This window comes from Streptomyces sp. 142MFCol3.1, assembly GCF_000424945.1.
In the GTDB taxonomy this organism is placed as follows: domain Bacteria; phylum Actinomycetota; class Actinomycetes; order Streptomycetales; family Streptomycetaceae; genus Streptomyces; species Streptomyces siamensis.
In genome coordinates, this window is sequence record NZ_AUKV01000014.1 from 1 (window position 1) to 115,343 (window position 115,343).

90 protein-coding genes and 2 pseudogenes (1 of these 92 running past the window's edge) are annotated in these 115,343 nt (G+C 71.7%); 40 read left to right on the forward strand and 52 right to left on the reverse strand.

Annotation, left to right across the window (positions count from 1 at the left end):
- The 4 genes from H305_RS54940 to H305_RS0121320 form a co-directional block, all read left to right on the forward strand.
- Positions 1-832: slipin family protein (locus tag H305_RS54940; protein ID WP_234020991.1), on the forward strand; the 832-nt coding region annotated here is incomplete at its 5' end.
- A gap of 180 nt (positions 833-1,012) precedes the next feature.
- Positions 1,013-1,270, forward strand: a complete 258-nt coding sequence (locus H305_RS56080; RefSeq protein ID WP_028802163.1) for a hypothetical protein — start codon at positions 1,013-1,015, stop codon at positions 1,268-1,270.
- Positions 1,271-1,297: 27 nt separating this feature from the next.
- Positions 1,298-2,149 (forward strand): polysaccharide deacetylase family protein, encoded by an 852-nt coding sequence (locus H305_RS0121315; RefSeq protein ID WP_028802164.1) that lies wholly within the window; start codon positions 1,298-1,300, stop codon positions 2,147-2,149.
- Positions 2,150-2,182: 33 nt separating this feature from the next.
- Positions 2,183-2,371, forward strand: a complete 189-nt coding sequence (locus H305_RS0121320) for a hypothetical protein (protein WP_028802165.1) — start codon at positions 2,183-2,185, stop codon at positions 2,369-2,371.
- Positions 2,372-2,392: 21 nt separating this feature from the next.
- Here H305_RS0121320 and H305_RS0121325 read toward each other — a convergent pair whose 3' ends face one another.
- Together H305_RS0121325 and H305_RS46710 are read right to left on the reverse strand one after the other, a co-directional pair.
- Entirely contained in the window at positions 2,393-3,064 is a 672-nt protein-coding gene (locus H305_RS0121325; protein ID WP_028802166.1) for a hypothetical protein, read from the reverse strand.
- On the reverse strand, positions 3,061-4,116 hold the full coding sequence (locus H305_RS46710) for an ABC transporter ATP-binding protein (RefSeq protein ID WP_078629164.1): 1,056 nt from the start codon (positions 4,114-4,116) through the stop codon (positions 3,061-3,063). The genes H305_RS0121325 and H305_RS46710 overlap by 4 nt, the downstream gene beginning before the upstream one ends.
- Positions 4,117-4,187: 71 nt before the next feature.
- Here H305_RS46710 and H305_RS0121335 point away from each other — a divergent pair, with 71 nt between their 5' ends.
- The 7 genes from H305_RS0121335 to H305_RS46715 all read left to right on the forward strand — a co-directional run bounded on the left by H305_RS0121335 (position 4,188) and on the right by H305_RS46715 (position 12,371).
- A complete protein-coding gene (locus H305_RS0121335) occupies positions 4,188-4,958 on the forward strand; it encodes an aminoacyl-tRNA hydrolase (protein ID WP_028802167.1) in 771 nt (256 codons plus the stop codon).
- Between the two features lie 72 nt (positions 4,959-5,030).
- Positions 5,031-5,675: a TetR/AcrR family transcriptional regulator gene (locus H305_RS0121340; RefSeq protein ID WP_028802168.1), complete on the forward strand. Its 645-nt coding sequence runs from the start codon at positions 5,031-5,033 to the stop codon at positions 5,673-5,675.
- 85 nt (positions 5,676-5,760) lie between these two features.
- A complete protein-coding gene (locus H305_RS0121345) occupies positions 5,761-6,372 on the forward strand; it encodes a TIGR03086 family metal-binding protein (protein WP_028802169.1) in 612 nt (203 codons plus the stop codon).
- Positions 6,373-6,698: 326 nt separating this feature from the next.
- The gene (locus H305_RS0121355; RefSeq protein WP_028802170.1) at positions 6,699-8,057 is read left to right on the forward strand and encodes a DUF692 domain-containing protein; all 1,359 of its coding nucleotides are present in this window, start codon (positions 6,699-6,701) and stop codon (positions 8,055-8,057) included.
- An 804-nt stretch (positions 8,058-8,861) separates the two neighbouring features.
- Positions 8,862-9,629: a DUF4142 domain-containing protein gene (locus H305_RS0121360; protein WP_028802171.1), complete on the forward strand. Its 768-nt coding sequence runs from the start codon at positions 8,862-8,864 to the stop codon at positions 9,627-9,629.
- Positions 9,630-9,726: 97 nt separating this feature from the next.
- Positions 9,727-10,503, forward strand: a complete 777-nt coding sequence (locus tag H305_RS0121365) for a TIGR04222 domain-containing membrane protein (RefSeq protein ID WP_028802172.1) — start codon at positions 9,727-9,729, stop codon at positions 10,501-10,503.
- A gap of 173 nt (positions 10,504-10,676) precedes the next feature.
- Positions 10,677-12,371, forward strand: coding sequence for an alpha/beta hydrolase (locus H305_RS46715; RefSeq protein ID WP_078629165.1), 1,695 nt, complete (start codon positions 10,677-10,679; stop codon positions 12,369-12,371).
- Here the strand turns inward: H305_RS46715 and hemQ are convergent, their stop codons facing one another.
- Together hemQ and hemG are read right to left on the reverse strand one after the other, a co-directional pair.
- On the reverse strand, positions 12,372-13,103 hold the full coding sequence (gene hemQ, locus H305_RS0121375; protein ID WP_028802173.1) for a hydrogen peroxide-dependent heme synthase: 732 nt from the start codon (positions 13,101-13,103) through the stop codon (positions 12,372-12,374).
- 4 nt (positions 13,104-13,107) lie between these two features.
- Positions 13,108-14,601, reverse strand: a complete 1,494-nt coding sequence (hemG, locus tag H305_RS0121380; protein ID WP_028802174.1) for a protoporphyrinogen oxidase — start codon at positions 14,599-14,601, stop codon at positions 13,108-13,110.
- A gap of 165 nt (positions 14,602-14,766) precedes the next feature.
- Between hemG and H305_RS0121385 the strand changes: the two genes are divergently transcribed.
- Complete coding sequence (locus H305_RS0121385) at positions 14,767-15,759, forward strand: DUF4349 domain-containing protein (protein WP_028802175.1); 993 nt, start codon at positions 14,767-14,769, stop codon at positions 15,757-15,759.
- Between the two features lie 27 nt (positions 15,760-15,786).
- A complete protein-coding gene (locus H305_RS0121390) occupies positions 15,787-17,196 on the forward strand; it encodes an FAD-dependent oxidoreductase (RefSeq protein ID WP_028802176.1) in 1,410 nt (469 codons plus the stop codon).
- A gap of 226 nt (positions 17,197-17,422) precedes the next feature.
- Here H305_RS0121390 and H305_RS0121395 read toward each other — a convergent pair whose 3' ends face one another.
- Entirely contained in the window at positions 17,423-17,785 is a 363-nt protein-coding gene (locus H305_RS0121395; RefSeq protein WP_028802177.1) for a hypothetical protein, read from the reverse strand.
- Positions 17,786-17,934: 149 nt separating this feature from the next.
- On the opposite strand from H305_RS0121395, the gene H305_RS0121400 reads away from it, so the two are divergent.
- Entirely contained in the window at positions 17,935-18,753 is an 819-nt protein-coding gene (locus tag H305_RS0121400; protein WP_028802178.1) for a rhomboid family intramembrane serine protease, read from the forward strand.
- Between the two features lie 48 nt (positions 18,754-18,801).
- On the opposite strand, the gene hemE is transcribed toward H305_RS0121400, so the two are convergent.
- Positions 18,802-19,869 (reverse strand): uroporphyrinogen decarboxylase, encoded by a 1,068-nt coding sequence (hemE, locus tag H305_RS0121405; RefSeq protein WP_028802179.1) that lies wholly within the window; start codon positions 19,867-19,869, stop codon positions 18,802-18,804.
- Between the two features lie 225 nt (positions 19,870-20,094).
- On the opposite strand from hemE, the gene H305_RS0121410 reads away from it, so the two are divergent.
- The 3 genes from H305_RS0121410 (at position 20,095) to H305_RS0121420 (ending at position 23,229) form a co-directional block, all read left to right on the forward strand.
- Complete coding sequence (locus H305_RS0121410) at positions 20,095-20,721, forward strand: DUF3000 domain-containing protein (protein WP_028802180.1); 627 nt, start codon at positions 20,095-20,097, stop codon at positions 20,719-20,721.
- Between the two features lie 426 nt (positions 20,722-21,147).
- A complete protein-coding gene (locus H305_RS0121415) occupies positions 21,148-21,810 on the forward strand; it encodes a response regulator transcription factor (protein WP_028802181.1) in 663 nt (220 codons plus the stop codon).
- Positions 21,811-21,945: 135 nt separating this feature from the next.
- A complete protein-coding gene (locus H305_RS0121420) occupies positions 21,946-23,229 on the forward strand; it encodes an HRDC domain-containing protein (RefSeq protein WP_078629167.1) in 1,284 nt (427 codons plus the stop codon).
- Between the two features lie 84 nt (positions 23,230-23,313).
- On the opposite strand, the gene H305_RS0121425 is transcribed toward H305_RS0121420, so the two are convergent.
- From H305_RS0121425 to H305_RS0121435, 3 genes are read right to left on the reverse strand one after another with little or no spacing between them, the layout of a single operon-like run.
- Positions 23,314-24,168: a carbohydrate ABC transporter permease gene (locus H305_RS0121425; protein ID WP_028802183.1), complete on the reverse strand. Its 855-nt coding sequence runs from the start codon at positions 24,166-24,168 to the stop codon at positions 23,314-23,316.
- Positions 24,165-25,136 carry a carbohydrate ABC transporter permease gene (locus tag H305_RS0121430; RefSeq protein WP_037764867.1) on the reverse strand — a complete coding sequence of 324 codons (972 nt, stop codon included), beginning with the start codon at positions 25,134-25,136 and terminating at the stop codon, positions 24,165-24,167. The genes H305_RS0121425 and H305_RS0121430 overlap by 4 nt, the downstream gene beginning before the upstream one ends.
- A complete protein-coding gene (locus tag H305_RS0121435; RefSeq protein WP_028802185.1) occupies positions 25,136-26,458 on the reverse strand; it encodes an ABC transporter substrate-binding protein in 1,323 nt (440 codons plus the stop codon). The genes H305_RS0121430 and H305_RS0121435 overlap by 1 nt, the downstream gene beginning before the upstream one ends.
- Positions 26,459-26,602: 144 nt before the next feature.
- On the opposite strand from H305_RS0121435, the gene H305_RS0121440 reads away from it, so the two are divergent.
- The 4 genes from H305_RS0121440 (at position 26,603) to H305_RS0121455 (ending at position 33,502) form a co-directional block, all read left to right on the forward strand.
- Complete coding sequence (locus H305_RS0121440; protein ID WP_028802186.1) at positions 26,603-28,981, forward strand: glycoside hydrolase family 2 protein; 2,379 nt, start codon at positions 26,603-26,605, stop codon at positions 28,979-28,981.
- Positions 28,978-30,027: a LacI family DNA-binding transcriptional regulator gene (locus H305_RS0121445; protein ID WP_028802187.1), complete on the forward strand. Its 1,050-nt coding sequence runs from the start codon at positions 28,978-28,980 to the stop codon at positions 30,025-30,027. The genes H305_RS0121440 and H305_RS0121445 overlap by 4 nt, the downstream gene beginning before the upstream one ends.
- A 125-nt stretch (positions 30,028-30,152) precedes the next feature.
- Positions 30,153-31,379: a thiolase family protein gene (locus H305_RS0121450; protein ID WP_028802188.1), complete on the forward strand. Its 1,227-nt coding sequence runs from the start codon at positions 30,153-30,155 to the stop codon at positions 31,377-31,379.
- Positions 31,376-33,502, forward strand: a complete 2,127-nt coding sequence (locus H305_RS0121455) for a 3-hydroxyacyl-CoA dehydrogenase NAD-binding domain-containing protein (RefSeq protein WP_028802189.1) — start codon at positions 31,376-31,378, stop codon at positions 33,500-33,502. The genes H305_RS0121450 and H305_RS0121455 overlap by 4 nt, the downstream gene beginning before the upstream one ends.
- A gap of 200 nt (positions 33,503-33,702) precedes the next feature.
- Here the strand turns inward: H305_RS0121455 and H305_RS0121460 are convergent, their stop codons facing one another.
- The 6 genes from H305_RS0121460 to H305_RS0121490 all read right to left on the reverse strand — a co-directional run bounded on the left by H305_RS0121460 (position 33,703) and on the right by H305_RS0121490 (position 42,053).
- Entirely contained in the window at positions 33,703-34,719 is a 1,017-nt protein-coding gene (locus H305_RS0121460) for a hypothetical protein (protein ID WP_028802190.1), read from the reverse strand.
- Between the two features lie 60 nt (positions 34,720-34,779).
- Positions 34,780-35,841 carry an NlpC/P60 family protein gene (locus H305_RS0121465; protein ID WP_028802191.1) on the reverse strand — a complete coding sequence of 354 codons (1,062 nt, stop codon included), beginning with the start codon at positions 35,839-35,841 and terminating at the stop codon, positions 34,780-34,782.
- A 36-nt stretch (positions 35,842-35,877) separates the two neighbouring features.
- Positions 35,878-36,360: a poly-gamma-glutamate biosynthesis protein PgsC/CapC gene (locus H305_RS0121470; protein ID WP_028802192.1), complete on the reverse strand. Its 483-nt coding sequence runs from the start codon at positions 36,358-36,360 to the stop codon at positions 35,878-35,880.
- Positions 36,357-38,117, reverse strand: a complete 1,761-nt coding sequence (pgsB, locus tag H305_RS0121475; protein WP_028802193.1) for a poly-gamma-glutamate synthase PgsB — start codon at positions 38,115-38,117, stop codon at positions 36,357-36,359. Before pgsB ends, H305_RS0121470 begins: the two co-directional genes overlap by 4 nt.
- 6 nt (positions 38,118-38,123) lie before the next feature.
- On the reverse strand, positions 38,124-40,385 hold the full coding sequence (locus H305_RS0121480) for a cache and HAMP domain-containing protein (protein WP_028802194.1): 2,262 nt from the start codon (positions 40,383-40,385) through the stop codon (positions 38,124-38,126).
- Between the two features lie 444 nt (positions 40,386-40,829).
- On the reverse strand, positions 40,830-42,053 hold the full coding sequence (locus tag H305_RS0121490) for a CapA family protein (protein WP_420708110.1): 1,224 nt from the start codon (positions 42,051-42,053) through the stop codon (positions 40,830-40,832).
- An 89-nt stretch (positions 42,054-42,142) separates the two neighbouring features.
- Here H305_RS0121490 and H305_RS55800 point away from each other — a divergent pair, with 89 nt between their 5' ends.
- Together H305_RS55800 and H305_RS0121500 are read left to right on the forward strand one after the other, a co-directional pair.
- The gene (locus H305_RS55800; protein WP_267880802.1) at positions 42,143-43,054 is read left to right on the forward strand and encodes a hypothetical protein; all 912 of its coding nucleotides are present in this window, start codon (positions 42,143-42,145) and stop codon (positions 43,052-43,054) included.
- 4 nt (positions 43,055-43,058) lie between these two features.
- Positions 43,059-43,439 carry a hypothetical protein gene (locus tag H305_RS0121500; RefSeq protein WP_028802197.1) on the forward strand — a complete coding sequence of 127 codons (381 nt, stop codon included), beginning with the start codon at positions 43,059-43,061 and terminating at the stop codon, positions 43,437-43,439.
- A 69-nt stretch (positions 43,440-43,508) separates the two neighbouring features.
- Here H305_RS0121500 and H305_RS0121505 read toward each other — a convergent pair whose 3' ends face one another.
- From H305_RS0121505 to ngcE, 11 genes are all read right to left on the reverse strand, one after another.
- Positions 43,509-44,960 carry a glycosyltransferase family 39 protein gene (locus H305_RS0121505; protein ID WP_028802198.1) on the reverse strand — a complete coding sequence of 484 codons (1,452 nt, stop codon included), beginning with the start codon at positions 44,958-44,960 and terminating at the stop codon, positions 43,509-43,511.
- 91 nt (positions 44,961-45,051) lie between these two features.
- Positions 45,052-46,578, reverse strand: a complete 1,527-nt coding sequence (locus tag H305_RS0121510; protein ID WP_028802199.1) for an amino acid permease — start codon at positions 46,576-46,578, stop codon at positions 45,052-45,054.
- Between the two features lie 147 nt (positions 46,579-46,725).
- Positions 46,726-48,648, reverse strand: coding sequence for a 1-deoxy-D-xylulose-5-phosphate synthase (gene dxs, locus H305_RS0121515; RefSeq protein ID WP_028802200.1), 1,923 nt, complete (start codon positions 48,646-48,648; stop codon positions 46,726-46,728).
- A gap of 233 nt (positions 48,649-48,881) precedes the next feature.
- Complete coding sequence (locus tag H305_RS0121520; protein ID WP_028802201.1) at positions 48,882-50,174, reverse strand: sugar ABC transporter permease; 1,293 nt, start codon at positions 50,172-50,174, stop codon at positions 48,882-48,884.
- Positions 50,171-50,962 carry an ATP-binding cassette domain-containing protein gene (locus tag H305_RS0121525; protein WP_028802202.1) on the reverse strand — a complete coding sequence of 264 codons (792 nt, stop codon included), beginning with the start codon at positions 50,960-50,962 and terminating at the stop codon, positions 50,171-50,173. Before H305_RS0121525 ends, H305_RS0121520 begins: the two co-directional genes overlap by 4 nt.
- Positions 50,963-51,143: 181 nt before the next feature.
- Positions 51,144-52,241: a substrate-binding domain-containing protein gene (locus tag H305_RS0121530; protein WP_028802203.1), complete on the reverse strand. Its 1,098-nt coding sequence runs from the start codon at positions 52,239-52,241 to the stop codon at positions 51,144-51,146.
- Between the two features lie 133 nt (positions 52,242-52,374).
- Positions 52,375-53,574, reverse strand: a complete 1,200-nt coding sequence (locus H305_RS0121535; protein ID WP_028802204.1) for an ROK family transcriptional regulator — start codon at positions 53,572-53,574, stop codon at positions 52,375-52,377.
- Between the two features lie 321 nt (positions 53,575-53,895).
- Positions 53,896-54,162: a hypothetical protein gene (locus tag H305_RS53470; RefSeq protein ID WP_158690561.1), complete on the reverse strand. Its 267-nt coding sequence runs from the start codon at positions 54,160-54,162 to the stop codon at positions 53,896-53,898.
- 387 nt (positions 54,163-54,549) lie between these two features.
- Entirely contained in the window at positions 54,550-55,488 is a 939-nt protein-coding gene (locus H305_RS0121540; protein WP_028802205.1) for a carbohydrate ABC transporter permease, read from the reverse strand.
- An 18-nt stretch (positions 55,489-55,506) separates the two neighbouring features.
- The gene (locus H305_RS0121545; protein ID WP_028802206.1) at positions 55,507-56,439 is read right to left on the reverse strand and encodes a carbohydrate ABC transporter permease; all 933 of its coding nucleotides are present in this window, start codon (positions 56,437-56,439) and stop codon (positions 55,507-55,509) included.
- A gap of 58 nt (positions 56,440-56,497) precedes the next feature.
- The gene (gene ngcE, locus H305_RS0121550) at positions 56,498-57,943 is read right to left on the reverse strand and encodes an N-acetylglucosamine/diacetylchitobiose ABC transporter substrate-binding protein (RefSeq protein ID WP_028802207.1); all 1,446 of its coding nucleotides are present in this window, start codon (positions 57,941-57,943) and stop codon (positions 56,498-56,500) included.
- Between the two features lie 604 nt (positions 57,944-58,547).
- On the opposite strand from ngcE, the gene H305_RS0121555 reads away from it, so the two are divergent.
- A complete protein-coding gene (locus tag H305_RS0121555; RefSeq protein WP_078629169.1) occupies positions 58,548-62,372 on the forward strand; it encodes a GH92 family glycosyl hydrolase in 3,825 nt (1,274 codons plus the stop codon).
- A gap of 74 nt (positions 62,373-62,446) precedes the next feature.
- On the opposite strand, the gene H305_RS0121560 is transcribed toward H305_RS0121555, so the two are convergent.
- The 3 genes and pseudogenes from H305_RS0121560 to acnA all read right to left on the reverse strand — a co-directional run bounded on the left by H305_RS0121560 (position 62,447) and on the right by acnA (position 70,182).
- The gene (locus H305_RS0121560; RefSeq protein WP_028802209.1) at positions 62,447-65,722 is read right to left on the reverse strand and encodes a GH92 family glycosyl hydrolase; all 3,276 of its coding nucleotides are present in this window, start codon (positions 65,720-65,722) and stop codon (positions 62,447-62,449) included.
- Between the two features lie 378 nt (positions 65,723-66,100).
- Positions 66,101-66,442: pseudogene (locus H305_RS0121565) on the reverse strand (cellulose binding domain-containing protein); the annotation flags it as partial.
- Between the two features lie 1,022 nt (positions 66,443-67,464).
- On the reverse strand, positions 67,465-70,182 hold the full coding sequence (acnA, locus tag H305_RS0121570; RefSeq protein ID WP_028802211.1) for an aconitate hydratase AcnA: 2,718 nt from the start codon (positions 70,180-70,182) through the stop codon (positions 67,465-67,467).
- A 247-nt stretch (positions 70,183-70,429) separates the two neighbouring features.
- On the opposite strand from acnA, the gene H305_RS0121575 reads away from it, so the two are divergent.
- From H305_RS0121575 to H305_RS0121585, 3 genes are all read left to right on the forward strand, one after another.
- The gene (locus tag H305_RS0121575; protein ID WP_028802212.1) at positions 70,430-70,630 is read left to right on the forward strand and encodes a DUF4236 domain-containing protein; all 201 of its coding nucleotides are present in this window, start codon (positions 70,430-70,432) and stop codon (positions 70,628-70,630) included.
- Between the two features lie 241 nt (positions 70,631-70,871).
- A complete protein-coding gene (locus H305_RS0121580) occupies positions 70,872-71,555 on the forward strand; it encodes a hypothetical protein (protein WP_028802213.1) in 684 nt (227 codons plus the stop codon).
- A 247-nt stretch (positions 71,556-71,802) separates the two neighbouring features.
- Positions 71,803-73,332 carry a helix-turn-helix domain-containing protein gene (locus H305_RS0121585; RefSeq protein WP_028802214.1) on the forward strand — a complete coding sequence of 510 codons (1,530 nt, stop codon included), beginning with the start codon at positions 71,803-71,805 and terminating at the stop codon, positions 73,330-73,332.
- A gap of 70 nt (positions 73,333-73,402) precedes the next feature.
- Here the strand turns inward: H305_RS0121585 and H305_RS0121590 are convergent, their stop codons facing one another.
- Entirely contained in the window at positions 73,403-73,843 is a 441-nt protein-coding gene (locus H305_RS0121590) for a DUF6299 family protein (protein WP_028802215.1), read from the reverse strand.
- Positions 73,844-74,106: 263 nt separating this feature from the next.
- Here H305_RS0121590 and H305_RS0121595 point away from each other — a divergent pair, with 263 nt between their 5' ends.
- A complete protein-coding gene (locus tag H305_RS0121595; RefSeq protein WP_028802216.1) occupies positions 74,107-74,301 on the forward strand; it encodes a DUF5999 family protein in 195 nt (64 codons plus the stop codon).
- Between the two features lie 12 nt (positions 74,302-74,313).
- Here the strand turns inward: H305_RS0121595 and H305_RS0121600 are convergent, their stop codons facing one another.
- Together H305_RS0121600 and H305_RS46720 are read right to left on the reverse strand one after the other, a co-directional pair.
- Entirely contained in the window at positions 74,314-74,712 is a 399-nt protein-coding gene (locus tag H305_RS0121600) for a RidA family protein (RefSeq protein WP_028802217.1), read from the reverse strand.
- Positions 74,709-75,908 carry an acyl-CoA dehydrogenase family protein gene (locus H305_RS46720; protein WP_078629170.1) on the reverse strand — a complete coding sequence of 400 codons (1,200 nt, stop codon included), beginning with the start codon at positions 75,906-75,908 and terminating at the stop codon, positions 74,709-74,711. The genes H305_RS0121600 and H305_RS46720 overlap by 4 nt, the downstream gene beginning before the upstream one ends.
- A gap of 139 nt (positions 75,909-76,047) precedes the next feature.
- On the opposite strand from H305_RS46720, the gene H305_RS46725 reads away from it, so the two are divergent.
- Both H305_RS46725 and H305_RS0121615 read left to right on the forward strand, forming a co-directional pair.
- Positions 76,048-77,733 (forward strand): AMP-binding protein, encoded by a 1,686-nt coding sequence (locus H305_RS46725; RefSeq protein ID WP_051370813.1) that lies wholly within the window; start codon positions 76,048-76,050, stop codon positions 77,731-77,733.
- 15 nt (positions 77,734-77,748) lie between these two features.
- Complete coding sequence (locus tag H305_RS0121615) at positions 77,749-78,591, forward strand: PaaX family transcriptional regulator C-terminal domain-containing protein (protein ID WP_028802218.1); 843 nt, start codon at positions 77,749-77,751, stop codon at positions 78,589-78,591.
- A 64-nt stretch (positions 78,592-78,655) separates the two neighbouring features.
- On the opposite strand, the gene H305_RS0121620 is transcribed toward H305_RS0121615, so the two are convergent.
- Positions 78,656-80,989 carry a bifunctional salicylyl-CoA 5-hydroxylase/oxidoreductase gene (locus H305_RS0121620; RefSeq protein ID WP_078629171.1) on the reverse strand — a complete coding sequence of 778 codons (2,334 nt, stop codon included), beginning with the start codon at positions 80,987-80,989 and terminating at the stop codon, positions 78,656-78,658.
- Positions 80,990-80,991: 2 nt separating this feature from the next.
- The gene (locus H305_RS0121625; RefSeq protein WP_028802220.1) at positions 80,992-81,819 is read right to left on the reverse strand and encodes an enoyl-CoA hydratase family protein; all 828 of its coding nucleotides are present in this window, start codon (positions 81,817-81,819) and stop codon (positions 80,992-80,994) included.
- Positions 81,820-82,220: 401 nt separating this feature from the next.
- Here H305_RS0121625 and H305_RS0121630 point away from each other — a divergent pair, with 401 nt between their 5' ends.
- The gene (locus H305_RS0121630) at positions 82,221-82,673 is read left to right on the forward strand and encodes an ATP-binding protein (RefSeq protein WP_028802221.1); all 453 of its coding nucleotides are present in this window, start codon (positions 82,221-82,223) and stop codon (positions 82,671-82,673) included.
- On the opposite strand, the gene H305_RS0121635 is transcribed toward H305_RS0121630, so the two are convergent.
- The 3 genes from H305_RS0121635 to H305_RS0121645 form a co-directional block, all read right to left on the reverse strand.
- Positions 82,633-84,099: an amino acid permease gene (locus tag H305_RS0121635; RefSeq protein ID WP_028802222.1), complete on the reverse strand. Its 1,467-nt coding sequence runs from the start codon at positions 84,097-84,099 to the stop codon at positions 82,633-82,635. The genes H305_RS0121630 and H305_RS0121635 overlap by 41 nt on opposite strands.
- Before the next feature lie 305 nt (positions 84,100-84,404).
- Positions 84,405-85,412, reverse strand: a complete 1,008-nt coding sequence (argF, locus tag H305_RS0121640; protein WP_028802223.1) for an ornithine carbamoyltransferase — start codon at positions 85,410-85,412, stop codon at positions 84,405-84,407.
- Positions 85,413-85,583: 171 nt separating this feature from the next.
- Complete coding sequence (locus H305_RS0121645; protein WP_028802224.1) at positions 85,584-86,807, reverse strand: arginine deiminase; 1,224 nt, start codon at positions 86,805-86,807, stop codon at positions 85,584-85,586.
- Between the two features lie 194 nt (positions 86,808-87,001).
- Between H305_RS0121645 and H305_RS0121650 the strand changes: the two genes are divergently transcribed.
- Positions 87,002-88,081 (forward strand): SPFH domain-containing protein, encoded by a 1,080-nt coding sequence (locus H305_RS0121650; protein WP_028802225.1) that lies wholly within the window; start codon positions 87,002-87,004, stop codon positions 88,079-88,081.
- Positions 88,078-88,971, forward strand: coding sequence for a hypothetical protein (locus tag H305_RS0121655; protein WP_028802226.1), 894 nt, complete (start codon positions 88,078-88,080; stop codon positions 88,969-88,971). Before H305_RS0121650 ends, H305_RS0121655 begins: the two co-directional genes overlap by 4 nt.
- A 54-nt stretch (positions 88,972-89,025) precedes the next feature.
- Here H305_RS0121655 and H305_RS0121660 read toward each other — a convergent pair whose 3' ends face one another.
- The 3 genes from H305_RS0121660 to H305_RS0121670 form a co-directional block, all read right to left on the reverse strand.
- The gene (locus H305_RS0121660; RefSeq protein ID WP_028802227.1) at positions 89,026-89,871 is read right to left on the reverse strand and encodes a M55 family metallopeptidase; all 846 of its coding nucleotides are present in this window, start codon (positions 89,869-89,871) and stop codon (positions 89,026-89,028) included.
- A gap of 227 nt (positions 89,872-90,098) precedes the next feature.
- The gene (locus tag H305_RS0121665) at positions 90,099-92,672 is read right to left on the reverse strand and encodes a polynucleotide kinase-phosphatase (protein ID WP_028802228.1); all 2,574 of its coding nucleotides are present in this window, start codon (positions 92,670-92,672) and stop codon (positions 90,099-90,101) included.
- Positions 92,669-94,144, reverse strand: coding sequence for a 3' terminal RNA ribose 2'-O-methyltransferase Hen1 (locus H305_RS0121670; protein WP_028802229.1), 1,476 nt, complete (start codon positions 94,142-94,144; stop codon positions 92,669-92,671). Before H305_RS0121670 ends, H305_RS0121665 begins: the two co-directional genes overlap by 4 nt.
- A 215-nt stretch (positions 94,145-94,359) precedes the next feature.
- On the opposite strand from H305_RS0121670, the gene H305_RS0121675 reads away from it, so the two are divergent.
- The gene (locus H305_RS0121675) at positions 94,360-95,283 is read left to right on the forward strand and encodes an LLM class F420-dependent oxidoreductase (RefSeq protein ID WP_028802230.1); all 924 of its coding nucleotides are present in this window, start codon (positions 94,360-94,362) and stop codon (positions 95,281-95,283) included.
- A 257-nt stretch (positions 95,284-95,540) separates the two neighbouring features.
- A complete protein-coding gene (locus tag H305_RS54060; protein ID WP_199791436.1) occupies positions 95,541-95,705 on the forward strand; it encodes a hypothetical protein in 165 nt (54 codons plus the stop codon).
- A gap of 54 nt (positions 95,706-95,759) precedes the next feature.
- Here the strand turns inward: H305_RS54060 and H305_RS0121685 are convergent, their stop codons facing one another.
- The 4 genes from H305_RS0121685 to H305_RS0121700 all read right to left on the reverse strand — a co-directional run bounded on the left by H305_RS0121685 (position 95,760) and on the right by H305_RS0121700 (position 98,754).
- Positions 95,760-96,239, reverse strand: coding sequence for a DUF6099 family protein (locus H305_RS0121685; protein WP_028802231.1), 480 nt, complete (start codon positions 96,237-96,239; stop codon positions 95,760-95,762).
- 183 nt (positions 96,240-96,422) lie between these two features.
- A complete protein-coding gene (locus tag H305_RS0121690; protein ID WP_028802232.1) occupies positions 96,423-96,758 on the reverse strand; it encodes a nucleotide pyrophosphohydrolase in 336 nt (111 codons plus the stop codon).
- A 34-nt stretch (positions 96,759-96,792) separates the two neighbouring features.
- Complete coding sequence (locus H305_RS0121695; protein WP_028802233.1) at positions 96,793-97,950, reverse strand: biotin transporter BioY; 1,158 nt, start codon at positions 97,948-97,950, stop codon at positions 96,793-96,795.
- A gap of 414 nt (positions 97,951-98,364) precedes the next feature.
- Positions 98,365-98,754, reverse strand: coding sequence for a cell division protein SepF (locus H305_RS0121700; RefSeq protein ID WP_028802234.1), 390 nt, complete (start codon positions 98,752-98,754; stop codon positions 98,365-98,367).
- Positions 98,755-98,929: 175 nt separating this feature from the next.
- Between H305_RS0121700 and H305_RS0121705 the strand changes: the two genes are divergently transcribed.
- Positions 98,930-99,349: a TOBE domain-containing protein gene (locus H305_RS0121705; protein ID WP_028802235.1), complete on the forward strand. Its 420-nt coding sequence runs from the start codon at positions 98,930-98,932 to the stop codon at positions 99,347-99,349.
- Positions 99,350-99,836: 487 nt separating this feature from the next.
- On the forward strand, positions 99,837-100,604 hold the full coding sequence (locus H305_RS0121710) for an SDR family NAD(P)-dependent oxidoreductase (RefSeq protein ID WP_028802236.1): 768 nt from the start codon (positions 99,837-99,839) through the stop codon (positions 100,602-100,604).
- Between the two features lie 404 nt (positions 100,605-101,008).
- Here H305_RS0121710 and H305_RS46730 read toward each other — a convergent pair whose 3' ends face one another.
- Positions 101,009-102,325, reverse strand: coding sequence for a hypothetical protein (locus H305_RS46730; protein ID WP_051370817.1), 1,317 nt, complete (start codon positions 102,323-102,325; stop codon positions 101,009-101,011).
- A gap of 70 nt (positions 102,326-102,395) precedes the next feature.
- Positions 102,396-102,935 carry a DUF7144 family membrane protein gene (locus H305_RS0121720; RefSeq protein WP_028802237.1) on the reverse strand — a complete coding sequence of 180 codons (540 nt, stop codon included), beginning with the start codon at positions 102,933-102,935 and terminating at the stop codon, positions 102,396-102,398.
- Between the two features lie 459 nt (positions 102,936-103,394).
- On the opposite strand from H305_RS0121720, the gene H305_RS46735 reads away from it, so the two are divergent.
- Positions 103,395-104,354 (forward strand): hypothetical protein, encoded by a 960-nt coding sequence (locus tag H305_RS46735; RefSeq protein ID WP_051370819.1) that lies wholly within the window; start codon positions 103,395-103,397, stop codon positions 104,352-104,354.
- 93 nt (positions 104,355-104,447) lie between these two features.
- Here the strand turns inward: H305_RS46735 and H305_RS49485 are convergent, their stop codons facing one another.
- Positions 104,448-105,083 (reverse strand): TetR family transcriptional regulator, encoded by a 636-nt coding sequence (locus H305_RS49485; protein WP_051370821.1) that lies wholly within the window; start codon positions 105,081-105,083, stop codon positions 104,448-104,450.
- An 86-nt stretch (positions 105,084-105,169) separates the two neighbouring features.
- Between H305_RS49485 and H305_RS0121735 the strand changes: the two genes are divergently transcribed.
- The gene (locus tag H305_RS0121735) at positions 105,170-105,934 is read left to right on the forward strand and encodes a DUF2993 domain-containing protein (RefSeq protein ID WP_078629172.1); all 765 of its coding nucleotides are present in this window, start codon (positions 105,170-105,172) and stop codon (positions 105,932-105,934) included.
- A 261-nt stretch (positions 105,935-106,195) separates the two neighbouring features.
- Complete coding sequence (locus H305_RS46745) at positions 106,196-108,460, forward strand: MMPL family transporter (RefSeq protein ID WP_063611353.1); 2,265 nt, start codon at positions 106,196-106,198, stop codon at positions 108,458-108,460.
- A gap of 36 nt (positions 108,461-108,496) precedes the next feature.
- Here H305_RS46745 and H305_RS54955 read toward each other — a convergent pair.
- The 5 genes and pseudogenes from H305_RS54955 to H305_RS0121760 all read right to left on the reverse strand — a co-directional run.
- Positions 108,497-108,780: pseudogene (locus H305_RS54955) on the reverse strand (diaminopimelate decarboxylase); the annotation flags it as partial.
- 23 nt (positions 108,781-108,803) lie between these two features.
- Complete coding sequence (locus H305_RS0121745) at positions 108,804-109,253, reverse strand: response regulator (protein WP_028802239.1); 450 nt, start codon at positions 109,251-109,253, stop codon at positions 108,804-108,806.
- A complete protein-coding gene (locus H305_RS46750; protein WP_078629173.1) occupies positions 109,250-111,019 on the reverse strand; it encodes a sensor histidine kinase in 1,770 nt (589 codons plus the stop codon). Before H305_RS46750 ends, H305_RS0121745 begins: the two co-directional genes overlap by 4 nt.
- Before the next feature lie 53 nt (positions 111,020-111,072).
- Positions 111,073-112,293 carry a PP2C family protein-serine/threonine phosphatase gene (locus H305_RS0121755; RefSeq protein ID WP_028802240.1) on the reverse strand — a complete coding sequence of 407 codons (1,221 nt, stop codon included), beginning with the start codon at positions 112,291-112,293 and terminating at the stop codon, positions 111,073-111,075.
- A gap of 335 nt (positions 112,294-112,628) precedes the next feature.
- A protein-coding gene (locus H305_RS0121760; protein WP_199791437.1) for a glycosyl hydrolase crosses the window boundary here: on the reverse strand, positions 112,629-115,343 show its 3' portion. The gene runs 141 nt beyond the window's last position; only the last 2,715 of its 2,856 coding nucleotides appear in the window; the start codon falls outside the window, past its right edge — the gene reads right to left on this strand; its stop codon occupies positions 112,629-112,631.

The following is a 115,343-nucleotide window of genomic DNA, read 5'->3' on the forward strand; positions in this document are numbered from 1 at the left end:
CGTGCGGGTGGACGCGGTCGTCTACTTCAAGGTGGTCGACGCGGCGAACGCGGTCATCCAGGTCGAGGACTACCGGTTCGCGGTCTCGCAGATGGCGCAGACCTCGCTGCGGTCCATCATCGGCAAGAGCGACCTGGACGACCTCCTGTCCAACCGCGAGAAGCTCAACCAGGGCCTGGAGCTGATGATCGACAGCCCCGCGATCGGCTGGGGCGTGCAGATCGACCGCGTGGAGATCAAGGACGTGTCGCTGCCGGAGACGATGAAGCGGTCCATGGCCCGGCAGGCCGAGGCCGACCGCGAGCGCCGCGCCCGGATCATCAACGCGGACGCGGAACTCCAGGCCTCCAAGAAGCTGGCGGAGGCCGCCGGAGTCATGTCCGAGCAGCCCGCGGCGCTCCAGCTGCGGCTGCTGCAGACGGTGGTGGCCGTCGCGGCCGAGAAGAACTCGACGCTCGTGCTCCCCTTCCCGGTGGAGCTCCTCAGGTTCCTGGAGCGGGCGCAGCCGGGGCAGACCCAGCCCGCGGCCCCGACGGCCCCCACGGACAGGCTGCCGCGCCCGGCCGGGGACACTACGCCGGGGCCGTCCGACGCTCCCGGGGAACTCACCGCCGAGCCCGACGGACTCCGGCCGACTGCCGCTCCGGACGAACTCCCGCCCGCCGCCGAACCGGACCACCTCGGCCTCACCGCCGAACCGGACGAGTTCGAACTCACCGCCGAGCCCGACGAGCTCGGTCTCGCCGCGGGCCTCGGTGACCCGAAGGGTGACCCGCGCGGGATCTTCGGGCGGGACGACCCCGCCGACCGCGACGTACCGGGCGGGGGATAGATCCGGTGCGGCCCCCCTGCCGCCTTGCCGCGGTCGGGACCATGCAGCGTGCCGCCATGAACACGACGACGCCGGAGAATGTCCCGGCGCGCTGACCGCCGACCGAGTCCGAAGCCCCGGGGCGAGTGCCCCGGGGCTTCGTCGTGCGGGCGCTCGCCTCCCCCGAGCGAGGAGAGCACCGTGCACGACCACCGCCGGCTCGGCCGTGAACTGGACCTGTTCGACACCGACCCCCCGATGGGCACGGGACTGCCTCACTGGCTGCCGGACGGCACGGGACTGCCGTACTGGCTGCCCGACGGCACGGCCGTACGGCACGCCCTGGCCGCCGGCCCTTCCCGCAGGGCCGGTCGCACGACACCACGGCCGCGTGCACGGCTCCAGCCGGGTGACTTCGCGGGCGCAGCCGCACGACACATCCCCATAAGGAGCAAATAGTCACATTTAACGAGATAATTTCATCATGTGACCATTTCAGTACGACAATTCGCCGTGACCTGTGCCGTCGGAGCCCTCGGAGCCGCGCTCGCCGCCTGCGGTGGACCCTCCCCCCAGCACGCCGCCCGCACCGGTCAGTCCGCCTCGGCCACCGCTCCGTCGAAGCCGCCCACCCTCGCACCGGGCCCTGCCGGACTGACCCCCGTCTTCACGAACGGGCCCCGGACCCAGGACAAGACGGTCGCGCTCACCTTCGACGCCGACATGACAGCCGACGAGGGGCCGCGAGCGGAGGCCGGCGAGCACTTCGACAACCCGCAACTGATCGACACGCTGCGCGGTTTCAAGGTCCCGGCGACCGTGTTCATGACCGGTCGGTGGGCCGAGGAGTATCCGCTGGAGGCCAGGGCCATCGGGCGGGACCCGCTGTTCGAGGTCGCCAACCACTCCTACAGCCACTACGCCTTCACCGGCGACTGCTACGGGCTTCCGACCGTGGGCGAGGCGGACATGCGGGGCGACGTGGAGCGGGCCTACGCCGCTTTCAAGAAGGCCGGGGTGCCCAAGGCGATGCCCTACTTCCGCTTCCCGGGCGGCTGTTACGACCAGCGGGCGCTGAGGGCCCTGAGCGCGGTCGGCGTGACCGCCGTGCAGTGGGACGTGGTGAGCGGTGACGCCTTCGCGACGGATGCGGACGCCGTGGCCCGGCAGGTACTGGAGGGCGTGAAGCCCGGTTCCGTGGTCGTGATGCACTGCACGCGCAGCGCCGCACCGACCACCGAGCAGGCCCTGCGGACGATCGTGCCCGAACTGCGCAAGCAGGGTTTCCGGTTCGTGAAGGTGTCCGAGCTGATCGGGCAGACGGCCGGTCACCGCTGACGGGTCCCGCGAGGTCCGCCCTACCCTGGGGGCATGAGCGACTACTGCGGCCCCCAGGCGGACCCCGCCCCCGAGGTTCCACCGGCCGTCCCCGTGGACGGCCCCCGCGCGGAGTGCGTGCTGTGCCGGAAGCCCACGGAGTACCCGGAGTCGCACAAGGGGATCACGCTGTGCCCTGTCTGCGAGTGGCAGGAGGCGCAGCGCACGGCCTGCTCCGGCTGATCGTCCCTCCCGGCCGACGGTTCACGGCGACCGGCGGGAGGTGAGCGCGCACGCCGCGGCGAGGGCGCCCGCCGCGAGGAGTACCGCGCCCGTCAGGGGCAGCAGCGGCACGGGAACCGTACCGGTCCGTGAGCCGGTGATCAGTCCGGTGAGCGCCGCATGGGCGGGCGAGCCCGTCAGCACGAGCGCCAGGAGCGCCGCCAGGAGCATCGCGGGGACCGCGCGGCCCGGGGAGCGCAGTAGTGGCCAGGTCGTGAGCGCTCCGACGGCCGTACCGAGCAGCGCGCACACGAGTGTCGCGAGCAGCCCGGCGCCGCCCGCCGCGGCCCACGGCACCCGACGGTGGTGGTCCGCGCTCGTCGGATCACTCATCACCGTGACGACCAGCGTGGCCGTCACACCGAGGACCACGGCCGCCCCGAGCGCGACCGCGAGGCAGGCCAGGTGGGCCCGCGCCGGCCCGACGGCCGCCGCGGCACAGGCACGCGCCGCCGGGGGCTCGCCGCTCGCACAGACGCGGACCAGCCAGGCGGCGACCGGCAGGAGAGCGGCGGCCGTGTAGCCGAGCGAGTCGAGGACCGGCTGCCCGCTCTGCACACCGATCGCGAGGAACGCCGCGTACAGGATGAACGGCGGGAGCCAGCGCTGGGAGCGGAGCAGGAGCGCGGTCTGATAGCGCAGCAGTGCGGTCATCGACGGTTCTCGCTCTCCCACGGGACGTGGAGGGGGAGGACGGCGCCCTCGGACGGGCCGTGCGGAAGCGCGGCGCCCTTGGACGGGCCGCGCAGGAGCGCGGCACCCTCGGCGGGGCCGGCCGGGAGCGCGGCACCCTCGGCGGGGCCGGCCGGGAGCGCGGCGCCCTCGGGCGCGGTCTCCGGGAGTGCCGCGGTCTCCGGAAGTGCTGCACCGACGCGCACCACGTGCCACGGCGGCTGGGCGCCCAGCAGTGTCCTGAGCAGTACGTCGGAGTGGGACACGGGCACGGTGAAACAGGTCGTCCCCCGGCCGGTGCGGCGCGTGGCCGCCGACAGCGCGGTCGCCTCCGCGGGAGGTTCCTCGTCCGGCGGCCCCTGCGCCTCGACCAGCACGTGCGGTCCGGCGACGGTGCCGCCGGCCGCCGTGTCCGTACGGCGCCGGAGTGCGCCCCCGGTCACCGTGTACGTCGCGTCCGGCGCCCCCGCGAGCCGGCGCGGGTCGTGGTCGACGAACACCACGGCACCGCCGGCGGCCAGGCGCTCGGCGACCGCGCGTTCCAGTTCGGCGCGGGCGGCGGCGTCGAGACCCGTCCAGGCCTCGTCGAGGACGAGAAGGTCCGGCTCGGCGAGGAGCGCCTGTGCGACGGCGACCTTCTGGCTGCTGCCCTTGGACAACTCCGCCATGGGCGCGCGGGCGTACCCGCCGGCGCCGAGCCGCTCCAGCCACTCGTCGGCGGCGCGGGACGCGGCCGTACGGGACAGACCGTGCACGGCGCCGAGGTGCGTGAGGTATCCGGACGCCGTGAAGGGCAGCGCGGCGGGGAAGCGCTCGGGGACGTACGCCGTGCGCGGGCGGCCGGTGATCCGGCCCTCGGTGGGCGCGTCGATTCCGGCGAGCAGCCGCAACAGGGTCGACTTGCCGGTGCCGTTGGCGCCCTCGACGCGGACCAGTGTGCCGGGCTCCAGCGCCAGGTCGACACCGCGCAGCACCCAGGGGCCGCGGAGCCCGTAGCGGCGGCCGACACCCGCCAGCCGTAGATCGTCTCGCATGGTGACCATCCTCGCCCGGGCCGGACGGCGCCCGCAGAAGAACCGATCTTCCGCCTGGCAGACTGGAGGGCGTGAGCAGCGACCCGACCCCCGCGACCCCGGCCTCCGAGGCCACCCCCGTCTCCCCGGCCTCCGAGACCTCCGCCGACGAGAGCCCCTTCCGTACCGAGCACATCGCGCGGGACGAGGCACCGCAGTTCGTGCTGCCCCTGGTCGTACGGATCGAGAAGGCCGCTCCCCCGGCGCGTACGGACGCCCTGGAGACCGCGGCCCGGGCCGTGCTGACGATTCTCGCGGACCGGCGCTCCCTGGACGACGGGGAGTGGGCGCAGACGATGCGGGACTGGCAGGACGCCCGGATCCGCAAGGTGGTGCGGCGGGCGCGCGGCGCAGAGTGGCGGCGGGCCGCCGCGCTACCGGGCATCACGGTGACCGGGAAGTCCGCTCAGGTGCGCGTCTTCCCGCCGATCCCGCTGGACGGCTGGCCCAAGGACCTGGCCAAGCTCCAGGTCTCCGGCACCGATCTCGACGACCCCGAGCCCCCGGTGGACGCCGACCCGTCGGCGCCCGTGCTGTGGCTCAACCCCGATCTCGACATGTCGGCCGGCAAGACGATGGCGCAGGCGGGGCACGCCGCCCAACTGGCGTGGTGGGAGCTGTCGGACGAGGAGCGGGAGGCCTGGCGGGACTCCGGGTTCGCGCTCGCCGTGCGCACCGCGGACCCGGACCGCTGGCGCGCGCTCACCTCGTCCGGGCTGCCACTGGTGCGCGACGCGGGCTTCACGGAGATCGCACCGGGGTCCTGCACGGTGGTCGCGGAGCACCCGGCGCTGCGACGCTAGCACCGCGGCCGTGCCCCTGGCGGGGCCCGGGACGGGCCGCGGCCCGCGTGGACGAGCATGTTGGAGGTCACGATGACCGGGTCCCGGCTGGACGGCAGGGTCGAACGGGGCAACCGTACGCGGCAGTCGGTGCTGCGCCGCACCGTCGACATCGCCTCGGTCGAAGGGCTGGAGGCGCTGTCCGTCGGCCGTCTGGCGACCGACCTCGGGCTCAGCAAGAGCGGGGTCTTCGCACTGTTCGGCTCCAAGCGGGAGCTGCAACTGGCCACTGTGCGGGAGGCGGCCCGCATCTACGTCGAGCAGGTCGTCCGGCCCGCGGCGGACATTCCGGCAGGGATCGCCCGTGTCCGGCGGCTGTGCGAGCTCTGGCTGGCGTACTCCGAGGGCCGGGTCTTCCCGGGCGGCTGCTTCTTCTACGGAGTCATCGCCGAGTTCGACGCCCGCTCGGGCCCGGTGCACGACGCCGTGGCGCGTGCCCAGCGGGACTGGACGGACCACCTGGAGGGCGCCGTCACCGCGGCCCGCGAGGCCGGTGAGCTCCACCCCGGCACGGATGCCGCCCAACTCGCCTTCGAGTTGATCGCGTTGATGGAGGCCGCGAACGCGGTGTCCGTGCTGCGCGACGAGGCGGACGCGTATCGCAAGGCCCGCGTCGCGATCTCCGCCCGGCTGCGCGCGGCGGCGGTCGACCCGTCACAGGCTGCCGAACTCTCCTGACCCGTACGGCCGTCAGCGCGGCGACGGCCCCGACGGGACACCAAAACAAGTAGCACGACCGTTCGCTCAGTTTTAGGCTCGGGGTATGCCTACGACCGGAACGGACATCGTCGAGCTCGACCGGATCGCCGTGCACGAGTCGCTCAGGGTCCTGGCGAGGGCCGGAGCGACGGACTGGGAACGGGACACGCCCTGTGCGGGGTGGCCACTGCGCGCACTGGTCGTCCACATGACCGCCCAGCACCACGGCTTCGCGGCCGCCGCGCGCGGGACGGGACACGAGGAGGCGCACTGGCGGGAGTCCGCCGACACGGACGACCCTGGGCGCCCGTACCGGGAAGCGGCGAGCGCGGTGCTCGACGCCTTCGCCGAACCGGGCGTCACGGAACGGGAGTTCGTCCTGCCCGAGCTCGGCGGCACGTTCCCCGGGCGGCGGGCCGTCGGCTTCCACTTCCTCGACTACGTGGTGCACGCGTGGGACGTGGCCGCCACGCTCGGCGTCGCCCTGGAGCTGACCGGCGCCACCCTCGACGCGGCGGTGGCCGTCGCCCGGCGGGTCCCGGCGGACCCGGCGTTCCGGGGGCCGGGCCTCGCCTTCGCACCGGCCCGCGACGTTCCGGCCGGCGCCGACGCCCTGGACGAGGCGCTGCGGCTGCTGGGCCGCGATCCGGAGGCATGGCCGCTTCCGGGACGGTGAGCCGACCGCTGCGACGAGCCGACAGCGGCAGCGACAGCGACAGCGACAGCGGCAATGCCACCGGCAGCCCGAAGACCGGCACCGGTGCCGCCACCAGGGGCCCGACCGGCGGCGACAGCGCGTCGCCACCGGCCGCGCGGGCGCCACGGACCGGGACCGGCTGCCCGCCGGCCACCCCGTGGAACCTCAAATGTTGCTCTGAACGTCCTCGGTGACGGATTCGGCTCCGGTTCGCGGGGCCATGACTTCGTCACACCGGGGGACACGGGTCCGTCGTGAGGAGACGACACGCAGCGTCTGGTCGAGACCGTGACGGAGGAGGGGCCATGAAGCAGCCGAGCCGACTGGGGACGGGAATCGGGTGGCGGCCGGAGATCGCCGAGGCCGTGGAGCGGATGCCCGGCATCGACTGGGTCGAGGCCGTCTCGGAGAACCTGTGCCCCGGGCACCTGCCCGAGTCGCTGGTGCGGCTGCGGGAGCGGGGCGTCACGGTCGTGCCGCACGGGGTCTCGCTGGGGCTCGGCGGGGCGGACCGGCCGGACGCCTCCCGTCTGGCCGCGCTCGCCGAGCGGGCCGAGGCGCTGGGCTCGCCGCTCGTCACGGAGCACATCGCGTTCGTGCGGGCCGGCGGACCGCTCACCGCGTCGCAGCCGCTGGAGGCGGGGCACCTGCTGCCGGTCCCGCGCACCCGGGACGCGCTGGAGGTGCTGTGCGAGAACGTCCGCATCGCGCAGGACGCGCTCCCGGTCCCGCTCGCGGTGGAGAACATCGCCGCGCTGATCTCCTGGCCCGGCGAGGAGATGACCGAGGGCCAGTTCCTCTACGAACTGGCCGACCGCACCGGCGTACGGCTCCTCATCGACGTCGCCAACCTCCACACGAACCACGTCAACCGTGGCGAGGACCCCGCCAAGGCGCTCGACGAACTCCCCGTGGAGGCCATCGCCTACGTCCACGTCGCCGGAGGTTTCGAGCGCGACGGCGTCTGGCACGACAGCCACGCCCATCCGGTCCCCCGGCCCGTGCTGGACATCCTCGTCGACCTCGCCTCCCGGGTGTCCCCGCCAGGGGTTCTCCTGGAACGCGACGAGAACTTCCCCGAGCCGGCGGAACTGGAGCGGGAGATCGGGGCGATACGGGAGACGCTCGCGAAGGCACCGCGGGCGGAGCAGACCACGACGAGCCTCACCGCAGGGGTGGAGGAACCGGCGAACGGGCCGGTGGGGCCGCTCTCTTCCGGTGCCGACGGCGGCCGGGCGGAGCAGGACCCGGCGGCCCGACAGCGGCTGGCGCTGGCGCAGACCGCGCTGCTGTCCGCGCTCGTCGCCGGGACCCCCGTGCCCGAGGGTTTCGACCGGGTGCGGCTCGGTGTGCAGGCGCGGGCGCTGGCCGCCAAGCGCGCGGACGTGGTGGCGAAGGTGGCCGGGGAGCTGCCGGAGATCCTGGCGCAGGAGTACCGGCCGGCGTTCCTCGCGTACGCCCAGGGGCATCCGATGACCGGGGGCTACCGGCGCGACGCCCTCGACTTCGCCGAGCATCTGCTCCTCGCGGGGCTCCCGGAGGACGCGGCCGCGCGCCGCCGGCTGCGCGACTGGTGGCTGGAGCGATCGGGTCCCGCCCCGTTGTCGCGACGCCCGGCGGCCCGACTGGCCCGCGCCACCCGCAGGGTGCTGCTGCGCCACTGACCCCTGCGCGCGGCGACCGCAGCCGGCCGGCGCCGCGCTCCCCGAGGTGGCGCGCAGGGTGCGGCCACCCGGCTGAGCCGAAGCGCCGGGACCGGAGCGACGGTTGCCGCCGGTCCCGGCGTCCGGCGCCGCCGGGTCGGTGAGCGGCCACGCGGCAGGACCCCGGACCGGCCGCCGTCACCGAAGCCGCGCGCGGGGCACCGCCGCATCGGAGAGCGGACGTGTAAAGGGACCCGCCCGGCCACCGCCCCCGAGCCGTGCACGGGACGCCGCCGCGCCGCTGAGCGGACGCCCGGGGAACGGACCGGCCGCCAACCCCGCAGCCCCGCGAGGCACCGCCGCATCGGAGAGCGGACGTGTAAAGGGACCCGCCCGGCCACCGCCCCCGAGCCGTGCACGGGACGCCGCCGCGCCGCTGAGCGGACGCCCGGGGAACGGACCGGCCGCCAACCCCGCAGCCCCGCGAGGCACCGCCGCATCGGAGAGCGGACGTGCAAAGGGACCCGCCCGGCCACCGCCCCCGAGCCGTGCACGGGACGCCGCCATGTCGGCGGGCCGACGCGCGTCGGCCGGGTGTCGCCGCCGAGTGTGCCGGGATTAACACGTCATCCTGTGAGCCCGCCGCGGACGTCCGGATTCCTCCGCTTCACAGGGGTATGACGTGCGCCCGAACCACCACATCCGTCGCCTTCCACCCGGCGCCCAACCCGAATCTCCCGTACGGCAGTTGGCATAGCGCCCGCAGTAATATGCCAACTCGCACCCGAAGCGCATCAGCGTGCGGTGCCGCAAGCAGGAGGCACCATGCGATCCATCAACCGCACCGGACTGATCAGTGGAACCGGGCTCCTCATAGCGGGGCTCACGGCGACGCTCGTCGCCCTGGTCTTTCCGATCTGGTCGTACGCGGACCGCTCCGGCACCGGCCTGGACACCCTGAACGCCCAGAGCGTGTCGACCCGGTTCGGGCCGTTGTCGGCGCTGGACCGGGAGTTCATCACCAAGGTGCGGCTGGCCGGACTGTGGGAGCTGCCCGCCGGTCAGCAGGCGCAGGAGCGCGGCACCACCCAGGCGGTACGGACGGCGGGCGAGCATCTCGTCGAGGGGCACACCTTCCTGGACGCACGGGTCCGCGACGTCGCGGCGCGGCTGAACCTGGAGCTGCCCAACCAGCCCAATCCGCAGCAGCGTCAGTGGCTCGCCACGCTCGACGCGTCGCACGGCACGGACTACGACCGGCAGTTCGCGAACATCCTGCGCAAGGCGCACGGCAAGGTCTTCTCCGTGGTCGCCCAGGTCCGCGCGAACACCCGCAACTCCCTCGTGCGCGACCTCGCCGACGACGCGAACACCACGGTGCTCGACCACATCAAGGTCCTGGAGGCCACCGGCTACGTCGACTTCGACGCCCTCGCCGAGGACGCGGCCACCGCGAGCCCGCCGCCGCTCACCAACTCCCCCGCCCCGCCCGGCCCGACGCAGTCCCCCGACTCACCGGCCCCGGTCACTGCGTCCGCGGGCTATTCGCTGCCACCCGCGGCCTCGCGCCCCAACCCCTCCGCCACCTCCTAGCAGGACCGGCGGAGCGGAAAGTCACATATCCACAACACTCCGTCCACATAGTGAACGAACCATGGCGCCCACGCGGCCGTTCGCATAGAAAAACGCCATGTTCTGGGTCCTTCTCCTGCTCCTGGCCTGGGTCGCGGCCGGCACCTCGTGCACCCGGCTCTGTCTGGCCGCCGTCCGCGCGGCGGCGGCCGACGCGAACGCGGCGCGCGGTCACGATCTGACACTCTACGAGGCTGCGTTCCTGTCGGGCGGTCCGGACCGGGTCGCCGATCTGACACTGGTGTCGATGGCCCGTCAGCGGCGCCTGCTGCTCGCGCACACCGGTTGGGCGACCGTCGTGGACCCGCAGGGTCGCGACGAGATGGAGTGCTCCGTCATCGGAGCCATCGGCCCGGAGGGCCAGTCCCGGATAGCCCCGGTGCGCACGGCCGCAGCGACCGCGGACTCCGTGCGCCGCCTCGCCGACCGTCTGGTCGCCGCGGGTCTCGCCGTGCCCGACGGCGCCCGCACCACCGTCGCCGGTGCCGTCCGTCAGGTCCAGGCCGCGCTGGGCGCCGTCCTGGCGCTGGGCGCCGTGGCCCTGCTGCTGCCCGCCCAGAGCACCGGCAACGACGTACCGGTCGCCGTCTGGTTCGCGCTCCCGCTGATCCTCACGCTGAGCTGCCTCGCCATAGCGAGGATCGAGGTGCACCCCTATACGCGCTGGGCCTCCCCCGCCGGACAGCGCCTGCTCGGCGCCCTCGCCCGGCACACCGACGCCACCGGCGACGACCGTACGTACCTCACCTCCGTCGCCGTACGCGGCATCCGCGCGATCGGCGAGCCCGACCTGCGAGCCGCCCTCACGCACCGCGACCGAGGACCGAGGGTCTGACGGGTGGTCCACGGCAGTCCCCCGCAGCCGGCGAGGAGCTCGCGAGGGGGCTGAGGGGCGCCCCCGGGGCGCATCGGGGTCATTGGGGCCGACACCGGCGGCCGGTGCTTTACTTCCCCAACCCGCAAACGAAACATCCCCCTTGTCGCTGCCGCGCGCTGAAGGGATGCCCGATGAGAGCCGCCGTCCTCTACGGAACCGCAGGGTCCGTACTCCTGACCGCCCTCGTCGGCGCCCCGGCAGCGGGGGGCACGCCGACCGGGCGGACCGCGGCCGGCTCCGCCGAGACGCGCGGCACCGCAGTCGCCGCCCAGCGTGCCGCCGCCGCGGGCATCCGCTTCGGCAAGTGCGCCGAGGAACAGGGCCTGCCGGCCGGTGTCCGGTGCGGCACGGTCACCGTGCCCCTCGACTACGCCCACCCCGACGGCAAGAAGATCAAGCTGACCGTCAGCCGGGCCCTGGCCACCGGCAAGGACGCGAAGAACTCCAAGCTCAAGGTGCCGCGGCAGGGCGCCCTCGTGTACAACCCTGGCGGCCCCGGCGCGTCCAGCATGTACTTCCCGCTGATCGGCTCCCTGCCCGCCTGGCAGCGCGTCGCGGCGGCCTACGACCTGGTCGGCTACGCGCCCCGCGGCGTCGAACGCTCCGCCCCGCTGTCCTGCCAGGAGCCGAAGCAGTTCCTCAAGGCTCCCTCACTGGCGCCGACCTTCCCCTCGGAGTCGTACAAGCAGGAGCGGATCGCGGAGGCGAAGGCGTACGCACAGGGTTGTGCCCGGCGTTCGGGCAGCGGCCTGCGCCACTACACCTCGCTCAACAACGCCCGCGACCTGGACGTGCTGCGCGCCGCGCTCGGCGAGCCGAAGCTGACCTACATGGGGGCCTCGTACGGGACGTACTTCGGTGCCCTCTACGCGACGCTCTTCCCCTCGCACGTCCGCCGGATGGTCTTCGACTCGGTGGTGAACCCCGCCCCCGGCAAGATCTGGTACCGGAACAACCTCGACCAGTCGGCCGCGTTCGAGGCCCGCTGGACGGACTTCCGCACGTGGATCGCCGAGCACGACGACATCTACGGGCTCGGCGCCACGCCCGCGGAGGTGCTGAACAGCTACGAGAAGGCGCGTGCCCGGCTCGCCGCGGAGCCCGCGGGCGGCAAGGTGGGGCCGGCGCAGTTGCACGGCGCGTTCCTGGAGGCCGGGTACTTCGACGGCTACTGGCCGCAGCGTGCCCGGGCCCTGTCCGCGTATCTGAAGGGCGACCCGAAGCCGCTGATCGAGGCGGCCGGTCCGCACCCGGAGACAGCGGCCGAGCAGGAGAACGGCAACGCGGTCTACACGGCCGTCGAATGCAACGACGCGCCCTGGCCGACCGACTGGCGCACCTGGGACCGCGACAACACACGCCTCGCGCGGGTGGCGCCGTTCGAGACCTGGGACAACGTGTGGATGAACCTGCCCTGCGCCTACTGGCCGGCGCCGCGGCAGAAGCCGCTGGACGTGCGGACGCTGCCCGGGGAGCTGCCGCCGACCCTGATCCTGGCCGCGGAACGGGACGCGGCGACGCCGTACGAGGGGGCGCTGGAGCTGCGGCGCCGGCTGTCCGGTTCGGTGCTGGTGACGGAGCGGGACGCGGGCACGCACGGTGTCGCGGGCGGCTCCAACCAGTGCGTCAACGGTCACCTGGAGGCATATCTGCTGACGGGCCGGCTGCCGGAGCGGCACGCGGAGTGCGCGCCGCACGCGGAACCGAAGCCGCCGGAGCGCAAGTCCGCAGGGCAGGGCGGTCACGCGAAGGGCCCGCGGGACGCGCGGCATCCAGGCGGCCCCGCGCGCTCCGACGAGCAGGAGGCCGCCCGGCAGGCCCCCTGATCAGGCCAGACCCGCGACCAGCTCGGCGAGGTCCTTGCGACGGCCGGTGTAGAACGGAATCTCCTCACGGACGTGCATCCGCGCCTCGGAGGCACGCAGGTGACGCATGAGGTCGACGATGCGGTACAGCTCGTCGGCCTCGAAGGCGAGGATCCACTCGTAGTCGCCGAGCGAGAACGAGGCGACCGTGTTGGCCCGCACGTCCGGGTAACCGCGAGCCATCTTGCCGTGGTCGGCGAGCATGCGGCGGCGGTCCTCGTCGGGCAGCAGGTACCAGTCGTAGGAGCGCACGAAGGGGTAGACGCTGACGTAGTTGCGCGGCGTCTCGTCGGCGAGGAACGCCGGGATGTGCGAACGGTTGAACTCGGCGGGCCGGTGCAGCGCCATGTTCGACCAGACCGGCTCCAGGGCGCGGCCCAGCTTGGTGCGGCGGAAGAGGTTGTACGCCTCCTGCAGCTGGTCGGCGGTCTCCGCGTGCCACCAGATCATGAGGTCGGCGTCGGCGCGCAGGCCGGAGAGGTCGTACGTGCCGCGGATCGTCACGTCCTTGGCGGCGAGCTGGTCGAACAGCTCCTGGACCTCGTCGGCGTAGCCCGCGCGGTCCTCGGGCAGCACGTCCTTCAGCTTGAAGACGGACCACAGCGTGTAGCGGATGACCTCGTTGAGGTCCTTGGCCAGCTTGCCCTTGTTGGGGATCCTGCCGGGCTCGGTGGTGGGGGCGTCGTCACTCATGTGCCTATTCTCCCGCTCCGCCATGCAGGCTCTGCACCGGGTTCGCCCTGAGCGCGTCCAGGCCGGCGCGGTCGCCGCCGAGCTGGTCCACGGCCGCGTACGCGCTCGCGATGCAGGCCGGGATGCCGACGCCGTCGTAGGCCGCGCCGCACACGGCGAGGCCGGGGAGCTTGCCGATGTGCTCGCGGACGCGGGCCACGCGCGCGTGGTGCCCGACCGGGTACTGCGGCAGTCCGTCGTCCCATCGCGTCACCCGCGTCGCCACCGGCTCGGCGGCGAGGCCGATCGCCTCCCGCAGGTCGTGCCGGGAGACCCGTACGAGGTCGGCGTCGTCCCGGCCGAGCACCTCCGTCTCGCCGTACCGCCCGACGGAGGTGCGCAGGACGAGCAGATCCGGGTCGTCCTCGGCGATCCAGCCCCACTTCTGGGACGCGAAGGTGGACGCCTTGATGGTGTGCCCGTCGACCGGCGGGACGAGGAAGCCGCTGCCCTCGGGGAGGGTGGCGTCCCGGCGGCGGTAGGCGAGGGTGACGAGCGCCATGGAGGCGTATTCCACGGTGGCCAGTTCGGACGCGGCGGCGGGCGCCTCGGCGCGCAGCAGGGCGGCGGCGGGCCCGGCGGGCAGCGCGACCACGACGGCGTCGGCGTGCAGCACGCGGCCTCTGGCGACGACCCGCCAGCCGTTGTGCGGCCCGCCGGCCGTGGCCCCGTCCGCCGCGCCACCGACCCGGCGCAGCTCCGTCACGGCGGCCCGGGTGACGATCTCGCCGCCGCGTGCGCGCACCGACTCGGCGACCGCCAGGGGCAGTCGGCCCACGCCGCCCTCGATGCCCATGAACACCGGTCCGGTCTGCTGCGCCGCGGCGGCCTTGGCCTGGATGTCGCGCACGGCTTCCGTGAGGGAGGTGTGGGTGCGGGCGGCGGCATAGAGCTGGGGCACGGCCAGGCGCATCGAGATGCGGTACGCGTCGCCCGCGTAGACCCCGCCGAGGAGGGGTTCGACCAGGCGGTCGACGACCTCCCGGCCGACGCGGGCCGCCACGTACTCGCCCACCGCCACGTCGTCGCCGACCTCGGTGCGGGGCAGGTCGGCGTCGCGTCCGACGCGGCGCAGGCCCTCCTCGGACAGGATGCCGGAGAGCGCGGACGCGGTGCCGGGGACGCCCATCACATGTCCCTTGGGCATCGGGCGCAGGGTGCCGCGGTTCCACAGGGACGCCGTCGCGGTGGCGGGCGGCTGGAGGCGGTCGGCGAGGCCGGTCTCGCGGGCGAGGGACACGGCCTCGGGGCGGCGCGCGAGCATCGACTCGGCGCCCAGGTCCACCCGGACGCCCGCGATGTCTCCGGGCAGCAGCTTCCCGCCGACGCGGTCGGAGGCCTCCAGGACGGTGACCCGTGCGCCGCGGTCCAGCAGGCGGTGGGCGGCGGCCAGACCCGCGATCCCGCCGCCGACGACCACGACATGTCCCGAACCCGTACGAGTGTCCTCTTCGCGCATGCCTCCACCCTCTCAGACCGCGCCCGCGCCGTCCGCCGCGCGTCCGGTGTCCGGCGCGAGTCCTGACCGTGACCGCATCGGGACCGGACGGGACCAACGTCCCGGCCCGGTCGTGCGTCGAAGGAGCGTCAGTCGAGTCGACACGACCCTCGGGGGTAGGCCCACATGCGCATACGAAGCTCCGCACGTCCCGTCCAGGTCCTGGCCGGAGTGCTCCTCGCGTCCGCGCTCGCCCTCGCGGGGTGCAGCGGCGCCGACGACTCGGCGGGCAAGGCCGGCGGTGGCGCCGCCGACGACAAGGCCGCCGCCCCGCAGGCAGGGCAGGAGGACTCGGGCGCCACGGGCCGCGGCGGCTCGAACGGATCCAGGGCCACCGCGCCGCCCGAGGTGAGCGCGAGCCACATCATCCGCACCGCCTCCCTGACCGTGCAGGTCGCGGATGTGCCCAAGGCCCTCGACGACGCCCGTGCCACGGCGGAGGACGCGGGCGGCTACGTCGGCAACGAGACCACGACCCGCGACGGCCGGGGCCACGAGCGCACGCGCGTCGTCCTGCGCGTGCCCACCGCCCGGTACGAGCAGGTGCTCGCCGGGCTGGAGGGCACGGGCAAGGTCGTCGAGCGGACCGCCAAGGCGCAGGACGTCACCGACCAGGTCGTGGACGTGGAGAGCCGCGTCAAGTCCCAGCGTGCCAGTGTGGCTCGGGTCCGGGAGCTGATGGACAAGGCGACCAAGCTCAGTGACGTGGTCACGCTGGAAGGGGAGTTGAGCAGCCGCGAGTCCGACCTGGAGGCGCTGCTCGCCCGGCAGGCGTCCTTGAAGGACCGCACCAGTCTGGCCACGATCACCCTCTCGCTGTCCGAGACGCCGGTGAGGAAGGCCGAGAAGAAGGACGAGGACCCGGGCTTCGTGGACGCGCTCACCGGCGGCTGGCACGTGCTGGTCACGATGCTGCGCTGGATCGCCCTCGCGTTCGGGGCGGTGCTGCCCTTCGCGGTGGGCCTGGCGCTGATCGCCCTGGTGTGGGTGCGCCTGGTGCGGCCCCGGCTGCCGCGCCGCAGTGCCACTCACCCGGCACCGGCGGCGGGCGCCGGGTCCCTGCCCGTGGCACGTCCGGTCCGTGCCGACGGCTCGGCGAAGGGTGGCGAGGAGGCCTGAAATGCGCGGCCCCCGTAGCGTGTTCGCATGAACATGAGCCGTACGAGCAGCTGTGGTGGGGCCCGGCAACGACTGGTCGTGATCGGCGGTGACGCGGCGGGCATGTCCGCCGCGTCACAGGCACGCCGGCTGCGGGGGCCCGACGAGTTGGAGATCGTGGCGTTCGAGCGCGGCCACTTCACCTCCTACTCGGCGTGCGGCATCCCGTACTGGGTGGGCGGCGACGTGCCCGAGCGGGATCAGCTGATCGCACGGACGCCCGAGGAGCACCGGGAGCGCGCCATCGATCTGCGGATGCGCACGGAGGTCGTGGAGATCGACGTCGCGGGCGCCCGGGTGCGCTCCCGGGACCTCGACAGCGGGGCCGAGGAGTGGACGGCGTACGACAAGCTCGTGATCGCGACCGGAGCGCGTCCGGTCCGCCCCGACCTGCCGGGCATGGACGCCCCGGGCGTGCACGGGGTGCAGACGCTCGACGACGGCCAGGCCCTGCTGGACACGCTGGCCGCCACGGAGGGCCGGCGGGCGGTGGTCGTCGGCGCGGGCTACATCGGTGTGGAGATGGCCGAGGCGCTCATCAACCGCGGCTACGAGGTCACGGTCGTCAACCGCGGCAAGGAACCCATGTCCACGCTCGACCCCGACATGGGCCGCCTCGTGCACACGGCCATGGAGGGCATGGGCATCACCATGGTCGACGACGCCGAGGTCGCCAAGGTGCTCACCGGCGACGACGGGCGGGTGCGCGCGGTCGCCACCGAGGACGCCGAGTACCCGGCGGACGTGGTCGTGCTGGGCATCGGCGTACGCCCCGAGACGACACTGGCCGAGGCCGCCGGGCTGCCGCTCGGCGAGCACGGCGGGCTGCTCACGGACCTGGCGATGCGGGTGCGCGGCCACACGGACATCTGGGCCGGCGGCGACTGCGTCGAGGTGCTCGACCTGGTCTCCGGACGCGAACGGCACATCGCGCTGGGCACGCACGCCAACAAGCACGGGCAGGTCATCGGCTCCAACGTGGGCGGCGGGTACGCCACCTTCCCTGGGGTCGTCGGCACGGCGGTGAGCAAGGTGTGCGATCTGGAGATCGCCCGCACCGGCCTGCGCGAGAAGGACGCCCTCCGGGCGGGCCTCCGGTTCGAGACCGTGACCATCGAGTCCACGAGCCGTGCGGGCTACTACCCGGGGGCCGCACTCATGACCGTGAAGATGCTCGCCGAGCGCCGTACCGGGCGCCTGCTGGGCGTGCAGATCGTGGGCCGTGAGGGTGCGGCGAAACGCGTCGACATCGCGGCGGTGGCGCTGACCGCGGGTATGACGGTGGAACAGATGACGGCCCTCGACCTCGGCTACGCGCCGCCCTTCTCCCCCGTCTGGGATCCCATCCTGGTGGCAGCCCGCAAGGCGGTCACAGCAGTACGCAACAACACCCGGTAGTCCCGCGGCGAGCAGCCCCCACAAGGCACGCGAAACGGCCCCCTGCCAGGCGCGCGAGGAACAGGACCCCGTCAGGGGCGCGCGGAACTGCGCGCCCCGTCACGAACCGACCCGCGGTCCACGACGCACCGCACCTCACGGCGGCGCCGGGGCCCGCAAGCCCGGCCACGAGACAACCCGCGGTCCCCTGCGAACGCCAGGCGCCGCGCGCCGCCCCGCGACGCGCCTACGCGGACTCGTGCCCCGCACCCCCGTTGATCCGGTCGATGGCCTGCCGGGCCTGCTCCGCAGGCGGCCGCGCAGGCAGCGACGAAATGGACGCGGACGGGACCGAGGACGACGAGACGGAGGCCGGCGCGGCGACCGCGGGCGGCGACTGCACGGGCTTCGCGTGGGCAGCGGGCCTGCTGCTGCGCAACCGGTGGCTGACGGCCTCGTCGAGAGTCACCGGACGCTGCATCCGCGCCGCGAGCCGACCCGCCTCCTGGCCGAGTGCGGCGACGTCCTCCCAGGGCAGGTGCAGCACCAGGGCGATCTCCGCCTCGCCGTCGGGCAGGGCGTGCATCGCAGGAGTAACTCGGTCGTTCATCGCCTGTGTCCTCACGTCTTCCGCGTGTCACGTCTGCACCGCGCCGCGGGCGGTTGAGGAGACATACGGACGAGAACACGGTGGCGTTCAGCCAGGACGCCCCCCGGGGGGCGCGCATTCGGCGTCGGCATCCAGGGCACTAGTTCCTCGTGGTCATCCCCGTCCATGACGTGAACCCGGTGCGCCGCACGCCGTATGTGACGTACGCACTGATCGCCGCCAACGTCCTCGTGTTCCTCTGCACCCCCGGCCTGGCCGGCTCGGCGGCGGGGGACAGCGGGCTGTCGCAGCTGTGCCGTATCCACGCGTTTTTGGACCACTACGCCGCGGTGCCACGGGAGTTGATCCATCATCAGGTGCCGCGGCTGGTGCCCACGGGGCAGACCGGTGCCGGGCCGCACGGCGTGGGCTGTGTGGTGGCCGCGCCGGACTACGACAAGTCGCCGCCACTGTCGGTGTTCACGGCGATGTTCCTGCACGCAGGCCGGCTGCACCTGCTGGGCAACATGCTGTTCCTGCTGATCTTCGGCAACAACATCGAGGACCGCCTCGGCCATGTCCGCTTCACGCTGTTCTACGTGGCCTGCGGTTATGCGGCGGCCTACGGCTTCGCGCTGCTCAACGACGACTCGGGCGACCCCCTGATCGGCGCCTCGGGAGCGATCGCCGGGGTCCTCGGGGCCTATCTGGTGCTCTATCCGAGAGCCAGGGTCTGGGTCCTCGTCCCGTTCCTGGTCTTCCTGCCGCTGCGGCTGCCGGCCTGGCTCGTGCTGGGCTTCTGGTTCGTGCTCCAGGCGGTGTTCTCGTCCGGGAGCGGCGTCTCGACCGCGGGAACGGTCGCGTACGCCGCCCACGTGGTCGGCTTCCTCACCGGCATGCTGCTCGCCTGGCCGCTGCGTGCGGGCACGCTGCCTCCGCCCGAACCGCGCCGCCTGCTGTGGGGAAGGCGGGCGCGGCACAGCTGGTGAGGCGGCGGGCCGTGGGCGCGGGCCGGTGAACCGCAGAAACTTTCCCGGTCAGCGGACGGTCTGTGTGTGCACGTACTCCACGAGACGGGTCAGGGCGTCGGGGTTCATGGTCGGCAGAACGCCGTGTCCGAGGTTGAAGACATGGCCTTCGAGACCGGCGGCGGCGTCGAGCACCTCGCGGGTCTTGGCCTCCACGGCCTCGGTCGAGGAGAACAGCACCGCCGGGTCGAGGTTGCCCTGGAGGGCCTTGCCGGGGCCGACGCGGCGGGCGGCCTCGTCGAGCGGGACGCGCCAGTCGACACCGACCACGTCGGCGCCCGCCTCGCCCATGAGGCCGAGCAGCTCACCGGTGCCGACGCCGAAGTGGATGCGCGGCACGCCGTACCCGGCGACGGCGTCGAAGACCTTCGTGGAGGCGGGCATGACGGAGCGGCGGTAGTCGGCGGGCGCGAGGGCGCCGACCCAGGAGTCGAAGAGCTGCACGGCGCTGGCGCCGGCCTCGATCTGCACCTTCAGGAAGGCGGAGGTGATCTCGGCGAGACGGTCGAGGAGGTCGGCCCACAGCTGCGGGTCGCCGTACATGAGCGCCTTGGTGTGCTCGTGGTTCTTGGACGGACCGCCCTCGACGAGGTAGCTCGCGAGGGTGAAGGGCGCGCCCGCGAAACCGATGAGCGGGGTCGGGCCGAGCTCGGCCGTGAGCAGACCGATCGCCTCGGTGACGTAGTGGACGTCCTCGGGCGTCAGGTCGCGCAGCTGGGCGAGGTCGGCCCGGGTGCGGATCGGATTCTGGACGACGGGGCCGACGCCCGGCTTGATGTCCAGGTCGATGCCGATGGCCTTGAGCGGGACGACGATGTCGCTGAAGTAGATCGCCGCGTCCACGTTGTGGCGGCGGACCGGCTGGAGCGTGATCTCGGCGACCAGCTCGGGCCGCATGCAGGACTCCAGCATGGGGATGCCCTCGCGCACCTTGAGGTACTCGGGCAGTGAGCGACCGGCCTGCCGCATGAACCACACCGGCGTGTGCGGCACGGGCTCGCGCCTGCACGCCTTGAGGAAGGCGGACTCGTACGTGGCTGTCGGCTGCTGCCCGGATGGGCTGTGGTTGGCACTCACGACGGAAAGTCTCGCACGGCGTACGGGCGTCCAGGTCCCGGGCTCCGCCCTCCCCCGGGCCGGTGCGGGTCCCCGGCGCACGGCGCGCGGGCGGGCGCGTTCGCGCGGAACGATCCGGACAGTGGTCCCGCGCACGGGTGTCTCTCCCTGCACGACGGCTCCGTTCCCCTTAATCTTCCCCGCATGGCTGCGGCTCAGGGACGACTGTCGGACGGCGCTGGCGGAATGGACGACGCGAAGGAGGGGGACCGAAATGCGGTGGAGACGGCTCCCTTGCCCTTCCGGACGGCCGTCGACGCGCTGAGAGCCGCACGACTGCGGCCGGAGATCGAGATCGACCCGACGCGTCCCCCGCAGCGGCTGGCTCCGCACGCGTACGCGCTGGAGGCGGCGGTCGTCGCGGACGACGAGGACCTCGCGGACGGCCGGCTCGTCCTGCTGCACGACCCCGCCGGGCACGACGCCTGGCAGGGCTCCTTCCGTCTGGTGACCCTGATCCGCGCGGAGCTGGAGCCGGAGATGGCCGCCGATCCGCTGCTCCCCGACGTGTGCTGGTCGTGGCTGACCGGCGCACTCCAGGCACGCGGCCTGTCGTACGGCGAACCGAGCGGCACGGTCACGCGTGCGAGCTCTCACTACTTCGGCGGCCTCGGCGAGCGCCCCGCCGCCTCGCAGATCGAGATCCGCGCCTCGTGGACGCCCCGCGAGGGACTGGGCGGCGTGCCGGACACGGCGGCGCACCTCGCGGCGTGGTGCGACCTGCTGTGCCAGGTCGCCGGACTCCCGCCGGCCGGGCCGGGCGACGGGTCGATCGTCACCCTTCCGCAGCGCCGGGGCCCGCAGTCCCGCTGAGTGCCGCCTCCGCCCCGCCGTGAGCCGTCGCGCCGCGGCCACGCGGGGCCGGCTCCACAGCCGTGCCACGCTTCGGGGCGGCTCCGCCACGGTCTTTTCCCCCCGAGTGGTCCGTACCGGTGCCGCCGGCGCTGACCCTGCCCGCCGGGCCTCGGCCCCGCACGCCGACGCGCCCGTCTCTCACCGCACGCTTACCGGTTCTTTGTCGATACGGCCACTTTCGGCCGTGATTTGACGCGGATCGACTCGGTTCGATCTTCGGATGATCGATCGCGTGTCCGAATTGCACGGATTGCTACTCACCAAATCGTGATCATTCTCTAAAGGACAAGGGGTTTGGTGCCGAAGACGTCTGTGACCTTGAAAGCACGGTTCGTCCCGGCTCCATCCCCAGAGCCGGCCCCGTCCCGCACCCCAGGAGGCCTGGTGTCCGTTCTCCTCGAGCAGCCCGCAAGCCTGGTCGCCTACCGCCCCAACAAGCCGACCGCCATGGTGGTCGTGGCCGACCCCCGGGTCCGCTCCACGGTCACCCGCCACCTGTGGGCGCTCGGAGTGCGCGACGTCATCGAGGCGTCGTCCGTCGCGGAGGCCCGTCCCCGAATCGGCAACCCGCGTGACATCTGCGTCGCCGACGTCCATCTGCCCGACGGCAGCGGGCTCACCCTGCTGTCCGAGACCCGAGCCGCGGGCTGGCCCAACGGCCTCGCCCTCTCCGCCGCCGACGACATCGGCGCCGTACGCAACGCCCTGGCGGGCGGCGTCAAGGGCTATGTCGTCACCGGCACCCGAACGAACGTCGGGCTCCCCACCCGGCCCGGCGCCGCACCGATCGGCTCGGCCGCCGCCCGTATGCACCGCCGCCCCCCGGGTACCCCGAGCCACCCGGGCGGCTACCGCGAACTGTCCGGACGAGAGGTCGAGGTCCTTCGACTGGTCGCGGAGGGCCAGTCGAACAAGGCCATCGGCGTCTCCATGGGCCTGTCCGCACTGACCGTCAAGAGCCACCTCGCCCGCATCGCCCGCAAGCTCGGCACGGGCGACCGCGCCGGGATGGTGGCGGTTGCTCTGCGGACCGGCATCATCCACTGAACCCCGCCTCGCCCCCAGCCGTCCCCCACCCGTGAACCGGATGTTTCACCGACCTGACTGGTTTACGACCCTCAGACGCCCGTCGACGGAACGTTCCGTCGGCGGGCGTTGTCCATACACAGATACCCTTGACAGGTGACCGACGCCCAAGAGACCGCAGCAGACAGCTCACTGCGAACCACCGGAGGCGCCCCTCCGGACGACGTCGAATCGGCGCCGATCCCTTTGCTTGAGCCCCGAGACGGCATTCCGCCCGTGATCGCCGACGACGCCTCGCTCGCGCAGGTGATCGCCGCCTTCGCCGCCGGATCCGGCCCCGTCGCCGTCGACGCCGAACGCGCGTCCGGGTACCGATACGGCCAGCGCGCCTATCTGGTGCAGCTGCGCCGCGAGGGCGCCGGCACCGCGCTGATCGACCCCGTGGCGTGCCCCGATCTGTCCGGCCTCGGTGAGGCGATCTCCGGGGTGGAGTGGGTGCTGCACGCGGCCACCCAGGACCTGCCCTGTCTGCGCGAGATAGGCATGGTCCCCACCCGGATCTTCGACACCGAGCTGGCCGGCCGGCTCGCCGGGTTCCCCCGGGTGGGCCTCGGAGCCATGGTCGAGAGCGTGCTCGGTTTCGTCCTGGAGAAGGGACACTCCGCCGTCGACTGGTCGACCCGCCCGCTTCCCGAGCCCTGGCTGCGCTACGCCGCGCTCGACGTGGAGCTGCTCGTCGACCTGCGCGACGCCCTGGAGAAGGAGCTCGACCGGCAGGGCAAGCTGGAGTGGGCCCAGCAGGAGTTCGACGCCATCGCGCAGGCCGAGCCCGCCCCGCCGCGCAAGGACCCCTGGCGCCGCACGTCGGGGATGCACAAGGTGCGCCGCCGCCGGCAGATGGCGGTCGTACGGGAGCTGTGGGAGGCCCGGGACCGCATCGCCCGGCGCCGGGACATCTCGCCCGGCAAGATCCTCGGGGACGCGGCGATCGTCGAGGCGGCGCTGGGCCTGCCCGCCAACGTGCACGCTCTCGCCGCACTCAACGGCTTCGGACACCGCATGGGGCGCCGCCAGCTGGAGCAGTGGCAGGCCGCGGTCGACCGCGCGAAGGCGCTGCCGGACCCCGAGCTGCCGCAGCCGGGCCAGCAGGTGACCGGCCCCCCGCCGCCGCGCGCCTGGGCCGACAAGGACCCCGCCGCCGCCGCGCGGCTGTCCGCGGCCCGCGCCGCGGTCTCCGCGCTGGCCGAGGAGCTCGGCATGCCGCAGGAGAACCTGATCACGCCGGACACGGTGCGCCGGGTGTGCTGGGAGCCGCCCGCGGCGCCCGACACGGCGTCCGTGGCCACCGCGCTGACCGGGTACGGGGCGCGGCCCTGGCAGGTCGAGCAGGTCACGCCGGTGCTGGTGACGGCGCTTTCGGTGAAGGCCCCCAAGGGCTGACGGCCGCCCGGGGCCGAGGCGCCCCGGCCTCGGGGAGGTCCGCGGAAGCGGGCGGCGGGGGCCGGACAGCGGCCCGGCCCGCGCTCATTTCGTCGCCCCCCGGGTGAAGCCGTTGTAGATGAACCGCTGGAGGAACAGGAAGACGATCAAGGTCGGCAGGATGACGAGCACCGCGCCGGCGGAGATCGTCTCCCAGTGCGCCCCGAACGGCCCCTTGAACCGGAACAGCGACGTCGAGATCACGCCAAGATCCTCGGACGGCATGTAGAGGAAGGGGAGGTAGAAGTCGTTGTAGACGGTGATCCCCTTCACGATCACGACCGTGGCGACGGCGGGCCTGAGCAGCGGCAGGATGATCCTCCAGTAGATCGTGAAGGCGTTGGCGCCGTCGAGGCGCGCGGCCTCGTCCAGGGAGACGGGGATGGACCGGACGAACTGCAGGAAGATGTAGATCGACACGATGTCCGTGCCCATGTAGAGCACGATCGGTGCCCAGCGGGTGTCGAACAGGCCGAAACGGTCGACGATCTGGAAGGTCGCGACCTGTGTCGTGACGCCCGGTACGAGCGTGGCGATCAGGAAGAGCGCGACCACCAGCCTCTTGAAGCGGAACGTGAAGCGGTCGATCGCGTACGCCGCCATCGAGCCGATGATCACCGTGCCGGTGACGGAGAAGAGCAGGATGAAGGCGGTGTTGCCGAACGCCGTCGGCATCCCGCCGTCCCGGAACGCCGTCACGTAGTTGTGGAAGTTCAGGAAGTCGTCGGGCAGCGCGAGCGCACCGCTGCCGTCCGCCATCTCCTTCGAGGACTTGAGGGAGGTGAGCAGGACGACGGCGAGCGGGAGCAGCACGACGACGGAGGCGACGGCGAGCGACAGGTACGTGAGGGTGCGGGCGGCCCGGCGACGGCCCGCGGGCGTCGTTCCCGGCAGTGTCATACGAGATCCACCTTGTCGTCCGGGACGAGGCGCCGCTGCACCCACGTCACCGCCAGGATGATGAGCAGCAGCACGACCGCGGCCGCCGACGCGAGGCCCGTCTTGTTGAACTGGAAGGCCAGCTTCACGGTCTGGATCACGAAGGTCTCCGTGCCGGTCGCACCGCCGGTCATGATGAACGGCACGTCGAACGCGGACAGCGAGCCGGAAACGGAGAGGATCACGGAAAGGCTGAGGACGGGCTTGATGCCGGGCAGGACGATGTACCGGAACTGGTGCCATCGATGGGCCCCGTCCAGCTCGGACGCCTCGTACAACTCGCCCGGGATCGACTGGATCGCGCCGAGGAACAGCACGAAGTTCAGGCCGGTGTAGCGCCAGACGGAGACCCCGGCCAGGGAGGTGTTGGCGGACACCGAGGTGCCGAGCCAGGCCCGGTCGGAGTGATAGCCGAACAGGCCGAGGACGGAGTCGAGGGTGCCGCCGTCCTGGAAGAAGTAGAGGAAGACGAAGCCGATCGCGACACCGTTGACGAGGTACGGGAAGAAGAGCACGCCCTTGAAGAAGTTCCGGAAGCGGACGTCGAAGCTCAGGATCGTCGCGAAGCAGAGGGCCACGGCGATCTGTACGACCGAGGCGGCCAGGTAGTAGCCGCTGACGAAGAACACCTGGAACAGCTCGGACCGGGTGAAGAGTTCGACGTAGTTCTCGGCACCCGTGTAGCGCAGGTCGGGGCTGACGCCGTCCCAGTCGGTGAAGCTGTACGCGATCATGTTGGCCACGGGCGCGTACGTGAAGGTGATCAGCAGGGCGAGCGGGGCGGCGAGGAAGAGCCAGGGGGTCAGGCCGCGCCACAGGCGTACGCCGCGTGGGGCGCGCCCCGGGGCAGGGGGCGGCGGGGCCGTCGCGGACCGCGCCGCCGTGCCGTGGGCGTCCGTCGTCACGGTCCCGGTGTCGTCGCCGTTCATCAGGACCCGGACCCGACGCTCCGGGCCGCCTCGGTCCAGCGCTTGCCGAGGTCCCCGAAGAAGTCGTCGAGGCTGCCCTTCCTGGTACCGCGGGCGAGGTCGACGAGGTTCTGGCGGTAGTCGGGGGCGTAGATGCCGACCTCGGACTGGTTGTCGATGGCCTTGACGGTGGCTCCGTCGGTGTCGTCGAGTTCTATGAACTTCACGCCCGCGTCCTGATACGGCTTCAGCACGTCCGGCAGCGGCGCTCCCTTGACCGGGGAGAGGGTCAGGTTGTCGTCGGCGTAGCCCGACCGGTCGGTGAACCAGTCGATCCAGGCGCGGGCGGCCTCCTTGTGGGCGGAGTGGACGTTGACGGCCTGGTTGTAGTCGGGCGCCACCACGGCGCAGAACCTGCCGCCGACCTGGACGGGGAAGGGCATGAAGCCGATGTCGTCGGGGTCGGTGCCGGCCTGCTCGGCGGCGGCCCGGAACTGCGTGATCGCCCAGGAGCCGAGCCACATGGTGGCGATGTCGCCCTTCGCCAGCCGGGGTTTGGAGCCTTCCCAGTTGGTGGTCGTCGGGTCCTTCTCCGCGAGTCCGTCGTGGACGACGTCGTAGAGCAGGGTGTCGGCGACGCGCAGATCGGCGCCCTCGGCCCAGGGGTCGCCGTCGGCGAGGGCGGTGGTCGCCCCGGTGTCGCAGCTCGCGGACCCGTTGGCGGACGTCCAGGACGTGAGCGGCCACTTGTCCTTGAAGTTCGTGTAGTACGGGACGGCCTTCGTCCTGGCCCTGATCGCCCGGAGGTCGTCGACGAACGCGGCCGGGGTGGTTGGCCAGTCGGTGATCCCCGCGTCCTTCCAGACCCGTTTGTTGTAGACGAAGCCCGGGGTCACGCCGATCGGGCTCTGTCCGTAGACCTTGCCGCCGACCGTGGTGAAGTCCGTGAAGCGGTACTTCCTGGAGCGCTCGGCGGACGTGCCCAGCGAGGCGAAGAACCTGGGGTAGTCGCCCTTCTTGATCACGGCCGGGATCATGAGGACGTCGCCGTAGTTCTCCGTGTTCATGCGGATCTTGACCTCACCCTCGTAGTCGGTGACGGCCTCGAACTCGACCTCGACCTTCGGGTAGATCTTGTTGAACTCGGCTGCGTACCTCTTCATCGTGCCGTCCTGCACGAGATCGGTCCGCTGGGTGAGGACCTTGATGGTCCCGGACACCTTGGCGGGGTCGTCGGGGGCCTTGGCGTCCGCGCCCTTCGACGCGCCTCCGCTACCCGTGCAGCCCGCGACCAGCAGTGCGGCGGCAAGCAGTGTTCCGGCGAATGACGTGCGGCGGTTCATCTGCACCAGCTCCGTTCACCTCGGTTGGCTGGTTCGGCACTCTGACAGCCGTCGCTAAACCGGTAAAGTCACTATTCCGCCAACGATTCCCAAATCTTTCGCAGCCACTGGTGTCTACTGCCTCAACCGGTTTAGGGAGTACGCATGCTGGACGTCACACCGCTCACCGACGGATGGACCCTGCGGCACGAGGGAGCCGCACTTCCGGCCGCGGTCCCGGGCTGTGTGCACACCGATCTGCTGGCGGCGGGCGCCATCGCGGACCCGTTCCTCGGCCGGAACGAGACCGAGGTGGCGTGGGTGGGCCGGCGGGACTGGACGTACGACGTCGCCCTGCCCGCCTCATCCGGCCACGAGCAGACCGACCTCGTCTTCGACGGCCTGGACACCGCCGCACAGATCCGGCTGGACGGACGGCTCCTCGGCTCGGTACGGAACATGCACCGCTCCTACCGCTTCGACGTCACCGGGCTCAGCGGCCCGCTCTCGGTGCACTTCACCTCGGCGTACGCCGCGGCCGAGGCGGTGCGGGACCGGCTCGGCGAGCGGCCGAACGCCTATCCCGAACCCTTCCAGTACCTGCGGAAGATGGCCTGCTCCTTCGGCTGGGACTGGGGGCCGACGCTGGTGACCGCCGGGATCTGGCGGCCGGTACGCCTGGAGCACTGGTCGACCGCGCGGATCGCCCGGGTACGGCCGCTGGTGACCGTCGAACGGGGCGTCGGACGCGTCGAGCTGGCCGTGGAGGTCGAACGAACCAGGGTCGAGGCCGGCCTCACCCTGGAGGCCCGCGCCGACGGGGCGCGGGCCTCCGGGACGATCGACGGCACGTCAGGGACGGTCCTGCTGGAGATCCCGGACCCCGAGCTGTGGTGGCCCCGCGGCTACGGTGAACAGCGTTTGTACGACGTCGAGTTGACGTTGAGCGACGTGCACGGCCCACTCGACGCGTGGCGCCGCCGCATCGGCTTGCGCACACTGGAACTGGACCGCCGCGCCGACGCCCACGGCAGCGGCTTCACCTTCGTCGTCAACGGCGTCCGGGTCTTCGCACGGGGGGTCAACTGGATCCCGGACGACACCCTCCCGTCCCGGATCACCCGTGAGCGCTACCGGCACAGGCTCCGCCAGGCCGCCGCCGCGGGCGTCGACCTCGTGCGCGTGTGGGGCGGCGGCATCTACGAGAGCGAGGACTTCTACGACGCCTGCGACGAGCTGGGGCTGATGGTCTGGCAGGACTTCCCCTTCGCCTGCGCGGCGTACCCCGAGGAGCAGCCGCTGCGGGGCGAGGTGGAGGCCGAGGCCCGGGAGAACGTCGTACGGCTGATGCCGCACCCCTCGCTCGTGCTGTGGAACGGCAACAACGAGAACCTGTGGGGCTTCAGGGACTGGGACTGGGAACGGCGACTGGCCGGGGACTCGTGGGGCGAGGGGTACTACCTCGGGCTGCTGCCGCGAGTGGTGGCCGAGCTGGACCCGACGCGGCCGTACGCGGCGGGCAGCCCGTGGTCCGGCTCCTGGGACCACCACCCCAACGACCCGGCGCACGGCACCCACCACTCGTGGGAGGTGTGGAACAGGACGGACTACGCCGACTACCGCCTCCATGTCCCGCGCTTCGTCGCCGAGTTCGGCTGGCAGGCGCCGCCCGCCTACGCGACGCTGCTCCGCGCGCTCCCCGGCGAGACGCTCGCCCCCGGCTCCCCCGGCATGCTGCACCACCAGAAGGCCGACGACGGAAACGGCAAGCTGGAGCGCGGACTCGCCCGCCACTTCCCGCCGCCCGAGGGCGACTTCGACCGCTGGCACTACCTCAGCCAGGTCAACCAGGCCCGTGCCGTGGCCGCCGGGATCGAGCACTGGCGCGCGCACTGGCCGGTGTGCGCCGGCACGGTCCTGTGGCAGCTCAACGACTGCTGGCCGGTGACCTCGTGGGCCGCGATCGACGGCGACGGACGCGCCAAGCCGCTCTACCACGAGCTGCGGCGGCTCTACGCGGACCGGCTCCTGACGCTGCTGCCCAGGGCCGGCGGGCTGGTGCTCGCCGCGGTCAACCAGTCCGCACAGCCCTGGCGGGGCACGCTCAGGCTGCGGCGGATGTCCGTCGAGGGCGTGACGACGGGCGAGACGACGCTCGGCCTCTCCGCCGCCGCACGCACGGTCGGCGAGGTTCCCGTACCGCCCGAGCTGCAGCCGGCCGGCCCGAAGGAGTTCCTGGTGGCCGACGCGGACGGCCTGCGGGCGCTGCACTTCCCCGTGCCCGACCGCGAAATCCCCTACCCGAGACCCCGGTTCGACGTCACGGTCACGCCGGGCGCGGTGACCGTGACGGCACACACCCTCGTACGGGACCTGCTGCTCCAGGCGGACCGCCTGGACCCCGCCGCCGAGGCCGACACCGGCCTGGTCACGCTGCTTCCCGGGGAACGGGTCACGATCGGCGTACGGGGCTGGGAGACTCTGGACGAGCGGGCCGGGACCACCGCCCGATCCGCCCTGTACTGCGTGGAGCCGACCCGATGACGACAGTGCCGACCCCCCGCGTCACCATCAAGGAAGTCGCGGCGCGCGCCGGGGTCTCGAAGGGCGCGGTGTCCCTCGCCTTCAACCGCAAGCCCGGCCTGTCGGACGCCACCCGCGACCGGATCTTCGCCGCGGCCCGGGAGCTGGGCTGGGCGCCGAACCTCACCGCCCGGTCGCTGTCCAGCCAGCGGGTGGACGTGGTCGGGCTCGCGATCTGCCGGCCGGCCAAGCAGCTCGGACTCGAGCCCTTCTACATGGAGTTCATCTCCGGGGTGGAGGGCGTGCTGACCGAGCGTTCGTGCTCGCTGCTGCTGCGTCTGGTGCGGAACCTGGAGGAGGAGGTCGGGCTCCAGGAGGCCTGGTGGAAGGGGAAGCAGATCAGCGGGTCGATCCTGGTCGACTTCCGGGCCGACGACCCGAGGGTCGCCACTGTGGAGCGGCTCGGCATGCCGGCCGTCGCCGTCGGCCATCCGTCGCTGACGGGCTCCCTCACCTCCGTATGGACCGACGACGCGACCGCCGTCACCGAGGCCGTGCGGTATCTCGCGGCGCTCGGTCACCGGCGGATCGCCCGGGTCGGCGGCGCGGCGCCCCTCGGGCACACGACCATCCGTACGGCGGCCTTCGACGAGGCGGCCCGGACGCTGGACCTCGCCGGGTCCTGGCAGGTGGCGACCGACTTCTCGGGCGACGCCGGAGCGCGGGCCACGCGCTCGCTGCTGTCGGCCGCGCCGCCGGACCGGCCGACCGCGATCGTGTACGACAACGACATCATGGCGGTGGCCGGGCTCTCCGTCGCCTCCGAGATGGGGCTCAGCGTGCCGGGCGACGTCTCCCTGCTCGCCTGGGACGACTCACAGTTGTGCCGGCTCACCCATCCGACGCTCTCCGCCATGAGCCACGACGTGCACGGCTTCGGCGCGGACGTGGCGCGGACGCTGTTCGGCGTGATCACCGGCGAGGAGCCCGCGTCGCACCCGGTGCCCACCCCGGTGCTGACGCCGCGGGGGTCGACGGCACCGCCCGGGGGCGGCTCACGGATGTGACCTTCGCCGCTCCCGCCTCCGGGGCTGGGCAGCATGGTTACCCGCAAGTAGCATGAGGGGGTGAGCGCGCGCTCAGTCGCGTGCGACGCGCAGCAGTGCCATCCCGCATCTGGAGGAGAGCCATCGTGCCTCGTACCGTCAGGGACGTCGTCTTCGTCGACGGCGTCCGCACCCCGTTCGGCAAGGCGGGCCCGAAGGGCATCTACCACGAGACCCGCGCCGACGACCTCGTCGTGAAGGCCATCCGGGAGCTGCTGCGCCGCAACCCCGGCCTGGACCCCAAGAAGATCGACGAGGTCGCCATCGCCGCGACCACGCAGATCGGTGACCAGGGTCTGACGCTGGGCCGCACCGCCGGGATCCTGGCCGGTCTCCCCCAGTCGGTGCCCGGCTACTCCATCGACCGCATGTGCGCGGGCGCGCTGACCGCCGTCACCACCACCGCGGGCTCCATCGCCTTCGGCGCCTACGACGCCGTCATCGCCGGCGGTGTCGAGCACATGGGCCGCCACCCCATGGGCGAGGGCGTCGACCCGAACCCGCGGTTCGTCAGCGAGAAGCTGGTCGACGAGTCCGCCCTGTTCATGGGCATGACCGCCGAGAACCTGCACGACCGCTACCCCACGATCACCAAGCAGCGCGCCGACGAGTACGCCGTACGCTCGCAGGAGAAGGCCGCCAAGGCGTACGCCAACGGCAAGATCCAGCAGGACCTGGTGCCGATCTCGGTGCGCAACACCAACGCGGAGGTCGGTGAGACCGGCTGGGGCCTGGTGACCGCCGACGAGCCGATGCGTCCGGGCACCACGCTGGAGAACCTGTCCGGCCTGAAGACCCCGTTCCGCGTCCACGGCCGTGTCACGGCCGGCAACGCGGCCGGTCTGAACGACGGTGCGACCGCCTCGATCATCGCGTCCGAGGACTTCGCCCGCGAGCACAACCTGCCGGTCAAGATGCGCCTCGTCTCGTACGCCTTCGCGGGCGTCGAGCCGGAGGTCATGGGCTACGGCCCGATCCCGGCCACCGAGAAGGCCCTCGCCAAGGGCGGCCTGACGATCGACGACATCGGCCTCTTCGAGGTCAACGAGGCCTTCGCCGTCCAGGTGCTCGCCTTCCTGGAGCACTACGGCATCGCCGACGACGACGCGCGCGTCAACCAGTACGGCGGCGCCATCGCGTTCGGTCACCCGCTGGCCTCCTCCGGCGTGCGTCTGATGACGCAGCTGGCCCGCCAGTTCGAGGAGCAGCCGGAGGTCCGTTACGGCCTCACCACCATGTGCGTCGGCTTCGGCATGGGCGCCACGGTGATCTGGGAGAACCCGCACCACAAGGACGCCGGAGGCGAGAAGTGAGCACCGCTGAACTCCTGAAGGGCGCAGCCGAGCTGTTCCCCGACGAGGTCGTGACGTCCGCGAACGTACGCCACCTCGACCTGCCCTTCGGCGCCGGGCGCTTCGCGCTCATCACGCTGGACAACGGCTTCGACCACACCAAGCCGACCACCTTCGGCCCGGCCTCGCTCGCGAACCTCGACACCGCGATCGACCAGGTCGAGGCGGAGGCCGCGGCCGGCGACATCATCGGCGTCGGCATCACCGGCAAGCCGTTCATCTTCGCGGTCGGCGCCGACCTCAAGGGCGTCGAGCTGCTGAAGAGGCACGAGGACGCGCTCGCCATCGGCAAGGGCGGCCACGAGGTCTTCAAGCGCCTGTCGGCGCTGGCCGTCCCGACCTTCGCGTACTACAACGGCGCGGCGATGGGCGGCGGCGTCGAGGTCGGTCTGCACTGCACCTACCGCACGGTGTCGAAGGCCCTGCCGGCCTTCTCCCTGCCCGAGGTCTTCCTGGGCCTGGTCCCGGGCTGGGGCGGCTGCACGATCCTGCCGAACCTGATCGGTGCGGACAGGGCCGTCTCGGTGATCATCGAGAACTCGCTCAACCAGAACAAGCAGCTCAAGGGCAAGCAGGTCTTCGAACTGGGCATCGCCGACGCCCTCTTCGAAGGCGCGGACTTCCTGGAGCAGTCGCTGCTCTGGACGGCCTCCGTCCTCAAGGGCGACATCACCGTCGAGCGTCCCGAGATCGACCGCGGCGAGGCCTGGGACCAGGCCGTCGCCAAGGGCCGCTTCATCGCCGACGGCAAGGTCCACGGTGCCGCTCCGGCCGCGTACCGCGCGCTGGACATCATCGCCGCGGCCAAGGACGGCGACCTGCAGAAGGGGTACGACGCCGAGGACGTGGCGCTCGCCGACCTGATCATGGGTGGCGAACTCCGCTCCGGCATCTACGCCTTCAACCTGGTCCAGAAGCGCGGCAAGCGCCCGGCCGGCGCGCCGGACAAGAACCTCGCGCGCCCGGTCACCAAGGTCGGCGTCGTGGGCGCGGGCCTGATGGCCTCTCAGCTCGCCCTGCTCTTCCTGCGCCGCCTCGAGGTGCCCGTCGTCCTGACGGACATCGACCAGGAGCGTGTCGACAAGGGCGTGGGCTACGTCCACGCCGAGATCGACAAGCTGCTCGGCAAGGGCCGTATCAACCAGGACAAGGCCAACCGTCTCAAGGCGCTGGTCACCGGTGTGCTGGACAAGGCCGAGGGCTTCTCCGACGCCGACTTCGTCATCGAGGCCGTCTTCGAGGAGATCGGCGTCAAGCAGCAGGTGTTCGCGGAGGTCGAGGCGGTCGCCCCGGCGCACGCGATCCTCGCCACCAACACCTCCTCGCTGTCGGTCACCGAGATGGCCTCGAAGCTGAAGAACCCCGAGCGGGTGGTCGGCTTCCACTTCTTCAACCCGGTCGCGATCCTCCCCCTGCTGGAGATCGTCCGCGGCGAGCAGACGGACGACGCCTCGCTGGCCACCGCCTTCGCCGTCGCCAAGAAGCTGAAGAAGACCGCGGTCCTGACCAAGGACGCCCCGGCGTTCGTGGTGAACCGCATCCTCACCCGCTTCATGGGCGAGATCCAGAACGTCATCGACGAGGGCACCCCGGTCGAGATCGCCGAGAAGGCCATCGAGCCCCTGGGCCTGCCGATGTCCCCGCTGGTGCTCCTGGAGCTGGTCGGCCCCGCGATCGGTCTGCACGTCTCGGAGACCCTCAACCGGGCCTTCCCGGACCGCTTCACGGTCTCCGAGAACCTCGCGGCCGTCGTCAAGGCGGGCAAGCGCGGCTTCTACGTCTACGACTCCGGCAAGCCGGAGCTCGACCCCGAGGTCGCCGCGCTCCTCAAGCAGGGCGACGTCGTCCTCACCGAGGAGCAGGTCCGCGCCCGTGTCCTCGACGCCGTCGCCCAGGAGATCGGGCTCATGCTCGACGAGGGTGTCGTCGCCGAGGCCCAGGACATCGACCTGTGCCTGATCACCGGTGCCGGCTGGCCCTTCCACCTGGGCGGCATCACGCCGTACCTGGACCGTGAGGGTGTCTCCGAGCGGGTGAACGGCAAGCGGTTCCTGGAGCCGGGAGTCGCCAGCGTTCCCGCGTAGCGCTCTGCCTTGCGCCGGTGCCCCGCACGCCAGTCGGTGTGCGGGGCACCGCCGTTCCTCGCCCCACTTCCGCCGACGCCATCGGACCTGGGGGCTGCGCCTTTGGACCCCCGATCGGCCCGGACGGCCTTGTCCTCAAGCGCCGGACGGGCTGAGATCAGCGCCTTTGGCGTTCGAGGAGCGGGGTCCGGGGCGGGCTGTCAGACCGGGCGCCAGGCCTCCAGGGCCAGGCCCGGTTCGGACTTGCGGCGGGTGAGGAGGAGGTCACCGGAGCCGGGCGCGAGGCTCGCCGCGACCACACGGCCGTCCTCGTCCTCCGCGAGGGAGACGACCGCGTCCCCCGGCAGTGCGGGCCCGGACTCGGCCCACCACGCCCCCGCGGCCTCGTCCTGAGTCGGATACGCGGCGAAGACGACCCGGCCGCTGGACGACCGCTGCGCGAGCAACGTGCAGTCGTGGCCGTCGAGTTCGCAACGGATCGCCGCCACGGGGCCGGGCCCCGCACTGGCGAGCACCCGCACGGGCTTCCCGCCCGCCCGCCAGGCGCACAGGTCGCCCGACCCGTCGGTGTAGAAGACGGTGGTGGAGTCGGGGGAGGTCGCGAGCGCGCGAAGTGTGCCGGGGCGGACCGGGGCCTCCAGCGCCTCCTCCAGGACGGGCTGCGCGCCGGGCTCCGGCTGGCTCCAGTGCAGGATGCCGTCCGGCACGGCGGCGTACAGCTCGACCCGGCCGGACTCCCCCGTCACGGCCGCCAGTTCGTCCCGTACGTCATGTCCCCCGAGTGCGCGCCACGGGCCCCAGCCGCCCTTCTCCTTCTGGGCGACCATGCTGACCCCGCCGCCCTTGTTGCGCACGAAGACATGGGCGCGTCCCTGGGCGTCGACCGCGACGGCCGGCGATCCGGTCCGGCCGCCCGTCCTGTCGGGATGCCCGATCGGGTTCCAGTCGAGGGCGGCGAGACGCGGCCGGTAGTGCGTCGAGTGGACGAGGCCTGACTCGTCGCGGACGGTGGGGCGCCAGGAGACCAGGTGGGCGTAGCCGTCGGCGCCCTGGCCGACGGCGAGCACGGGGTGCAGGCGCTGGTCGCCGCCCACGGTGCGCGGGGGGTCCCAGGGGCCGCCGGGGCCGCGCTCCGCCCGGCAGCGGACGGCGGCCTCCGACAGCAGGTACGCACTGAGCCTGCCGTCGCGGCCGCGTATGAGCCAGTCGCCGTTCACCGGTTCACCTTAATCGGGGGCGGGCCGTCCGCGGCGGCCCGCCCCGCCCGGGTAAGCCGCTCACAGACGCTTGGCGCTGCGGAGCAGACCCGCGTAGAAGCCGTTGCCGTCGATGCGCGAGGCGCCGCCCTTGTCGCCCATGGTCGGGCCGTTGACCTCCTTGCGGCTGGAGATGAAGACGCGGTGGCCGTCGGTGTCGACGCCCAGGAACAGGGCGACGTGGTCGAGGTGGTTGCCGGTGCGGTGGTCCATCTTGAAGAAGAGGAGGTCGCCGGGCTGGACCACGTCGATGTTCTTGGGGCGCGTGTACCAGGGGGAGGGACCGGAGAGCTTGATGATGTCGACGCCCACCTTGGAGCGTGCCATGCCGTCCGCGCTGCGCGGCAGCCCGTCGCCGATCGTGTTCGTGGCCATCAGCGGGTAGCGGGCCCGGTATCCCCACACCATGCGCATGAAGCCGGAGCAGTCCAGGGCGCGATAGCGCTCCTTGCGGGCCGGCATCGTGGTGCCGTCACGGAAGGTGTAGTTGAGCCCCAGGTAGTCGTAGAAGTCGTTCTGTTCGAGGCGGTCGACGCCGTCCTCCTTGAACGGGCCGAAGACCGCGTCGCCGGCGTAGGGGACGCCCTCGTCGTCCTTCTTCACCGGGGCACCCTGGACGTACTGGAAGGCGAACGCGAAGATGTCGTCCTCCTCGCTGCCGTAGTACTGCTTGAACCAGTCCTTGAACCACTTCTCCTTCTCGGCGCCCTTGCGCCACGCCTCCGGCATCAGCCGCACCCAGTCCTCCGTAACCACCCGGGACTGCGTGTTGGCGGGCTCGGTGAAGGTGCGAGAGGGACCCCTGAGGGTCGCGGTGCGGGCGCCGTCCGTGAAGGTGGCGAGGATCTCGCCGTCCTTGCCGCGCAGCACCGAACGCGTCGGGTTGTTCAGGCGCTCCCAGGTCTGCTTCCCGGTGGCCTTGCCCGCCGAGTTCTCCAGGTCGGGCTTGTCGGTCACCGACTGCACGGCCGGGACCTTGGCCTCCGCGTCCTTGCGGAGTTCGACGGTGAAGTACGCGCTGCCCGCGAGCAGCGCGAGGACCGTGGCCGCGTGCAGGACGGGGCGGCCTTTGCTCTTCGGCATGATGAAGGCTCCAAAGGTTCCGAGTGGGCAGCGGGCTCAGGCGGTCGGCATGGCGCCGAGGAGGATTCCGGCGGTCAGCACGACATAGGTGGCGAGGGTGACCGAGCCGGTCGACAGCAGGGTGGCTCCCTTGGGCTGGCGCACGAGCTGGTAGCCGATGAGGCCCGGGACGATGAAGCCCAGGGTCTGGTTGGCGTACAGCAGCGGGAACTCCATCTGGAGCACGATGATCACGGTCGCCTGGATCAGCACGCCGGTGAGCACGACGGCCGCGAAGAGCCGCTTGCCGTAGAGGATCACGACGCGCTGGAGGAGCAGGGTGGTGACGTACGTCAGGACGGTCACGCCGATGACGAGGGCGGCGCGCTGGAGGTCCTCGATGAGGGTGAGCGCGAGCCAGCCCGGGGTGATCATGCCGCCGGGCGAGAGGTTGGTCGTCAGGTAGCAGATCAGCGAGAACATCAGGCCCAGGCCGATGCCGATCGCGGCGATCTCGGGGGTGAGGACGGAGGGGATCAACGGGGCTCTCCTGGGCTGTGCCACTGCTGCTGGTCGTCGGCGGAGGGTGCGGGGGGTACTCGGGGCTCGAACAGGCCTCGGGACGGGGGCGGTTCGGCGGGGCCGGGGGACGGTGGTGCTGCGGAACCCGGCGCGATCGCGGGCCACTGCTCCCTGACCGGCTCGGGTTGCGCCCGGCGCGGCTGTTCGGGGAGCGCGGGACGCGGGTGCGGCTGCCGGCGGCCCTGCTCCCAGGAGGCCTGTTCGCCCTGCGTGTAGTGCTGGTGGGGCTGGTTGCGGTGGGCCGGGTCCTGATGCGGGTGCGTCCGGGACTGGTCCTCGTGCTGGTGTGTCTGGTCCTGGTGCTGGTGCGTCTGGGCCGGGTGCGGGTGCTCGGCGCCTCGCTGCACCGGGATGGCGGCCGTCTGGGGCGCGTACCGCGTCTCGTACGCCTCGGAATAGGGCTGGTACGGGTCGATGCGCGGGGCGTACAGCTGCATGGTCTCGACGTGCTCGGGCACGCGCGCGGGCGTCTGCCGCGCGCCGGCTCCCTCGTCGGCGCGTCCGCCGCGCTGGTCGGTGGACTCGTCGGGGGTCTCGTCCGCGGGCAGTTCGGCGAGGTGCTCCAGCAGGTGCTCGCCCTGGCCGTGGATGTTGCCGATGGCCACGAGGGAGGAGTCGGAGCCGAGCCTGCCGATCAGCTGTCCCATGAACTCCTCGGCGTCGCGGCGGTCACCGCCGAGGTCGACGGCGCGGTCGCGGTACGCGGCCGGGATCGCGTCGATGGCGCTCTTGGCCGGGTGCCCGATGACGAAGACCTGCTCGGGGTCGAGCTGCGGGATGATCTCGCCCATCTGGCCGTTGCGTTCGACGCGGTCGGGACGGCAGTTGATGACCACGTTGAGCGGCCGGTGGATGGCACCGAGGTCGAGCAGCTGATTGATGTTCATCAGCGTCGACTCGGGGTCGTTGGCCGCGAAGACGTTGGCGAAGCGCAGCCGCTTGCCGTCCTCGGTGACATACCGCTCGACGGACAGGACACCAGGGTCCGGCGGCGCGTCGTACATGCCCTGGAGGGCGGTCTGCCGCTCCACGCCGAGGAGTTCGGCGACGGTGAGCGCGATCGCCACGTTCTCCTTGAAGGTGAACCAGCTGAAGCCGCGCAGCTCCTCGTCCGTGACGGAGTCGGGGTCGGCGTAGATCAGCTTGCAGTCGCGGGAGTCGGCCTCCTCCTGGAGGATCGCGAAGCGCTCCTTCTCGGCGGTGATGCAGATGCCGCCCTCCGGCATGGACCGGGACAGCGAGCGGGCCACGTCGTCCAGAGTGGGGCCCATCTCGGCGAGGTGGTCCTCACGGACGTTGCAGAGCACGCCGATGGTGGAGCGGATCAGCTTGGACTGGTTGATCTCCTGGAGGGCCGGCATGACGGCCATGCATTCGATGACCATGGCGTCCGGGTTGTACGCGGCCGCACGCCGGACGATGCCGATCTGCTCGACGACGTTGGCGATGCCGAACTTGCGGTAGACCGGCTCCTCGGTGGCGTCGGGGTGGATGAACCGGGCCGCCGTGCCGGTGGTCTTCGCCACCGTCGTCAGCCCGCCGCCGCGCAGCGCGCCCGCGCACAGACGTGTGATGGACGACTTGCCGCGGATGCCGTTGACGAGCACCCGGGTGGGGATGTTGTCCAGGTTGGTGAAGTGCCGCCGCTGCTCGATGACGCCCGCCACCAGCAGGATCACGCAGCACACCAGCAGAACGGTGTAGAGGAAGAGCACCGGTGATCAGTTCCTTACGTGCTGCTCGTGCGGGGCCCCGTGGGAACTCCGGCGCGGCGTCGACTGCTGTTTGCGCTGTTCCTGGAGTTGCTGGCGGACGAGCTCCAGGGAGCGGGTGACGGCACCGACCTCGTCGTGGTTGCGCGGGAAGAGGACGGTCTTGCGGTCGCCGTCGGCGAGTGCCTCGGCCTGGCCGGCCAGGACCCGCAGCGGGCGGGCCACCACGATGTGCATCCAGCCCAGGCAGGCGGCCGCCGCCGCGGCGCCCAGCAGCCCGGCGAGCATCGTGCGGTGCTGCACGTCGTACTCCGGGATGGCGAGGCGGTCGGCGGGCTGCCAGCTGACGACGGTCCAGCCGAGGGCCTTGGCCGGGCCGCCGCCGACGAAGGGGGCCGCGGCCGCGATCTGCACGCCGTTCTCGCGGTAGAGGACGCCGGCGGCGTGCGCGGACTTGCCGACCTTCTGGTTGGACGCGGAGACCAGGTCCTTCAGACGGTCGTTGGGCAGCGACTGGAAGGCGATGTATCCGGTGTTGCCCGCGATGACGTGGTTCTTGTCGTCGACGAGGCGTACGACTCCGAGGCCCGGCCGCTTGAGCAGCGAGTTGAGGAAGTCGATGCGGAACTCGCCTACCAGGGCGGCGCCGTCGCGTCCGGGGATCTCCGCGGTGCCGACCACGAGGGGCTTGGTGCCGCCCTGGCCGAGCAGCTGGATCGGGTCGGCGGCGGCGGGCTTGGACCGGACCTCGTGCGGCTTGCCGCCGGACCGGGCGATCACGTCGCCGGAAGTGTCGACGACGTAGAGCGACTGGTAGCGCAGGTGCTGGTTGAGGGTGCGGTCGAGGACCTTGGTCATGTCGGCGGGGGTGGTGCGGTCGCCGATCAGGGTGGCCACGGACTGGAGGTCCGCCTCACCCTCGTTGAGCGCCCGGCGGACCCGGTCGGTGAGCGTGTCGGTGCGCTCGCGCTGGTCGTTGACGATCTGCTGCGGCACGACGACGGTGCCGTCGGCCCGGTTGAGGGCGAGCAGCAGCGGCGCCGACCAGGCGAGCAGCAGGACCGCGCAGACGACGAGGAGACCGCGGCTGCCGATGCGGCGCAGGCCGCGCGGGCGTGGCGCGGGCTCGCCCTGTCCGGCGCTCTCGCCGAGCAGCTGGCGGCGCAGCCGTTCCAGGGCGGTGCCGATGCGGCGGGCCTCGCCGTAACGGGGGATGCTCACCGGGCGGGTGAGGTCGCCGCGGGTGAGGCGGCGCGACTCCAGGAAGAGCCGGATGAGGGGTCGCTGCACCGTGCCGAGCAGGACGGCGACGGCGATGCCGCCGACCAGCAGCAGGACGCCGCCCGCGACGAGACCGAACAGCGGCGAGGTGGTCCGGGTGGGGTCCTCGGCGACCTTCACCATGGAGACCACGCTGAGACCCAGGTTGGTCGCGGTGGTGGTCTCGCCGGGTTCCGGCGCGGTGAGGGTGGCGTATCCGGCGACGGAGCGGTCACTGAGCCAGCGACCGCCGAGCAGGCTGCCGCTCACGCCCTGGTAGCCGCCGGAGCCGGGCTCCTTCGTGCTCTGGGGGTGCCGGCCGGACTTCTCGGCGACCTTCTTGGCGAAGGCCTTGAGCTGCTTGTTCGATGCGGCGACCTCTTGGCGCTGGAGGTCGGTGAGCACCTGCTCGGGCTCCGGGATGCCGTCGCTGCTCAGGATCGTTCCGGAGCGGTCCACGACCGCGATGGAGCGGAACTGGCCGAGGCTGATACCGGGAAACTTGAGGCTGTTGGAGGCGACGAGGAGCAGCTGCGGCCTGTCCGGCCACGACAGCAGGGCGAAGGACAGCAGCCGGACCTCGCCGTTCTGGAGCCGCACCATGCGGGGCGCGAGCCCGTCCTCGCCGCTGAGCGAGGAACGGTCGAGGGAGGTCAGCGGGACGGTCTCACCGCGGGTGGCGACGAGCTTGCCCGACTGGATCTCGATGACCGCCGTGCCCATCCACTTCTGGTACGTGTTGCCCAGTTTGTCGAGCACCGTGTCGCCGGAGACCGGGGAGCCCGCGCTGAACAGGGCAGCGGAGCGGTTGAGGTCGGTCACCGACTCGTCGATGGACGCCCGCAGGGCGATCGCACCGTCCTCCGCGAAGTGCTGCTGAGAGGTCTGGACCGCCTTGGGCAGGGCCGCGTCGTCGACCCGGCCGAGCACGAGGGCGGTGATGCCCGCGAGGGACAGCAGGAGCACCGAGAGGATCGCGATGGGCGGACGTATGCCGCCCAGTAGCGACATGTCGGCTCGGCGGCGGGCACGGTGCTGCCGAGCCGGGGGCGATGGCGCCAACGGAGGGGTCCTCTCAGGCGGTTGTACGGGCGGCGGGACGCGAGGAGCGGCCTGCATGCGGGTGCGGGCGGGTGGTGCGGGCGTGACACGGGGACTCAGGTGAGAAAACTGGGTCTCCGCGCGTCAGACCGGCGAGGGCAGACCAAAGTTGCACGATTTGAACGTGATCTGCGCAACACGAGGTTTCATGCGGTCACACTCGGGCATGAGCGATCGATTCCGCTTCGGGCGGATTCAGTCGGCCGCTTCCGGGGACCTCGACGCACCTACGGCCCGGGTCACACCCGGTCACAGGTGTAGCGAAACGGACGAAAAAGAACATCATGCCGATATCGCGCCCGGCCCGCCGGGGTGCCGGGGGCCGGGCGCGGTCCGGACGTCACGCGGGCGCGGTCAGTCCGGCAGTTCCGTGAGGGGTTTCAGACCGTCCTTGGCCGCGCCGCGGTTGAGCATGGTGCCCTCGGTCCGCTCGTAGGCCAGCCGGAGACGGGCCCGCTCCTGGTCCGTCAGGTCGTCGCGCTTGAGCTCGGCGGCCACGTCCAGCAGCCGGTAGTCCTGCACCTGGCCCTTCTTCGGCTCCACCGCGGTCTCGCCGGTGGTGACGTCCGGGTCCGGCGGGATGTCCACGAGGGTCGGCTCGTACCGGGCCTCGACGTCCCACTTGCCGCCACGCTCGGTGAAGGTGAACCAGCCGATCACGCCCTCCTCGGTCAGGCCCGTCGGCACGTCGTGCCGGGCGACCTGGTTGCCGAGGCCGTACGCGATCCACGTGCCGTCGACCTTCTCCATCGGCTGCACCACGTGCGCGTGGTGCCCGATGACCAGGTCGATCCCCGTCTCCCGGGCGAGCTGGCGGGCGAACTTGAGCTGCGGCGTCGAGGGGTTCGGGTGGTGCTCACGTCCCCAGTGGATGGAGAGGATCACGACCTCGGCGCCGGCGGCGCGGGCCCGCTTCTCGGCGGCCCTGATGCGGCCCAGGTCGTTCTGGTTGACCAGCCACGGCTTGTCCTTGGGCAGCTCGTGGGCGTTGAAGCCGAAGGCGAAGGAGATCTGCGCGACCTTCACGCCCTTGACGTCCATGATCAGCGGGGTGAGCGCGTCCTTCTGCGTACGGAAGGAGCCCGTGTGCTTCAGACCGACCGAGTCCAGCGTGTCGAGCGTGCGCTTCACACCCTCGTAGCCGTGGTCGATCGAGTGGTTGGAGGCGGTGGAGCAGGTGTCGTACCCGACGTCCTTGATCGTCCCGGCGATCTGCGGCGGCACGAGGAAGTTGGGGTAGCTCTCGAAGGGGCCGTTCGGCTTGCCGATCACCGGCTCCATGTGGCAGATCCCCAGGTCGGCCTTGCTGATCACCGGCTTGATGCCTGCCATGAGCGGTCCGAAGTCCAGGCCGTGCACGCCCTTGCCGGTCTCCTTGGCGTCCTTCCGGGCCTGGTCGATCAGCTGCGGGTGGATCAGGATGTCTCCGGCCGCGGCCACCGTGAACGAGCGTCCGCCCCCCTTCGACGAATCGCCCGAGTCCCCCCCTCCGACGAGACCGCATCCCGCCAGTGCGGCGACGAGAGCGAGCGGGGTCAGCAATGCGGGCAGGGTGCGGCGGCTACGACGTCTGGTCACCGGGATATCTTGATACAACCATGAAGGCATTCCGGGCCAGAACGATAACGATCGCAACACTTCTCCTGCTCCTCACCGCTCTGGCCGGTTTGGGAACGCTTGTCCTGCGCGGCACCCACGACACCGGCCGGGACGCGGGTTCCGGCCGCTCCGACGGCGCCGCGCAGAGCGTCGACCTGGCGCGCGACATCGCCGACTACACCTCCCGTTTCACCCCCGAGGGCGGCTACCTGCCCCCCTCGCGCACCGAACGGCGACTGGTCACCGAGGGCGTCGCACTACTTCTCGACGGCCACCGCGAGCAGGCCGAACAGCGCCTGGCCGAGGTCGACTTCGGCATCCGCACCCTGGTGGACAGCGCGACCGGGCGACGATTCGCAGAGGTGTACGACCGCGTCGACCAGGCCCCCCACCCACGCGGCTGGGGCCGCGTCTACGTGGACCTCGACCACCGTGCCCGATGGTCGGTCCAGGTCCCCCACCCGGTCGCCGACCACGGCACGGAACAGCTTGGCGTGCGCGTACTGCGCGGCACACCGGGCGGCATCCTGATCGTTGCTGGAGCACATCGCAAATCCGGTGAGCGGGACGCGTCCGACGTGGCGCACCGCCGGGACACCGTGTTCCACGCGGTCTGCGCCGAGCTCGTCCGGCGCGGCTTCCCGGGTGTCCAGCTGCACGGCTTCGCCGACGACTCGGCGCCCGACCACGATGTCGTCGCCTCCACGGGCAAGGGCTCCGAGGGCCGTGCCGACGGTCGCCGGCTCGCCGACGCTCTCCGCGACCGGGGCTTCGCGGTGTGCCGCGCCTGGGTCCGCTCGTGCCCGCTGGAGGGCCACGAGAACGTCCAGGGCCGTACCGCCGCGGACGAGGACGTGCCGTTTCTGCACGTGGAGTTCGCCCGGTCCGTCCGCTCCGGCGACGCGCGGGCCGCGGAGGCCGCCGCCGCCGTGCGTGTCGTCACCTCGCGGTGGGACGCCGCCTCCGGCGTGCGACGCTGAGTCCATGGACGACGACCACGGCGACCCCCTCCTCGTCATCGTCGACGGCGCCAACGTCGTCGGCTCCGTGCCCGACGGCTGGTGGCGCGACCGGCGCGGTGCCGCGGAGCGGCTGCGCGACCGGCTGGCCCGGCACGGGCTGCCCGGGCACGGCGGGCCCGTGGAGCTGGTCCTCGTCGTCGAGGGCGCCGCGAAGGGCGTGGAGTCCGTCCCCGGCGTCCGGGTGGTGGCCGCGCCGGGCAGCGGTGACGACACCGTCGTCGCCCTCGTGGCCGGGGCGGCGGACCGCCCCTGCCTCGTCGTCACCGCCGACCGCGAACTGCGCGGCCGGGTCACCGCCCTCGGCGCCGACACGACGGGCCCGCGCGCCGTACGCCCGGCCTGACGGCGTACTCCCTGAGCCTGTCCGGCGCCGGAGCAGGGGCTGTCGGGCCCCGCAGGCCGCCCGGCTCCCTCACCGAGCCTCCGTCTCCCGCACGTACAGCACCGCCCCGTCCACCTCCCCCGCCACCTCGTACTCCGCGGTGAGCAGCCTGCGCAGGGACGGGATCCGTTCGGGGGCGTACGGCGCGGCTCGCGAGTCGTCGACGACGAGCGCGGGCGGATGCGTGCTCATCTCCTCCCGGAAGACGGGCCAGGAGCCCTCGACGCCGTATTTCTCGCCCACCTGCGGCCCGTTGCGGCCGCCGCTGTAGTTGGTCAGGAGGCCGGCGGTCAGAAAGCGGCTGGCGGGGGTCCGGTCGGCCAGCCAGTACGTCTCCGGGTGTATCCCCCAGACCAGGACCCGGTCACCGGGCGCCGTGCGGCGGGCCACCGCGTCCGCGAGCCGGGTGGCGTGCGCGAGGTCGGACCGGGGCGCCAGCAGCCCCCAGGCCAGGAACGCCGAGCAGCAGCAGGCAGAGGTGACCAGCGCCGTCACCAGCCTCTCCCGGGGCAGGATCTGCAGCGCCGCGGTCGCCAGCAGGGCCAGCGACGGGATGAGTTGCAGGTAGTAGTGGCCGAAGAAGTGGAAGCCCAGCAGGACGGCGACCGCGGAGGAGGCGAACCACAGCCACAGGTCCACGGCCCCCGTACGGGCGACGCGCAGGACCCGGACAACCGGCGGGACGAGACCGGCGCAGGCCGCCGTCAGAAGGGCCGTGTTGACCAGGCCGCGCGCCAGGACGTGCAGCTCGGAGCCGGTGAAGGAGGCGTACGCGGCCGAGCCGGTGACGGTCCAGAAGGCGAAGCCCGCCGGGTCGGTGACAAGGGCGGCGGACAGCACCGGCACGACGATTCCCGCGACGAGCCGCAGCAGCCCGCCGCGCGTCGCGCCCTGCCGGTGCAGCAGCCACAGCACGGGCAACAGCACCGCTCCGCCGGTCTGCTTCGTCAGCAGGGCGCAGGCCACGGCCACTCCCGCCGCGCCCCAGCGGCGGCGGTCGGCACACCACATCGCGGCTGCCGTGCACGGCAGTATGAACACCTCGAAGGTGGCGGCCTGCGCGTCCTCGGGGTTGAGCCCTACGGAGACCAGCAGATAGAGCACGCCGGCCGTGCGTCCCGCGCCGTCGCCCCAGCGGCGCCTGGCCAGCGAGGCCAGCAGCAGCGCGGTGAGCAACTGGGCGAGCAGGGCCAGGACGCGGACGGATGTGAGGGACCCGGAACCGTGCACCGCGAACGCCCCCTCGTACAGCCAGGGCACGAACGGCGGCTTGCGGTCCACGACCGTCTCGTACAGCTCTCCCCCGTCGGCCAGCATCCGCGCCTGCACGGCGAGGTAGCCCTCGTCGGGGTTCCACAGGGGCCGGGCGAAGGACGGCGCCCGCGTGACACAGGCCAGCACCGCGAGCAGCGGCAGCAGCCGCGTCCAGTACGCCGTCCGTACGACTGCGGACCGTGGCGGGGCGAGCGGCGCGGCGAGCATGGGAAGCACGCTATCGGGCCCCGCAGTCCACACCGAAGCGGGACATACGGGGCCGGGGTGATCGGGCAGGTGACGATCGACGGGACCTCTCCTAGAGCTGCTTGCCTCCCGGGCCCTCGCCGGTGACCTGCTCGACCGTCGTCTCCTGCTGCCGTCCGAGGCGGCTGTGCGACCGGCCGTAGAGGAAGTACACCAGCGCGCCGATCACCATCCAGATCGCGAACCGCAGCCAGGTCTCGGTGGGCAGGTTCAGCATCAGCCACAGCGTGGCGCAGACGGACACGACGGGCAGGGCCGGCACCCACGGGGTGCGGAAGGCGCGGGGCAGGTCGGGGCGGGTGCGGCGGAGGATGATCACGCCGATCGCGACGACGACGAAGGCGAACAGGGTGCCGATGTTCACCAGCTCGGCGAGTTCGCTGAGGCTGGTGAAGCCCGCGACGATCGCGATGATCACGCCGAGCAGGATGGTCGGCCGGTGCGGGGTCTTGAAGCGCGGATGGACGCGGGAGAAGAAGCGGGGCAGCAGACCGTCGCGGCTCATCGCGAAGAAGACCCGTGTCTGGCCGAGCAGCAGGATCATGCAGACCGTCGTCAGACCGACGGCGGCACCGAAGCTGATGACGCCCGCGAACCAGGGGTGCCCGGTGGCCTTGAAGGCGTCGGCGAGCGGGGCGTCCACCGACAGCGAGCTGTAGTGCTGCATGCCGGTGACGACGATGGCCACGGCCACGTACAGGGTGGTGCAGACGAACAGGGAGCCGAGGATGCCGCGCGGCATGTCGCGCTGCGGGTTCTTGGTCTCCTCGGCGGCGGTGGCCACGACGTCGAAGCCGATGAAGGCGAAGAAGACCACGGAGGCGGCGGTGAAGATGCCCATCACGCCGAAGTTGGCGGGTGCCCAGCCGAACATCAGCTGGATGAGGGGTGCCTTTAGGCTGCCGCCCGCCTCCACCGCCTGCGACTTCGGGATAAAAGGGCTGTAGTTGTCGCCGTTGATGAAGAAGGCACCCGCGATGATCACGATGAGGACGACGGTCACCTTGATGGCCACGACGACCTCGGTGACCCGCGCGGAGAGCTTCATGCCGAGGACGAGGATGCAGGTGAGGACGAGCACCAGCGCGGCGGCGAGGATGTCGAACCCGAATCCGTGCGCCTCGTCCCGGCCGCCCAGCGAGTCGGGCATGTGCCAGCCCGCGTTGTCCATCAGTGAGCGGATGTAGCCCGCCCAGCCGACGGCGACCACCGCCGTGCCGAGCGCGAACTCCAGGACCAGGTCCCAGCCGATGATCCACGCGGGAAGCTCGCCCAGCGAGGCGTACGAGAACGTGTACGCGGATCCGGCTACCGGGAGCGTGGAGGCGAACTCCGCGTAGCAGAGCGCGGCGAGTGCGCAGACGATGCCGGCCACGACGAAGGCCAGGGAGACCGCGGGGCCCGCGTTCTGCTTGGCGACCTTGCCGGTGAGGACGAAGATGCCGGTGCCGATGATGACACCGACGCCGAAGACGGTGAGATCCAGAGCGGACAGCGACTTCTTGAGTGCGTGCTCCGGCTCCTCAGTGTCCAAGATCGATTGTTCGACCTTCTTCGTCCTGAAGAGGGTGCTGCTCACGGGCGTACCTCCACGCTTGGCGTCCTCGAAATGATCGAGGGGGCGTGTTAGCCGCTTGCCCCGGCCGGGAGAGAATCACGCAAATGGGCCGGTTTCACCACCCCTTCAGGGTGCTGAAACCGGCCCTTTGGACCTGTGGCCGTCCGGTCAGTCGCGCGCCGGCTCCACGGCGTGCGCCGCCGTGTGCTCGAACCGGCCGTCGAGCTTGGCGACCAGCCCGGTGACCTGGCGGGCGATGTCGGGCGCGGTCAGCCCGATCTCCGCCAGGACCTCCCCCCGCGAGGCGTGGTCGAGGAAGCGCGGCGGGATGCCGAAGTCGCGCAGCGGGACGTCGACGCCCGCGTCGCGCAGGGCCTGTGCGACCGCCGAGCCCACGCCGCCGACACGGGAGTTGTCCTCCACGGTGACGACCACGCGGTGCTGCTCGGCGAGCGGGGCCATGGCCTCGTCGACGGGCTTGACCCAGCGCGGGTCGACGACGGTGGTGGAGATGCCCTGCTTGTCGAGGAGGTCCGCGATCTCCAGGCACATCGGCGCGAGCGCGCCGACGGAGACGAGCAGCACGTCGGGGGTGTCGGTGCCGGGGGCCCGCAGGACGTCCATGCCGCCGATCCGGCCCACGGCGGGCACGGCGGGGCCGACCGCTCCCTTGGAGAAGCGGACCACGGTCGGCGCGTCGGTGACCTCGACGGCCTCCCGGAGCTGGGCGCGGACCTGGTCGGCGTCGCGCGGTGCCGCCAGCCGCAGGCCGGGGACCACCTGGAGGATCGACATGTCCCACATGCCGTTGTGCGAGGCACCGTCGGTACCGGTGACGCCCGCACGGTCCAGCACGAAGGTGACGCCGCACTTGTGCAGGGCGACGTCCATCAGGACCTGGTCGAAGGCGCGGTTGAGGAAGGTGGCGTAGACGGCGAAGACGGGGTGCAGTCCGCCGGTGGCGAGGCCGGCCGCGGAGACCGCGCCGTGCTGCTCGGCGATGCCGACGTCGTACACGCGCTTCGGGAAGGCCTTGGCGAACTTGTCGAGGCCGACCGGCTGGAGCATCGCGGCCGTGATGGCGACGATGTCCTCGCGCTCCTTGCCGAGTTCGACCATCTCCTGGCCGAAGACGGACGTCCAGTCGGCGCCGGACGACGCGATCGGCAGGCCCGTGTCGGGGTGGATCTTGCCGACGGCGTGGAAGCGGTCGGCCTCGTCCTGGAGGGCGGGCTGGTAGCCGCGTCCCTTCTCGGTGAGGCAGTGCACGATGACCGGGCCGCCGAAGCGCTTGGCGCGGGCCAGCGCGGACTCCAGGGCCTCGATGTCGTGGCCGTCGATCGGGCCGACGTACTTCAGGCCGAGGTCCTCGAACATGCCCTGCGGGGCGATGAAGTCCTTGAGGCCCTTCTTGGCGCCGTGCAGGGTCTCGTAGAGCGGCCGGCCGACGACCGGGGTGCGCTCCAGGAGGTCCTTGCCGCGGGCCAGGAAGCGCTCGTAGCCGTCCGTGGTGCGCAGGGTCGCCAGGTGGTTGGCGAGGCCGCCGATGGTCGGGGCGTACGAGCGCTCGTTGTCGTTGACGACGATGACCAGCGGGCGGTCCTTGGCGTCGGCGATGTTGTTGAGCGCCTCCCAGGCCATACCGCCGGTGAGGGCGCCGTCGCCGATGACGGCGACGACATGAGCGTCCTTGCGGAGCACCTCGTTCGCCTTGGCCAGGCCGTCGGCCCAGCCGAGGACCGTGGAGGCGTGCGAGTTCTCGATGACGTCGTGCTCGGACTCGGCCTGCGAGGGGTAGCCGGACAGGCCGCCCTTCATCTTCAGCTTCGAGAAGTCCTGGCGGCCGGTGAGCAGCTTGTGGACGTAGGACTGGTGGCCCGTGTCCCACAGCACCTTGTCCTTCGGCGACTCGAAGACGCGGTGCAGGGCGATGGTGAGCTCCACGACACCGAGGTTGGGGCCGAGGTGGCCGCCGGTCTTGGAGACCGCGTCGACGAGGAAGGTCCTGATCTCGCCGGCCAGCTGGTCCAGCTGCTCCAGGCTGAGCCGGTCCAGATCGCGCGGTCCCCTGATGCGGGTCAGCAGCGGCACCCGTGCCTCCTTGCAGTAGAGCTGTTCGAGCTTTGCCGGGCCTGTCGAGTCTAATGTTCCGTCTTTGGCGCCCGTGCCCGGCCTCCACGTTGTACGTCACGCGTTCGGCCGTAAAACGTCCGTACACACGTTCTCTTCACCGCGATGCCGCCGGCCCCGCACGCGGACGTGGAAGTGCCCGGTACCGCCGTTGGTACCGGGCACTTCGTACGGGGCCAAAAGGGCCGGTCGTGCTAGGCGCGGCCTGCCGTCTTCTGGGTCTTGCGAGTGACCGCGTCGATGACGACGGTGGCGAGGAGCACACCACCGGTGATCATGTACTGGACCGGCGAGGCGATGCCCTCGAGGGCGAGGCCGTACTGGATCGAGACGATGACCAGAACACCGAGCAGGGCGTTCCAGGTGCGGCCACGGCCACCGAAGAGGCTGGTGCCACCGATGACGGCCGCCGCGATGGCGTTCATCAGCAGGTCGCCGGCGCCGGCGCCCTGGTTGGCGGAGGCGATCTTCGAGGCGATGAACAGACCGCCGATCGCGGCGAAGGTACCGGAGATCGCGAAGACCGAGATCCGGACCATCTCCACGTTGATACCGGCACGGCGGGAGGCCTCGACGCTGCCACCGAGCGCGAAGATCTTCCGGCCGTACGAGGTGCGGCGCAGCACGAAGTCCGTGAGCAGCAGCACCGCGATGAAGATCACCACGGCCAGCGGCAGGCCCTTGTACTGGTTGTAGATGATCGCCACGGCGAAGGAGACGACCGCGAGCAGCGCGGTGCGCGCGATGGTCTCGCTCAGCGGCGCGGACGGCACACCGGCGGCCTCACGGCGACGGTTGCCGAAGTAGGAGTTGAGGAAGTACACGCCCGTCACGACGATGGCGAGCGCGTAGGCGGCCGCCACATCCGTGAAGTAGTAGCTGGTCAGCTTGGCGACCACGCCCTCGCTGTCCAGGTTGATGGTGCCGTTGCTGCCCAGGATCTGCAGCATGAAGCCGTTCCAGAACAGCAGACCGGCCAGGGTGACGGCGAACGCCGGGACACCGATGCGCGCGAAGACGAAACCGTGGATCGCACCGGCGACCGTGCCGGTCAGGATGGCCAGCACGAAGGCCAGCCACTCGTTCATGCCGTGGGTGACGTTCAGCACCGCGAAGGCGGCGCCCGCGACACCGGAGACGGAACCGACCGACAGGTCGATCTCGCCGAGCAGCAGCACGAAGACGATGCCGACGGCGATCATGCCCGTGCCGACCATGGCCACGGAGATGTCGGAGAGGTTGCCCGCGGTGAGGAAGTTCGAGTTCAGGCTCGCGAAGATCGCCCAGATGATGACCAGACCGACGACGACCGGGAGGGAACCCAGGTCACCGGCCTTCATCTTGCGCTTGAACTCGGAGACGTAGCCGGCGAGGCCCTGCTCGCGGACCAGCAGTCGGGGGTCGACCGCGGTGACCGCCTTGGCGGCAGCCTCGGGGTTCTCCACGACGTGGTCCTCGGGGGTCGCGGAGGTCTTGTCGATGCTCACTTCTGAGCCTCCCCATTGCTGCGCGCCGCACGACGGGTCACGGCGTTCTCCGTGGCGCCCGTGATGGCGGAGATGATCTCTTCCTGGGAGGTCGACTTGACCTCGAAGACGCCGTTGTTGCGCCCGAGGCGCAGGACGGCGACCTTGTCGGCCACGGCCTTCACGTCAGCCATGTTGTGGCTGATGAGGATCACCGCGTGGCCGCGCTCGCGCAGCCGCTCGACCAGGTCGAGGACCTGAGCGGTCTGCTCGACGCCGAGGGCGGCGGTGGGCTCGTCGAGGATGACGAGCTTGGGCTCACCGAGCATCGAACGGGCGATCGCCACGGTCTGGCGCTGTCCGCCGGAGAGCGAGGCGATCGGGATACGGACGCTGGGGATGCGGATGGACAGCGTGTCCAGCAGCTCGCGGGAGCGGCGCTCCATCTCGACCTCGTCCAGGACACCGCGCTTCTTCAGCTCGCGGCCCAGGTAGAGGTTGCCGACGACGTCGATGTTGTCGCACAGCGCGAGGTCCTGGTAGACGGTCGCGATGCCCAGGGCCTGTGCGTCGTGCGGCCGGTTGATCTGGACGGTCTTGCCGTCCCACTCGATGGCGCCTTCATCGATGGGGTGCACGCCGGCGATCGTCTTGACCAGCGTGGACTTTCCGGCGCCGTTGTCGCCCACCAGGGCGACCACTTCACCGGCGTGGACTTCAAGCTCTACGTCGGTGAGCGCCTGGACGGCACCGAACCGCTTGGAGACCCCGCGCAACGCCAGCACAGGCGTAGCGGACACGTGAACCATCTCCTTCGCCGCCTGACCCGGCGGGAGGTTGTGCAGAAGTTTTGGAGGGGGGTGTTCCGTCCGGCGCCCCGCCTAGCTTGCGGGGCTGTTTGATGCGGGGCGCCGGAGGGGCTTCGTCACGCAAGTCCCGATCCGGAATTCAAGAGTGAATTCCTTTGATTGGAAAGGGACTTGCGGGAGATTACTTCAGACCGATCTTGTCGCAGGCCGCCTTGTAGGCGGAGGTGCAGATGTCGTCGATCGTGTAGACGCCGTCCTTGACGACGGTGTCCTTGATGTTGTCCTTGGTCAGCGAGGTGACGGCGACCAGGACCGACGGAACGCCCTTGGTGGTCGGGCTGTCCACCTTGTCCTTGGCGACGGAGTCGAGGGACTTGCCCTGGGCGAGCGCGACGGCCATCTCGGCGGCGGCGTCGGCCTCGGGGGCGTACGGCTTGTAGACGCTCATGTACTGCTCACCGGCGACGATGCGCTGCACACCCGCGAGCTCGGCGTCCTGGCCGGTGACCGGGACCTTCAGGCCCTTGGCCTTGAGGGCGGTGATGATACCGCCGGCCATGCCGTCGTTGGCGGAGTAGACGCCGATGATGTTCTTCTTGCCGAGAGCCGAGATGGCGCCCTCCATGTTGGAGTTGGCGTTCTCCGGCTTCCACTCCTTGGTGTCGTACTCCTTGCCGACGTTCACCTTGCCGTCGAGCACCTCGTGGGCGCCGGCCTTGAACTGAGCGGCGTTCGGGTCGGTGACCGACCCGTTCATCATGACGATCTTGCCGTCCTTGGCCTTGGAGCCAAGAGCCTTGAGGAGGGCCTCGCCCTGCGTCTTGCCGACGGTCTTGTTGTCGAACGAGGTGTAGCCGTCGATCGGACCCTGCGCGAGACGGTCGTAGGCCACGACCGGGATGCCGGCGTCCTTGGCCTTCTGGACCGAGTTCTTGATGGCGGCAGCGTCCACAGCGTCGACGATCAGCACGTCCACCTTGTTGGTGATCATGGTGTCGACCTGCTGGTTCTGCGTGCTGGCGTCCTGCTTGGCGTTGGCGTAGACGACCTCGCCCTTGCCGTTCGTGAGCTCCTTGATCTTCTTGGTGATCAGGGGCTTGTCGAACTTCTCGTAGCGAGCGGTCTGGTTCTCCGGAAGGAGCAGACCGACCTTGATCGCGTCGCCCTTCTTGGCCGAGCTGGAGCTGTCGCTCTTGTCGCCGGACTCCTTGGCACTGCCACAGGCGGCCAGCGAGACGGCCATCGCACCAGCGGCAACGGCAACGGCGGCACGACGCATACGCGTGTTCACTTCAGAAACCTCCCTGACGAGGCCGCGTCGTTGCGGCCGAGGTGGCTGGAAGTCAACTCGGCCACACGTGCGACGTCAAGAAGTAAATACTTAACGAGATGGCAACGGTGCCATGCGTTCTCTAAGTGAAGGCAGGGGCGGCCGCAGAAAGCGAGCCGTCCAAAAGGGTCGAATCGCCCATCTCGCTGAGCGCGAGAGCGAGTGCCCCGAGGACCTCCGCGCGGCCTCCGAGCGCCCCTGGAAGCACCGAGAGTTGACGTGCGGCGCTGGGGATCGCGTAGCGCCCGACCGACTCCCTGATGGGTCCCAGAACCAGCTCCCCGGCCTCGGCGAGATCGCCGCCGAGGACCACCCGGCTCGGGTTCAGCAAATTGCAGAGATTCGCGACTCCACTGCCGATGTGACGACCGACGTCGGCGATCACCCGACGACAGCCCGGATCACCGTCCCGCGCCAGCCTGACGACACCCTCCATGGTCAGGTCCGTACCGTGACTGGACTGGAGGAGCGGCAGCACGTAACGCGCGGCCGCAAAGGTTTCCAGGCAGCCTCGGTTGCCGCAGCGACAGACGGGGCCGGATTCATCAAGAGTAATATGCCCGATTTCACCGGCCGTGCCGCCGGGGCCGCGGTAGATCTTGCCGTTGATCACCAGCCCGGCGCCCACACCGCTGGCGACCTTGATGTACGCCAGATCCTTGGCGCCCCGGCCGCTGCCCCAGACCATCTCGCCGAGCGCGCCCAGGTTGGCGTCGTTGTCCACGTGCACCGGCACGCCGAGCCGCCCCCGCAGCTCCTCGGCGGGCTTGGCACCGGTCCAGCCGGGCAGGATGGCGGTGGAACCCAGGGTCCCCGACTCCACGTCGATCGGGCCCGGCACACCGAGCCCCACGCCCGCGATCTTGGACCGGTCGACCCCGGTGGCCGCGATCAGGCGGCTGACCAGCTGTTCCGCCCGGTCGAAGCCCTGCGCGGCGGAGGCGTCCACATCGAGCGGCTCGGACTCCTCGGCAAGCACCTGGTGGGCGAGGTTCCCGACCGCGACGCGCAAATGCGTGTGGCCGAAGTCGACGCCGATGACGATGCCGGCGTCGCCGCTCAGGGACACGCTGCGGGCCCTGCGGCCGCCCGCCGAGGTGGGAGTGACCTCGACGGTCCCCCCGTCCTTGAGTTCACGGACGATATTGGACACGGTCGCGGCGGACAGGCCTGTCGTCCTCGCGATCTCCGCCTGCGTGAGCGAACCGGCAAGGCGCACCGCACGTACGACGCGCTCCAGATTGGCTCGGTGCAGCGACGACTGCGACCCCGGAGTCTCCACGACGACCTCCCGCGTACGAGGCCGCCACGATGAGGCCCCGCCTATGTCCAACTAGTGAACTCTAAGCTGAGCTGTTTGGGTTAGCTCCCGTCAAGAGGTTGAGCTGGATCCAGCGCGGATGAGCACACATGTACGGGTCGGACGCCGGGCGCGGACCGGCCTGGCCGTCCGCCGGAGCCCGCCGACCCACCGCGGTCCGGGCCGAAACCGTGAATCCATCGCGGGAGGGGTGCGGCACCGAAGTGTCCCAGGTCACATGCGTGTCACGTACAAGTTGTCACCGTATCGGTCGTGAAGGATCAAACTCGCAGTCTCGGTCATTCACACCTCGTCGCGCCCCCGACCGCCCTGCGACAGGACGGTCACGGACCGCACCCGCACCCGCCCCACATCATTCGGGGCGAGTGCGGGTGCGGTGACGAACACCCACGCCGAGCGTGCGCGAACACCCACGCCGAGCCCCGGCGACGACGTCGGCGGGCCCAGCGAGACCACACCGTCGACGGAGCGGAAGAGATCTCGAGGGGGCCGGTCGGCCCGCTCGGTGGCACCACAGCGCGGCAGCGCTGCGCCGGTGTTAGGCCGCATCGACCTCCAGGAACGGCGCCCCCGCCCGTCTCGCCCTGCAGGCGAGTTGGACCGGGCCGGCGGAAGGGCCAATAAGTGAAAGCGGCCCGCTGGTCGCGGCGAAGCCGTACCCGCCCGCGGATTCGGTCCGACTGGTCGACGGCGACACCGCGACCGGTGCGTTGCGCGACGGCCACGATCTCCTGCGAAGTGACGTTATTCACGTGAGCGGCGTGGCCGCCACATCACATCGAGTGACGTCCCCTCACAGTTGGACGCGGCCGGTGCCACGAGGCCGGGTGCCTTCGCCGCCCGGTGAAGGCGAGGCGCGATGCAGCGGCACCCGGCGTGGGTGCCGCTGCCTCCGTCCCGCTCACCGGCAGCCGTATTGAGCCACCGCGGAGCCCGCTACTTGAGCGTCGCCGACGTGAGACCCGCCTGCACCTGGCGCTGGAAGGACAGGTACACGACGAGCATGGGGATCATCGCGATCGTGACGCCCGCGAAGAGGACCGGGAGGTCGGTGGCGTACCCCTGCTGCTGCTGGAGCTGGATGAGGCCCTGGGTCAGCACATAGCGCTCCGGATCGGAGCTGCTCTGCGGCTGCATGAGCACCGAGGGCAGGATGTACTGGTTCCACTGGCCGAGCACGTTGAAGATACCGACGCTGAGCAGGCCGGGCTTGGCCATCGGCAGCATGACCTGGAAGAACGCCCGGGTGTGCGAAGCCCCGTCGAGCACGGCCGCCTCGAAGACCGCCGTGGGCAGCGTCCGGAAGAACGAGTGCATGAAGAACACGGTGAACGGCATCGAGTAGGCGACGTACACCAGGATCAGGCCCTGGTAGGAGTTCAGCATGTCCAGGCGCTTGACCATGAAGAACAGCGGCACCAGGGCCAGGAAGACGGGGAACATCGCCCCGCCGACGAAGAAGTAGTAGATGAGCCGGTTGCCCCAGAACTCGTAGCGGGCCAGTACGTAGGCCGCCATCGAGCCGAAGAGCATGGTCAGCGGGACCGAGAACACCAGCACGATGAGTGTGTTGGCGAAGTAGTCGCCGATGCCCTTGTTCCAGGCCCTGCTGAAGACGTCGAGCTGCCAGTTCGAGGGCCAGCCCAGGGCCGAGCCGCCGATCTGCGCGTCCGTCTTGAAGGAGCTCAGGACCAGCCAGAGCAGCGGCAGGATGATCAGGACGGCCCACAGGGCCAGGAAGCCGTGCGAGAAGACGTTGAGGGCGAGGCCCTCGGTCCGCTTGTCGCCCGGACGCGGCGGGGCCTTCCCGGCCGTACGCTGCGGCGGTACGCCGCCGCCGTCGACCTTCGTCGGCTCCGTGATGGGTGCGCTCATAGTCGTGTGTCTCCCCGCTCAGAACTCGATGCGCTCGCGGCGGGTGGCGCGCAGCGTGACCACGGACAGGATGAGGGTGAGAAGGAGCATGATGACGCCCATGGCACAGGCGTAGCCGCTCTTTCCGTAGTAGAGGAAGTTGCGCATCATGACGTTGGCCATGACCTCGCTGTGATGGTCGGGGCCACCGCCGTAGCCCGTCCCCTGCGTCATGGTCGACACGAGGACGAACATGTCCATCGCGATGATGCCGAGATAGACCCAGGCGGTCTGCACCGTGTCCCACAGCAGTGGCAGGGTGACGCGGAAGAACGTGTGGGTGCGGCTCGCGCCGTCGAGCAGCGCGGCCTCGTAGATGTCCTTCGGGATGGACTGCATGGCCGCGGAGAACAGCACCAGGTAGAAGCCGACGCCGTGCCAGACGACGACCGCCATCAGGCACCACAGCACCAGGTTGGGCTCGTTCATCCACTCGACGGGGTTGTTGGCGTCGACCAGGCCGAGCTTGATCAGCAAGCCGTTGAGCAGACCGCCGCTGTCACTGCGGTAGAGCGCTCCGAACAGGACCGCCACGATCGCCAGCGACAGCACCTGCGGGAAGAAGTAGACGATCTTGTAGAAGCGGGACCCCGCGACGCCCTGGACACCGCCGGCGCCACCCCGCCCGCCCGCGTTCACCATGAAGGCGAAGAAGAGGGCGAGCAGGATGGTGATCACCGGGATGAACACCAGGAACAGGATGTTGTGCCAGATCGCATCGAGGAAAACGTCGTCCTGGAACAACGCCGTGTAATTGTCCAGGCCGACGAAACTGAACGTCTGCGACTGGCCCTTCCAGTCGGTGAAGGAGTAGCCGACGGTCTGTATGTAAGGCCAGATCACGAAGATCAGATACAGCGCCAAAGGTGCGAGGAGAAACCCCGCGACGAACCGGTACTGCCCTTTTCGCATGGCATCCTGCCCCTGGTGTTCCTGGTGTGCGTGACCCTGGTGTTCCGGGTTTACGAGATCAGTCGCGGTGGTTCTTCTTGGACTCCGGGTCCTTGGCGGCCTTGTCGACGGCCGCCTGGGCCCGCTTCAGCCATTCCTTCGGCTGAATTCGCTTGGACATCAGCTCGTTGGACGCGGTCTCGATGGCGGTGCCCATCTCGCTGTACCAGTTGATGTACAGGTAGTTGAAGGTGTTGTCGCCCGCCGCCTTGGACGCCTCAACGGTCGACTGCGTACCGGGGCGCAGCTGCACGCCGGCGTTGACGCCGTCCTTGACGATGGTGAGCGAGTTGGCCTTCTGCGCGAAGAGCGTCGACCACTCCTTGGAGAGCATGGAGCGCATGAACTCCTTGGCTGCGGGCAGGTTCCCGGCCTTCGCGGGGATGATGAACGGCTCGCCCGAGCCGGCCCGGATCGCCTCGAACGGCAGCTTGCTGTCGGGCAGGTTGGGCATCGGCATGAACTTCATGTCGAAGTCGTCCGGGGTCTGCTTGAGCTGCTCGTTCTCCAGCCAGGAGCCGCAGGTGATGAAGGCGGCCTTGTACTGGTTCCACCGGGTCTGCGACTCGGTGTGGGTCAGGCCGTTGGTGCCCGGCATGAGGTAGCCCTTCTCGACGATCTCGTAGATCGCCTCGATGGCCTCCTGGGCCGCGTCGCTGCCGACGAACGCCTTGGGGTCGAGGTTGTCGATCGCCTTCATGGCGTCCAGACCGCCCTTCTTGGCGATCAGGTCCATGATGGCGACGTTGATGTAGTACGGGTACTTGCCCTGGTGGGCGAGACCGCCGATGCCCTGCGACTTGGCGTCCTTGCAGATCGCGAGGAAGTCGTCCCAGGTCTTCGGCACCTCCCAGCCCTTCTCCTTGAAGAGCTTGCCGGAGTACCACAGACCCCACACCGTGTAGATGTAGTTCAGCGAGACGACCTTGCCGCCCTGGAGGCCCGGGTCGAGCGTGCCGGGGATCAGGGTGTCGCGGACCTTCTTGGCCGGGTCGTCGATGGACGGCGCGTCGAGGACCTCGGCGAGGTCGAGCAGCTGGCCGTTCTTGTAGAGCACGTCCAGCTTGATCTGCTGGGCGCCCGAGTCGTCGACGATGTCCGGCGGGTTGCCGCCGTTGAAGCGCGGCTGGAGCTTGCCGGTGATCTCCTGGGTGCCCGTGTGGGCGCTGGTGGTGCCCCACTTCTTGTCGAAGGCGGCCTCCCAGGCCTTGGCGTAGTCGTCGCCGTAACCGCCCTTGAAGACGACGACGTCGAGCTTGCCGCCCTTCTTCAGACCGAAGGGGTTGTCCTTGCTGGTCTTTCCGGTGCCCTTGTCACCGGAGTCCTCGTCGCCGCCACCGCTCGCACACGCGGACAGGAAGCTCATCGTGGGAACGGTGATCAGGCCGAGTGCGGCCGACCGCTTGATCAGATCACGGCGGCCGACACCCTCGGTGCCGCTGTTCTCGCCGGAAGTGGATCCCATGCTCAAGTCCTCGCCTTCTCCAGGACTCAGGCGGTGAACCGGATCCTCCCCGGCACCGCGGTTAGGTCAAGCTGGGGTCGTGCGTGGGGGATTCACCGAGCCGGCACGACAGTCGGTGTATGTGACACCCTCCGTCGCCTCCCGATTTCCCCCCGGGGTCCTGCCTGTCCACGGCCGTCGAGCGGCTAGGCGGACGCCGACAGGTATAGTCCACTTCCCGCCGACGGAGCAAGATCGAATACGGGTTTGGCCGCCGGTCTTTTCCGAGTTGAGACCTCGCGGAAATGTGCGGCCCGTCCAACCGCCCCCGCGAAGATCGTCGGGGGTCAACCTCCCACATTGAACGCAATGTGCCGTTCGTCGGATCGCATTCACACCGGATGCCTCACTCAACACCCTTGACACCGCTGACAACTTGACTCACAAATGGTCCTTGCGCATCGAATTTGACAACGTTGTCCACGGCACGCGAGTGAGCCGAAGGGGGCGCCCGTGTCGAGGATGCGAGCGCGTCGCGGCCCCCTGGGCCACGTCGCGCCGCACCCTCGGCACGGGCTTCGCCACCCGCAGGTGAACGAGCCAGAGACAGGGAGGGTGCTCGCGCATGCAGCACAGTGCTCGGTACAGACGGAGTTCTTCGACTCGGCCGAGATGGGGTTCACCGGCCACGCTGGGGGTGGTGGCACTCTCCCTCGTGGTGGCCTCGCAGGGGGTGGCGGTCGCACTGCCCGCCCAGGCGGCGGCCGCGGACCGGGAGTTCAGCTCCTCCTTCGAATCGGGAGATCCGGCGCCGGACTGGCTCAACACGGTCGACACGGCCGCAGACGGGTCGAAAAGGGCATCGGGGGTCGACGGCGGCTACAGCACCGGTATCCCCGGCAATGTGACCGACCACGTCACCGACGTCCGGGCCAGCGGTGAGAACACCGGCGCGGGCGAGGTGAAGGAGAACCTCGCCGACGGCGAGTCGAGCACGAAGTGGCTGACCTTCGAGCCCACGGGCTGGGCGGAGTTCGACCTGGACGCCCCGGTCAAGCTGGTGACCTACGCGCTGACCTCGGCCAACGACCACGACGAGCGCGACCCGAAGGACTGGACCCTCCAGGGGTCCACGGACGGCAAGGACTGGAAGACCCTCGACACCCGCACCGGGGAGTCCTTCGGCGAGCGGTTCCAGACCAAGTCGTACGACCTCGACGGCCCGGCGGAGTACCAGCACTTCCGGCTCGACGTCACGAAGAACAACGGCGGCGACATCCTCCAGCTCGCCGACGTCCAGTTCTCCACGGGCAAGAGCGACGACCCGACGCCCAAGGACATGCTGTCGCTGGTGGACCGCGGACCGAGCGGCTCGCCCACCGCGAAGGCGGGCGCGGGCTTCACCGGCAAGCGGGCCCTGCGCTACGCCGGGACGCACAAGGCGGACAGCCGGGCATACTCGTACAACAAGGTCTTCGACGTGAACGTGGCGGTCGGGCGTGACACGCAGCTGTCATACCGGATCTTCCCGTCCATGGCCGACGGCGACCGGGACTACGACGCCACGAACGTGTCCGTGGACCTGGCCTTCACCGACGGCACCTACCTGAGCGACCTGTCCGCGGTCGACCAGCACGGCTTCGCGCTCACCCCGCAGGGCCAGGGCGCGTCGAAGGTGCTGTACGTCAACCAGTGGAACAACGTCGCCTCGCGGATCGGTTCGGTCGCCGCGGGCAGGACGGTCGACCGGATCCTGGTCGCGTACGACTCCCCGAAGGGGCCGGCGAAGTTCCGGGGCTGGCTGGACGACGTCGCGCTGAGGACGGTCGCGCCCGAGAAGCCCAAGGCGCACCTGTCCGACTACGCGCTGACCACCCGCGGCACCAACTCCAGCGGCGGCTTCTCGCGCGGCAACAACTTCCCGGCGACCGCCGTCCCGCACGGCTTCAACTTCTGGACGCCGGTGACCAACGCGGGCTCGCTGAGCTGGCTCTACGACTACGCCCGAGCGAACAACTCGGACAATCTGCCCACCATCCAGGCGTTCAGCGCGAGCCATGAGCCGAGCCCCTGGATGGGTGACCGGCAGACCTTCCAGGTGATGCCGTCGGCGGCGTCCGGCACCCCGGACACCGGGCGCGGCGCCCGCGCGCTGGCCTTCCGGCACGAGAACGAGACCGCCCGCCCGTATTACTACGGGGTGACCTTCGAGAACGGTCTCAAGGCCGAGATGGCCCCCACGGACCACGCGGCGGCGCTGCGGTTCACCTACCCCGGTGACGACGCCAGTGTGGTCTTCGACAACGTCACCGAGCAGGCGGGGCTGACCCTCGACAAGGACAACGGCGTCGTCACCGGCTACTCGGACGTGAAGTCCGGGCTGTCGACGGGTGCGACCCGGCTGTTCGTGTACGGCGTCTTCGACGAGAAGGTCACCGGCGGGGACTCCAGCGGCGTCAAGGGCTACCTGCGCCTGACGCCGTCCAAGGACCACACCGTCACCCTGCGCCTGGCCACCTCCCTGATCAGCGTCGACCAGGCGAAGGACAACCTCCGCCAGGAGATCCCGGACGGCACGTCCTTCGACAAGGTCAAGTCGCGGGCCCAGCAACAGTGGGACGCCCTGCTCGGCAAGGTCGAGGTGGAGGGCGCGACGACGGACCAGCTGACGACGCTCTACTCCAGCCTGTACCGGCTCTACCTGTACCCGAACTCGGGCTTCGAGAAGGTCGGAAAGAAGTACCAGTACGCGTCGCCGTTCTCGCCGATGCCCGGTCCCGACAGCCCCACCCACACCGGCGCGAAGATCGTCGACGGCAAGGTGTACGTCAACAACGGATTCTGGGACACCTACCGGACGACCTGGCCGGCCTACTCTTTCCTGACACCCGGTCAGGCGGGCGAGATGGTCGACGGGTTCGTGCAGCAGTACAAGGACGGCGGCTGGACCTCGCGCTGGTCCTCGCCCGGTTACGCGGACCTGATGACCGGCACCTCCTCGGACGTGGCGTTCGCGGACGCGTACGTGAAGGGCGTCGACTTCGACGCGGAGTCGGCGTACGCCGCGGCCGTGAAGAACGCGACGGTCGTCCCGCCGACGTCGGGCGTGGGCCGCAAGGGCATGTCGACCTCGCCGTTCCTCGGCTACACGAGCAGCGACACCCACGAGGGCCTGTCCTGGGCCCTGGAGGGCTACCTCAACGACTACGGCATCGCCAAGATGGGCCAGGCCCTCTACAAGAAGACCGGCAAGAAGCAGTACAAGGAGGAGTCCGAGTACTTCCTCAACCGCGCCCAGGACTACGTCAACCTCTTCGACACGAAGGCCGGCTTCTTCCAGGGCCGTGACGCCAAGGGCGACTGGCGCGTCGAGTCCTCCAAGTACGACCCGCGCGTGTGGGGTTACGACTACACCGAGACCAACGGCTGGGGCTACGCGTTCACCGCGCCGCAGGACTCGCGCGGTCTCGCCAACCTGTACGGCGGACGCAGTGGACTCGCCGAGAAGCTCGACGCGTACTTCGCGACGCCCGAGACGGCCTCCCCCGACTTCGTGGGCTCGTACGGCGGTGTCATCCACGAGATGACCGAGGCCCGCGACGTGCGGATGGGCATGTACGGCCACTCCAACCAGGTGGCCCACCACGTCAACTACATGTACGACGCGGCGGGACAGCCCTGGAAGACGCAGAAGAACGTGCGTGAGGTGCTCTCCCGCCTCTACACCGGCAGCGAGATCGGGCAGGGCTACCACGGCGACGAGGACAACGGCGAGCAGTCGGCCTGGTACCTCTTCTCCGCGCTCGGCTTCTACCCGCTGGTGATGGGCAGCGGCGAGTACGCCATCGGCTCCCCGCTGTTCACGAAGGCGACGGTCCACCTGGAGAACGGCGACGACCTGGTCGTGAAGGCGCCGAAGAACAGCGCGAAGAACGTGTACGTGCAGGGCCTGCGGGTCAACGGCAAGAAGTGGACCTCGACCTCGCTCCCCCACTCGGTCGTCTCGCGCGGCGGGGTGCTGGAGTTCGACATGGGCGCCAAGCCCTCCTCGTGGGGCACCGGCAAGGGCGCGGCACCCGTGTCGATCACCCAGGACGACAAGGTGGCCGCGCCCCGCACGGACGCCCTCAAGGGCGACGGCGCACTCTTCGACAACACCTCGGCGACCGACGCGACCGTCACGTCCGTGGAACTGCCGGTCTCCGCGTCCGCCAGGGGCGTCCAGTACACGCTGACGTCCTCCGACCACACGAAGGCCCCGGCCGGCTGGGTGCTCCAGGGATCCACCGACGGCACGCAGTGGACGGACCTGGACAAGCGCTCCGGTGAGTCCTTCGCCTGGGACAAGCAGACCCGCGCGTTCTCCGTCGCGCGGCCGGGCGCGTACACGCACTACCGGCTGGTCCTCGACGGTGAGGCGACCCTCGCGGAGGTGGAGCTGCTGAGCTGACGCACACCCCCCACGGGAGAAGGGGCGGGCGCGGAGAACTCCGCGCCCGCCCCGCTCTTTTCCTCTCGTCGACGTCAGCCCACCGCGAGGGTGAAGACATGCAGGTCGGCGTTGTCCGGCAGCCGCACGCTGCGGACGGTCCTGCCGGACGGCGCCTCGAAGGGCTTGGTGGCGAAGACGTACGTCGCCACCGGGTCCTTGTCGGCGCCCGCGACGTTGCGGTAGGCGGCCTTGGCGACGGTCGCGTTGCCGTACTGGACGGTGCCGCCTCCGCCGCCGACGGTCCAGTCGGTGAAGGACAGGTCGACGGCGTCGGTGGTGCCGTCGGTGTACGTGACGGTCGCCTTGGTCTGCTGGTTGCCGTTGACCGCACTGCCGATGAAGGACAACCGGGAGGCCGGCGAGGCGAGTTCGACGGTCTGGCCGGCCGCCGAGGCGTTGTCGGGCCGGCCGGCCGGGGAGTTCGGCCAGGTGAAGGTCAGGCCGTCCACCGTGCCCCGTTCGCCCGGCGTCAGCCCCGCGTCGGCGAGAGCCTGCTTGGAGTAACTCCAGCCGCCACCGTCGTAGTCGGCCTCGTCGTGGTCGCCGCTGTCGTCCGAGACACCGGTGTTGTTGTAGGCGGCCAGCAGCGAGTCCGGGGCGGCGACCGTGAGGGCCACCGGCTGCCGGTACGAGGTGTCGTCCGAGGACACCGAGACGTCGACGTCGTAGAAGCCCTGCTCGGCGTCCACGCCCGCCGACAGCGTGATCCGCTGCGCGCCGTCGGTCACGGTGCCCTCCGCGGGAGTCGCCGTCACGCCCTTCGGTACCTCCACGTGGAAGCGCACCTCGGGGCCCGCGCCGCCGCTCAGCGCGAGGGCGCGGATGTCGAGCGTGGTGCTGCCGCCGGGCGCGAGCGTGGCCGTGGTCGGCCCCACACCGATCTGGTACGGCTGTTCGCCCGTGCGGAAGGACGGCGGTGCGTCGGCCTCGTCGGCGCCCCATGTCCGGTCGGGCGTGCCGGACAGCGTGTAGTCGAGCGTGCCGCCGTCCCGGACGAAGGAGGCCGGCAGCCAGGGCCGCTCACCGGTACGCCCGTCGACGCGCAGTGACCGGACGTACGGGGCGTCCACGGCGGCCCCCCGCGCCCTGATCTCGATGTCGGCGCCGCCCGGACGCTCGATCTCGATCCTCGGGAACAGCGGCGACGACAGGGTGAGTTCGGCGCGCGAGGGCACCTGGGGATACATGCCGAGCGAGGAGAAGACGTACCAGGAGGACATCTCCCCGAGGTCGTCGTTGCCGGGGATGCCGCCCGGCTCGGTCGACCACAGCCGGGTCATCGCCGCGCGCACGGTCTCCTGCGCCTTGTAGGGCGCGCCCGCGTAGTCGTACAGGTAGGGCACGTTGATCGACGGCTCGTTGTCCAGCTCCGACTTGTCGCCGCCGCTGCCCGTGAACGCCCAGCTGCCGTCGGAGTTGTGGAAGAACGCGTCCAGCCGGTCCAGCGCCTTGGCACGGCCGCCCATCGCGGCGAACAGCCCGGCCGGGTCGTGCTGCACCATCCAGGTGTACTGGGCGGCGGTGCCCTCCACGAACCCGTTGCCCGTCGCCGGGGTGAAGCCGGTGACCCAGCTGCCGTCGGCCTTGCGGTTGGCGATGTATCCGCCGCTGGGGTCGGCGGCGAGGTTGAAGCTGTTCTGCCACCACTGGGAGCGCCGGGAGAACTCGGCGGCGGTCTTCCGCTCCCCCGCCGCCGTGGCCAGCTGGGAGATCGCGAAGTCCGCGCCGGACATCTCCAGGGTCTCTGCCGCGCCGCCCCACGCGTTGGACACCGAGGGCATGTAGTGCTGCCGGAGGTACTTGTCGAGCGAGGGCCGCTGGCCTACCGACAGCACCGGCTTGCCCGCCGCCGACAGGTCCTGCTCCGTTGGTACGGTCGCCGCCCGCACCAGCGAGTCGAGCGCGCCGCGCAGGTCGAAGTCGGTGCCACCGAAGGCCCTGATGCCCGCGAGGGCGGCCGCCGACGGGTCGCCGTTCATGACGTGCGTGCCGTTCGCGCCGTGCAGCCAGCGGTCCCACACGCCGCCGTTCTGCCGGGCGAGTTCGAGCAGCGACTGCGCGATGTCGGAGCCGGTGTCCGGGTCGAGGAGCGTCAGCAGCTGGACCTGGGAGCGGTAGACGTCCCAGCCGGAGAAGGTCCCGTACTGGGCCTCGTGCCCACGGCCCACCGTGTGGACCTCGTGGTCGCTGCCTCTGTATCTGCCGTCGGCGTCGCTGATGACGTTCGGGTGCAGGAGCGCGTGGTACAGCGCGGTGTAGAAGGTGGTCAGCGACGCGTCGGTGCCGCCGCCGACCCGGATGGCGCCGAGCCGGTCTCGCCAGGCACGGCGGGCGGCGACCCGGACCGCGGCGAAGGACCTGCGCGGCGGGTTCTCGGCGGCGAGGTTGGCCTCGGCTCCCGCCCGGCTGACGTACGAGATGCCCACCTTGACGTTCACCGGGCCGGTCCCCGGCTCGAACTCCACATAGCCGCCTGCGCCCTTGCCGGCTACGGGACGGCCGCCCTGGCCGAACCCGCCGGTTCCGCCGCTCGCCTCGGTGCTCCCGGGGCTGAGCTTGTCGTCCTGCCAGGTGCCCGTCTTCTTGAAGTCGCGGTCGAAGCGGGCGGTGAAGTGAAGCGTGTAGTAGGCGCGTCGGCCCTCGGGGTCGAGGTATCCGCAGAAGTTCCCGGAGGTGACCGATCCGGAGACGGTGCGGGTGGCCGGGTCGATACGCACGTCCGAAGCGGTCGAGCCCACTTCGGAGTTGGCGGTGCGGATCAGCAGGGAGGCGGGCTTGTCGGCGGGGAAGGTGAAGCGGCCCGAGCCGGTGCGCGCGGTCGCGGTGAGGTCGGCGGTGACGCCGGAGGAGAGTGCGACCCCGTAGTGGCCGGGGTCGGCCCTCTCGTCGGTGTGCGCGAAGTCGGTCGCGTACACGGCGTCCTTGGTGTCGCTCGCGGGAGAGGAGGTGACCTCGCCTGCGTAGGGGAAGAACGGGATGTCGCCGCTGCCGCCCGCGCATCCCGTGCCGGACATGTGGGTGAGGCTGAAGCCGCGGATGCGGGTGGCGTCGTACTGGTAGCCGCCGGGCGCGGCCGTGCGGGTCGCGTCGCCGCGGGTGTTCTCGGGGCTCCAGGACAGCATGCCGAAGGGCACGACGGCGCCCGGGAAGACATTGCCGCCGTTCCTGGTGCCGATGAGCGGGTCGACGTACGTGGTCGGGTCCCGGACGAGGTCCGGCGGGTCGGACTGGGGTGCGGCGAGCGCCGGAGTGGCGCCGGCGACCGTCAGGGCGACGGCCAGCAGGACGGATGACGGACGGAAACGCATGACGCGGCCCCTCCTCCTTCGGACGGGTCGCGCACCACAGGTCGCACAAGCCGCAGGGACAGTAGCGTGCGCCACGGGTACCACGGAAGACCGCCTGCGGCCCAAGGGGCGCGTCCGTCGCACCCCCGGACGGCGCAGCAGGGGCTCCTTCGTCCCAACTGGCTTGACATCGTTGTCGGTTGAGGCGGTAGAGTTTTGTGAAGACCGTTCGACAACGTTGTCGCACACTGCGATCGGCACAAGCCACGTCCCCGGGCTCTCGGTTTCCCGCGAGCGGGGGGCATCGTCCCGGGCCGGGCCTCCCCCGACCTGTCCGGGCTCGCGGACCGGGTGAGTCGCGAACCACCCACCCGGTCCGCCCTGAGCAAGGGCGCTGGATCACCCCACCCGGCAGGGAAGGGATGTCGACGGGTCGTCACCTGACCCGGAGACGACGTAACCGAACGTCGCGCCGGCGCCCGGAGCCAGCGCTCCGTTCCAGTCGGCGTTGTGCACCATCACGTCCTGGCCGTCGTACGTGGCGTTGCCGTTCCAGAGGCTGGTGACCGACTGCCCGTCCGGCAGCGTCCAGTCGGCCATCCAGCCGGGCATCGGCACGTCTCCGGTGTCGGTGACGGTCACCTCGGCCTGGTAGCCGCCGGACCAGCTGTTCGTCGTGCGGCGGGTGGCCGAGCAGGTGCCGGGCGGGGGTTCGGTGGGGTTGCCCGGGTCGTGGATGCCTCCTTCCATGGGCGGGCGCGCGGTGAAGTTGTCCGGATTACGTGAGGTGGGAGCGGTTCCGGGGGCGGGTTCCGGTCCACCGATCTATGGGAGCGCTCCCACCGCACTTGCTCGTGAAGCTAGCGCGTCGCGGAAGCGGTGTAAACGGGTGCCGCACGAGTGCGGGGTCCGTGTGCGCGGGGCGGGCGGGGGCGCCGGTGCGGGTGGGAACGGGGCCTCGGGCGGCGTCGCGAGGCCCTTGCCGGGGAACGCGAGGCCTCCGCTACCGCGGAGCGCGGAGGGGCGCCGGCCCGGGCGCCGCGCGGCACGGCGGACCGGACGCCCGTGCCGGGGAACGCGATGGACCGCGCCACGGCGCCGGGCCCGGCCCCGTGAAAGCGCCCGGCGGATCACGCTCGCGTCGTCGCGGAACGCGCAGGAGCCCGCTCCCGCCCCGGCGCAGGCCGGCAGACGTCTCTCGCCCCCTCCGCCCCTACCCGACCCATGCCCCTGGGGGCTCCGCCCCGGACCCCCGTATCGGCCTCGACGGCCTCGTCCTCAAACGCCGGACGGGCTGAAGGGTGCTCCCTGCCCTCAGGGCGGGGCGGGTCGCCGAGGGGCGGGCCGGGGGACGGGCTCTATCGGTGAGGGACGGACTGCCGAGGGGGACGGGCCGTGTGTTGGGGGACGGGCCGTAGGTCTGGGAGGGGGACGGACCGAAGGCCGGCCCCCAACCCCACTCACCCTGGCACCCGCACCCGTACGGGCACCCCGCTCACACGCGCAGGCGCCCTCTCACGGAAGGGGCCGTGCCGGTGAATCAAATGCCCGTTGCGGACGGCGCCACCACCGCACCGACACACCGGACCACACGACGGCTGCAACGGGCGGATCACCGGCACGGACCCGACCCACCCACCCCCCGGACAAACGGCGAAACGGCACCGCGGACGGCGATCCCGTCGCCGGGGAACGCGAAGGGCCGCACCCCCGTCACCGGGGATGCGGCCCTCGATCGCGCTACAACTGCCCTGCCGTACCGCTTACTTGCGGATCAGGTTGCGCAGCACGTACTGCATGATGCCGCCGTTGCGGTAGTAGTCCGCCTCGCCGGGGGTGTCGATGCGGACGACCGCGTCGAACTCGACGCCGGTGTCGGTGGTGACCTTCACCGTGCGCGGGGTGGTGCCGTTGTTGAGCTCCTCGACGCCGGTGAAGGAGAAGGTCTCCTCGCCGGTCAGACCGAGGGACTCGGCCGTGGCGCCCTCCGGGAACTGGAGCGGGAGGACACCCATGCCGATGAGGTTCGAGCGGTGGATGCGCTCGTACGACTCGGCGATGACGGCCTTGACGCCCAGGAGCGCGGTGCCCTTGGCCGCCCAGTCGCGGGACGAGCCGGAGCCGTACTCCTTGCCGGCCAGGATGACCAGCGGAACACCCTGCTCGATGTAGTTGCGCGAGGCGTCGTAGATGAAGGAGACGGGAGCGTCGTCCTTCGTGAAGTCGCGGGTGTAGCCGCCCTCGGTGCCCGGCGCGATCTGGTTGCGCAGGCGGATGTTGGCGAACGTGCCGCGGATCATGACCTCGTGGTTGCCACGACGGGAGCCGTAGGAGTTGAAGTCACGACGCTCCACACCGTGCTCGGTGAGGTACTTGCCGGCCGGAGTGTCGGCCTTGATCGCACCGGCCGGGGAGATGTGGTCGGTGGTGACCGAGTCGCCCAGCTTGGCCAGGACGCGGGCGCCCGTGATGTCGGAGACCGGGGTGGTCTCCATCGTCATGCCCTCGAAGTACGGGGGCTTGCGCACGTAGGTGGACTGCGGGTCCCACTCGAAGGTGTTGCCGGTCGGGACCGGCAGCGCCTGCCACTGGGCGTCGCCCGCGAAGACGTCCTGGTAGGACTTGTTGAACATGTCCTCGCCGATGGCGTTCGCCACGACGTCGTTGACCTCGGCCTCGGTCGGCCAGATGTCGGTCAGGTAGACCGGCTTGCCGTCCTGGTCGATGCCCAGGGCGTCCTTGGTGATGTCCACCTTCATGGAGCCGGCGAGGGCGTACGCGACGACCAGCGGCGGGGAGGCCAGGTAGTTCATCTTGACGTCGGGGTTGATACGGCCCTCGAAGTTCCGGTTGCCGGAGAGGACCGAGGTGACCGCGAGGTCGTGGTCGTTGACGGCCTTGGAGACCTCCTCCGGCAGCGGGCCGGAGTTGCCGATGCAGGTGGTGCAGCCGTAGCCGACGAGGTTGAAGCCGACCTTGTCGAGGTACGGGGTCAGGCCCGCCTTGTCGAAGTAGTCGGTGACGACCTTCGAGCCCGGGGCGAGGGTGGTCTTGACCCACGGCTTGCGGGTCAGGCCCTTCTCCACGGCCTTCTTCGCCACGAGCGCCGCGGCGACCATGACGTACGGGTTCGAGGTGTTGGTGCAGGAGGTGATGGCCGCGACCGTCACCGCACCGTGGTCGATCGTGTAGGTCGAGCCGTCGGGGGCGGTGACCTGGACCGGGTTGGACGGCGCACCGTTGGGGTGGATGGCCGGGGCGTCGGAGGCCGGGAAGGACTCCTGGCCCGCCTCGTCCACGCTGTCCACGTAGTTGCGGACGTCCTGCTTGAACTGCTCGGCGGCGTTGGCCAGGACGATGCGGTCCTGCGGGCGCTTCGGGCCGGCGATCGAGGGGACGACCGTGGAGAGGTCGAGCTCCAGCTTCTCGGAGAAGTCGGGCTCGGCGGCCGGGTCGAGCCAGAGGCCCTGCTCCTTGGCGTACGCCTCGACGAGCGCGACCTGCTGCTCGGAGCGGCCGGTGAGCTTGAGGTAGTTCAGCGTCTCGTCGTCGATCGGGAAGATCGCAGCGGTGGAGCCGAACTCCGGCGACATGTTGCCGATGGTGGCACGGTTGGCGAGCGAGGTGGCGGCGACGCCCTCGCCGTAGAACTCGACGAACTTGCCGACGACGCCGTGCTTGCGGAGCATCTCGGTGATGGTCAGCACGAGGTCGGTGGCGGTGGTGCCGGCGGGCAGCTCACCGGTGAGCTTGAAGCCGACGACGCGCGGGATGAGCATGGAGACCGGCTGGCCGAGCATCGCGGCCTCGGCCTCGATGCCGCCGACGCCCCAGCCGAGGACGCCGAGGCCGTTGACCATGGTGGTGTGCGAGTCGGTGCCGACGAGGGTGTCGGGGTACGCCTGGCCGTTGCGCACCATGACCGTGCGCGCGAGGTGCTCGATGTTCACCTGGTGGACGATGCCGGTGCCGGGCGGGACGACCTTGAAGTCGTCGAAGGCGGTCTGACCCCAGCGCAGGAACTGGTAGCGCTCCTTGTTGCGGCCGTACTCCAGCTCGACGTTCTGCGCGAAGGCGTCGCTGGTGCCGAACTTGTCGGCGATGACGGAGTGGTCGATGACCAGCTCGGCCGGGGAGAGCGGGTTGACCTTCGCGGGGTCGCCGCCGAGCTCCTTGACGGCCTCACGCATGGTGGCGAGGTCGACGACGCAGGGCACGCCGGTGAAGTCCTGCATGATCACGCGGGCCGGCGTGAACTGGATCTCCTGGCTCGGCTGCGCCTGGGAGTCCCAGCCGCCGAGGGCCCGGATGTGGTCGGCGGTGATGTTGGCGCCGTCCTCGGTGCGGAGCAGGTTCTCCAGCAGCACCTTCAGGCTGTACGGAAGGCGAGCCGAGCCTTCCACCTTGTCCAGCCGGAAGATCTCGTACGACTCGTCGCCCACCTGCAGCGTGCTGCGGGCGTCGAAGCTGTTCGCCGACACGACAGTCTCCTTCATTGATGTGCGCGTACCACCGCAATCCTGCCGCCACGCGGTCTTGGCCGATCCGCTGAGGTAAGGCTAAGTTAGGTAACCCTTACCGAGGTGGCGGCTACGGGGCGCCTCGGCAGATATCTCGATGTCGAGATAACTCTAGTACATGGGCGCTGGCTGGTCATGCCCGGCCTCTTGCGGGGTACCCGGTGTCGGCCGGGAGCCACCCGGCGTAACCGTCGCAAGGGGGGCAGCCATGCCACTCACGTTCCGTAAGAGTTTCCGCATACTTCCCGGGGTCCGGCTCAACATCAACCGCAAGTCGTGGTCCATCACCACCGGCGGCGGCCGGCACGGGCCGAAGCACACCCACAGCAGCACCGGGCGCCGGACGACGTCGATGGACCTGCCGGGGCCGTTCGGGTGGCGGCGCACCACGCGCGCCCGGCGGCGCTGAGGCCCCCACCCGTCTCTCCCGCAGACGCTCGGACCCAGTGTGCGCGGCAGTCGGTCACCGCCACGGTGGTGCCGTACGGGGATCACGTGCGCAGGGGGCGCCGCGTGACGGCGGGCTCGACGACCGGACACGCCCACCACGGGGCGCACTTCCTCGCCCCGCCCACACCCGCGGCCGGGCCCGGCGAGGCGGGACGGATCAGGCGGCGCCCGGGGAGCGGGAACCCCACCGCCTCATCCGGGTGCCGCTGTCCGCCGACGCCCGCGCGAGCGCCACCCAGGGCCCCGACCCGCCGGTGCGGCACGCCCTGGTTCGGGCCAAGGACGTCACCTCCGACGACTTGGCCCTGCTACTCCTGCGCCCCGACGCGGTCGTCGACCTGCGCGTGTACGAGCACCGCTGGGCACGGTCGTGGATGCGCCCGCTCGTCCTGCCGCCCGGGCGGCACGCCGCCCCGGCCGCCCTCGCACCGCTCGTCGAACGCATCCTCGCCACGCAGCGGGAGTTGCCCGGCGTCCCGCACTTCGTGGGTGCCGGTGTCGTGAGCGACGTGCCGGAGGTGGTGGAGCACGCCCTGCGGGTGCGCGGCACGGACCTCACCGGCGCGGAGCAACTTCGCGCGCTGCAGGGTCCGCTGCCCCATCGCGGCCGGCTGCGCGCGCCGCTCGAAGCGGAGGACGCATCGCCGCATCCCGCCGTCGCCGAGCTCGCACGCGCGGCGGCTCGACTCCGACGGCGACCGACTGCGGGCCGCCGTCGTACCGCCGAGGGGCCGCACGGGCTCGTCGCGGGACTGCGCGCGGGTGAGGCCGAACCGCGCCGGCGCCGGACACTGGAGCGGGACACGCTCGTCGCCGCGCACCGCGAGGAGCCGCTGCCGAGGCCGCCGCGAGCTTCCCGGCCCGGTCCGCACGGCGGTGCGTGAGGCGACGGACGAAACGCCCGGACTCACGACAAAACTTCTCAGTTCCGACGAATCGTCATGGAAGCGTCCGGTCGCGGCACTCACCGGACAGGACGTGAACGGGCTGCACCCCGGATGCGCCACCACGGTCGCCGCGCCGCGGGAACACGGCGCCCGAACTCCCTTGTGACGGACTCGCGATGACCCCCGCAACCCGGAAGGGTGCGCTCCATTTTTCTTTATCTCACATCCGATATACGGTCGCGCCATGGCAGACGACTACCTCGTACGCATCGGCAAGCTCATCCGTGACGCCCGTCAGCACCGGGGCTGGACGCAGTCGCAGCTCGCCGAGGCGCTCGGCACCAGTCAGAGCGCCGTCAATCGCATCGAGCGCGGCAACCAAAACATCAGCCTTGAGATGATCGCCCGAATCGGTGAGGCCCTGGACAGCGAGATCGTCTCGCTGGGCTACGCGGGGCCGATGCATCTGCGGGTCGTGGGCGGACGTCGTCTGTCCGGCTCGATCGACGTCAAGACCAGCAAGAACGCCTGTGTGGCGCTGCTGTGCGCGACGCTCCTGAACAAGGGGCGCACGGTACTGCGCCGCGTGGCCCGCATCGAAGAGGTGTACCGCCTTCTGGAGGTACTCGGTTCGATCGGCGTCCGCACCCGGTGGATCAACGACGGCGTCGACCTGGAGATCGTGCCTCCGAGCGAGCTGGAGATGGAGGCGATCGACGCCGAGGCCGCCCGCCGTACGCGGTCCATCATCATGTTCCTCGGACCGCTGCTGCACCGTATGGACCACTTCAAGCTGCCCTACGCGGGCGGTTGCGACCTCGGCACCCGCACCATCGAGCCGCACATGATCGCGCTGCGCCGGTTCGGGCTCGACATCGCCGCCACCGAGGGCCTCTACCACGCCCAGGTGGACCGCTCGGTGACCCCGGGCCGCCCGATCGTGCTGACCGAGCGCGGCGACACGGTGACCGAGAACGCGCTGCTCGCCGCCGCCCGCCACGACGGCGTCACCGTCATCCGCAACGCGTCCTCCAACTACATGGTCCAGGACCTGTGTTTCTTCCTGGAGGCCCTGGGCGTCCGGGTGGAGGGCATCGGCACCACCACGCTCACCGTGCACGGTGTGCCGAACATCGACGTGGACGTGGACTACTCGCCCTCCGAGGACCCGGTCGAGGCGATGAGCCTGCTGGCCGCCGCCGTGGTCACCGAGTCCGAGCTGACGGTGCGCCGGGTGCCGATCGAGTTCCTGGAGATCGAGCTCGCGGTCCTGGAGGAGATGGGCCTCGACCACGACCGCAGCGCGGAGTACTTCGCCGACAACGGACGTACGCGGCTGATCGACCTGACCGTCCGGCCCTCCAAGCTGGAGGCGCCGATCGACAAGATCCACCCGATGCCGTTCCCGGGCCTGAACATCGACAACGTCCCCTTCTTCGCGGCCATCGCGGCGGTCGCGCAGGGCAAGACCCTGATCCACGACTGGGTCTACGACAACCGGGCCATCTACCTGACGGACCTCAACCGTCTCGGCGGCCGCCTCCAGCTCCTCGACCCGCACCGGGTGCTGGTCGAGGGCCCGACGCGCTGGCGCGCCGCCGAGATGATGTGCCCGCCGGCACTGCGACCGGCCGTGGTCGTCCTGCTGGCGATGATGGCGGCCGAGGGTACGTCGGTGCTGCGCAACGTGTACGTCATCAACCGGGGTTACGAGGACCTCGCCGAGCGCCTCAACTCGATCGGGGCGCAGATCGAGATCTTCCGGGACATCTGACGGGACCGGAGCCCGTGCCGCACCGGTGCGGCGCGGGCCGTGGGCGGTCTCTCCGGTCGTCGCCGCGGTGTCAGTCCGCGACGACCGTGATGTCCTGTTCCCGGGTCGCGTGGAAGACCGGCAGGGGCAGTGGGCCGGAGCTCAGTTCCATGAGAGTGGCCGCGACGTGGGCCGGGCCGGGTACGAGGGTGCCCGGCTCGCGCTTCTCCGAGTTGGTCCAGCGGTGCAGGACACCGTCGCAGACCGCGGCGGTGCCGCCGATGCCGTGCTGCACCTCGGAGTCCCCCTGCGACACCGCCGAGGACACGAACACCGGCCCACTGCTGCTCGCGCACCGGTAGGTGCCGGACACGGTGATGGTGCCGTCGGCGGCGACGCCTCCGGTCGCGTCGACGGTGAGTTCGTCGCCCGGGGTCGAATGGGCGGGCCCGGACAGCGCCGTCGCGGACGGGGCGGCGAGCAGGAGCAGCGCGGCACCGGCGGCCGTGCCTACGGCATGACGCAGCGACATGGGGTACCTCCAGGAGCGGGGTGCGGGGACGTGTGCTCCACAGGTACCGGCCCGGCGGCCCAGGGGCGGCGACCGTCACCCCATCGGTGGCGAGTCCGTGGCGGATCCGCACCGTCCGTCCCGGGGCCGTCCGAGAGTTGTCCGCGTGTTGTCACGCTTCACGGCCGGCTGTTCCGATGAGTTCGCGGCGCGCGCATGGTCTGTTCATGCGAGGGCGACGACACCGCCGCCGACACTCATCGCATCCGACGTGGAGGTGCACCATGTGTTCCCACCGGTCTTCGTGCCCGTCCGCGGACTCCATCGCCCCGCACATCGTGGCGGCCCACCCCGAGCAGGGCTGGAACCTCCTGTGCAACGGCGCGATCGTCTTCGACGACAGCGGCGAACTGCTCCCCGACGGCAGCGTCGTCGCGCCGCACCGGGTGTTCGTCGAGCAGCTCGCCGTCGCGGCCTGAAACACTGCGGGGCTACGGCAGCACCGCGAAGCCGTCCAGTTCGACGAGGGCCTGTTCGTCCCAGAGGCGGGCCGCGCCGATCAGGGCCATCGCGGGATAGTCCCGTCCCGCCAACCGGCGCCAGACGCGGCCGAGTTCGGCCGCCTGGGCACGGTAGTCGGCGACGTCCGTGGCGTAGACGGTGACCCGGGCGAGGTCCGACGGGGCTCCGCCCGCCGCGCGCAGCGCGGTCAGCAGATTGGTCAGCGCCCGCTCGAACTGCTCGGGCAGGGTCTCGCCGACCACCTTCCCGTCCGCGTCGAGCGCGGTCTGGCCCGCCAGGAAAACGACGCGGCTGCCGCTCGCGACGACCGCGTGCGAGAAGCCCGTGGGCGGCGACAGTCCGGGCGGGTTGACGCGCTCGGCGGTCATGGGGCCTCGCTCTCTCCTTCGGCACCGGAGTGCGGCCTGCGCTCCCGGGCGTTCCCCGGGGGCGGTGTCCCGGCCGGTCCGGCCGGCCGGTACAGCTCCTTGGCGATGACCGCCCGCTGGACCTCGCTCGCGCCCTCGTAGATCCGCGGTGCGCGCACCTCGCGGTAGAGGTGTTCGAGGAGGTGGCCGCGGCGCAGGGCGCGGGCGCCGTGCAGCTGGACGGCGGCGTCGACGACGTACTGGGCCGTCTCGGTGGCCAGCAGCTTCGCCATGGCCGCCCGTTTGGGCACGTCCGGGGCCCCTTCGTCGTACGCGGCCGCGGCCGCGTACACCATCAGGCGGGCGGCCTCCGTGCGCAGGGCCATCTCGGCGACCTGGTGGGCCACGGCCTGGAGGTCCTTCAGGGGGCCGCCGAAGGCCTCGCGCCGGCTCGTGTGCGCCAGGGTCGCGTCGAGTGCCGCCTGCGCCATGCCGACCGCGAAGGCGCCCACGCTCGGCCGGAAGCGGTTGAGGGTGTTCATGGCGACCCGGAAGCCGCGGTCCGGTTCGCCGAGCACGTCGTCGGCGGTGACCGGCACGGCGTCGAAGGCGAGGGCCCCGATGGGGTGCGGCGAGAGCATGTCGAGGGGGGTGCCGGTGAGTCCCGCCCGGTCGGCGGGGACGAGGAAGGCGGTGACGCCGCGGGCCCCGGCGTCGGCGGTGGTGCGCGCGAAGACGGTGTAGAAGTCGGCCTCGGGCGCGTTGGAGATCCAGCATTTCTCGCCGGTCAGCCGCCAGGTCCCGGAGCCGTCCTTGTCCGCCCGCAGGGCGAGCGCCGCCGCGTCCGAGCCGGCGCCGGGCTCGCTGAGCGCGAAGGCGGCGACCGTCGCGCCGGTGTGGACGCCGGGGAGCCAGCGGTCGCGCTGGGCCTTGGTGCCGTACGCGTGCACCGGATGGGCGCCCAGGCCCTGGAGGGCGAGCGCGGTCTCGGCCTCCGTGCACGCCCGGGCGAGCGACTCGCGCATCAGGCACAGGTCGAGCGCGTCGGAGGCGAACAGGCGGGCGAGCAGGCCGAGTCGGCCGAGTTCGGCGACGAGGGGGCGGTTGACGTGGCCCGGTTCGCCCTCCCGGGCGAGCGGGAGCAGCCGCTCACCGGCCAGTGCGCGCAGCTCCGCACACCAGGCGGTCCGCGCCGGATCGAGTGAGAATGCGGTCATCGCCGGTCCCCTCTCCCCCGGTGGCCCGCGCGTCGGGGCCGGTCGGGTCGCGCCTCCACGTTATCGCGTACCGTTGACTGTCGTCACCAACACGATACGCTCCTTGTGCGAGCCCACCACGACGAGGGGGCGAACCACCATGGACCCCAGGGATGCCGGTGACACCGTGCGGCCGACGGACTCGGCCCACGTCGACACGTTCCCCCGCGACCATCTCCCGCCCCCCGGGCAGTGGCCCGATCTCCGCTTCGACCTCCCGGAGCTGCGCTACCCCGACCGGCTGAACTGCGCGGCCGAGCTCCTCGGCCACACCCGCCCCGAGCGCCCCGTGTTCCGCACGGCCTCCGGCGAGCCGTGGACGTACGGCCAGCTCCGCACCCGCGTCGACCGCATCGCGCATGTGCTGACCGCCGAGCTGGGCGTCGTCCCGGGCAACCGGGTGCTGCTGCGCGGCCCGACCACGCCGTGGCTGGCCGCCTGTTGGCTGGCGGTCCTGAAGGCCGGGGCCGTCGCCGTCACGGTGCTCGCCCAGCAGCGGCAGCACGAACTGAGCACGATCTGCGCCATCGCCCGGGTGACCCACGCCCTGTGCGACGTGCGGTCGGTCGACGACCTGGTCAAGGCGGAGGTCCCCGGCCTCCAGGTCACCACCTTCGGCGGCGACACCCCGGACGACCTGCTGCTGCGCATCACGGGTGCGCCGGACGAGCCGTACGAGGCCGTCGACACCGCGGCCGACGACGTCGCGCTGATCGCCTTCACCTCGGGTACGACCGGCCGGCCCAAGGGCTGCATGCACTTCCACCGCGATGTGCTGGCGATCGCGGACACCTTCTCCAGGCATGTGCTGCAGCCGCGGGAGGACGACGTCTTCGCGGGCAGCCCCCCGCTGGGATTCACCTTCGGGCTCGGTGGGCTCGTCGTCTTCCCGATGCGCGTCGGCGCCTGTTCCCTGCTGCTCGAACAGGCGGGCCCGAAGCAGTTGCTGCCCGCGATCGCCGAGCATCGCGTCTCCGTGCTGTTCACCGCTCCGACCGCCTACCGGGCGATGCTGGCCGAGCTGGACGACCATGACACCCGGTCGCTGCGGCGCTGCGTGTCGGCGGGCGAGAACCTGCCGGCCGGGACCTGGCAGGACTGGCACAGCCGCACCGGGCTGCGCATCATCAACGGCATCGGCGCCACCGAACTGCTGCACATCTTCATCTCCGCCGCCGACGGGCACATCCGCCCCGGCACGACCGGCGTCCCCGTACCGGGGTGGCACGCGCGCGTGGTCGACGCCGACGGGGAGCCGGTGCCGGACGGGGAGCCGGGGCTGCTCGCCGTGCGCGGCCCTGTGGGCTGCCGCTACCTCGCCGACCCGCGGCAGCGCGAGTACGTGCGCGGCGGCTGGAACATCACCGGCGACACCTATGTACGCGACCCCGACGGCTACTTCCGCTATGTCGCCCGCGCCGACGACATGATCATCTCGGCGGGCTACAACATCGCCGGCCCCGAGGTCGAGGACGCGCTGCTGCGCCATCCAGACGTGGTGGAGACCGCGGTGGTGGGGAGACCCGACGAGGACCGCGGGCAGGTCGTCGTCGCCCACGTCGTACTGCGGCCCGGCGCGTACCGGGACCCCGAGGCGCTGCGCGGCTTCCTCAAGTCCGAGCTGGCGCCGTACAAATGCCCCCGCGAGATCGTCTTCCTGGACGCGCTGCCGCGCACCGCGACCGGGAAACTCCAGCGCTTCCGGCTGCGCACCGGGACGGGTTCCGGCACGGCCTCCGGTCCCCCGGCGCCCGGTGGCGCGCCCACGGGCGGCGATCCCAAGTGATCTTCGCGCACTAGAGTGATCAACGTGTCAGAGCAGCACGCCCCCCGGTCCCTCATCGTCACGTTCTACGGCGCGTACGGCCGATTCATGCCCGGCCCCGTGCCGGTGGCCGAGTTGATCCGGCTCCTCGCCGCGGTGGGCGTCGACGCGCCCTCCGTGCGGTCGTCGGTGTCACGGCTCAAGCGCCGTGGCCTTCTCGAACCGGTCCGCACGGCGGCGGGCGCGGCCGGGTACGCGCTCTCCCCGGACGCGCGGCAGCTGCTCGACGACGGCGACCGCCGGGTGTACGCGACGACGCCTCCCGAGGACGAGGGCTGGGTGCTCGCCGTGTTCTCGGTACCGGAGTCGGAGCGGCAGAAGCGGCACGTACTGCGCTCCCGGCTCGCCGGTCTCGGCTTCGGGACGGCGGCCCCCGGGGTCTGGATCGCTCCGGCGCGGCTCCACGAGGAGACGCGGCACACCCTGGAGCGCCTGCGGCTCGGCCCGTACGTGGAACTGTTCCGCGGGGAGCACCTGGGGTTCGCTGCGACGGCCGACGCGGTCGCCCGCTGGTGGGACCTGGCGGCGATCGCCAAGCAGCACGAGGCGTTCCTCGACCAGCACGCGCCCGTCCTGCACGACTGGGAGCGGCGCGCGGACACCCCGCCCGAAGAGGCCTACCGCGACTACCTGCTGGCCCTGGATTCCTGGCGGCACCTCCCGTACACCGATCCGGGGCTGCCCGCCGCGCTGCTCCCCCGGGGCTGGCCCGGCGCCCGCTCGGCCGCGGTGTTCAGGGCGCTGCACGCACGACTGCGGGACGCCGGGGCGCAGTTCGCGCAGGTGCCCGGGGGATCCGGGGACTCCGAGGGGGTGTGAGCAGCGGGTCCGGCGGCGCGTGGATCCGGCACGGCGAAGTCCGCCATCACACCCCGGCCCACCCTCAAATACCCAGCGTGAGGCGGGGCTTGGGGGCGTCGGTGCGTCCGGTCCGCGGAGGCCTGCTACCCGCCCGGTAGGGCGTCGGCCAGGCGATCCCCGGGCCGTCGTAGCCCTGCTCGGCCGCCGCGTGCAGGGTCCAGTGCGGGTCGTAGAGGTGCGGTCGGGCGAGCGCGCACAGGTCCGTGCGTCCGGCCAGGACGAGGGAGTTGACGTCGTCCCAGGAGGAGATCGCGCCGACGGCGATCACCGGGACGCCGGTCTCGTGGCGGATCCGGTCGGCGTACGGCGTCTGGTAGGACCGGCCGTAGTCGGGCCGCTCGTCCGGCACCACCTGCCCCGTCGACACGTCGACCGCGTCGGCGCCGTGCGCGGCGAAGGCCCGCGCGATCTCCACGGCGTCGTCGCCGGTGGTGCCGCCGTCCGCCCAGTCGGTGGCGGAGATGCGGACGGTCATGGGCCGCTCCTCGGGCCACACGGCACGTACGGCGTCGAAGACCTCGAGCGGGAAGCGCAGCCGCCGGGCGAGGTCGCCGCCGTATCCGTCGGTGCGCCTGTTGGTCAGCGGCGACAGGAAGCCGGAGAGCAGATAGCCATGGGCGCAGTGCAGTTCGAGCAGGTCGAAGCCGCAGCGTGCGGCCCGCCAGGCGGCCGACACGAACTGCTCGCGCAGATCGGTGAGCTGGGCGCGGGACAGCTCGCGGGGCGTCTGGCTCCCCGGCTTGTAGGGGATCGGGGAGGCCGCCACGAGGGGCCAGTTGCCGTCGTCCAGGGGCTCGTCGATGCCCTCCCACATCAGCTTCGTCGACCCCTTGCGCCCGGCGTGGCCGAGCTGCACGCCGATGGCGGTGCCGGGGGCCTGTCGGTGCACGAATTCGATGATCCGCCGCCAGGAGTCGGCCTGTCGGTGGGTGTACATGCCCGCACAGCCGGGGGTGATGCGGCCCTCGGCGCTCACGCACACCATCTCGGTCATCACCAGGCCGGCGCCGCCCAGCGCCCGCGCACCCAGGTGGACGAGGTGGAAGTCGCCGGGGACGCCGTCGACGGCCGAGTACATGTCCATGGGTGAGACGACGACGCGGTTGCGCAGGGTCAGGCCACGCATCCGGAACGGCGTGAACATCGGGGGTGTCCCCGGCGGGCAGCCGAACTCGCGCTCCACCGACTCCGTGAAGCGCGCGTCGCGCAGCCGCAGGTTGTCGTGCGTGACGCGGCGGCTGCGGGTGAGCAGGTTGAAGGCGAACTGCCGTGCGGGCTGGCCGAGATGGAAGCGGATGTCCTCGAACCACTCCAGGCTGGCGCGGGCGGCCCGCTGGGTGGAGGCGACGACCGGCCGCCGCTCCTCCTCGTAGGCGGCGAGAGCCTGGGAGAGGCCGGGCTGTTCCTCCAGGCAGGCGGCGAGCGCGAGCGCGTCCTCGACGGCGAGCTTGGTGCCGGAGCCGATGGAGAAGTGCGCGGTGTGCGCGGCGTCGCCGAGCAGGACCAGGTTCTCGTGCGACCAGTGGTCGTTGACGACGGTGCGGAAGGTCGTCCAGGCGGACTTGTTCGACCGCAGCGGCCGGCCGCCGAGGGTGTCCGCGAAGATCTTCCCGCACTGTTCGACGGACTGTTCCTCGTCGAGGTCCGCGAAGCCGGCCGCTCGCCACACCTCCTCGCGCATCTCCACGATGACGGTGGAGGCGTCGGGGGCGTACGGGTAGCCGTGCAGCTGCATCACGCCGTGCTCGGTCTCGGCGATCTCGAAGCGGAAGGCGTCGAAGGCGAAGTCGGCGGCGAGCCAGATGTAACGGCAGCGGTGCTCCTCGACGGACGGCCCGAACACGTCGGCGTGGGCGGTCCGGGTGGCGCTGTGCACGCCGTCCGCGGCGATCACGAGGTCGTGGGCCGCCATGAGCTCGGCCACGGGTGGGGCCGGTGCCCGGAAGCGGAGGTCGACGCCGAGCGAGCGGCAGCGGTCGTGCAGGATCTCCAGGAGCCTGCGCCGCCCGAGGGCGGCGAAGCCGTGGCCGCCGGAGGTGTGACGGACCGAGCGGTGCACGATGTCGATGTCGTCCCAGCGCACGAACTCGTCCTGGAGCGCCGCGTACACGACCGGGTCGGCGTGCTCGATGCCGCCGAGCGTCTCGTCGGAGAGCACGACGCCGAAGCCGAAGGTGTCGTCGGGGGCGTTGCGTTCCCAGACGGTGATCTCGCGGCGCGGGTCGAGGCGCTTGAGCAGCGCGGCGGCGTACAGTCCGCCGGGCCCGCCTCCGATCACGGCGACCCGCAGGGGGTGGCCCGGCCGTCCAGGGGTGCCGTCGTGCGCCGCCGTCGCCGTGTCGCGCGGTGTCGTCATGGTTATCGCCCCCGCCACTTCGGCGGCCGCTTCTCCGTGAAGGCGGCGTGGAACTCGGCGTAGTCCTCCCCGTTCATCAGGAGGGCCTGGGTCGAGGCGTCCAGTTCGACGGAGGCGGCGAGCGGCATGTCCAGTTCTGCGGTGAGCAGGGCCTTCGTCTGGGCGTACGCGAGGGCCGGGCCCTCGGCGAGGCGGTGGGCGAGCCGCTGGGCCCTCTCGTCGGCGGCGCCCTCGTCGGCCATCTCGCTGATCAGTCCGATGCGCTCGGCCTCGGGGGCGCGCACGGGTTCGCCGAGCATGAGCAGCCGGGTCGCGTGGCCGAGTCCGACGACCCGGGGCAGCAGGTAGGCCGCGCCCATGTCGCCGCCGGACAGTCCGACACGGGTGAAGAGGAAGGCGAAGCGGGCGCTCGGGTCGGCGATCCTGAAGTCGGCGGCGAGCGCGAGGACGGCTCCCGCTCCGGCGGCCACTCCGTGCACCGCCGCGATCACCGGGAAGGGGCACTCGCGTACGGCGCGGACGACCTGGCCGGTCATCCGGTTGAAGTCGAGGAGCTGGGCGGTGTCCATGGCGAGGGTGGCGCCGATGATCTCGTCGACGTCACCGCCGGAACAGAAGCCGCGGCCCTCGCCCGCCAGCACCAGGGCGCGGACCGACCTCTCACGGGACAGCTCGGCGAGCAGGTCGCGCAGGTCGGCGTAGGCGCCGAAGGTGAGCGCGTTGAGTTTCTCGGGGCGGGCCAGCGTGACCGTGGCGACCCCGTCGGCGATCTCGCACCTGAGGTGCTGCCAGTCGGAGGTGCGGGCGGCGGATCCGGTGAAGGGACTCATGACGTGCGGCCTCCTCGGGCGGGGGCGGCGGTCTGCGGCCTGGGGGGAACCGGGCGGCGGGTACCAAAGGGCTCCTCTCACGAAGTTATCATCGATCCGTGACCGTCGTCACGACCGCGCGATAGCCCGGACGGTGTGTCGGGCGCCTCGCGCCTCGTCGTCACGACGCGACAGCGCACCGTCACCGAGTCACCGTTCCTCGATAGCCGCGTAACGGCTGGAGCACCTCGGGGAGACGGGACGTCCACCTGGGTACGCACCCTGATGCCGGGGCGAACGTACCGGCGGATCCTCGACCGACGTCCCGCAGCACCACCGGAAGGTCCCCGAACGGCCCGCCGACCGCCTCGGCCCGGCGGCGCCGTACCATTCCTGAGGTTGAAAGCAGGACAGGCTGCTCCATGAACGGACTCGCCTTGCACGACACCCCGGCCCCCGCCTCCTGGCGCATCGCGCTGCCGCACACCGTCGCGGCCGTGCCCGTCGCGCGCGCTCTGGTGCGGACGGCGCTGGCCGAGTTGGAGCACGCGGCCGACAGTGACACGGCGGAGCTGCTCACCGCGGAGCTGGTCGCGAACGCGGTGGAGCACACCGCGGGCACCGGCCCCATAGAGCTGGTCGTGGAGTTGCTGCCGACCGGCTGCCGGGTCGAGGTGCACGACCCGGACCCGTCGCCGCCGGGGCATCTCACGGTCCCGCACCCGGTCGGGGAGCCGGACCCCTGGCAGGAGCACGGGCGCGGCCTGCTGCTGATCCGCACCCTGAGCTCGTCCTGCGGCCACCGCCCCACCGGCACGGGCAAGGCGGTCTGGTTCAGACTGCCTGTGGTACCTCGTCAGCGACGGCCTGCGTAGCCGTCGCCGCGGCCCGGGCCGCCAGCCGTGAGTTGCGGCGCCCGTAGAGCACGTAGACCAGGAGTCCGGCCGCGAGGAAGCAGGCGAACTGGATCCAGGTCGTCCAGCCCGTCTCGTACATCAGGTAGAGGCAGAAGCCCACGCCGAGCAGGGGCACGACGGGGTAGAGCGGCACCCGGAACGAGCGCGCCAGGCCCGGCTCCGAGCGGCGGAGCGCGATCACGGCGATGTTCACGGCGGCCATCACGGCGAGGGTCCCGATGGTGCACAGGTTGACCACGGAGTCCAGGGACGCGAAGGCCGCGGGGATCGCGAACACGATCGCGACGATCAGCGTGCCGGCGACGGGCGTCGAGGTCCTCGGGGAGACCCGCTCGAAGACCCGCGGGATGAGGCCGTCGCGGGACATCGACATGAGGATGCGGGTCTGGCCGTACATCACCGCGAGGACCACCGACGCGATGGCGACCACGGCCCCGAAGGCGATGACCCCGCCACCGGACGTGGAACCGGTGACCTCGTTCACGACGTACGACAGCGCGGCGGGACGGCCGCCGACCTCGTCCCCGCCGATGGCGCCGATCGCCGCGAGGGCGACCGCGCAGTAGAGCAGCGTGACCAGGCCGATGCAGACGAGGATGGCGATGGGGATGTTGCGGCGCGGGTTCTTGGCCTCCTCGCCTGCGGTGGTGATCGCGTCGAAGCCGATGTAGGAGAAGAAGGCGGCGGTGGTGCCCGCACCGATGCCGCCGAGTCCCGCCGGGGAGAACGGGGTGAGGTTGCCGTCCTTGAAGGCGCTGAAGCCGACGGCGCAGAACAGGACGAGGACGACGAGCTTGAGCACGGCCATCGCGGCCGTCGCCCGCGCGCTCTCGCGCACGCCGCGCACCAGCAGGACGGACGCCAGCGCGATCACGATGACCGCGGGGAGGTTGACGATCCCGCCGTCCGACGGGCCCGCGGAGAGCGCGGCGGGAAGCTGGGCGCCGGTGAGGCTGCCGAGCAGTTCGTTCACGTACTGGCTCCAGCCGACCGCCACGGCCGAGACGGAGACGCCGTACTCCAGGAGCAGGCACCAGCCGACCAGGAAGGCGGTGCCCTCGCCGAGTCCGGCGTAGGCGAAGGAGTAGGACGAGCCCGAGACCGGGATCGCGCCGCCGAGCTCCGCGAACGAGAACGCGGTGAAGACGCAGGTGATGGCCGCGAGGATGAAGGACACGACCACGGCGGGTCCGGCCTGGGCGACAGAGTCGGACAGGCCGACGAAGATGCCGGTGCCGACGATCGCGCCGACGCCGAAGCAGATGAGCTGGAAGAGACCCATGGTGCGCTGGAGTCCGTGCCCGTCGAGGTCCGCGCCGGATTCGGCGATCAGCAGCTCGGGGGACTTGACGCGGCGGGTGGGCCTGAGGGTGGGAGCGGGCATGCGGGTGGTGCTCATTTCGGTGGTGCGGGTGCGGCTGGGTTGGCCGCGCGACGGGCTGCGGAAGGGGTGGTTCCGGGGCCGTCGAGGATGGTACGGGCAGGCCGGGCCGATGTGCGAGACGCCTCGGCATTCCCGACCGCCGTACGACACGTGTCGCGGGCTCCGCCGGGCGGAGGCGCCGCACGCGCTACGCGTACCGCCGGGACCGGGGCGCCACGCACGGGGGCGCGCGACACCGGGCCTGCGGCACACACGACACGGACCGTGCCGGGACCGGGGCGCCGCCGCGCGACCGGCCGCGGTGCTCAGGCGAGCGTGGCGACGAGGATCGCCTTGATGGTGTGCAACCGGTTCTCCGCCTCGTCGAAGACGACCGAGTGCGCCGACTCGAAGACCTCGTCGGTGACCTCCAGGGAGTCCAGGCCGTGGGTCTCGTACAGCTCGCGGCCGACCTTGGTGCCGAGGTCGTGGAAGGCGGGCAGGCAGTGCAGGAACTTGACGTCGGGGTTGCCGGTGAGCCGCAGGACGTCCATCGTCACGGCGTACGGGGACAGCGCGCCGATGCGCTCGTCCCACACTTCCTTGGGCTCGCCCATGGAGACCCAGACGTCGGTGGCGACGAAGTCGACGCCGGCGACCCCCTCGGAGGGGATCTCGGTCAGCGTCACGCGTCCGCCGCTGCGCTCGGCGAGCTTGCGGGCGCGTGCGACGATCTCGTCGGCGGGCCAGTAGGCCTGCGGGGCGACGATGCGGACGTCCATGCCCAGCAGCGCGCCGGTGATCAGGTACGAGTTGCCCATGTTGAAGCGGGCGTCGCCGAGGTAGGCGAAGGCGATCTCGCCCAGCGGCTTGTCGCAGTGCTCGGTCATCGTGAGCACATCGGCGAGCATCTGGGTGGGGTGCCAGTCGTCCGTCAGGCCGTTGTAGACCGGCACGCCCGCGTAGGCGGCGAGCTCTTCGACGGACGCCTGGCTGTCCCCCCGGTACTGGATCGCGTCGAACATCCGGCCGAGTACGCGGGCGGTGTCCTTCACGGACTCCTTGTGCCCCATCTGCGAGCCGGAGGGGTCGAGGCAGGTCGTCGAGGCGCCCTGGTCCGCGGCGGCCACCTCGAACGCGCAGCGCGTGCGCGTGGAGGTCTTCTCGAAGATCAGCGCGATGTTCCTGCCCCGCAGGTACTGGGTCTCGGTCCCCGCCTTCTTGGCCGCCTTGAGCTCGGCGGCCAGCTCGATCAGGCTACGGAACTCCTCCTCGGTGAAGTCCAGCTCCTTGAGGAAGTGGCGGCCGGCGAGGGCGGTCGGGACTGTCGCCATGGGGGCGCTCCAGGGTTACGAAGACGAGGACCTTGGAATTCTATACGATACTCAGCATTTCTATACGGCGCCTGCCTCCTCGTTCGCGGCGGCCGCACGCCTCCACGATGCCCCACCGCCTGTACGCGGCGTCCCGACCCGCCCTACCGCACGCGCCGCGTGCACCGGCTCCTACACGGCGTCCCGCTGGATCGGGCAGCTCATGCAGCGCGGCCCGCCCCGGCCGCGGCCCAGCTCGCTGCCCGGGATCTCGACGACCTCGATGCCCTGCTTGCGCAGGTGCGTGTTGGTGGTGGAGTTCCGCTCGTAGGCGATGACGACGCCCGGCTCGACGGCCAGCACGTTGCAGCCGTCGTCCCACTGCTCGCGCTCGGCCGCGTGGACGTCCTGAGTGGCGGTCAGCACACGGATCTCATTGAGTCCGAGCGCGGCGGCGATCGCGCGGTGCATGTGCTCCGGGGGGTGGTCGGTGACCTTGAGCTCCTTGTCCTCCACGCCCGGCTCGATGGTGTACGAGCGGAGCATGCCGAGGCCCGCGTACTGCGTGAAGATGTCGCCGTCGACCATGGTCATCACGGTGTCGAGGTGCATCAGGGCCCGCCGCTTGGGCATGTCGAGGGCGACGATGGTGCGCGCCGAGCCGGCGGCGAAGAGTTTGTGCGCGAGCATCTCGACGGCCTGCGGCGTGGTCCGCTCGCTCATGCCGATGAGCACGGCGCCGTTGCCGATGACGAGCACGTCGCCGCCCTCGATGGTGGACGGGTAGTCGGCCTGACCCTCCGACCAGATGTGGAAGCCCTCGTCACGGAAGAGCGGGTGGTGCCGGTAGATCGCCTCGAAGTGCACGGTCTCGCGCTGGCGCGCCGGCCAGCGCATGGCGTTGATGGAGACCCCGTCGTAGATCCAGGCCGAGGTGTCCCTGGTGAAGAGGTGGTTGGGCAGCGGCCCGAGCAGGAAGTCGTCGAGGTCCATGACATGGAAGCGCACGGAGGTCGGCTCCGGGTGGACGTCCAGGAACTCCCGCTTGGTCATCCCCCCGACGAGGACGGACGCCAGCTCGGCGGCGGGCAGAGTCTCGAACGAGGCCCTCAAGTGGTCGGTGGCCAGCGGCCCGTACTCCTTCTCGTCGAAGACCCGGTCCAGGACGAGTGCTCTGGCCGCCGGGATCTCCAGCGTCTCGGCGAGCAGGTCACCGAAGAGATGGACGGTGACCCCGCGGTCGCGCAGGACGTCCGCGAATCCGTCGTGCTCGGCGCGCGCCCGGCGCACCCAGAGCACGTCGTCGAAGAGCAGGGCGTCCTTGTTGCTGGGGGTGAGCCTTTTGAGCTCAAGATCCGGCCGGTGAAGGATGACGCGGCGCAGCCGCCCGGCCTCGGAGTCGACTTGGAATCCCATGCCTCCATCCTGACCATCCGGACGCGCGTTCACCCGCCGATCGCACGAGCCCGAACGCATTCATTTCGTCCTCTTGACGATAAGCTCGCCTCGCCATTATCGTCTTACTGACGACAATGCGGAGTGGACGACGGGCGCGCGGCGGCGGGAGATCATCCCCGCCCGGCGGACGCCCGACGACGAGGGGGTTTCCCATGGCCGACATCACGCGCCGGTTCGGCTGGCGCCATCTGCGCGGAGCACCGACCGCCCACGTCCGGCACCACCGGTCGGGCCGGCTGGTCCACGACGGCCCCGGGCTCAGCTTCTGGTACCGCTCCCTGACCGCCGCGCTCTCCGAGGTCCCGGTCGACGACCGCGAACTGGCGATGACGTTCCACGCCCGCACCTCCGACTTCCAGGACGTCGCCGTCCAGGCGACCGTCACCTACCGCGTCGTCGACCCCGCCGTCGCCGCCGCCCGCCTGGACTTCTCCATCGACCCCGACACCGGCGCCTGGCGCGGCACCCCCCTGGAACAGCTGGGATCGCTGCTGACCGAGACGGCCCAGCAGCACGCGCTGGACGTCCTGGCCCGTACCTCGCTGGCGTCCGCCCTGGTCGACGGTGTCGCCGCGGTGCGGGAGCGGATCGCCGGAGGGCTCGCGGCCGAGCCCCGGCTGCCCGCGACGGGCATCGAGGTGGTGGCCGTCCGCGTCGTCGCCCTGCGCCCGGAGCCCGAGGTGGAGCGGGCCCTGCGCACCCCGGCCCGCGAGCAGATCCAGCAGGACGCCGACAAGGCGACGTACGAGCGCCGCGCCGTCGCCGTCGAGCGCGAACGCGCCATCGCCGAGAACGAACTCGCCAGCCAGATCGAACTCGCCCGGCGCGAGGAGCAGCTGGTCGACCAGCGCGGCACGAACGCGCGGCGCGAGGCGGAGGAGCACGCGGCCGCCGACGCGGTGCGGGCGGGCGCGGAGGCGGCGCGGACGGTGCGTCTCGCGGAGGCGGAGGCCACCCGCGCACTGCGCCTCGCCGAAGCGGAGGCCACCCGCAAGGTGCGGCTCGCCGGGGCCGAGGCGCAGGCCGAACGCGAGGTCGGCGCGGCCCGTGCCGAGGCACAGGCCGCCTGGCTGCGGGTCCACGCGGACGTGGACGTCAGCACGCTGCACGCCCTCACGGGCACCCGGCTCGCGGAGAACCTGCCGCGGATCGACAGCGTCACGGTGTCGCCCGACGTCCTCACGGGGCTGCTCGCCAAGCTGGGCAACCCGGACGCCGGGGACGAACGGTGAGCCTCGCGCCCCGGGTGGTCCTCGTCCATCGCACCACGGAGTACGAGGAGCTCGTCGCCCGGCACGGGACGCACGGGCAGGCGGCGTTCTTCCTCTCCTCCCGGGGACGCGACATCGCGGAGGTGGCCGAGCGGCACCGGCGGGACCGCGAGGCGCTGGCCGGTGCGGTGGCGGCGATCCCGCTGACCTGGCGTCAGGCCCGGGTCGAACGCGGCGACCTGGACCGGTTCCTGTTCGCCCCGGAGGACGTGGTCGTCGTGGTCGGCCAGGACGGGCTCGTCGCCAACGTCGCCAAGTACCTCGCGGGACAACCCGTCATCGGGATCGACTCGGACCCGGGACGCAACCCGGGGGTACTGGTGCGGCACCGCCCCGAAGACGCGGCGGCGCTGCTCGCGTCGGCGCACCGGAGCCGGGCCGACGAGCTGACCATGGTCGAGGCCGTAGCGGACGACACGCAGCGCCTGGTGGCGCTGAACGAGATCTATCTGGGAGCCGCGGGCCATCAGACGGCCCGCTACCGGCTGGGGCTCGACGAGTACGGGGGTGCCGTCGAGCCCCAGGCCTCCTCCGGGGTCCTGGTGGGCACCGGGACGGGGGCCGGCGGCTGGCTCCGCTCCGTATGGCAGGAGCGGGGCGGGAAGCTGACACTGCCCGGCCCCACGGACGAACGCCTGCTGTGGTTCGTCCGCGAGGCCTGGCCGTCGCCGGCCACCGGCACCTCACTCGTGGCCGGCCACCTCACGGCGTCCGACCGCCTGTCCCTGACCGTGGAGTCCGACCGACTCATCGCGTTCGGGGACGGGATGGAGGGCGACGCGCTGGAGCTGGTGTGGGGTCAGACGGTGCGGGTGGGGGTGGCGGGGGTACGGCTGCGGCTGGTGGGATGACGCCCAGGCGGGGCGGGCCGCGGCGGACGGCGCCCAGGCTGTCCGCGACGTCGGTCAGCAGTACGGCGGCTGGTTCGTCAGGGACGCCGCCACCCGCATCCACACGCCGAACAGCCGGTACAGGGAGGGCAGTTGGCCCTCCGCCCGGACGGTCCGGCTGTCCGTGGCCGTGACGCCGGGAATGCCCTGGAGCGTGGCGGCGACGGAGGCCGACTGCCAGCGCACGGTGAGCTCACGGGGAGCCCGCGGTCCCTGTGGGGGCGTCGGCTCGGCCCGTACGGCGTGGGCCGACAGAGCAGTGGTGACGGCCTTCTCGATGGCCTCGCGCGCCTCGTCGGCCGGGCGCAGCCGGGCCGCGAAGCGGTCCCGCGCGTACTTCACAGCGACGGTGGTGACGGAGTCGTCCCACGCGGTCGCCTCGTCGCAGGCGGTGTCGTCGCCGGTGAGTGCCACCAGGGGCACGCCGATCGCCGCTGCGGTGGCGTGGGCCAGCCCGATCTCGCCGACCGGGCGTCCGTCCAGCCACATGTCCTCGATCTCGTGCCCCATGAAGCTGTGGCTGAGCACACCGAGCACTCCGGCCCGGGAGTGGTACCCGACACCGATCATGGCGTGGTGCCTGGGGGTGAGGCCTTCGAGCATGCCCATCTGCTTGGGCTTGCCGCGGACGAGGCGGACCGCCGGGTGCAGGGCCTCGGGCAGCAGGTTGCGCATCGGGCCGTGCGCGTCGTTGACGACGACGTCGGTGGCACCGGCGGCGAGGGCGCCGCGGACGGCGGCGTTGACGTCCTCCGCCATCATCAGCCGTCCCCGCTCGTAGTCCCGGCCGGCCGGCTGGACGTCGTCGGCGTCGACGAGTCCGGTGATGCCCTCCATGTCGGCGCTGATGTAGATCCGCACTGTGCCTACTCCTCCAGTTGATCACCTGGGAGACGCCGGGCCGGCACGACATGGTTCCGCCGCCCGGGGCCGCCCCGGGGGCACGGAGCGCGGCCGAGCGGCCGGCCCGTCCGGTCTGCGAGGACGGGGGTGTGCGCCGGGGGCCGGAGCCGGGGCCCCGGCCCCCGGAGCCGGGCCCCCGGCCCCCGGAGCCGGGCCCCCGGCCCCCGGAGTCGGGTGCGTACCCGTCACAGACGGGGGTCCACCGGTTCGGACTCCAGGGCCAGGACGCCGAACACCGCCTCGTGGACCCGCCACAGCGGTTCGCCGTCCGCGAGCCGGTCCAGGGCCTCCAGCCCCAGCGCGTACTCGCGGATCGCCAGCGACCGCTTGTGGTTGAGGAAGCGGCCGCGCAGCCGTGCGAGGTTCTCGGGACGGGTGTACTCCGGGCCGTAGATGATCCGGAGGTACTCGCGCCCACGGCACTTGATGCCCGGCTGCACGAGCCGACCCTGCTCGCTGCGCACCACCGCGCCGACCGGCTTGACGACCATGCCCTCGCCGCCGCGGCCCGTCATCTCCAGCCACCAGTCGACGCCCGCCTGCACCGACTCGGGGTCACCGGTGTCGACGAAGAGCCGCCGGGTGGTCTGCAGCAGCCCGCTCCCGTCGTTCTCCACGAGACGGTCGATGAGCGCGAGCTGCTCGTCGTGCGGCAGCCCGGCGAGACTGCGGCCCTGCGCCGCGAGGATCTGGAACGGCGCCAGCCTGACGCCCTCCAGTCCCTCCGTCGTCCAGCAGTACCGCCGGTAGGCCTCCGTGAACGCCTCGGCGTCCGCGGCACGTTCGCGCTGGCGGCCCAGCAGGTCCGCCACGTCGACACCACGCTCCGCCGCTCCTTCGAGCGCGGCCAGCGCCCCCGGGAACGCGGCGCCGGACGCGGCGCCGACCGCGGCGTACTGGCTGCGCAGCAGCCCGGACGCCTTCAGCGACCATGGCATCAGCTCGGCGTCGAGCAGCAGCCAGTCGGTGTCCAGCTCCTCCCACAGCCCCGCCTCCGTCGCTGCGGCCCGCATCCGTCCGAGGATCTCCTCGGTGACGGCGTCGTCGGCGAAGAAGGGACGGCCGGTACGGGTGTACAGCGACCCCGTGGGACCGGTCGTGCCCGCACCGGACGGACCCGGGGCACCGAACCGCTCGCGGGCCGCCGACGCGTCCCGGCAGACCAGTGCCACCGCGCGCGAGCCCATGTGCTTCTCCTCGCACACGACCCGGGGGACCCCGTCCTCCCGGTACTGCGCGAAGGCCTCGGCGGGGTGTTCCAGGTAGCCCTCGACGTGGGAGGCAGCGGTCGGCGCCATCGTCGGCGGCAGGTACGGCAGCAGCCGCGGGTCCACCGCGAAGCGGCTCATGACCTCCAGGGCCGCCGCCGCGTTCTCCTCGCGGACCGACACGCGTCCGCCGTGCCGGGTCTCGACGACCCGGCGGCCGTGCACGTCCGCCAGGTCCAGCGGGCGTCCCTCGTGCCCGCCGGGCGCCTCGGTGGCGAGCGGCTTGGCCGGCTCGTACCAGACCCGCTCGGCCGGTACGTCGACGAGCTCGCGCTCAGGCCAGCGCAGCGCGGTGAGCTTGCCGCCGAAGACGGCTCCCGTGTCCAGGCAGATGGTGTTGTTCAGCCAGGTGGCCGTGGGCACCGGGGTGTGGCCGTACACGACGGCCGCGCGGCCCCGGTAGTCCTCCGCCCACGGGTAGCGCACCGGCAGCCCGAACTCGTCGGTCTCGCCGGTCGTGTCGCCGTACAGCGCGTGCGAGCGCACCCGGCCGGAGGTACGGCCGTGGTACTTCTCGGGCAGGCCCGCGTGGCAGACGACGAGCCGCCCGCCGTCGAGGACGTAGTGGCTGACCAGCCCGTCGAGGAACGCGCGTACGCCCACGACGAATTCGTCGCTCTCCCCCGCCAGCTGCTCGATGGTCTCGGCGAGCCCGTGGGTGTGCTGGACCTTGCGGCCCCTGAGGTGGCGGCCGAGCTTGTTCTCGTGGTTGCCGGGCACGCACAGGGCGTTGCCCGAGCCCACCATGGACATCACGCGGCGCAGCACGCCCGGGGTGTCGGGTCCCCGGTCGACGAGGTCGCCGACGAAGACGGCCGTGCGGCCCGCCGGGTGGACGCCGTCGACGTATCCCAGCTTGCCGAGCAGGCTCTCCAGTTCCGAGGCGCATCCGTGGATGTCGCCGATGATGTCGAAGGGGCCGGTGAGGTGGGTCAGGTCGTTGAACCGCTTCTCGGTGCGGACCTCGGCGCCCTCGGCCTCCTCCACGCCGCGCAGGACGTGGACCTTCCGGAAGCCCTCCCGCTCCAGGTGGCGCAGCGAGCGGCGGAGTTCGCGGATGTGGCGCTGGATGACGCGGCGCGGCATGTCGGCGCGGTCGGTGCGAGCCGCGTTGCGCGCGGCGCAGACGTCCTCGGGCACGTCGAGCACGATCGCGATGGGCAGCACGTCGTGCTTCCTGGCGAGCTCGACGAGCTGGCGGCGGCTCTCCTGCTGGACGCTGGTGGCGTCGACGACGGTCCGGCGGCCCGCCGCGAGGCGCTTGCCCGCGATGTAGTGCAGCACGTCGAAGGCGTCGCCGCTCGCGCTCTGGTCGTTCTCGTCGTCGGCGACGAGCCCGCGGCAGAAGTCGCTGGAGATGACCTCGGTGGGCTTGAAGTGCTTGCGGGCGAAGGTCGACTTGCCCGATCCCGAAGCGCCGATCAGCACGACGAGGGAGAGGTCGGTGACGGGCAGGACCCGCCCGGGGGTGGTGGTGTCGTCGTGCTTCATGCGGCCTTCTCCTCCTTCGGGGACGGGGTGGCTGTGGTCAGTTCGAAGACGGCCATCTGGGTCGGCGGCCCCACCTCGGGGTCCTCCGGTCCGACGGGGGTGAACTCCACGTCGTAGCCGTGCCGTTCGGCGACCGCGCGGGCCCAGGTGCGGAACTCCTCGCGCGTCCACTCGAAGCGGTGGTCGCCGTGCCGGGAGTGTCCGGCGGGGAGCGTCTCCCAGCGGACGTTGTACTCGACGTTCGGTGTCGTCACGAGGACGGTCCTCGGGCGCGCGGATCCGAACACCGCGTACTCCAGGGCGGGCAGCCGCGGCAGGTCGACGTGCTCGACGACCTCGCTGAGCACGGCTGCGTCGTACCCCTTGAGGCGGCGGTCGGTGTAGGCGAGCGAGCCCTGAAGGAGCTTGACGCGCGAGGACTGCCGCTCGCCCATGCGGTCCAGCTTGAGTCGCCGCGACGCGATGGTGAGGGCGCGCATCGACACGTCGACGCCGACGATCTCGGTGTACCGCACGTCCTTGAGCAGCGCCTGCACCAACTGTCCCTGCCCGCAGCCGAGGTCGAGGACCCGCGCGGCGCCGCCGGCGGCGAGGGCGGCGAGGATCGCGTCCCGTCGCTGCACGGCGAGAGGCACCGGCTTCTCCTCCGTGTCGCTCTCCTCGTCGACGGCGTTGTCGATCTCCGCGACGTCGGTGTCGTCGGCCTCGGCGAGGCGGACGAGTTCGAGACGCTCGTTGGCCTGCCGGGTCAGCGACCAGCGGCGCGAGAGGTAACGGCTGGTGATCAGCTTCTGCTCGGGGTGGTCGGGCAGCCAACCCTCGCCAGCCCGCAGGAGCTTGTCGACCTCGTCCGACGCCACCCAGTAGTGCTTCGCGTCGTCGAGCACGGGGAGCAGGACGTAGAGGTGGCGCAGAGCCTCTGCGAGCGTGAGGTCCGCCGCCGCCAGCACCAGGCGCACATAGCGCGAGTCGCCCCATTCGGGGAAGCGGTCGTCGAGTGCGACGGCTTCGGCCGTCACCGTCCATCCCAGCGGCTCGAAGAGCTTGCGTACGAGTTCGGCACCGCCGCGGGCGGGCAGCGCGGGCACCTCGATGCGCAGGGGCAGCGGTCGTGCGGGCAGCTCCGGCCTGGCGGCGCACTGGCCCTTCATCGCGCTGGAGAACACGCTGCTCAGTGCCACGGCGAGCAGGGAAGACGCAGCGTACGGACGGTCGTTGACGTACTGCGCGAGTGCGGCGTCGGGCGCGCCGCCGCGTCCCTTGCCCTTGCCCCGCCGGACCAGCGCCACCGCGTCGACCTCCAGCAGCAGCGCGGCGGTGCACTGCTCGCCGGACGCCTGTGGGTACAGGACGTGCGCTGTGCCGTAGGACGTCGAGAACGCCTGCGCCTTGTCGGGATGCTTGTGCAGCAGGAAGCCGAGGTCGGTGGCGGGACGTTCTGGGGTACCGGTGGTACTGATCGTCAGGAACACGGGGCTCTGCCTTAAAGCAGCTTCTGAGCTGCGGAAACGTGGTCGGATGCGACGCATTTCGGCGCGCCCTGACAACGTACAGTGAACATCCTGGGCAGACTCGGGATTTTCCCCGGACCCCTGCTTCCGCCCGCGCGCGGACTCCTTCACGACTGTGAACCAGGTGCCAGCGGTTCGCGGCGGGGCGGTTGTTGCGACCGGTGCATGATGGGTGTATGGATCTTCGAGTCTTCACAGAACCGCAGCAAGGCGCGACCTACGAGACGCTGCTCCGTGTCGCCAAGGCCGCCGAGGACCTGCGTTACGACGCTTTCTTCCGTTCCGATCACTATTTGCACATGGGTTCCGTCGACGGGCTTCCCGGCCCCACCGACGCCTGGATCACCCTGGCCGGTATCGCCCGTGAGACGAGCCGGATCCGGCTCGGCACGCTGATGACCGCGGGCACCTTCCGCCTCCCGGGCGTCCTGGCCATCCAGGTCGCCCAGGTCGACCAGATGTCGGGCGGGCGTGTGGAGCTCGGTCTCGGGGCCGGCTGGTACGAGGCCGAGCACGAGGCGTACGGCATTCCTTTCCCCAAGGAGAAGTTCGCCCGGCTGGAGGAGCAGCTCGCGATCGTCACCGGGCTGTGGACCACGCCCGTCGGTGAGCGTTTCTCCTTCGACGGCAGGTACTACCAGCTCAAGGACTCGCCCGCGCTGCCGAAGCCCGCGCAGTCGAAGGTGCCCGTCCTCGTCGGCGGTCACGGGGCGAGGCGCACTCCGGCCCTCGCGGCGCGCTACGCCGACGAGTTCAACATCCCCTTCGCTTCCGTCGCGGACACGGAGCAGCAGTTCGCCCGGGTGCGCACGGCGGCCGTGCGAGCCGGGCGCAAGGGCGACGATCTGGTGTATTCCAACGCGCTGGTGGCGTGTGTCGGGCGGACGGACGCGGAGGTGAAGCGCCGCGCGGACGCCATCGGCCGCGATGTCGACGAGTTGAAGGCGAACGGGCTCGCGGGCTCTCCCGCCGAGGTGGTCGAGAAGATCGCCCGGTACCAGGCCGTGGGTTCGCAGCGCATGTACCTCCAGATGCTGGATCTCGACGACCTGGACCACCTGGAGCTGATCGCCTCCGAGGTGATGCCCCGGCTGGTGTAGCCCGCGGCGCCGAGGGCCGTGGTCGACTCGGCTGCGCCGGCCGGTGTGGGCGGCTCCGGCCGTGCCGGCCGGGTGGGCATCCTCTGCGGGGGCGGGTGTCCGTCAACTCCGCGCGCGGTGGCGGATCGTGCCGGTGACCCAGGGGCGGCGGTGATCGTCGGCTCGGGCGGGGCCGGACCGCCGCCCCCCGCCTCCGGCCGCAGCCGGGGCGTCACGTTCGTCGCAGGCCCTCCCGCTCGGGGGCCGAGGAGGCCGCCGTGTCCCAGCAAGCCGTGCCGCGGCAGGGCGCGCCCGCCCAGCCGAAGGGGGCTGCTCCATCAGTTGGAGAGCTGATGGCCGCGCTGAACGCGGACCTGTCCCGGCTGGGCGCGGACCTCTCGGGAGCGCAGCCCATGCCGGTGGGCGGGCCGGATCGCGCCTGACACCCCCGCGGGGGCGCCCGCCCGCCGCCGCACCGCGGGGGGCGTGAGCAGCCCCTACCCGGCGGCCCGGTCCCGCTCCACCACCGCCTTCTGGTCCCTGACCGCCAGCCGTCGCAGCATCTCCAGGACGCGGTCCCGCGACTCGTCGGCCGCGTCGATGGCCTCCATGCACTGCCAGTACGTACCCTCGTCGTCCGCCGCGCAGGCGACGGTGACGAGGGCGATGCCGACCTCGCCGAGGAGGGCCCCCAGGCACAGCAGCGACTCACGGGCGTCCCCCAGCTCGGAGAGCTGGGCGGCGCGCAGTGCCCCGAGGTCGAGGGCGGGCGCGCCGAGGACCCCGCAGCCCCGGCCCGCCAGTTCGGTCAACCCCAGGGCCTCGCCCCGTAGTTCCGGAGGCCCCGACACGGCGAAGCGGCTGCCTATCGCCTGAGCCAGGGCGTGTGCCTGCCACGCCTCCGTCATCACCTCCGGGGTGTCGCCGCTCTCCGCCAGGGCACGCCTGCTCGTCACGATGAGCCGCACCGCGTCCATGCGCTGCCCCCGTCTGTTCCGACGTGCTTTTCGCACGTCCGCCCGAACTCCGTTGTTCACTACCCAGAGTGAGGGTCTGTGGGACGAAAAGCCAGAGGAAGCCCGAAATCTGTGGACACGGAATTGATTGAAGCCGGCTCCATGACTTCATAGAGTGACGACGTCGCTTGTCGGCCGGTCCCCTCACCCGCTCCCCGGCGCCGGGAACCTCCGCTCGTTGCGGTCGATCTTGGCGTCGAGGGCGGCGAGCGGGTCGATGCCGAGGACCTCGCACAGCTGGAGCAGATACGCGAGGACGTCGGCGACCTCGTCGGTGACACGGTGCGCGCTGTCCGCGTCGTCCATCACCCGGGCCGACTCCTCCGGGGTCAGCCACTGGAAGATCTCGACCAGTTCGGAGGCCTCCACGCTCAGTGCGGCCACCAGGTTCTTGGGGGTGTGGTACGGCTGCCAGTTCCGGGCGGCCGCGAACTCGGCCAGTCTGCGCTGGAGCTTCGCCACGTTCAGGTCGTCCGTCACGGCCAGAGTTCCACCTTCGGTGCGTCCGTTCTCGTCACGACCGAAGGTCTACCACCGAGACGCCGGGCAGCCCGCGGGCCCAGGAGGCGTCACTCACGGCGCCCACCAGTCGGATGTGCCCGCGCTCGCACATCCGCACCGCCAGCCGCACCAGTTCCTGCGTCTGCCGGGCGTCCAGGCGGTCGTCGAAGCCGTCGGCCAGGACCGTCAGCGACTGGAGCGCCTGCGGGACCTCGCCCGACTGGTCGACCTCCAGCACGCCGGGCCCGGTGAGCAGAACCAAGGCGAGCGCGAGGTAGCGCAGTTCGCCGTCGCCGAGCAGCCCGAGCGGTGTGCGCACGCCGTCGCCGCGGTCGAGGAGCCCGCGGACGGTGCCGTCGCCGAGCGGTTCGGCCGACACGTCGGCGACCGGTCCCGCGCATCCGGCCCGTGCCGCCGCCACAAGGTGCGCGTAGCGGTGGGCGCACTCCGAACGCGTGCGCCACAGCACCTCGGCGAGGTTGTCGCAGCCTCCCAGGAGCCGTCCCGCGCCGACCGGTGCGGGCGCGCGCATGCGACGGGGGCTCGGGGCGCAGGCGTAGACGGACCGCAGGGCGAGCACCACCTGTTCGGCGGCGGCGAGGACTTGGCGTTCGCCGTCCGTGCGGCCCCCGACGCGCAACGGCAGCAGCGCGGTGCCGAGGCGGTCGTCCGGGAGCGGGCCCCTGGTCACCGCGGACGACCCTCCCGTGTGCCAGGCCGCCTGGACGGACCGGCGGCCGGGGTCGCGCAGGGCCGTCTCCAGCAGGATCCGCCCGCCCGCCGTCAACCGCTCACCCACGATGCGCAGTTCGGGCTCGGCCTGCACGGCGACGTCGAGCCGCACCGGGCCCTCGGGGCCGTCCACCGTGCAGCCGATACGGAAGCCGCGTCGCCGCTGGGCGTCCGGCCGGGCCGTCTCGGGCACGCAGTTGACCGGATCGGGGAACACCTCCGCCAGTCCGGCGCCGCCGCCGAGCCCCGCCAACGCCTCGTACGCCCGCAGGGCGACGGTCTTGCCGCTGCCGCTGGGACCGGTGACGAGGGTGAGCGGTCCCAGCGGGAACCGGACACCGCGGTGGGCGGCGAAGGCGGCGAGCCGCAGTTCGGTGATGCCCGGGCGGTCGGGGCGCGTGCACACCGTCACGACGGCCTCCGGGGATGACACGGTCATATCCGGACCGTAGGCCTCCGCCGGGCGGCGAACCGTTCCGGCCCGGAGACCTTCCCACGATCGGGGGAGCGCGTCGCAGCCTGGCGCGCGCACCGCGATCCGCGCCGGCCGGACCCCGGCCTCCGCGGGACGGGCTCGCTCACCACTCCCGCGGGACGGGCTCGCCCACCACTCGGCGGGCCTGCCCACCGCCCCCGCGGGACGGGCCGGTCCGGCACCCGCCCGGCCCGCGCGGCTTCCGGACCCGGTCCGGCCCGCGGCCGACGACTCCGGCACCGGGCCGACTTCAGGGCCCTGTCCGACCCCCGCTCAGCCCCGGTGTCACGGGGCCCGAATCGAACCCCGCGCACCCCCGGACTACGCACCGGAACCCGCGCACGCCGTGACCCCGTACCGGACCCGCTCGATTCCCCTTCAGGCGCCGGGAACCCCGGCCCCCTCCATCAGCCCGCGCACCTCGGTCCCCGGCGGTGTCAGCAGGAACACGTTCCGGTCGACCCGGTGCATGCTGCTCGCGAGCCCGAAGACCACACCGGTGCTGAAGTCCAGCACCCGCTTGGCGACATCGGTCTCCGCGCCGGTCAGGTCCAGGAGCACCGGAATGCCCGCCATCAGCGTCTCGGCGACCTCGCGGGCGTCCGCGAAGACATTGACCCGCAGCACCACGAAACGGCGCCGGGCCTCGGTCGGGGCGTCGGGGATCGACCGGTGGCCGACTGCCGACGGCCATGCGTCCCTGCCCCGCAGCGGAACGACCTGGGCGAGCCCCTCCCACTGTTCGTCGGTGACGTCGTGGCTGTTCACTCGTCCACCCCGTCCTGACTCGCACTCGGTATCTGCACCGGGCAATTCTTACGCATGGTCACCCGTTCGGCCCAACAGCGACACGGTCCGCGACGCGGTCGCACGCCCATCCGCTGCGGCAAACTGCACATAACCCAGCAAAACCTGCGTCCAGTAGAGCGATCGAGGCCTCCCCATGAGTCTGAGCATCCGCAACCAGCTGCCCGGCACCGTCGTCTCCGTCACCGCGGGTGAGGTGATGGCGACGGTGAAGGTCCGTCTCGACGGCGGCCAGGAGATCGTCGCGGCCGTCACCCTGGAAGCCGTCGAGGACCTGGGCCTGGCCGCCGGCTCCACGGTGCGCGCCCTCGTCAAGTCGACGGAGGTGTCCCTGGCGACCGGGCCGGTCGACGGGGTGAGCATCCGCAACCAGCTGCCCGGCACGATCACGGACGTCGCCACCGGCGGGGCCATGGCACGCGTCAAGGTCGACGTCGCGGGCGGCGAGCTGACCTCGGCCATCACCAGGGACGCGGTCACCGAACTCGGCCTGGTCTCCGGCGCCCGCGTCGTGGCGCTCATCAAGTCCACCGAGGTGTCGCTCTCCAACGCCTGACGCCCGGGCCGCCGTTGCGTCGGCGCAGGCCGGGCGGCCGGCGCGCTCGTCCGGGTCGCCAACGGGGGCGGCACGGCCCTGCGTCCCCACTTCACCCCGCCGGAGGGGCAGGGCATGAGCCGCTGCTGGGGCGCCGAGGCGGCTCCCGCCGCGCTGCGCCCATGACACGGCCCGCTACGAACTCCTGCCGCCCGAAGGGAGGTTCGTCCTGCCGCGCAAGGGTGTCCGGGTACGGGTGCGGGCGGTCTCCGCGGCGCCGATGACCCTGCCGAGCACCGACGCCCATGTGCCGGACCTCCGGCACCTTCGCCCCTGACACCCGCCGCATGTCCGATCACCGGAGTCGGACCCGCCGCGGCGCACGAAGGTGCATGCTGGAACTCCCGTTCGCCCGGGGGCCCTTGCATGCGCGCGGCACGCGGCCGCTGCCGGACGGGCTTGGTCGTGATGGTCGTCGCCGAGTGCGCGGAGGTCGTGGGGCGTGAGTGTGGAGGACTTCTCGGAGCGGCCGGGCGTCGCGTTCGTCGCGGGCGGTACGGGCGGCATCGGCGCGGCGGTCGTACGGACGCTGGCCGGGCGGGGCAGCGACGTGGCGTTCACGTACCGCGGCCGACGGACGGCGGCCGACGCGCTCGCCGAGGAGGTGGGCCGGCCGGGGCGCCGCGCGCTGGCACTGCGCGTCGACCTGAGCGACGAGGCGGCCACGGCGCAGGCCGTGGCGGAGGCCGCCGCCTCCGGGGGGCTGCACACCCTCGTGTACGCGGCGGGTCCGCACGTGCCCATGGTGCATCTGAGCAAGGTCACGCCCAGCCAGTACCGCGCCCAACTCGACGCGGACGCGGGGGCGTTCTTCAATCTCGTGCATCCCGCGCTGCCGCTGCTGCGGGAGAGCCGGGGCAGCATCGTCGCGGTCACCACCGTGGCCACCCGGCGGTTCCCCGTCCGCGACGGGTTGTCGTCCGGCACGAAGGGGGCGGTCGAGGCGGTGGCCCGGGCGCTGGCCGCCGAGGAGGGGCGGTACGGCGTCCGCGTGAACTGCGTCGGCCCCGGCATGCTGACCGACGGCAACGCGGCGCGGCTGATCGGCTCCGGCGAGCTCGACGAAGCCGCGCTGGAGATCACCCGGCGGAACATCCCGCTGCGCCGCTTCGGCGCCGCGACGGACATCGCCGAGGCGGTCGCGTTCCTCGCCTCCGACCGAGCGGGATTCATCACCGGACAGGCACTGGGAGTCGACGGCGGCTACAGCGTCTAGCGGTCGCCGCTCCCCCGCGGGCCAGGTGGCGCGTCGGGGAAACCACCACGGCGGCCCGCGACGGGGCAGCCCGCGCCGCCGGGCCACGGACGCGGTGACCTCGACCGCGGTGACCTCCGACGCGGTACCTCGACCGCGGCGCGGAGGAGCGCGCCACGCGCCGCCGTGACGAGGTTCCCCTCGCGCGCGGGACGCGGGACCGTGTCACAGCGGGATGCGGGACGCGGGACCGTGCGTCAGCGGGACACGACCCCGTCGCGACGGGCGCGGGACCGTGTCACGGCGGGACTCGACCATGGCACGGCGGGACGCGGGACCATGTCACGGCCCCCGCCGCCTGTCTGCCTGAACCGGCGAGCTCCAGACCCCCCGTCAGCCGCAACCGGCGAGCTCCAGACGCCCGGTCAGCCGGAACCGGCGAGCTCCAGGCCGCCCGACTCGGGCGGATCGTCGAGGAACTCGACCAGGGCCAGGGCCAGCAGGGCGCCGAGCGCGATCCAGAGCGTCACGGCGGCGGTGGGGTAGTTCCAGGCGAGCAGTGTGGCGGCCGCGACGGCGACCACGGTCCAGTTCAGCCAGCGCTTCGACCGGTGCACTCGGGTGCCGACGGATCCCGCCTCGAAGCCCGTGGCCTCGCGCACGGCACCGATGCCGGCGGTCCAGGCGGACCGCACCCGGGAGGCGGCCCGGCCGGTCCCGGTCAGCCAGGCCGCGAGCGCCACGACGACGCCGAGGGTGATCAGCATGCGGACCGTGGTCCGCAGGTAGCGGACCAGCGCGTCGTAGACCGCCCCCGCGGCGGGCTGCGAGACCTTCGCCGGCAGTTCGTCGAGATAGAGCGCGCGGCCGATCCAGAGGCCCACTCCGAGGACGGCGGCGCCGAGCGCGACGGCGATGGCGACCGCGACGAGGGCCCGGCGTCTGCGCACGGCGGTCAGCACGGCCGCCGCCGCGAGGACCAGCGTCAGCACCGGCAGCCAGAACCCGGCGAGTTGCAGCAGCCGGTAGCCCTTCTGGGCCTTGCCGACGGAGTCGGAGGTCAGGACCGTGAAATCGGTGTGCACCTCGGGGATCTTCGACGCCACCGTCAGGCCCTTGTCGACGAGCGCCTGTTTCACCTGGTCGATGACGGGCGCGAGGTCGATGACCACGGAGTCGTCGGTGAGTTTCACCGCGCCGCCGCCGCTGCCGGTCAGCGCCTTGTCGACGGCGGCGTGAGCCCTTCTGTTCAGGTCCGTCCACAAGGTGGCGAAGGCGTCGCTGTCGACGAACTTCTCGGCGGTGCTGTGCACGAAGCCGGTGAGCCCGGAGGTGAGCGGGCCGCTCAGTTTCTCCAGGGCGGCGCTCAGCCGCGGCCGGTCCTCGGGCGCGACGGATTCGAGGAGTGTCTGGAGGTCGATGTGCTGCATCACCGCTTCGGTCACCCGGTCGGCGACGGCGGCCTGGACGTCCGGGTCGGAGGCGAGGGGCTTCACGGTCGCCACGTACCGGTCGGTGTCGGCGACCTCGCTCCTGGCCCAGGCGGCCACCGCGCTGAGCGGCGTGAGCACGAAAGTGAGGAGGATCAGCAGACCGGCGACGAGCGAGCGCAGCCGGTGCCGGGAGGTGGTGGGGCCGCCCTTGCGCTCCAGCTCCGCGACCCTGGCCCGCAGGTCGGCGAGTTCCGAACCGCCGGCCGCGCCCGTCGTGCGTCCGGCCCCGCGGTCGTCGGGACTGGCCATGGATGCTCCTTGCGTGGGGTCGGGGGCCGGTGGGGCGAAGCCGTCCGTCCGGCCCGCCGCGGGCCGCCTGTCAGCCCGTCGTGGGGCCGCGCTTGTGGACGGCGAGGGCCCAGATCACGAAGCAGTCGATGGCGATCACGACGAGGGACCACAGCGGCGCGTACGGCAGGAACATGAACTGGAAGATGATGCTCAGCGAGGCCAGCAGGATGCCGGTGAGGCGTGCCCAGTCGGCGTCCTTGAGGATGCCCCAGCCGACGACGATCGCGATGGCGCCGAGGACCACCAGGATCCAGCCCCAGCCGGTGAGGTTGATCCGGTACACGTAACCGTTCACGCGCGTGTACACGGTGTCCTCGACGATGGCGGAGATGCCCTGGAGGACGTGGAGAACGCCGTTGACGAACAGGAGGACACCCGCGAAGACGGTGCCCCCGGCCGCCCAGGCGTTGCGGGTCCGGTGCGAGGCCCCCGTACCCCCCGCGCCCGGCGCCGGCTGTCCCTGGTCTCCCCAGAGGGGCGCTTCGCCGCCCCCGGCGGAACCGGTGGAGGGGGCTGCGGCGCCGGTGGCGTGCGACGTGTCCGACGGCTGCGAGGCGTCCTGGCTCATGTGCGACCCCTTGTGTGGTGTCGGCGTGCGGTGCCGGCCGGGCCCGCCCGTGCGGCGAGCACCGAGTCGAGTTCGAGCCTCGGTCCCGGCCCGTCGCTCCGCCACACGGGTTCGGCCGTTCGGGTGACGACCGCGCCGGCGTCGGTGGGGCCCGTGCGCGGCGGCGGGCCCGGCCCGCGCGGCGGACCGCGTCGCCTGGCCCGTACCGGAGCCGGTACGGGACTCCGGGGCGGGTGTTTCGTGCTAGATACGAAATATGGCGCACCCGTCTCTTCCTTTCCGCGGCAGCCGTGCGCCCCGTCGCCTCCGGGACACGCGGACCGGGCGCGCACACGCGGGCGCCGTGCCGCGGCGGTCACCCGGCCGACGACGCTCCGCCCCGGGGCCGACGCATCGCACGCCTCGCACGCCCAACCGCTCACGCCGGACCGGGCGGGCCCCGCGGCGGTGTGGTGCCCCATGAGCCGCGCCGCGCCCCGCCGGCCCGCCGGGCCCTCGCCCGAACGGTCGCTACTGGCATCGGCGCTCGGCGACCCGGGCCGGCTGCCGGAGATCCTGGCGGCCTTCGCGGTCGCGCGGCACGGGCACGCGGCCGCCGACTCCGTGGCCCGGCTGCGCCACGACCGCCCCGGGGCGAGCACCCCGGAACTGCGGGCCCAGGTGATCACCCGGGGCCATCGCGCGGTCGTCGCGGAGGGAGCGATGGTGGGCGGCCCGTTCCTCGTGCTGGTGCCCTTCGCGTTCTGCGCGGCGCTGCTGCGACAGGGGCGCACGGTTCTGGAGCTGGCCGCGCTCGACGGTCACGACCCCACGACGAGCGCCCGCGTGGCCGAACTCCTCGCCCTTCAGGGCGTGTACGAGGACGCCCCGCGGGCGCAGGAGGCACTCGCGGGGATCGCCCGCGCCGAACCCCTCCCCCACCTGAAGCGCTGGCCGGCCATGTGGCGGCTCACCGTACGGATGGCCTGTCTGCTGGGTCTGGTCACGACCGGCGACGACACCGCGGGCCGGCGGCGGGTGCGCAGGATCGCCGTCCGGACGGGCCGGTGGACGCTGGTCGTCGCGGTCTTCCTGGTGGGCCTGGTGGCGCCGCTCGTCTGGCTCCCCTACCTGGCGTACGTCTACCGGCGTTCCGACAACCGTCTGACGGAACGGGCCCTCGCCCAGTACGGCGCGGTCAGCACACCCGCCCCACGCCGCCGGATCGCCCGTATCGAGCCCGAGGTGCTGTCCGCGGGGCTGCGCGCGTGCGTCTCGCTGCTCGTGCCGCTCGCCCTGGTCGCCCTGGCCGTCGTGGCGGACCTGCGCATCGCCGGGAGCAGATGGCCGGTGCTGGCGATCGCCCTGGCGGTCGCGTCGCTCCTGGCCGGCGGTCTGTGGCTGTGGCTGCGCCACCGCAGGCGCAGCGAACGGGCGTGAGGGCGAGTTCGGCCTCCGCGCCGCCCGGCACCCCTGCGGCGCGGCTGTACGGCGACGGCGGGCGCCCGGACCGGCCGGCGTCCGGCGCCCGGGTCACACGGCCTCACGTACGGCGTCGAACGCCTCCCGCAGCAGGGTGCCGAAGTCGTCGACGGAACGCCGTTCGGGGCCCGCGGCGTCCTTCGACACGTGCGCGAGCAGGGCGCTGCGGATGACGGCGACCGACACGCGGGCCAGCACCGCGGCCCTTCGCGCGCGCCGGTCGTCCGGCTCGTCGGGGTGCTGCTCGGCCAGACGCGCGACGAGCGCGTCGGCGATGCCGTCCTCGAAGTCGGTGAGGACGTGGGTGCGCCGGGCGCCGGTGGGCAGCGCGCGCGGCGGTGTGCCGACGAACAGGATGGCCAGGCCCTCGTCGAGCGCGCCGGCTGCCTCGACGAGGCCGTTGAGGACGGCGGTGAGCGGGGGTTCGCCGGCCGGGCGCCGCGGGATCTCCCGTCGCAGCAGGGGTACGAGGTCGAGGACCTCGGCGAAGACCAGGTCCTCCTTGGAGGGGAAGTAGCGGAAGAAGGTGCGCTCAGTGACGCCGGCCGCCGCGGCGATGTCCTTGACGGTCGTCTCCTGGTAGCCGCGTTCGGCGAACATGCGCGCCGCGGTCTGGAGCAGGGTCCGCCGCGTCGCGGCCTTCTTCCGGTCCCGCAGCCCCGGTTCGCGCTCGCCCCAGTCGTTCACCTGGTCATCCTGTCACGCCACTGGTGCGACGACGGGCCCCCGTCCAGCAAAGTGTCAGCCCTGACACTTTGTGTATCGTGTCAGTCATGACACTTTTTGGTGGGCGGCTGCCCCTGCGCGCCCTGACACGCCGGACCCGGGGGCGTCGCGGCCCGGGACACCCCGCCACGGGACGCCCCGTCACGAGACGCCGCACCGTGGTCGCCGTGTTCACGGCCCTCGCGCTCGGCGGTGCCGCCGTGACGGCGGAGGCGGTGGTCCGGCACCGGGTCGGCGACCGTTTCGCGACGGCGGCGGCCGAGCGGCTGGGCACGGTCCCCGACGTGGGCATGGGCGGCACTCCCGTGCTGATGCAGCTGTCCCGGGGCGCGTTCCCGGACGTCGAGCTCACGGCCGACGGTGTGACCGCCCGGCGGATGACCGGACTCGGCGTCGACGTCCATCTGCGGGACGTACGGCGGGCCTCGGGGAGGGTCACCGTCGGGTCGAGCACCGCGGACGTCACCGTCGGCGCCGACCGGCTCGGCGGCGACGAGCTGAGACGGATGAACGGGGTGGTCGTCCCCGACCCGGGAACCGGACGGCTCCTCGTCCGTCTCGGCCGCACGGGCGCGCTCACCGTCCCCGTCACCCCGTCGCTGGACGGCACGACCGTCCGCGTCACGCCCGCCCGGCCGACGTTCGACGGCGCTCCCCTCCCCGACGCGCTGTCCGCGAAGATCACCGGCAAGGTGCGACGCACCGTCGAACTGACCGGTCTCCCCATGGACATGAAGCCGCGGAAGCTCGCCGTCACCGACGACGGGCTGCGTCTCAGCCTGCGCGGTGGCCGCGCCGCCCTCGCCCTCTGACCCCGCCGGCGCGGCACGGGACACACGGGACCGCACCACCGTCCCCCGCCGCATCCGTCCCGATCTGCGCCGGCCCGGGTGGCGCGGGACCGCGTCGGTCCCCACCTCCCCGATGTCCGCCGCCGGCACCGGCACCGGACGCGCGGGACCGCACCGGCCCCCGCCGCGTCCACCGCACCGGCCCCGGCCGACGCCCGAGAAACCCCTCCCCGACCGTGCCGCTCATCCCCGCAAGTCCCCCCTTAAAGGAGTGGTTCTCCCATGGCTTCCCTGCTTCACCGGCTCGGCCGCGCCGCCTTCCGGCATCGCCGTGCCGTGCTGGCCGGCTGGCTCGTCGTGCTCGCGGCGGCCGTCGCCTGCGTGGCCGGCTTCGGCGGTACCACGAACGACGACTTCACCATCCCGGGCTCCGAGTCGCAGACCGCGATGGACGCCCTGAGGACCGAACTGCCCTCGGCGGCCGGCACCAGCGCCCAGATCGTCTTCGTCGCCCCCGAGGGCCACGAGATCACCGAACCCTCGTACGCGCGAGCCGTCAGCGCGACCATGGCACAGGCCGGGAAGGCGCCCCAGGTCACCCACGTCAGCGACCCGATGACCGCGGGCCTCGTCTCCCGCGACCGCACGACCGCCCTCGGGCAGGTGCGCTACGACGTGACGAAGGCCCAACTGGCCGCGGACAGCCTCACCGTTCTGGAGAGGTCGACCCGACCGGCCGAGGACGCCGGACTCACCGTGGACGTCGGCGGGTCCGCGTACGGCAGCGACAAGAGCACCGGTCACTCCAAGGAGGCGATGGGGCTGCTGTTCGCGCTCGTCGTGCTGACGGTGACCTTCGGCTCGCTGTTCGCCGCCGGCATGCCGCTGCTGACCGCGGTGACCGGTGTCGCCGTCACCCTGCTCGGCCTCCAGGCGCTGACCGGCGTCCTGACCGTCTCCGGCACCGCGCCCTCGCTCGCGTCGATGCTCGGTCTCGCCGTCGGCATCGACTACGCGCTGTTCATCGTGTCCCGCCACCGCTCCCAACTGGCGTCCGGCATGGAAGCCGAGGAGTCCGCGGCCGCCGCGACCGCCACGGCGGGCGGCGCGGTCGTCTTCGCCGGGCTCACGGTGGTCATCGCGCTGTGCGGGCTGGCCGTGGTCCGCATCCCGTTCCTGACCGTGATGGGCCTGAGCGGTGCCGCGGCCGTGCTGATCGCGGTGGCCGTCGCGCTCACGCTGCTGCCCGCCCTGATGGGCTTCGCCGGTGACCGGTTGCGGCCCCGGCCCGGTTCGCGGACCGCCCGGCGTGAGCGCGCCGCCCACGACGACGGGCGGAGCCGACGGCCGAACCTCGGCGAACGGTGGGGCCGGCTGGCGATCCGCCGCCCGCTGCTCACCCTGAGCGCAGTACTCCTCGCACTGCTCGCCGTGGCCGTCCCGGCGCGGGATCTGCACCTCGCCCTGCTCGACAACGGATCGGCGCCGGCGGACAGCACCGAGCGCAGGACGTACGACATCGTCTCGAAGGAGTTCGGCCCCGGGTTCAACGGGCCGCTGCTGATCCTCGCCGACACCTCTCGCACCGCGGACCCCCGGCAGGCCACGGCCGCGCTCGCCGAGGACCTCGAGGCCATGGACGGCGTCGCCACCGTCGGCGCGCCCCAGCTCGTCGACCACGGCGACGCGGCGGTCGTCCAGGTGGTGCCGCGGACCGGGCCCGCCGACGAGCGGACCAGGGAACTCGTCGAGCACATCAGGGACCGGTCGGCCGACTGGCAGCGTGCGCCGGGCACCCGGGTGCGGGTGACCGGGAGCACCGCGGTCGGCATCGACGTCTCCGACCGGCTCGCCGACTCCCTGGTGCCCTTCGCCCTGGTCGTCGTGGGCCTCTCACTGCTGCTTTTGCTGCTGCTGTTCCGCTCCCTGGTCGTCCCGCTCAAGGCGGGTCTCGGCTTCCTGCTCTCCGTGGCCGCCACGTTCGGAGCGGTCGTCGCCGTCTTCCAACGGGGCCTTCTCGCCGACATGCTGGGCGTGGCGCGGACCGGGCCGGTGGTGAGCATCCTGCCGATCCTGGTGATGGCGGTGCTGTTCGGACTCGCCATGGACTACGAGGTGTTCATGGTCAGCCGGATGCGTGAGGCCTACGTGCACGGGGCCGGGCCCCGGGACGCGATCCTGGCCGGCTCGCGGCACGCCTCGCGGGTGGTCACCGGCGCCGCCCTGATCATGTTCGCGGTCTTCGCGAGCTTCGTGCCGGGGAGCAGCAGCATGCTGAAGCCCATCGCGTTCGCGCTGGCCTTCGGTGTCCTCGTCGACGCGTTCGTCGTCCGCATGACCCTCGTACCCGCCGTTCTCGCCCTCGTCGGCCGGGCCGCCTGGTGGCTGCCGACGTGGCTGGCGCGGCTGCTGCCGGAGGTGGACATCGAGGGCGAGCGCCTGCGCACGGCGGGCGCGGGGACTCCCGACGCCGGCACGGCCCGGGAGGAGGTCCCGGCCGGCGCCCCGGACGAACGCACCCTGCCGCCGGGTGTGCACGGCGGCTAGGGGCGTCAGCGGACGGGCTCCCGGCAGCGGCCCCTGGAGCCCGACGTCGCGGCTGCGGATGTCGTCCAGGGACTCGCGGCGTACGAGGAGTCGGGCATGGCCCGCGTGCACGGCGGCGACGAACGGACGGCCGACCATGTTGTACCCGGAGGCCATGGACAGGTGGTAGGCGCCCGCGACGGGGTCAGTTCGGCGCGCACCTGCCGCGTCGGCGCCGTGAGGTCGAGGGCCGGTTCGGAGCGGTGGGCGATGCCGTGCCCGCCGCCCAGGTCGAGTTCGGGCAGGACGAGTCCGTGCTGCCCGCGCAGCCGGGGCATCAGCTCCGCGCACTGCCCCGCGCGGGTCAGCCGGACTGGCGGGGCAGGCGCACCACCTGGACGAAGAAGTCGTCGATCTGGCGGACGGCGGCGATGAACTGGTCCAGGTCGACCGGCTTGGTGACGTAGGCGTTGGCGTGGAGCTTGTAGCTGCGCAGGATGTCCTCCTCGGCCGCGGAGGTGGTGAGCACCACGACCGGGATGTGCGACAGCGCCGGATCGGACTTGATCTTCTCCAGGACCTGCCGGCCGTCGTACTTGGGCAGGTTGAGGTCGAGCAGGATCAGATCGGGCTGCGGCACGTCGGCGTGCGCCCCACGCCGGTAGAGGAAGTCGAGCGCCTCCTCGCCGTCCCGCACCACGTGCAGGGTGTTGCCGATCTTGTTGTCCTCGAACGCCTCCCGGGTCATCAGTTCGTCGCCCGGGTCGTCCTCGACGAGCAGGACGTCGATGGGGGTGGCTGCGGGGGTGGTCATGTCAGGCTCTTCTCCTCGGTGCCGGCCGTGCCGTCGGTGTCGGTACGGTCGTCCGCGTCGGTGCGCGTGCCGTCCGTCGTCTCGGTGCGCGTGTCCTCGCCGCTGTCGGCGCTCGTGCCCTCGCCCGTGTCGATGCGCGTGGCGTCCGCCTCGCCGGTGCCGGCGCCCTCCGCCGCGTCGGCCCGGTCGCCCTCCGCGGTCTCGGCGACGGACGGGAAGGTGAAGCAGAGGCGGGCGCCCTCGGTGTACGCGGTGTCCAGCCAGATGCGGCCGCCGTGGTACTCGACGATCTTCTTGCAGAGCGCCAGGCCTATGCCCGTGCCCCCGTAGGCGTCACGGCCGTGCAGCCGCTGGAAGATGACGAAGACCTTCTCCGCGAACTCCTCGGGTATGCCGATGCCGTTGTCGCTCACGGACAGCCGCCAGGCGTCGGAGTCCTCCGGATCGCGCTCACAGGTGATGCGGATGTGCGGCGAGCGGTCGGGGTGACGGAACTTGACGGCGTTGCCGACGAGGTTCTGCCAGAGCATGGTCAGCAGCGTCGGATCCCCGATGATCCGGGGCAGTTCGTCCGGCCGGTCGACGACCGCGCCGGTGTCGGCGACGACGCTGTCCAGGTTGGTCAGTGCCTTGGAGAGCAGCTGGTCCAGATCGGCGGGCAGACGGGCGTCGTTGACACGGCCCACGCGGGAGAAGGTGAGCAGGTCGTTGATGAGGACCTGCATCCGCTTGGCGCCGTCGACCGCGAAGTCGATGTACTGCCGGGCGCGGTCGTCCAACTGGTCGCCGTACCGCTTCTCCAGCAGCTGGCAGAAGGAGGCCACCTTGCGCAGCGGCTCCTGGAGATCGTGCGAGGCCACGTAGGCGAACTGCTCCAGCTCGGCGTTGGAGCGGCGCAGCTCCACGGCCTGGGCGTCCAGGTCGGCGGCCTGCCGGGCCAGGGCGTCCTGCTGCTCGCGGGAGGCGTCGAGCGCGAAGACGATCCGCTGCCGCATGTCCTCCACGTCCCGCGCGACCGCGGTGACGTCCACCGGACCGCCGCCGGTGATGACATGCCCGAACTCGCCCCGCGCCACCCGGCGGGTGGCGGCGCGCAGGTCCTCCAGCGGACGCGCCACGAGCAGGCGTACGAGGACCGTCAGCGCCACGCCGGTCAGCAGGAACGCCACGACCATGCCGATCAGCACGGCGTCGCGCACCTTCCGGGCGTGATCCAGCCGGTGCTTGCCGTCCTGGACCGCCGTCTTGAGAGCGGTGTTCTGCGCGGCCAGCACCGAACGGATGCGGTCGAAGTCCTTCTTGCCGCGCTTCGCGGTCGCCCCGTCGATCGTGCGCGGTTCACCCTGCGTCACACCGGCCACCAGGGGGTCGGCGTAGGCGCGCCGCCAGTCCGCCGCCCGCCGCTCGACCGCCTCCAGGTTCGCGAGGAGGTCGGAACGGTCACCGATGAGCTCACGGATCCGGGCGGCCGCGCGCCGCTCGTCCTTCTGTCCCTGGGTGTACGGGGCCAGGAACTGCCGGTCGGCCGCGATGGCGTAACCGCGCACGCCCGTCTCCTGATTGAACAGGGCGGACTGGAGCCGGTACGCCTCCGTCTGGGCCGGCGCGACGTGCTGGAGCATCTCGTCGGTGACCGACGCCGTCCGCTGAAGCATCGCGGCGCCCACCGCCGTCCCCACGACCACGAGCAACGCCATCAGCGCCAGCACCAGCCGGAACCAGCCCTGCACGGTCAGCCGGCGTCCGGCCCACGGCTCGGCGGTCATCGTGTGTATCCCGTCCTCGGACTCGCTGTTCCCTCTCACGCTCGTCACCGGCCTCAGTCCCAGCGCAGCCAGAGCACGGCGACGTCGTCGTCCAGCCCGCCCTGCCCCTCGGCCAGGCCCTCGGCCCGTTCGATGAGCCCGTCGACGAACGCGGCCGGGGCCAGGGGGACCAGCTCGCGTGCGACGTCCAGCAGCCCCTCCTCCCCCAGCCGTTCCGTGCCCCGGCCGACGCGCCCCTCGAACAGCCCGTCGGTGAACAGCACGAGCGCGGCACCCTCGGGCACCGAGAGCTGCTCCACCCGCCAGCGCGCCCCGCCGGGCACGATGCCCAGCGCCGGCCCGCCCAGGACCTCCACCCACTCGACGGCGCCGCCCGCGCACAGCAGCGCACCCGGGTGTCCCGCCCGTACCATCCGGACCCGGCGCTCGCCGGGGGTGGCGGTGAGGATGACCAAGGTGGCGAAGACGCCCGCCTTGGCCCGCTCGGCCATCAGGATCTCCTCCAGCCGGGCCACCTGGTCGGCGCCGGTGACGCCGCTGAGCACCAGGGTGCGCCACGCGATGCGCAGGGCCACCCCCAGGGCCGCCTCGTCGGGGCCGTGGCCGGAGACGTCTCCGATCATCGCGTGCACGGTGCCGTCGGCGCCCTGCACGATGTCGTAGAAGTCGCCGCCGAGCAGCGCGTGCGCGCGGCCGGGGCGGTAGCGGGTGACGACTTCGACGCCGTCGCCGCGCAGCAGCGGCCGCGGCAGCAGTCCCCGCTCCAGCCGGGCGTTCTCCCGGGCCTGCATCTGGCTCGCCTGCAACGCCACCGCGTCCCGCTCGCCGTGCTTGCGCTGGATCGCGTAGCGGACGGCCCGCCCGAACAGCTCCGGCTCGACGCGGCCCTTGACCAGGTAGTCCTGGGCGCCCGCCGCCACCGCGGCAAGTCCGGTGCCCTCCTCGGCGAGGCCGGTCAGCACCACGACGGCGACCCGTTCCGCACGCTCGCGCACCCGGGACACCGCCTCCAGGCCCTGGGCGTCCGGGAGATGCAGGTCCAGCAGGACGCAGTCCGGCAGCTCGGTCGCGAGCACGTCGCATGCCTCGGCCATCGAACGCACCCACCGCAGACGCATCTTGAGCGCGCTGTCGGCCACGAGTTCCTCGACGAGCAGGGCGTCGCCGGGGTCGTCCTCGACCAACAGGACCGACGGCTCCTTGTCCCCCCATGCCGCGGCACGATCGAGCGCGGGCGAAACCACGCCGGCAGCCCCGGGCTGCGACATCTTCATGAAAGCCCCCCACCCGCCACCTTCCGCCCACGTTCGGACGGACAACTCCGCGAGCATACTCACGCGCGCGAGAGGGGCGCAGGGGGGCGGGCGGGGACGACGGCCCGGGTGTCCGGCTCCGCGTCACCCGGGACGAGCGCGCCCCACGACTCCGGAGGTCCGGGCCGACGCCCCGTCAGCCGCGGAATCACCCGGGAAGCCGCCCGTACCCGGTCGTGGACGGGCGCCGTGAGACCGCGCCGCGGCGCGGTCTCACGGGCGGGGTCGACGTCGATGAGACGGCCGGCCGGCCTCGCGGTGCGCAGGTGGCCGCCTGATGGCGCCGACGTCGTCGGTCAGGTGTAGGGGAGCAGAACGGTCGACAGGTCCCCGGTGCCCAGCGTGCTGGGGGCGTTGCCCAGGGCGTTCCAGACCTTGAGCTGTACGGTTCCGTTCTTCAGGTCGCAGGGGGTGCCGGTCGCGGAGGCCAGTCCGGCTCTGTCGGTGTAGTGCTCCCAGCCGGGGAGCGGATCGGTGGCGAAGTACCGGTAGTTCTCGACGCGGTTCCAGGTGCCGTCGCCGGTGCAGTCGTACGACAGCTGTGTCTGGACTCCGTTGCCGATGGCCTGCCCGGCGTCGACGGCCAGATCGAACTGGGTGGCCCCTGCGCCGTACTTCAGGTCGAGCCCGGAGACGGTGAACGTCAGCGGCTTGTACGGGCTGCCGTCGTGATTCGTGCCGTCGGCCGAAGGCACCGTCACATTCGCGGCAGCCCCGGCAGTGCCCGCCAGCGTCCCGTCACCACTCAGGAACAGCGTGGGCGACGAACCCGTGCCGCCGGGCGGCGTGGGTGTCGGGGTGGGGGTGGGGGTGGGTCCTGTGCCGCCGGGCGCGCTGCCGCCGCTCCAGGTGTGGGCGCCCGCGGTGACCGTCTTCCCGGCGGGCACCCGCACGGCGGTTCCGTCGGAGAAGTGCACGGTGGTGTCGGTGGCGGTGATGTCGGCCGCGACGTAGGTGCGTTCGCCGTTCTTGGTGAAGACCGCGGCCAGCGGGCTGTCGGCGGTGACGGTGGTGTCCACGGTGCCGAGGGCGGCGAGGTTGCGGATCCAGTGGAAGGTGTGGGCCTTGCTTTCGCCTTCCTCGGAGGTGAACGAGCTGTTGGCGCGGAAGGCGGTCAGGGCTGCTTCGCCGTCGCCGAGGGCCAGGTATTCGTACCAGATGTCGGGCCAGATGCCGGGCTGGGTCTTGCCGGCCTGGTCGAGCATCTCCTGGTAATTGGCCTTCACGTAGGCCGGGTTGTCACCGAGGTAGAGGTGTCCGCCGGTCACCGGCAGCAGGTTGATGCCCTGGATCTGTTCGGGGGCGCTGGAGAACCAGGTGGAATAGGCGCCTCCGTTGCTCCAGACCATGCCGACCTCCTTGTGCGCGAAGTCGTCCGGGTAGACCTGGTGATGGGTGTCGAACCAGTAGTCCTCGATGGCGGCGGCCTGAGTGGTGTACATGTAGATGCCCGCGTCCCGGACGGCCTTGTTCCCGGTGACGGTGCCCCACTGGATGAGCGCGTTGTCGAAGTTCATCCCCTCGGAGGACGATTCCTGGTTGTTGCCCGCGGCGAACGAGCCGTGGCCGGAGGCCCAGTCGTGGCCGGCGTAGATGTCGAAGTCCCGCAGGTAGGGGAAGCGCCTGTCGGTGCGGTCGTAGTTGTTGGCATCCCGGATGAGCAGGTCCACCATGCCGCCGTAATGGTCGGCGTCGGCCCAGGTGGGGTCGAACCTGGCGAGGGTCGCGGCCGCGGCGATGTAGTAGCCGTAGTGGAAGTGGTGGTCGTTCAACTCCTGGTCGGACCCGTAGGAGGCGGGATATCCGATCAGGGTGCCCCACTTGCCGTCGTAGTAGAACTGGTGGCCCGTCTTGCCCGGCGAGGCGGTGAACCAGTCCGTGAGCTTGGACTTGATCGCGGACAGCGCGGCGTCACGGACGGCGGTGTCACCGGTCTGGTCGGCGATCTCCGCCAGTCGTGCGGCGCGCCCCAGGCCCTTGCCGGTCCAGTACGTGTCGTCGCTCTGCTGGCGCGTCGGATCGGCCTTCTCGGCGTCGAGGTAGTTCTGCAGCGTCGCCGCGTCGGCGCCGGAACTGTCGGCGACCCCCGGTATCTCGGGCAGCACGCCGTGGAAGACCATCGACGTCGAGAAGGACGTGATACCGGTGAGCACCTTCAGCGGGCCACGGGAGGAGGTGTACGTCTGCGGCAGCGGGCTGCCGTCGGCCAGGTGGCGCCACTGGTGCGGCAGCAGGGCCGCGACCGTGCCGGTGGCCGACCCTTCCAGGGCGGTGGTGGTGAGGCGGTACGTGGTGGTGACGGTGCTGTCCGCCTCGTCGTACCGGTAGGACACGGCCGTACCGGTGACGTGGTCATAGGCGTACTTGGCGTACTCGGTCGCGAGCGTGGCCCGGTCGTCGGTCGAGGTGGACGGTGTGGTCGGCAGCACGGCGACCGAGAAGTAGTCCTTGCCCGCGAGCGAGGACGTGAGGGTGGACCCGCTGACCGACCAGGTGGCGCCGTCGGGGGCGAAGGCGACGTAGTCGTGGCCGTGGACCGTGTAGCCGATCACCGGGCCGGAGTGGGACCAGACGTCCACCGTCGCGTCGGGGGCGGCCTTGATGCGCGCGTCACCGCCCGTGGCACGGAAGTAGGCGAAGGGAAGGCCCGAGCCGATGGTCGCGCGCAGGGTGTGCGTGCCGTCGCTGAGGGAGGGGCTGACAGTCCAGTCGCTCCAGTCGTCGACCTTCACTTCGGGTGCAGCAAGGCCGGAGACACCGGCGATGAAGTCCTCCTGGTAGTCGAAGTGGTACTCGCCCACGCCCTTGCCGCTGCCCGAGATGGTCGGCTTCGTGCTGTAGGAGACACCCAGTCCGCCCGACTGGGCGCGGAATCCGAGGGGTTGCGCAAACAGCGGCTCGCCGAACGCGCAGTTGGTGCGCTTCCACAGGATCGACGACCACCAGTCGTTGGTGGGGACCGCGCCCGAGGGAGCGTCGGCCGTCACCCAGTGGCGCGGGTTGGTGGACAG

Excerpts from the sequence above, each read along its gene's own strand:
- H305_RS0121355 (WP_028802170.1), top strand. The coding sequence starts at position 6,699 with ATGAAGCAGCCGAGCCGACTGGGGACGGGAATCGGGTGGCGGCCGGAG.
- hemQ (WP_028802173.1), bottom strand. The coding sequence starts at position 13,103 with ATGAGTGACGACGCCCCCACCACCGAGCCCGGCAGGATCCCCAACAAG.
- H305_RS46725 (WP_051370813.1), top strand. The coding sequence starts at position 76,048 with ATGGACCCCAGGGATGCCGGTGACACCGTGCGGCCGACGGACTCGGCC.
- ngcE (WP_028802207.1), bottom strand. The coding sequence starts at position 57,943 with ATGGGATCCACTTCCGGCGAGAACAGCGGCACCGAGGGTGTCGGCCGC.
- H305_RS46745 (WP_063611353.1), top strand. The coding sequence starts at position 106,196 with ATGGCTTCCCTGCTTCACCGGCTCGGCCGCGCCGCCTTCCGGCATCGC.
- H305_RS0121705 (WP_028802235.1), top strand. The coding sequence starts at position 98,930 with ATGAGTCTGAGCATCCGCAACCAGCTGCCCGGCACCGTCGTCTCCGTC.
- H305_RS53470 (WP_158690561.1), bottom strand. The coding sequence starts at position 54,162 with ATGCGGCCTAACACCGGCGCAGCGCTGCCGCGCTGTGGTGCCACCGAG.
- H305_RS0121395 (WP_028802177.1), bottom strand. The coding sequence starts at position 17,785 with ATGAACGACCGAGTTACTCCTGCGATGCACGCCCTGCCCGACGGCGAG.
- H305_RS0121440 (WP_028802186.1), top strand. The coding sequence starts at position 26,603 with ATGCTGGACGTCACACCGCTCACCGACGGATGGACCCTGCGGCACGAG.
- H305_RS0121665 (WP_028802228.1), bottom strand. The coding sequence starts at position 92,672 with ATGAAGCACGACGACACCACCACCCCCGGGCGGGTCCTGCCCGTCACC.
- H305_RS0121590 (WP_028802215.1), bottom strand. The coding sequence starts at position 73,843 with ATGTCGCTGCGTCATGCCGTAGGCACGGCCGCCGGTGCCGCGCTGCTC.
- hemG (WP_028802174.1), bottom strand. The coding sequence starts at position 14,601 with ATGCGCGAAGAGGACACTCGTACGGGTTCGGGACATGTCGTGGTCGTC.
- H305_RS0121320 (WP_028802165.1), top strand. The coding sequence starts at position 2,183 with ATGAGCGACTACTGCGGCCCCCAGGCGGACCCCGCCCCCGAGGTTCCA.
- H305_RS0121595 (WP_028802216.1), top strand. The coding sequence starts at position 74,107 with ATGTGTTCCCACCGGTCTTCGTGCCCGTCCGCGGACTCCATCGCCCCG.
- H305_RS0121365 (WP_028802172.1), top strand. The coding sequence starts at position 9,727 with ATGTTCTGGGTCCTTCTCCTGCTCCTGGCCTGGGTCGCGGCCGGCACC.
- H305_RS0121525 (WP_028802202.1), bottom strand. The coding sequence starts at position 50,962 with ATGGTTCACGTGTCCGCTACGCCTGTGCTGGCGTTGCGCGGGGTCTCC.
- H305_RS46750 (WP_078629173.1), bottom strand. The coding sequence starts at position 111,019 with ATGACCGCCGAGCCGTGGGCCGGACGCCGGCTGACCGTGCAGGGCTGG.
- H305_RS46730 (WP_051370817.1), bottom strand. The coding sequence starts at position 102,325 with ATGGCCAGTCCCGACGACCGCGGGGCCGGACGCACGACGGGCGCGGCC.
- H305_RS0121755 (WP_028802240.1), bottom strand. The coding sequence starts at position 112,293 with ATGAAGATGTCGCAGCCCGGGGCTGCCGGCGTGGTTTCGCCCGCGCTC.
- H305_RS0121435 (WP_028802185.1), bottom strand. The coding sequence starts at position 26,458 with ATGAACCGCCGCACGTCATTCGCCGGAACACTGCTTGCCGCCGCACTG.
- H305_RS0121735 (WP_078629172.1), top strand. The coding sequence starts at position 105,170 with ATGACACTTTTTGGTGGGCGGCTGCCCCTGCGCGCCCTGACACGCCGG.
- H305_RS0121425 (WP_028802183.1), bottom strand. The coding sequence starts at position 24,168 with ATGACACTGCCGGGAACGACGCCCGCGGGCCGTCGCCGGGCCGCCCGC.
- H305_RS0121555 (WP_078629169.1), top strand. The coding sequence starts at position 58,548 with ATGCAGCACAGTGCTCGGTACAGACGGAGTTCTTCGACTCGGCCGAGA.
- H305_RS0121645 (WP_028802224.1), bottom strand. The coding sequence starts at position 86,807 with ATGGGATTCCAAGTCGACTCCGAGGCCGGGCGGCTGCGCCGCGTCATC.
- H305_RS0121530 (WP_028802203.1), bottom strand. The coding sequence starts at position 52,241 with ATGCGTCGTGCCGCCGTTGCCGTTGCCGCTGGTGCGATGGCCGTCTCG.
- H305_RS0121480 (WP_028802194.1), bottom strand. The coding sequence starts at position 40,385 with ATGTCGCTACTGGGCGGCATACGTCCGCCCATCGCGATCCTCTCGGTG.
- H305_RS0121340 (WP_028802168.1), top strand. The coding sequence starts at position 5,031 with ATGACCGGGTCCCGGCTGGACGGCAGGGTCGAACGGGGCAACCGTACG.
- H305_RS0121630 (WP_028802221.1), top strand. The coding sequence starts at position 82,221 with ATGAACGGACTCGCCTTGCACGACACCCCGGCCCCCGCCTCCTGGCGC.
- H305_RS0121585 (WP_028802214.1), top strand. The coding sequence starts at position 71,803 with ATGGCAGACGACTACCTCGTACGCATCGGCAAGCTCATCCGTGACGCC.
- H305_RS0121445 (WP_028802187.1), top strand. The coding sequence starts at position 28,978 with ATGACGACAGTGCCGACCCCCCGCGTCACCATCAAGGAAGTCGCGGCG.
- H305_RS0121745 (WP_028802239.1), bottom strand. The coding sequence starts at position 109,253 with ATGACCACCCCCGCAGCCACCCCCATCGACGTCCTGCTCGTCGAGGAC.
- H305_RS46710 (WP_078629164.1), bottom strand. The coding sequence starts at position 4,116 with ATGCGAGACGATCTACGGCTGGCGGGTGTCGGCCGCCGCTACGGGCTC.
- H305_RS0121325 (WP_028802166.1), bottom strand. The coding sequence starts at position 3,064 with ATGACCGCACTGCTGCGCTATCAGACCGCGCTCCTGCTCCGCTCCCAG.
- H305_RS0121620 (WP_078629171.1), bottom strand. The coding sequence starts at position 80,989 with ATGACGACACCGCGCGACACGGCGACGGCGGCGCACGACGGCACCCCT.
- H305_RS0121500 (WP_028802197.1), top strand. The coding sequence starts at position 43,059 with ATGGACGACGACCACGGCGACCCCCTCCTCGTCATCGTCGACGGCGCC.
- H305_RS46715 (WP_078629165.1), top strand. The coding sequence starts at position 10,677 with ATGAGAGCCGCCGTCCTCTACGGAACCGCAGGGTCCGTACTCCTGACC.
- H305_RS0121685 (WP_028802231.1), bottom strand. The coding sequence starts at position 96,239 with ATGGACGCGGTGCGGCTCATCGTGACGAGCAGGCGTGCCCTGGCGGAG.
- H305_RS46735 (WP_051370819.1), top strand. The coding sequence starts at position 103,395 with ATGAGCCGCGCCGCGCCCCGCCGGCCCGCCGGGCCCTCGCCCGAACGG.
- H305_RS0121540 (WP_028802205.1), bottom strand. The coding sequence starts at position 55,488 with ATGAGCGCACCCATCACGGAGCCGACGAAGGTCGACGGCGGCGGCGTA.
- H305_RS0121360 (WP_028802171.1), top strand. The coding sequence starts at position 8,862 with ATGCGATCCATCAACCGCACCGGACTGATCAGTGGAACCGGGCTCCTC.
- H305_RS0121575 (WP_028802212.1), top strand. The coding sequence starts at position 70,430 with ATGCCACTCACGTTCCGTAAGAGTTTCCGCATACTTCCCGGGGTCCGG.
- H305_RS0121465 (WP_028802191.1), bottom strand. The coding sequence starts at position 35,841 with ATGCCGAAGAGCAAAGGCCGCCCCGTCCTGCACGCGGCCACGGTCCTC.
- H305_RS0121560 (WP_028802209.1), bottom strand. The coding sequence starts at position 65,722 with ATGCGTTTCCGTCCGTCATCCGTCCTGCTGGCCGTCGCCCTGACGGTC.
- H305_RS0121390 (WP_028802176.1), top strand. The coding sequence starts at position 15,787 with ATGAACATGAGCCGTACGAGCAGCTGTGGTGGGGCCCGGCAACGACTG.
- H305_RS0121695 (WP_028802233.1), bottom strand. The coding sequence starts at position 97,950 with ATGACCGTGTCATCCCCGGAGGCCGTCGTGACGGTGTGCACGCGCCCC.
- H305_RS0121625 (WP_028802220.1), bottom strand. The coding sequence starts at position 81,819 with ATGAGTCCCTTCACCGGATCCGCCGCCCGCACCTCCGACTGGCAGCAC.
- H305_RS0121430 (WP_037764867.1), bottom strand. The coding sequence starts at position 25,136 with ATGAACGGCGACGACACCGGGACCGTGACGACGGACGCCCACGGCACG.
- H305_RS0121600 (WP_028802217.1), bottom strand. The coding sequence starts at position 74,712 with ATGACCGCCGAGCGCGTCAACCCGCCCGGACTGTCGCCGCCCACGGGC.
- H305_RS46720 (WP_078629170.1), bottom strand. The coding sequence starts at position 75,908 with ATGACCGCATTCTCACTCGATCCGGCGCGGACCGCCTGGTGTGCGGAG.
- H305_RS0121505 (WP_028802198.1), bottom strand. The coding sequence starts at position 44,960 with ATGCTCGCCGCGCCGCTCGCCCCGCCACGGTCCGCAGTCGTACGGACG.
- argF (WP_028802223.1), bottom strand. The coding sequence starts at position 85,412 with ATGGCGACAGTCCCGACCGCCCTCGCCGGCCGCCACTTCCTCAAGGAG.
- H305_RS0121635 (WP_028802222.1), bottom strand. The coding sequence starts at position 84,099 with ATGCCCGCTCCCACCCTCAGGCCCACCCGCCGCGTCAAGTCCCCCGAG.
- H305_RS0121675 (WP_028802230.1), top strand. The coding sequence starts at position 94,360 with ATGGATCTTCGAGTCTTCACAGAACCGCAGCAAGGCGCGACCTACGAG.
- H305_RS0121545 (WP_028802206.1), bottom strand. The coding sequence starts at position 56,439 with ATGCGAAAAGGGCAGTACCGGTTCGTCGCGGGGTTTCTCCTCGCACCT.
- H305_RS0121410 (WP_028802180.1), top strand. The coding sequence starts at position 20,095 with ATGGACGACGCGAAGGAGGGGGACCGAAATGCGGTGGAGACGGCTCCC.
- H305_RS0121385 (WP_028802175.1), top strand. The coding sequence starts at position 14,767 with ATGCGCATACGAAGCTCCGCACGTCCCGTCCAGGTCCTGGCCGGAGTG.
- H305_RS0121650 (WP_028802225.1), top strand. The coding sequence starts at position 87,002 with ATGGCCGACATCACGCGCCGGTTCGGCTGGCGCCATCTGCGCGGAGCA.
- H305_RS0121720 (WP_028802237.1), bottom strand. The coding sequence starts at position 102,935 with ATGAGCCAGGACGCCTCGCAGCCGTCGGACACGTCGCACGCCACCGGC.
- H305_RS0121345 (WP_028802169.1), top strand. The coding sequence starts at position 5,761 with ATGCCTACGACCGGAACGGACATCGTCGAGCTCGACCGGATCGCCGTG.